The organism is Streptomyces sp. NPDC052682 (assembly GCF_040678435.1).
Classification (GTDB): Bacteria; Actinomycetota; Actinomycetes; order Streptomycetales; family Streptomycetaceae; genus Streptomyces.
The window spans coordinates 1-108,821 of sequence record NZ_JBFATS010000024.1; the positions used below are offsets into that span (position 1 = coordinate 1).

Consider the following 108,821-nt stretch of genomic DNA (forward strand, 5'->3'; position numbering starts at 1 on the left):
GGGTTGGCCCGCAGGTTGCCGGCCGCGTCACGCTGCGGGTCGAACCAGCAGTCGTCGACCACCACGTACCGGTAGCCGGCGTCCCGCATGCCGGAGGACACCATCGCGTCGGCGGCCTCGCGGACCTGCGCCTCGGTGATCCCGCACCCGAAGCTGTTCCAGCTGTTCCACCCCAGCGGAGGGGTGAGCGCGGGGCTGCCCGGTGCGGCCTCGGCGGTCGTGCCGACGGAGGCGGTGACGCTGGCGGTGACCGTCAGCGCGGCGGCGGTGACGAGACGCAGCAGGCGTCTGTGTAGGGGAACCATGGGAGGTCCTTCCTGGGAGGCAAAGCGGAAGCTGCTCTGCCTCCCTCGAGGGGCGAGTTCACGAGCTGGTGATCATGTGCGCGCCAGGTCAGCGCTGCAGGGTGAGCAAGCCCGACCGGTACGGCCTAGTTCCTCACGATGCGCCACCGGTTGTCGGCGGTGCCGTCGTCCGAGTCCTGGACTGCGAACGCACCCACAGCGGTGGAGTTGTCCGCGATGGCGAGCAACTTGCCGCTGTTCTCGTTGCGGATCTTGTAGGTTCCGTCTCCCTGGTCGACCAGCGTCCATCGGTGGTCGGCGGTGCCGTTGTCCGACCACTGCAGGACGGTCGCGCCGTCTGCCGTGGACATGCCCTGGACGCCGAGCACCTTGCCGCTGTGGGTGTTGCGGAAGCGGAACGCGGTTCCGTCGGCGATCATGTGCCAGTCGTGGTCCGCGGTGCCGTTGTCCGACCACTGCAGAGCGCGGCCGCCGTCGGCCGTGGACATGTTCTGGATGCCCAGCAGGAGACCGCTGGCCACGTTGACCAGACGGAAGGTGCCGCTGGCGTTCCAGTAGACGGTGTAGTTGTGGCCGTGCGCGTCGTAGAACGGGCCCAGGTTGACGGTGGAGCCGTTGGCGGTGGCGGTGAAGGCGAGCGAACTACTGCTGGTCCGTGTGATCGAGGACGTGTTCAGCGTCGGGAGGGAGCTGAGCGAGGAGTCACCGTAGTTGCCGGACAGGACCACCGGGCCGTAGGTGATCGCGGAGACGTTCCTGTTGTCGTTGGCCGCTCGCATGACGATCCGCATGGGCAGGCGGACGGTGACCGTGTCGCCGGAGACCCACGAGCGGCTCAGGGTGGCGTAGCTGCCGGGGTCGGTGGCGATGTTCTGCGTGACGCCGTTGACGCTGATGGTGGCCCCGCTGGTCCAGCTCGGGATGCGGATGCGCATGGCCCAGGTTCCGCTGACGTTGCCGGTGACCTGCAAGGTCGTGGTGTCACTGACGGGGTACGACGTGGTCTGGGTGAGCGTGATTCCGCGCTCCGACCAGTTGAGCACCGAGGGCACGAACAGGTTCACGATCAGCGTGTTGTCACTGCGGAAGTAAATGGAGTCCATCAGCCGGGTGTGCATCTCCAGGCCCGTGCCCTGGCAGCACCAGAAGGTGCCGTAGTCGGTGCTCCAGGTGCCGCCGCCCCACGCCGGGCCCACACCGCGTCGGCCTCCCGGGTTGAGCGGGGTGAAGTAGGTGACGTGACCGTGGTTGTCGGCCGGGTTCTGCTGGCCGATCATCTGGTTCAGCCACGCCCGCTCGTAGTAGTCGAACAGCGCGACCCGATTCGGGTCCAGCGCGAACAACTCCCGAGTGAGGTTGAGCATGTTGAAGGTGTTGCAGCTTTCGCACGTGTCCTTGTTCAGGTAGCCGGCGATGGCGTTCGGGGCGCGGAAATGCTCCGCCTGGCTGTTGCCGCCGATGGCATAGGTATGCGCGTTGACGGTGACGTTCCAGGCGTTGGTGGCGATGTCCCGGTAGCGGGTGGTGCCGGTGGCCTTGTACTCCCTCACGGCACCGATCCACTTGGGCACCTGGGTGTTGGCGTGCAGCCCGTTGAGCTGGTCCTGGCCCGACGCCAGCGGGTCGAACACCGCGGCATGGTCGAACCGCCGGGCGACGGTGAGCCACCGCGCGTCGCCGGTCTGCTGGTAGAGATCGGTCAGTACGGCGTTCATGCCGCCGAACTCGGTCTGCAGCATGGCCTGCATCTGCTGGGTGGTCAGCCGGCCGGTGCGCCAGTCGACCCATCCCGCCAGGGCGAGCAGCACGTCACGGGCCTGTGTGCTGCCGATGTGGCGCCATACGTCCAGCAGGCCGGCGAGGGTCTTGTGGATGGTGTAGTACGGCACGTTGCCGTTGCTCAGGGTCCGCTGCTCCAGCGCGGTGAAGTCGGACTCGGGGTAGCCGGAGAGATACCCGGCGTTGAAACCGGCGGCGCCGTTGTTGGCCTGGCATTTGGCCAGCTCCGCGACCATGTAGGTGGCCTTGTCCCGGCAGACGGTGTCCCCGGTCACGGCGTACAGCTGTGCCCAGGCCGTGAGGAAGTGCCCTTGCACGTGGGTACGGAAGGGGAAGTTCGGTGCGTCCCAGCCGCCGTTGGCGGCGGCGCCGTTGGTGGAGAGCCGGTGGTTGGCGCGGAAGTTGTACAGCAGGCGGTCGACATCGACGAACCGCAGATAGTTCTGCGTTCGGTTCTGGTTGTCCAGCCACCGGCTTGCGGTGAGCCGGACCTGACCGAGTTCGAAGGGGTGCGCCAAGACCCCTGTGTCGGCCCTTGCGGGAGGAACGGCTGCCTGCGCGGGAGATGCGCCCATGAAGGATCCCGTGGCAGACGCGGCGACCGTGGCCCCGGCTACCTGCAGCAGGCGCCGTCTGCTGACGAAGGAAGACATCCTGCACCTTTCGATGACGAGAGAGCGATTGCTTGGTCGTTGACACCCGGCGAGATCCCGCCTCCACCCCTCAAGGTCCCTGGCCGGTGACGCGGTGGAAGGTCCATCGCTGGTGGGAACGGCCGACGTCGCGGTACTGGATCAGCGCGACACCGTCCGCCGTACTGCTTCCTCTGACGTCGAGCACCTTGCCGCTGTTGCGGTTGACCAGGACGAACCCCCCGGCCTGCGGGCGCGGCTGCCGCTGCCGGGTCCTCCGGCCGTCGGCGGTCATCTGCACGACCGCCGCGCCGTCCGCCGTCCAGGACCCCGCCACGTCGAGCAACCTTGCCGCTGCGGACCCAGGCGATGGTGTGACAGCCGTCCCAGAGGGACTGGAAGGCCCACTGCTGGTTCGACGCGCCGGTGTCGGGCCACTCAGGATGACGGTGGCGCCGTCCGCGTTCGACGCACGGCAGACGTCGGCGACCTTGCCGCCGCGCACGCTGACGCACGTGTGGATTCCAGCCGGAGATCCGCCACAGTGAGTGCAACGGCTCCCACGGCCCGGTCGGCGACGAGGCCGACGTCATGAAGAAGCCCTCCTCGGGCGTGCTGACGTACAGCCAGTCGCCCTGTATGGAAGCGGAGGGCGCCGACCGACACGACACGGCCGTAGCTGTTCATCCGGTTCCGGTTCAACTCCGGTCCGATCCGGGTGACATCCTCGACCGCGCCGCCGAGCGAGCGCCGGTTGACCAGGTCCTTCGAGGGCGGGACGGCCATGCCGGGCAAGTACCCGAACGTGCTGGTGAGGCCGTAGTAGTCGGAGCCGGCCCGGGTGCAGTCCCAGTCGCTGAAGGCCGGTGTCCAGGCGGTGGGGTAGGGGAAGGGCTCGCGCCTGGAAAGCGCGCGGTTCGGGGCATGGGGGGTGGGTTCCTTCCGGAGGCGGGACCGCTCTCGCACCGCGAATGACCGATATTCCGAACGTAGGTCGAACTGCCGGACGGGGTTGGCGCCGAACGTAAAGGGTTTCCCGTACGGAAGTCAACGTGTGTGACAGGGCGGCTTCTTCGGTATCCGGGCGGCGCGAAATGCACCGAACGGTACTCGTCGGAAACGTTGACGGAACCACGGCCCAAACCTATCTTCTGCTCGAAGTTCCGCACGCTGTTCGTCATTTCGAATAACGCATGTCTCGTCACGGCGATCGGCCCAGCGGACTGGCCGAGCCCGGAGGAAGAGTTGAACAGAACCGTAAGAAAGCTGCTCGCCCTGCTGGGCCCGCTGCTGCTGGTCCTGCTGGGCGGCGCCGTCTTCGAGGGCACCGCCTCCGCCGCCGCCCCGCCGGCCGGGCAGGCCACGCGGTACACGATGACCGCGTTCACCAACAGCAGTGAGTCGAACCTGTATGTGTACGACTCGCCGGACGCCACCGGATTCACCCTGCAAAAAGGCCCCGCCTACACCCCGCCGTCCGGGCTGATCCGGGACCCCAGCATCTTCAAGCACACCGACGGCTACTACTACCTCACGTACACCACCAACTGGACGGGGAACACGATCGGTTTCGCCCGGAGCGCCGACCGGGTGAACTGGACGTTCCTGTACAACCACACGATCCCGATCAGCGGGCTGACCCGCACCTGGGCACCTGAGTGGTTCATCGACACCGACGGCAGCGTCAACGTCATCGTGTCCCTGACGGCGGCGAGCACCGCCACCCACTTCACCGCCTACAAGATCACGGCGACCGACGCAGCGCTGACCACCTGGTCCGCGCCCACCCAGCTGTCCGGCATCGGCCCGAACTACATCGACACCTTCATCGTCAAAGTCGGCTCCACCTACCACGCGTTCACCAAGAACGAGACGACGAAGTACATCGAGTACGCCACCGCCTCCAGCCTCACCGGCCCCTACACCCTGCGTAAGACGGGCGACTGGGCCGGCTTCGGCGACTGGGTGGAGGGTCCGGCCCTGGTCCAGCTCGACAACGGCGGCTGGCGCATCTACTACGACGGATACCGGGCCGGGAAGTACTGGTACAGCGACAGCCACGACAACTTCGCCACCTGGTCCGCGCCCACCGAGGTGCCCGGGCTGTCCGGCTTCATCCGCCACGCCACCGTGCTGAAGGAGACGGTCCCCGGCGGTGTCACCCTGCCCACCAACGCCACCAGGTCGCTGCGGTCGGTCAACTACCCCGACCGGTACGCCGTGGAACGCTCCGACAGCCTCGGCTACATCGACCCGGTGAGCACCTCCAGCAGCACCGCCGTCAAGCAGAGCGCCACCTTCACCGTCGTACCCGGCCTCGCCGACGCCAACTGCTACTCCTTCCGCGACTCCTCCGGCCGCTATCTCCGCCACTGGGACTTCCGGGTCCGCTTCGACAGCAGCAATGGCACCGACACCTTCAAGAAGGACGCCACCTACTGCGCCCGCCCGGGCAGCGCCGCCGGCTCCGTCCGCCTGGAGTCGTACAACTACCCCGGCCGCTACATCCGCCACTACGACTACGCGCTGCGCGTGGACCCCTACCAGAACACCGACACGTTCCGCGCCGACAGCTCCTTCACGGTGGTCAGCCCCTGGGCCTGACCTGTGCGCGATGTTCGCCCGGGATCTGGGCCTGTCAGGCCCAGATCCCGGGCTCGGGGTTCATCCGGCGGTCAAAGTGGTCCACTTCTGGTTGGAGCCGCCGTTGCAGTCCCACAGCACGAGCTGGGTGCCGTCGGCCGTGGAGGAGCCCGGAACATCGAGGCAGCGGCCGGAGGCGGGATTGCGGTAACCGCCGTTGTAAGGCTGCCAGACCTGGTTGGCGCCGCCGTGGCAGGCCCAGAGCTGCACCTTGGTGCCGTTGGCGGTGGCCCCGCCGGCGACGTCCAGACACTTGCCCAGGGAGCGCAGGGTGCCGTCGGTGTACGCGGACCAGTACTGGTTGGCACCCTCGCCGCAGCTCCACGTCTGGACGGCGGTCCCGTCGGCGCTGTTGGCACCGTTGACGTCCATGCACTTGCCGGCGATGCCGGACTGCACGCGGGCGGGCGCGGGGGCGGGGTTCTTCAGCCACCCGGCGCTGTCCGCGGCCTGGACAGCACGGTGGAAGGCGTCGGCCATCTTCTGGTAGCCCGCGTCGTTGGGATGCAGGGTGTCGATCAGGTCGGCCGTGGTCAGGCTGCTCATGTCGACGTAGGCGACGCGCTTGCCCGCGGACTGCGCGTCCCGCACGATCTGGGGGATCGCCTGGTTGTAGGCGGCCCGGTACTGCTCCTCGGAACCGCTGGTGGACACGACCAGGGAGGCCACGAGGACAGTTGCGTCGGGAGCTGCAGCGGTGATCTGGTTGACCAGCGATTTCAGCCGGTCGGTGGCGGTGGAGACCTGGTAGCTCTCGTTGAGGTCGTTGGTGCCGATATGCAGCGTCACGACGTTGGGCCGGTAGCGGGTCAGCGAGGCGTCGGTGAGAGCGGCGATCTGGTGGATCTTGTACCCGGAGTGGCCTTCGTTGTCGGGGTCGGACATCGAACCGCCCCGCACCGTGCCCACGAAGTCCAGCGGATGTCCGTCCGCCGCAAGCTTGTCCCACAACGGCTTCCGGTAACCGTTGCCGGTGCTGCTTCCCACACCCCAGGTTATGGAGTCGCCCAACGGCATGACCCGCAACGGCGTGTTCGAGGCGGCGGCGGCCGGGGCGGCCCCCGCGGTCGTCACCCCGAAGGTGGCGGCTACCAGGGTGATCAGGGGAAGAATCCAGGATCTTCTCATGCAGACGTCCTCTTCTGCGAGTGAGTGCTGAATCAGCGGGGGTGATCGCCGTTCGTGTCAGCAACTCGGCCGCAACGCCTTCCCTTTGGCGCAGGCGGCCGCCTGACCTACTGGCAGAACGGTCGGGTGGGGGAAACGCATACCGAGCGGGTCGGCCTGAACACGCCGCACAAGCGCACCCGTATAGATACCACGATCCGGGCTGGGACATCCCATGAATGGTCCCGCTTCTGGCCCCTCGGCGTCGGCGAGGGTCCGTAGCGACGGCCCAAGGTGCTGGGCTGGTTCGCCACCGCGGCGAAACGCCTTGCCTGCCGAGGCGGTGCGGATGGCGTGCGCCGCCGCATACGGGCTGCCGCCTCGGTGTGGACCCGCGTTCCGTCTCGCGCGTGGCGTCGAAGCCGGGGTGGTCTGCGTCGCCGCATACAGCGAAGGCGAAATCATCACTTCTTTCGGCGGTGGAAGCAGTCGGGGTTCGGTGGCGCGTGGGCACTCCCGGTTCCTGCCCCCCTGCCCAGCCGGGCCGGGGTCACTCCGCGCCAGCGGTACACCGCCCGCCGCACCTGCTCGACCCGCTCGCGGGCACTCCGTCGACGATCGCCTCGTACGTCGTACCGCACTCGGGCCAGACGACGACGCAGGGCACGCTCGCTGCTCTGCGCGATCGAGATCTCCAGCACCTCCAGCAGATCCTGCTGATCGCCCCTCGACACCGTCTGCTCGTCCAGGTGCCCAGCGGCACGATGTTTGGGTCCGGGCCGGTGGGACGTTCGATGCGTGACAGCGGTGGTGGTTCTGGTCAGCCGCCGTTCTGCTGGGCTTTGGCGTGCGCGAGGCGGTAGGAGTCGGTGCTGGTCTCGATGACGGCTCGCCGGGCCTCTTCGACCTGCGTAGGGCGCTCAGCCGGCTCGGCTACCCCCTCTTGTCGCGCATGGCGATCGACAACCGGGCAATGCGCCAAGTGTGACCCGCGTTGCCATCGTTGTTCTGATCCTGCTGACCGCTCTCACGGCTCTGGCCGCGGCGGTCGGCCTCTCGCCCGCCTGGTGGTTCGCCGCCCTTCCGCTGCTGTGCGTGGGCGTGCTGGGTGCCTGGGATCTGGTGCAGCGCCGGCACTCGGTGCTGCGCAACTATCCCGTGCTCGGCCACCTCCGCTTCCTCATGGAACGCATACGCCCCGAGCTGCAGCAGTACTTCATCGAGCGGAACTACGACGGCCGGCCCTTCGACCGGGACATCCGCACCATCGTGTACGAGCGGGCCAAGGGCACCGACGCGGAGGAGCCGTACGGCACCGAACGGGACGTGTACCAGCCCGGTCATGAGTACCTGGTCCCGTCCATGGCGCCGTGCCCGGTGCCGAAGACGCCGCCGCGCGTGCGGATCGGCGGCCCGGACTGCAGCCGGCCCTACGACATGGCGCTGCTGAACGTCTCGGCGATGAGCTTCGGTTCGCTGTCCGCCAACGCGGTCCTCGCGCTCAACGGGGGCGCTGCGGCCGGGGGGTTCGCCCAGGACACCGGTGAGGGCGGGCTGTCCGCGTACCACCTGCGTCCGGGAGGCGACCTCATCTGGGAGATCGGCACCGGCTACTTCGGCTGCCGCACCGAGGACGGCGATTTCGACGCGGACGAGTTCGCCGACAAAGCCGCTCACGATCACGTCAAATGCGTGTCGCTCAAACTGTCGCAGGGGGCCAAGCCCGGCATCGGCGGAGTCCTCCCGGGAGCCAAGGTGAACGCCGAGATCGCCCGGGTCCGGGACGTGCCCGAGGGGCGGACGGTCGTCTCACCCCCGTACCACCGGGTGTTCTCCACTCCGCGTGAACTGGTGCGCTTCATCGCGCGGATGCGCGAGCTGGCCGGTGGCAAGCCTGCCGGGTTCAAGCTGTGCGTGGGTTCGCGCCGGCAGTTCCTGGCCGTGTGCAAGGCCATGCTGGAGGAGGGCACGGCGCCGGATTTCATCGTGGTGGACGGCGCCGAGGGCGGGACCGGCGCGGCGCCGCTGGAGTTCGCCGACCATGTGGGCGCCCCCCTGACCGAGGGCCTGCACATCGTGCACAACGCCCTCGTGGGCGTGGGTCTGCGCGACCGCGTCAAGATCGGCGCCAGCGGCAAGATCGCCACCGGCACCGACCTGGTCAAACGCATGGTGCAGGGCGCCGACTACGGCAACGCCGCGCGGGCGATGATGTTCGCCGTCGGCTGCATCCAGGCACAGAGGTGCCATACGAACACCTGCCCCACCGGTGTCACGACCCAGGACCCGCGGCGTGCCCGTGCCCTCGACGTGCGTGACAAGACCGCGCGCGTGCGGCGTTTCCAGGAAGCGACCGTGGCCAGCGCGCTGCAGATCATGGCCTCGATGGGGGTCACCGACCCGGCGGACCTGCGTCCGCACATGCTCCGCAGGCGTGTCGATCCCTGCACCGACCGCTCCTACGAGGAACTGTACGAGTGGCTCGCGCCGGGACAGTTGCTCGCCGAGCCCCCGCTTGCCTGGGCGGCCGACTGGCAGGCCGCCGACCCCGACCGTTTCACCGTGTGACCTGGAGGATTGTCGTGGCCCGTACTGTTGCCCGCGTCATCGTGGACGCGTTGAGCGAGCTCGGTGTGCGTCAGGTGTTCGGCGTCGTGGGAGACGCGCTGAACCCGCTGACGGACGCCATCCGCACCACCGAGGGCCTTGAGTGGGTGGGCTGCCGGCACGAGGAGGCGGCGGCGTTCGCCGCGAGCGCCCAGTCGCAGCTCACCGGAACCCTCGGGGTGTGCATGGGCACCGTCGGACCGGGCTCGGTGCACCTCCTCAACGGGCTGTACGACGCGGCCAAGAGCCACGCCCCGGTCCTGGCGATCGCCGGGCAGGTACCGCTCGCCGAACTCGGCAGCGACTACTTCCAGGAGGTCGACAACGACGCGCTCTTCAGTGACGTGGCCGTCTTCCGCGCGACCGTCACCTCTCCCGACCAGCTGCCGCAGATGCTGGAGACCGCGGTGCGCCACGCGCTGGGCCGCAGGGGCGTCGCCGTCCTCACCGTGCCGGGCGACCTGGGCGAGCGGGAACTGACCGCCGACCGGCCGGCCCGGTTCTCCCTGAACACCCCGGTGAGCAGGCCGGACGGGCCCGCCGTCCGCCGCGCCGCGGAACTCCTCGACCGCTCCGAACGGGTCACCCTGCTCGTCGGTGAGGGTGCTCGCGCCGCCCGCGAGGACGTCCTCGCCCTCGCCGACCGCCTCGCCGCCCCCATGGTGCTCACCCTGAAGGCCAAGGCGGGCTTCGAGGGCGACACCAACCCCTTCCAGGTCGGCCAGACGGGACTGATCGGCAACCCCGCCGCCGCGTCGGCCCTCCAGGACGCGGACACCCTCCTGCTGCTCGGCACCGACTTCCCCTACCGGGACTGGTATCCCGAGGGCCGGACCGTGATCCAGGTGGACACCGAGGCCACCCACATCGGACGCCGGGTACCGGTCGACGTCGGCCTGGTGGGCGACGCCGGCGCCACCGTACGCGACCTCCTGGAGCACCTCTCCGCTCCGCCCGCCGGGTCCCCAGGCGCCCGGGACCGCTCCCACCTGGAGAAGGCACGGGAACGTTTCGAGCAGTGGCGCTCCGCTCAGGCGAGGCTCGCCGACCCCTCGCACGACAAGAGCGTCGTCGGCCGGCTCCGATCCGCGCTGGACAACCGCACCCACGACATCCGTCCCGAAGCGCTCGCCGCCGCCGTCGACCGGATCGCGGCCGATGACGCGGTGTTCACCTCCGACACGGGCATGGCCACGGTGTGGCTCTCGCGCTTCGTCGAGATGCGCGGCGAACGGCGCCTCATCGGCTCCTACAACCTCGGTTCGATGGCCAACGCCATGCCCCAGGCCCTGGGCGCCCAGTGCCTGGACCGCGAGCGTCAGGTCGTGGCGTTCTGCGGGGACGGCGGACTGAGCATGCTGCTCGGGGACCTGATGACCCTGAGGACGTACCGTCTTCCCGTCAAGCTCGTCGTCTTCGACAACCGCCGGCTGGGCATGGTCAAACTGGAACAGGAGCAGGCCGGGCTGCCCGAGTTCGGCACGGTGCTGGACAACCCCGACTTCGCCGCCGTGGCCGAGGCCATGGGCATCACCGGCATCCGGGTGACCGACCCGGCCGACGTGGAGGGCGCCGTGCGGCGGGCCTTCGACAGTCCGGGCCCGGTCCTGCTCGACGTCCTCACCAACCCGGACGAGATCGCCGTCCCGGCCAAGCCGACCGTCGAGCAGGGCTGGGGGTTCGCGGTGGCCAAGGTGAAGGAGATCGTGCGCAGCCACGGGGAGCCGGGCGCTTCTTGACCCAGGTCAGAGGCATGCCGGCCGGCGACCGGGGTAGACGCCTGCTCGCCGGACGACTGACCGGCGAGCAGGACGCTGACCGGCCGGGAGGGGCGCATGAGGACGACGACGGTGCAGACCACTGGACAGACGGTGGACGTTCCGGAGATCGCGGACCCCTGCAAGGTCGCGCCGAAGGACGCGCGGGAGCTGTCGAAGCTGTTCTTCGACCGGCTGGCGGTGCTGGAGGAGGGCACGCCCGAGTACCAGTACGCGCGGAACACGCTGATCGAGATGAACATGTCCCTGGTCCGTTTCGCGGCCGCCCGGTTCCGCAGCCGGGGGCCGGAGGAGATGGAGGACATCGTCCAGGTCGGCATGATCGGCCTCATCAAGGCCATCGACAGGTTCGAGCTGTCCCGCCAGGTGGAGTTCACCTCCTTCGCCGTGCCGTACATCGTCGGCGAGATCAAGCGGTTCTTCCGCGACACCTCCTGGGCCGTGCACGTCCCGCGCCGGTTGCAGGAGGCCCGCGTCCAGCTCGCCCGCGCCGACGAGGAACTGCGCAGCCGGCTGGGCCGGGCGCCGACGACCAAGGAGCTGTCCGAGCTGATGAGCCTGCCGGAGGACGAGGTCGTCGAAGCCCGGCTGGCGTCCAACGGCTACCGGTCGGCCTCCCTGGACGCGGCGATCAGCGGCAGCGAGGACGGTGAGGCGGCACTGGCGGACTTCATCGGCGACGAGGACGCCGCCCTCGGCCTGGTCGAGGACTTCCACGCCCTCGCCCCGATGATCGCCGAACTCGCCCCCCGCGACCGCACGATCCTCCACCTGCGCTTCGTGGAGGAACTGACGCAGGCCCAGATCGGCGAACGCCTCGGCGTCTCCCAGATGCAGGTCTCCCGGCTCATCTCCCGTCTCCTGGCCCGCCTGCGCGAAGGCATGCTCGGTACCGCCTGACATCAGCGTGGCGCGGACGGCGAACGGGCCCGCTCCTCGCCCGTGGCAGGGATCACACGCCACGAGGTGAGTGTCCGAGGGGGCCCGTTTCCGTATCACCGCATGACGACCGCGTGTCCGGATGCGAGGATGAAGCGCCATGTCTGCCGGGTGGGGTTCTCGCGCGTTACGGGCCGCGGTGTTCGCGGCCGTGTGCGTGCTGCTCGCCGCCCTGGGGCACGTCATGATGTCCGGCAGCCATGTGGGGGCTTTGACCCTGGCCGCCGCGGCCGCCGGGACGGGACTCGCCGGATGGTGCCTGGCCGGCCGTGAGCGCGGTGGCGCCTCGATCGTGTCGGCCGTGGTCGGCCTCCAGACGGCCCTGCACTCCCTGTTCGCCCACGCCCCGGGGCATGCCGGAACCTCCCCGGGCCCAGACGCCGTACACCACACCATGGACGCCGCGCACAGGGGCATGGCCCCCATGGGCGCCATGGAGCACACCGGGCACGCGATGAACGGCGGCACATGGTCGTCCGGGATGCTCGCCGCCCACCTGCTGGCCGCACTGCTGTGCGGCCTGTGGCTCGCGCACGGGGAACGCGCGGCCTTCCGGATCCTGCGCGCGGTGGCCGGATGGCTGGCCGCGCCGCTGCGGCTGCCGCTCGCCCTGCCCGCCCCGCCGCACCGTCCGCGCATCCGCCCACGCCGCCGCCGTGACGACCGGTCACCGCGGCGGCTCCTGCTCGTCCACGTCCTCACCTCCCGGGGCCCGCCCAGGGGGAGCGCTGTCGCCTGACGACAGCCGGTATCCCGAGGCGGCCCGTGCGCCCCTCGGGCACCTGCCGCAGGCCCGCGCCCGCGGCAGGACTCCCTCTTCACCGGACCGCCCACGGCTGCGCGCGCATGCCGAGGCGGCGGTTCCGCGGACCCGAGAAGGACAACCACGTGATCACTTCCGCCTGGCCGGACGAGTCGGTGACGGCGTGGGCGCTCGCCGCCCGCGGTGGCGACCCGGACGCCGTCGAACGGTTCGTCCGAGCCCTGCACCGCGACGTCCGGCGCTATGTCACCCACCTGAGCGCCGACCCGCAGGCCGCCGACGACCTGGCCCAGGACACGTTCCTGCGCGCCCTGGGCAGCCTGCACCGCTTCGAAGGACGCTCCTCCGCCCGCTCCTGGCTGCTGTCCATCGCCCGCCGCTCGGTCTGCGACAGCCTGCGTCACGCCGCGGCCCGGCCCCGCCTGGCCGACCGGGCGGACTGGCGCGTGGCCGCCGAACTCGCCCAGCCGCACGGCCTGCCCGGCTTCGACGACGGCATAGCCCTGCTCGACCTGCTCGCCGCCCTGCCCGGCGAACGCCGCGAGGCGTTCGTCCTCACCCAGCTGCTGGGACTGCCGTACGCGGAGGCCGCCGAGGTCAGCGGCTGTCCCGTCGGGACGGTCCGCTCCCGCGTGGCCCGCGCCCGGGCGACCCTCGTGGACCTGCTCGCCGCCGCCGAGGCCCAGGCCTGCGCAGCCGCGCCGGCAGCGAGGCCCGCGGCATGAGGCAGGACCTCAGCCACCCGTCGGGCACCCACCCGAACGGCACCCGACTGATCGCCATCCACCCGTTCAGCACACCGACACCGCACCGAGGGGAACCCACCATGCACCGCCCGACCCGTCCCACCCCGGCACGCGGCGCGCGCCGCCTCGGCGTCCTCACGGCAGTCGCGTTCGCGGCCCTCCTCACCACCGCGGGGCCGGCCGCGGCGCACACCGAGGTCGAGGCGGACGGCGCCCGAGCCCTCGGCCAGTACGTCGAACTGACCTTCACCGCCGAGTCCGAGTCCGCCTCCGCGGGGATCAGCGAACTGGAGGTGATCCTGCCCCAGGGCCTCACCCCGAAGGACATCACCTACGAGGAAGGCCCCAAGGGCTGGAAGCTCGCCCCCACCGGCCGCGGCTACACCGTGTCCGGGCCGAAGCTGGCCGTGGGGGAGGACGCCGAGTACGTCGTGACCGTACGGCAGTTGCCCGACACCGAGGAGCTGGTGTTCAAGACCCTGCAGACCTACAGCGACGGTCAGGTCGACCGCTGGATCGAACTCGAGGAGGAGGCCGACGAGCACGGGCACGGCCACGGTCACCCCGCACCCCGCTTGAAGCTGGAGCCCGCCGCGCCCGGCGCGAAGCCCGTGAGCCCCGGCCCCGCGCAGGAGTCCGCGACCACCACGGCGTCGCCGAGCGCCGGCGCCGCCGGAACCGGGGAGCCGACGCAGCGGTCGGCGCGACCCGCCGCGGACAGCGCGGAGGGGGACGACGGCATGCCCCTGGCCGTACCCCTCGGCATCGGGGCGAGTGTGCTCGCCCTGGGCGGCGGAGCGTGGTGGCTCAGGACCCGCCGCGGCGGAACGGCCTGACGCGGGGTCGCGGCCGGGTCCGGTGACGGACCCGGCTACGGCACCCGCTAGTGAGCCTGCTGCCCCGGGCCGGGAGTGGAGTCGTCGGTCGGCGGGAGCGTTTCTCCCTTGACGATCCGGGGCGGGGCGTCCGTTCCGGACCGTGGCTCCTCCTCCTTCATCGCACGCGCCTCCGCTTTGAGGATCCGGGCCGACTTGCCGGCCGAGCGGGCCAGTTCGGGGCCCTTCTTGGCGACGAGGACGGCTATGACGACGACGAGGATGACGGCGAGTTCGCTCAGTCCGAACATGGGTGTCCTGCTCTCTCTCCTGCGCGTCCCGGGCCGGGACGGCGTGCGCGTGGCGGTCGGGTGGTGGCGGCTGCGGTGAGCTCCACGGCAGCCTCGCACAGGGACGGATCCTCCCGCAGGTACCGGCGCAGACGGGCCAGTACGCCCCGCTCGAGGAGGGCCTGCTGCCAGGCCGGCCGCGCCGGCTGCCGGGAGTCCGCGGGTCATCCCGCCGTCGGCTGCATCAGGCGGGCCAGCAGGTCGTCCAGGGTGACCATGCCGGTGAGGCGGCCGCTGTCGTCGTGGACGACGGCGAGGGAGGAACGGCGGCGGCGCAGCAGGTCGATCGCGTCGGCGACCGTGGTGGTCTCCGTCAGCACGGGCACCGGGCGGGCCAGGTCGCGCGCGGTGCCGGCCCGGCCCCGGGACCGGGCGACCAGGGCGTCCCGCGCGTGCACCGAGCCGAGCACGGTGCCGTGCTCCCGGACCAGCAGGCGGGTGCGGTCGTTGGCGGCCGCCACCCGCAGCAGCTCCTCGACGTCCGCGCCACCGTCCACCGAGGTGATCTCCGCGGCCGGGATCCGCAGATCCCGGACCGGCGTCTCCGGCTCGGTCAGCGAACGCGTGAGCAGCTCCGAGTCCACGGCGCTGATCAGCCCCAGCCGCTCCGACTCCGACACCAGGTGCGCGAGCTGCTCCCGGTTGTGCACCGAGGCCAGCTCGTCGCGCGGGGCGACACGGCACAGCCGCACCAGGGCGTTGCTCACCGTGTTCAGCACCCCGATCAACGGGCGTACGACCCTCACCACGGCCCGGAAGGGCGGCGCCAGGAGCATCGCCGAACGCTCCGGGTGGGCGATCGCCCACGACTTGGGGGCCATCTCGCCGACCACCATGTGCAGGAACACCACGACGATCATCGCCACCGCGAACGCGACGCCGTAGCTGAGCGCGGCGGGCAGGCCCAGCCTGTGCAGCAGCGGGTCGAGCTCGTGGGAGATGGCGGGCTTGGACACCGAGCCCAGGCCCAGCGTGCACACGGTGATGCCCAGCTGGGCGCCGGCCAGCATCAGCGACAGCTCGCGCATGCCGGCCAGGGCGGCCTGGGCGCCACGCCGGCCCTCGGCCGCCGCCTTCTCCATGCGGTGCCGCTTGGCCGCGACCAGGGCGAACTCGGCCGCGACGAAGAAGCCGCTGCCGATCAGCAGCAGGACGGTCGCGAACAGCGCCATCGGGAAACTCACGCGGGCTCCTCCACCCTCTCGTCCGCCGCCGGGCTGATCCGTACGCGGTCCGCCACGTGCCGGTCCAGCCTGCGCACCTCGATCACCGCGCGGCCGCCGCCGGACAGCTCGACGGTGACCCGGTCGCCGACCGTGGGGAAGCGGCCCAGCCGGTCCACGACGAGGCCGGCCACGGTGTCGTAGCCGTCCTCCTCCGGCAGCTCCACGCCGGTCGCCTCGGCCACCTCGTCCAGGCGGCGGCCGGCGTCCACCAGCCAGCCGTCGCCGTCCGCGACGGCGAGCTCGGTGACGGTGTCGGACTCGTCCGCGATGTCACCGACGAGTTCCTCGGCGATGTCCTCGTACGTCACGATGCCCGCCACACCCCCGTGCTCGTCGAGGACGACGGCGAACTCGTCGTCCTGCTCGCGCATCCGCGCGACCGCGTCCGGCAGGGGCAGCGTGTCCGGCAGCAGCAGGGGCCGCCGGGCCAGCGCGCCCGCGGTGGTGCCGGTGAGCCGGCCGGCGGGCAGCGCCATCAGCTCACGTACGCCGAGCACGCCCGCGAGGTCGTCGGGGTGGTCGCCGAGGACGGGGTAGTTCGAGTGGCCGTGCGCGGCGATCAGACCGACCGCCTCGTCGGCGCTCGCGTCGCTGCGGACGAAGACGGCGTCGGCGCGCGGCACCATCACCTCGTCCAGGGTGCGCTCGGAGAACTCCAGCGCGTGGTCCAGCAGCGCCGCGGTGTCCTTCGGCAGGGCGCCCTGCTCGTGGGACTCGCCGATCAGGTGGCCCAGCTCCTCCAGGGTGGCGCCGTGGTGCAGTTCCTCGACCGGTTCGATGCCGGCCCTGCGCAGCAGACGGTCGGCGGCGCCGTCGAAGACCCGCACCACGGGGCCGGCGACCTTCAGGTACGCCAGTGTGGAGCCGGCGAGGGCCTTGGCGAGGCGTTCCGGTACGGCGATCGCCAGGTTCTTCGGGGCGAGCTCGCCGAGCACCATCTGCACGACGGTGGCCAGGACGAACGCGAGGGTGACGGAGACGCCGGTGACGGCGCCGTCGGGGATGCCGAGGCCGGACAGGGCGGGCTTCAGCAGCGCGGACACCGATGGTTCGGCGAGGAAGCCGACGATCAGGCCGGTGACGGTGATGCCGAGCTGGGCGCCCGAGAGCATGAACGACAGCCGCTCCAGGACGCGCAGGGCGCGGGCGGCCTTGCGGTCTCCGGCCTCGGCCTCGCGGGCGAGGGTGAGGCGGTCGGCGGAGACGTAGGCGAACTCCTGGGCCACGAAGTAGCCGGTGCCGGCGGTCAGCACGAACACGGCGAGCAGGCCCGGCAGGGCTGCGGCGGCACTCATCGAACACCACCCCGCCGTGTGCCGCGATCAGCTGTTCCCGGGCGGGATGGTCGGGGACTGTGCCCCGGGGGGTCCGTCGGTCTGGCGGACAAGGACGTGCTCCTTCGTCGGGTGTGCGTCCGGAACAACGCGTGGGAGGCGGCTCGTGTTCCCGGAAGCGGTGGACAGCACACCTGGGGCGACCCGGGCTCCCGCGCCGGATCCGGCATCAGCGCGCGCGGCGCCTCCCGCCGGGCCGGCCCCACGAGGGCGGCGGCCTGAGGCGGGCGCGGTTCAGCGCAGGCGCCGCACCTGCCGCTGCACGTCCGTGCTCGACAACGTCTGCGGCCCGCCCGTGAACGCCCGCAACCGGATGCGCACACTCGGGCGGGGAATCGCGAACCGCCCGGAGAACGGGCGCAGTTCGTAGCGGGCCGTGGCGTGGGCGGGCAGGGTCCTCGGGCCCCGCACGATCGACCAGTACGGGTCCATGCCCTGGCCCGTGGTGAGGGTGAAGTGCGGGGTCAGCGGGGTGCCGGCGGTGTTGGTGACCCGGACGGTGAGACGGGAGACCGTCGTGGGGGTGGCGTGCCGCACCGCCGTGACCCGCATGCGCAGCGGCGGACCGCCCGTCGCCGCCGCGGCCGCGCTCACCAGGGCCGGAGTGAGCAGCAGCACCGCCACCGCGATCCGCGCCGGGCGGCGGCGCACCCCGGACAGGGCCCGAAGGCGCGGCTGCCACGCCGTGCGGAACTCGGCCGCCGGAGCGGTCACCGCCGCCGCGAGCCACAGGGGCGTCATCATCAGGTAGTAGCCGTCCTGCGACCGGGTCGCCAGGAAGAAGGCGCACCAGGGCAGTACGGTCGCGGCCGGCCCCAGCCGCCGTACGAACAGCACGAACAGCACGAGCAGGCCCGCGGCCAGCAGCACGGCGGCGCGGGAGTACCAGTCGAGCCGGTCGCTGCCGTCGGTCAGGTACAGCGACACGCCCACCAGGCCCTGCCCGTGCAGCACTGCGCCCTGCGTCAGCGGCAGCGCGATCCCCGAGAGCCAGCGCCCCGGCTCGGTCACGGCGAAGTACGCGTCGATCAGCAACCACACCCCGGCCGCGGCCCCCGCGAACCGCAGCAGGACCCGGGCCGCCGCCCGGCCGCCCAGCTCACCGCGCCGCACCGCGTACATGCCGGCCAGCAGGAAAGGCGCCAGGAACCACGGCAGTTGCTGCGCCGCGCACGCCGCGCCCAGGCAGACCGCCCGGGCCAGCCCCGCCGCGCCGAGCCGGCCGCCCGCCCCGATCCCCGGCCAGCGCACCACCACCGGGATCAGCAGGGCCATCGCCAGGATCGCCGGGTAGCCGAGCCGGCCGTACGAGGGCAGCATGCCGAAGCCGAGGCACACCATCGTCGCCGCCGGGCGCCACGGCACCGGCAGCATCCGCCACAGCACCACTGCGCCGGTGAGCAGCGCGCCCGTGCTCAGCGCGGTCGCGGGAGCACCGCCGTGCCCCAGCCACAGCAGTGGCGCGGCCAGCAGGGGGGCCAGGGGCGGATAACCGTACGTGTAGTCGTAGCCGCCGTAGATGGTGGGGGTGCGCGCCACATGAGGGCCGAAGAGCCAGGGCCAGGGCTGCCCGTAGACCGGGTGGCCCGCGACGAGCTCCCGGGCGGCCTGGGTGGTCAGATCGGCCTCGTCGGAGCCGCCGTGCAGCATCACCCATGCGCACACGGCGAGGGTCAGCGCCGTCGCCAGCACGCACCCGTCGAGGCGGGCCAGCGACCGTGTCCGGCGGACGACCAGCGTGAGGACCCCGCAGACGAGGATCGAGGCGTAACACACCGAGATCACCGCGGCCACGGCCGGGCGGTGGCCGGCCGCCTGCGTCCACACCGCGCGCGTCCCGATCAGGCAACTGATGTCGGCGAGCAGGGTCAGGACACGGTGCCACTGCGCGGGGGCCTGCGGGGCGGGCGCCGTCGGCTGCACCTGCCGGCCGCCGGTTGCCACCAGCGTGGTTTCTGCCGAGTACACACGGTCGGACGCTAGTGAGCGCCGGTGAGCCGCCGGCGGGTGGAGGGGCAGAGTCCGGTGTGAGCGCGGTAAGAGTCCCGCTCCGCCGCACGTCTCAGTACACGTCCCGCACGTACCGCTTGTCCGCCGCCAGCTGCTTCACGTACGCCGCCGCCTCCGGCTCGCTCAGACCGCCGTGCGCGACCGCGATGTCCCGCAGGGCCCGGTCCACGTCCTTCGCCATGCGGGAGGCGTCGCCGCAGACGTAGAAACGGGCGCCGTCCTGCAGCCAGTGCCACAGCTCCGGCCCGTGCTCGCGCATCCGGTCCTGCACGTACACCTTGGCGCGCTGGTCGCGGGAGAACGCGGTGTCCAGCCGGGTCAGGACGCCCGCGTCGAGCAGTTCCGTCAGCTCCTCCTCGTAGTAGAAGTCGGTCGCCCGGTGCTGCTCGCCGAAGAACAGCCAGTTGGGGGCGCGATGGCCGAGCGCCCGCCGCTCCTGGAGGAAGCCGAGGAACGGAGCCACCCCGGTGCCCGGGCCGACCATGATCATCGGTGTGCCGGCGTCGGCCGGGGGCCGGAAGTGCGGGGAGCGCTGCACGAACACCGGTACCCCGGTGCCCGGTTCGGCGTCCGCGAGGAAGGGCGAGCAGACACCGCCGCGCGGCCTGCCGTGCAGGTTCTCCCAGCGCACCACCGACACCGTCAGCGACACCCGGTGCGGGTCGACCAGCGGGCTGGAGGAGATGGAGTACAGGCGCGGCTGAAGCCTCTTGAGCACCCCGGCCCACTCCCCGGCACCGGCCCGCACCCCGTACTCGGCGACCACGTCCACGGCCTGCCGTCCCCAGCTCCACCGCGCCAGCCCGTCCTTGTTGTCGGGCCGCAGCAGTCTGCGCACCTCGTGGTCGTCCCGGATCCGCTCGGCGACGAACCGCAGCAGGTCGGGGGTGATCCTGGTGATGTCGAGGTGCCGGTGCAGTGCCTCGCCGAAGGGGACCTCGCCGACGCCGGCCACCTCCACGGCCGTCGAGGCGTCCAGGCCGGTCACCGCCAGCCACTCCTCCACCAGCGCGGGCGCGTTGACGGGCCGCACGCCGAGCGCGTCCCCTGCCTCGTACGTCAGGTCCGTGCCGGTCGTGTCGAAGGTGAACCGCCGCACCTCCTTGCCCGCGCCGGGCAGGCTGAGCAGCCGGTTGCCGACCAGACGGGCGGTGGTGGCCGCGGGCTTCGCCTTCCTGGCCTCGCGCGCCGGCCGCTGCCCGGCCGGGCTGCCGCCCAGCGCCGTCAGCACCTGCTCCAGCCAGGCCCCGGCGGACGGCTCGTAGTCCGGCTCGCAGTCCGTGCGCGGCGCCAGCCGCACCCCGCCCAGCTCGTCGAGCCGCGCGTCCAGCCGCCGCCCGTGCCCGCAGAAGTCGTCGTACGAGGAGTCCCCGAGGGCCAGCACCGCGTACCGCACGCCGTCCAGCCGCGGGGCCTGCTCGCCGGAGAGGGCGTCCCAGAAGCCGGCGCCGTTGTCGGGGGCGTCACCGTCGCCGAAGGTGCTGGTGATGAAGAGCAGATCGGAACTGCGGGCCAGGGCGCCGACGTCGGCCTCGTCCATGCCGACCAGCCGCGCCCGGTGCCCGGCCGCGCCCAGCCGCTCGGCGGCGGCCACGGCGAACTCCTCGGCGTTGCCGGTCTGCGAGGCCCACAGCACGACGACCTCGCGGCCGGACCGCTCCGGCCGTGCGACGGGTTCGGCGCGCGAGTACATCCCGGCGAGCACGCCGTTGACCCACAGCGCGTGCTCCGGGGAGAACGGCGCGTCCGGCGGCAGCACCGGCACGCCCGGGGCGCCCGAGCCGAGCCCGGCGAGGAAACCGGTCAGGTACTGGCGTTCCTGCGCGGACAGCACCGGGGGAGGGGAGGGTTCCAGACCGAAGGGGCCTGCGGAACCCGGGGTCACGGCCGTCGGCGCCAGGGCCCCGGCGGGCTCGGCGGGCTCGGCGGGCTCGGACCGGGCGGGAGCCGCCACCTTCGCCAGCGACACCGCGCACACCTTGAACTCCGGCTGGAACGACACCGGGTCCACCGCGTCGCTCGTCACGGCGTTGATGCTCAGGTACTCGCCGAACAGGTCGTTCCAGTGGAACGGCGCGAAACAGCACCCCGGCCGCACCCGGTCCGTGACCACCGCGGGCAGCACGGCCCGCCCGCGCCGCGAGGCCACCTCCACCAGATCGCCCTGCGCGAGCCCCAGCGCGGCAGCGTCCCGCGGATGCACCTCCACGAACGGCCCGGGGTTCAGCTTGTTCAGCTTGGCGACCTTGCCCGTCTTGGTCAGCGTGTGCCACTGGTGCTGCACCCGGCCGGTGTTCAGCACGAACGGGTAGTCGTCGTCGGGCATCTCGGCCGCGGGCAGATGCGGCCGGGCGAAGAAGGCGGCACGCCCGGACGCCGTCGGGAACCGCAGCCCGCCCGGGCCCACGTACCGGACCGGGTTGCGCTCCGACCCGTCCTCGGTCGCGGCCGGCCACTGCACGGGCGTCTCGCGCAGCCGCTCGTACGTCACCCCGCGCAGGTCCCACCCGGTCGCCGGGTTCCAGAACCGGCGGATCTCCTCGAAGACCTGCTCGGCACTGTCGTAGGAGAAGCCCTTCTCGAAGCCCATCGCGCAGGCGACCTCGGCGATGATCCGCCAGTCGGGCAGGGCCTCCCCGGGCGGGTCCACGGCGGCCTGAGTGAGCGTCAGATTCCGCTCGCTGTTGACGAAGACGCCCTCCGCCTCCGCCCACAGCGCGCCCGGCAGCACCACATCCGCGTACGCGTTGGTCTCCGTCTCGGCGAACACGTCCTGCGTGACGACGAACTCGGCCGCCTCCAGGCCCTCGATGACGGTACGGCGGTTGGCCACGGACGCGACCGGGTTGGTGCAGATGATCCAGCAGGCCTTGATCTCGCCGTCGGCCATCTTCCGGAACATCTCGACCGTGCCCCTGCCGACGCCGTCCGCGCGCAGGGTGCCCGGCGGCAGCTCCCACACCTCCTCGGCGAACGCCCGCTCCTCGGCCACGAGAACGGACCGCTGGCCCGGCAGCCCCGGTCCCATGTAGCCCATCTCGCGGCCGCCCATGGCGTTGGGCTGGCCGGTCAGGGAGAACGGCCCGGCGCCCGGGCGGCAGACGGCTCCCGTCGCCAGATGCAGGTTGACCAGGGCGTTGGTGTTCCAGGTGCCGTGCGTGGACTGGTTGAGGCCCATGGTCCAGCAGCTCATCCACCGCGTGCCCGCCTCGCCGATGATCCGGGCCGCCTCCCGCAGGTCGTCCTCGGCGAGCCCGGTGATCCGCGCGACCGCCGCCGGCGGGTAGTCGGCGAGGAACCCGGGCAGTGCCTCCCAGCCCTCGGTGTGCGCGGCGATGAACTCCGCGTCGGTGTGCCCGTTCGCGTGCAGCAGGTGGAGCAGACCGTTGAGCAGCGCGAGATCGGTGCCCGGCTCGATCTGCAGGAACAGGTCGGCCTTGGCGGCGGTGGCGGTGCGGCGCGGATCGACGACGATCAGCCTGGCGCCCGCCTTGACCCGCTCCATCATCCGCAGGAACAGGATCGGGTGGCAGTCGGCCATGTTCGACCCGATCACCAGGAAGGCGTCCGCCTGGTCGAAGTCCTCGTACGACCCCGGCGGCCCGTCCGCGCCCAGCGACAGCTTGTAGCCCGTGCCCGCGCTCGCCATGCACAGCCGCGAGTTCGACTCGATCTGGTTCGTCCGCACGAACCCCTTGGCCAGCTTGTTCGCCAGGTACTGCGCCTCCAGGCCCAGCTGCCCGGAGACGTAGAAGGCGACCGCGTCCGGCCCGTGCGCGTCGATGATCGCCCGCAGCCGTGCGGCCGTCTCGGCGATCGCGTCGGCCACCGGGGCCGGCACCGGCTCCGCGCCCCGGTCGTCGCGCACCAGCGCCGTGGTCAGCCGGCCGGGCGCGGCCAGCATCTCGGCGGTCGTCGCGCCCTTGGTGCACAGCCGCCCCGCGTTCGCCGGGTGCGCCTTGTCGCCGGACGCCTTCAGCACCGTGCGCCGCCCGTCCGGCCCCCGGCCGACGTCCAGCACGAGGCCGCAGCCCACCCCGCAGTACGAGCAGACGGTCCGTACCTGCTGCGTGTCCTGCCGGGTCCGCGGGGGCGTGGTCATGCCCTCGACGGTACGAATCGCCCGTTACGCCACTGTCACACGGCCTGATCATGAGGGGTTACGCCCGTCACACAGCCGGGGCCGGGCCGGTGTGAGGTGCATCGAGTTGGCGGAACGTGTCGCTGTTGGGCCGAACGGGTGACGATGCGCAAGAATTGCCCGATGCAGACAGCCAGTGCGACCCAGGACGGAGCATGCCGGTGAACAGCCACGATGTCACCGACGAACAGTGGGAGGGGCTCGCCCAGGTCGTGCCGCTGCGGGGCCGGGACGCCTGGCCGTCCGCGGTGAACCACCGGGCGATGCCCGAGGCCGAGACGGAGGCGCGGCGCCGTTTCGTGGTGCTGCGCGTGAACGTGTTCGCGGACGCCCGGGAGGTCGCCGAGACGCTGATGGCGGGCGTGCCGGTGCTGCTCGACCTGACGGGCGCGGAGACGGAGGTCGCCAAGCGCGTCCTGGACTTCAGCACCGGGGTCGTCTTCGGCCTGGCCAGCGGGATGCACCGCGTGGACCGCAACGTCTTCCTGCTCACCCCGGCCGGCACGGAGGTGACCGGCCTCATGGAGCAGGCCGGGGTACCCGGGGTGTGAGACGCCTCTGGACGCCGGTCCAGCAGGGCGGGTCGCCCGATCGTAGGAAGCCCGGAGCAGCGGAACGGTTCACCGCACGACACGGTCCCTAGCGTCCGCACCATGACCTTCCCCTCCGCACCCACTGGTCCGGTGCCTCCGGTGTCCCCTGATCCTGCGTCGTCGGTGCCGGCCGGTCCTGCGTCGTCCGTGCCCACCCGCCCTACGCCTGCCGTACCCACCGGCGCCGCCCCCTCCCCCTCCCCCTCCCCCTCCGGCGACCCCGCACCGTCCCCGGCCGGCGGCCCTGCGGTGTCGGTGACGGCCGGTGGTGGGCCCTCCGCCGCCGTACGGCGGACCCCGTCGTCTGGCGCGGAGCGCGTCGGCACGCACCCCGGCCGGCCCCATGTCACCGCCCTGCACCTGTCCGCCTTCGGCGCGCACCGGGGCGTCGGGCTTCCGGTCGGGCCGCTCACCCTCCTCGCCGGGCCCAGCGGCTCCGGCAAGACCACCGCCCTGCGGGCGTACGAGGCGCTGGCCCGGCTCGGCGGCGGCGCCGAACTGGGTGAGGTGTTCCCCGACCCGGTGGCCTGGGTACCGGAGCGGGCCCGGCCCGACGCGCAGGGCCGCCGCGGCTTCCGCATCGGCTGCACGGCGGACGGCCCGGCCGGCCCCGTACGGCTCGATCTCGCGGTCCAGGCCGAGCCCCACCTGCGCGTGGTGGGCGAGCGGCTCACGTCGGACGGGCTCGTCCTGCTGGAGACCGCCCTGCGCGATCCGGCGCGGCGCACGGTGCAGGCCGCCTGGCACACGGCGGGGGCGACGCCGGTGACCCGGGCACCGCTGCCGGACGACCGGCTCGGCACCGCCCTGCTGCCGCTGCGCGTCGCGGGCAAGACGCCCGGGCAGCGCAGGGTGCTCGCCGCCGCCGAGCAGATGGTGGTGGCGCTGCGCTCCGTCTTCCCCTGCGACCCACGGCCCGACGTCATGCGCGGCCCCGTACCGGCCGGCACCGGGCGGCTGCTCGGCGGCTGCGCCAACCTCGCCGACGTCCTGTGGCGCACCCGCGCCGAATGCGGGCGGCGGCACGCGCAGTTCGTCGCGGCGGTGCGCGCCGGGTGCGCCGGACCGGTGGCGGACGTACGCGCCGAGCCCGGCAGCGGGGGAGTGGTCCGCGCGCGGCTCGACCGGGGCGACGGCATCCGTACGGACCTCGGCCGGCTCGGCGACGGCGAACTGCGCTACCTGGCGCTGGCGCTCGTCCTGCTCACCGGCCCCGGTGTCCTGGAGATCGACGCGCCCGGGGAGGTGCCCGCCGCCCTCCAGACGCTCACCGTGCTGGCCGACGGACTCGACCGGCACCTGGACGTCCGGCAGCGGACCGAACTGCTGCGGCTGGCGGCGAGGATGTCCGAGCGCGGGCACATCCGGCTCGTCGGCGCGGTGAGCGACCCCTCCTGGGCCGCCGGGGTCGACGGGATCACGGTGGTACACCTGACTCCGTGACCGAGCCTCAGCACGAACCGCCCCCGGACCTGGCGACGCTCCAGCGCCGGCTCGCCGAGTTCGCCGCCGCGCGCAACTGGCAGCCGTACCACACGCCCAAGAACCTCGTCGCCGCGCTGAGCGTCGAGGCCTCCGAACTCGTGGAGATCTTCCAGTGGTTGACGCCGGAGGAGTCGGCCCGGGTGATGGACGACCCCGGTACCGCGCACCGTGTGACGGACGAGGTCGCCGATGTCCTGGCCTACCTGCTCCAGTTGTGCGAGGTGCTGGGCGTCGATCCGCTCCGGGCGCTCGCGGCGAAGATCGACCGGAACGAGCACAGGTTCCCGGCGCCGTGAGGAGGTGATCACTCCACTATTACTCTCCGTGGTCAACGGGTGGGGCGAGTCTGAATTGTTGTCCACAGATTTCCGTCTTCCCCTGGCTTTTCGTCTCAAGCGCCCTCACTCTGGGTAGTGGACCGGTGTGGGAGTTCGGGCGGACGCGCGGGAGCGCGCGTCGGACAGACGGGGGCAGCGCATGGACGCGGTGCGGCTCATCGTGACGAGCAGGCGTGCCCTGGCGGCCGGCGGCGCGGCGCCGGAGGTCCTGACCGAGGTGTGGCAGGCGCAGGCCCTCGCGCAGGCGATAGGCAGCCGCCTGGCGGTCTCCGGCCCGCCCGAACTGCGCGGCGAGGCCATCGGGTTGACGGAACTCGCGGGCCGGGGCTGCGGAGTGCTCGACACCCCGCAGCTCGGCCCGGGTGAACTGCGCGCGGCCCAGCTCACGGAGTTGGGCGACGCCCGCCAGGCTCTGGTGTATCTCGGCGGACTGCTCGGCGAGGTCGGCATCGCCCTCGTCGGCCTCGCCAGCGCCGCGGAGGAGGAGAGCACGTACTGGCAGTGCATGGAGGCCATCGACGCGGCGGACGAGTCCCGGGACCGGGTCCGCGAGATGCTCCGCAGACTCGCGGACCGCGAACAGGCACTCCCGGAACGCGAGGCGGGGTAGCGAGCCGATTCCCTGGCGGGGCCTGCCCCCGGCTCACTTCTTCCGCAGAGCCGACGGCTTGTGCATCGCCGACTTGCCGGACTTGTCGCTGCGGACCTCGTACTGCGGTTCCTCCGGCGAGGCCGCCACCTCGCGCCCGGCTGCCTCCGTGCGTTCGGTGATCTCCCGCTCGACGGTGCCCTCGGTCTCGCTGCCGTGGCTGCGCCAGGCGACCTTGTCGCCCTTGCCGGGCTTGTCCTGCCCCTTGCGGCCCCGGCTCCGGCTGTCCTTCGCCATCGTCTCGTCCTCTCTCCCGGCTCCCGCACGGCACACCCCCCCGGCCGGTGCCCTCAGGTGTCCGGACGGGCGGTGTGGTCGGGGTGGCCGACGGTGCGGCGGGCTTCCTTGAGCTCCGCCTCGTACAGGTGGGACCGCCCGTCGGCGAGCTCCGCCACGGCCGCGCGCTCCAGGTCCCGGAACGGCCCGTAGTACGTCTCGTCGTAGGCCTCCACGACCTGGAAGGTCCAGTGCCCCGGGATGACGTTGCGGCCGAGCACCTGCGTGCGCACCCTCTCGGCCCACTCGGGGTGGCCCGCCTCGCGGAGCAGCCGCACCGCCCGGTCCAGCTCGAGGTCGGCGCTGCCCGTCAGCCGGTGGAACCCGTACAGCAGCCCGCGGGCGTGCTCGGTGGTCTCCAGGGCCTTGGACAGCGATCCGAGGGCCTCCACCGTCTTGTCGCTGAGGCCGTGGGGCCGCTGATGCGCACGGTCGGGACCGTCACCGTTGCTCGTCATGGATGCCTCCGTCGGTCGTGGTGGGAAGTGCCCTCTCCCAGGAAGGACAAACCGATCAAAAGGTACATATCCGATTAGTACGGTGATGCGCGTAGAATGGATGGGTTCATTCCGCGCCACCAGGCGGACCCAGGCTGGAGCGCTCATGCCACACCCGTCCACCGCCCCGGACGACGGCTCCGGCTCGGACACCCTCTTCGGCCTCGACGCGCTCGCCCCCGGGTCACCGGCGCGCGCGGACAGCGGCGACCGGCCGGACCGCGACCACCCCGAGGCGCGCCGCCTGCTGCCGGTGCGGGAGATCTACGCCGAACCCGCCGCCGCGCTCTCCCCGCGCGGGCGCCAGATCATCGGCCGCTTCCCCGGCGCCCGCCTCGTCGAGGTCGCCTCCCACTGGCGCATCCCGGAACTGCACGGCAACGACGGCAACATCGAACGCTGGGTGCGCGTCAAGGGCGAGACGCTCGTGCTGGGCGAGAAGAAGTCCCTGACGACCCGCCCCAACGGACGCTCGGCGGACTGGATCGCCCCCGGCCCCTCCAACGGCTGCGCCATGGCCTGCGCCTACTGCTACGTGCCGCGCCGCAAGGGCTACGCCAACCCGATCACCGTCTTCACCAACATCGATCGGATCATCGCCCACCTGGGGCGCCACATCGCACGCCAGGGCCCGAAGCCCGAGCCCAACCAGTGCGACCCCGAGGCCTGGGTGTACGACATCGGGGAGAACGGCGACTGCTCGGTGGATGCCCTGATCTGCGACAACACCGCCGACCTCGTGCACGCCTTCCGGGAGTGGCCCACCGCCAAGGCGTCCTTCGCCACCAAGTTCGTCAATCCCGGCCTGCTCGCGCTCGACCCCCAGGGCCGTACGCGCGTCCGGTTCTCCCTGATGCCCGCGGACGACTCCCGGCTGCTGGACCTGCGCACCTCGCCCGTGGCCGCACGTATCGCCGCCGCGGCCGACTTCCTGGACGCCGGCTACGAGGTCCACTTCAACCTCTCCCCGGTGGTCGTACGCCCTGGCTGGCGGGAGGCGTGGGGGGACCTGCTGACCCACCTCGACGACGTCCTCCCCGAGCGGGTCAAGCGGCAGGCCGCCGCCGAGGTGATCATGCTCACCCACAACCGGGGGCTGCACGAGGTCAACCTCGGCTGGCACCCCCGTGCCGAACAGGTCCTGTGGCGACCGGAACTGCAACAGGCCAAGCGCTCGCAGAACGGCGCGCTCAACGTGCGCTACCGCAACCGCGTCAAGGCCGAGGCGGTGAGCGACCTGCGCGCTTTGATCGCCGCGCACGCTCCGTGGCTCCGTGTGCGGTACGCGTTCTGACGGCTGCCCCGCACGGCCACCGGGCCCGGTGGCCCGCCGCCTGACACCGCTTCCCACCCGGCACGGCCTCTCGCCCGGCGCCCCTCCACAACCCGAGAGCCGGACACCCCCCGGCACCCCCACCCCCTCGGCATCCCCGCCCACTACCGGCCTCCCAGCTCGGGGTATCCGCGCCCACCACCGACCGTCCGCGCCCGAGGTATCCCGTGAAGCCCGTCACCTGGTTGACGCCTTTTCACCCGGCCGGGGAGAACAGCGGCCGGATACCGGAGGACCCCGCCACACCGCGAGCAGGCAGGATGGAGACATGGATCTTCGCATCTTCACCGAGCCCCAGCAGGGGGCCACCTACGACACGCTGCTCACCGTGGCCAAGGCCACCGAAGACCTCGGTTTCGACGCATTCTTCCGTTCCGACCACTACCTCCGCATGGGCTCCGTGGACGGCCTGCCCGGCCCCACCGACGCCTGGATCACCCTGGCCGGCCTGGCCCGCGAGACCAGCCGCATCCGGCTCGGCACGCTGATGACCGCCGGCACCTTCCGGCTCCCCGGGGTGCTCGCCATCCAGGTCGCGCAGGTCGACCAGATGTCCGGCGGCCGTGTCGAACTCGGCCTGGGCGCCGGCTGGTTCGAGGAGGAGCACAAGGCGTACGGCATCCCCTTCCCGAAGGAGAAGTTCGCCCGCCTCGAGGAACAGCTGGAGATCGTCACCGGGCTGTGGGCGACCGAGGTCGGCAAGACCTTCGACTTCCACGGCACGTACTACGACCTCACCAACTCGCCCGCCCTGCCCAAGCCCGCGCAGGAGAAGATCCCGGTGCTCATCGGCGGCCACGGCGCCACCCGCACCCCGCGGCTGGCCGCGCGCTACGCCGACGAGTTCAACATCCCGTTCGCCTCCATCGAGGACAGCGAGCGCCAGTTCGGCCGCGTCCGGGCCGCCGCGCAGGAGGCCGGCCGCGACCCCGACGAGCTCGTCTACTCCAACGCCCTCGTCGTCTGCGTCGGCCGGGACGACCAGGAGGTGGCCCGCCGGGCCGCCGCGATCGGCCGCGAGGTCGACGAACTCAAGCTCAACGGCCTGGCAGGGTCCCCCGCCGAGGTCGTCGACAAGATCGGCCGCTACGCCGAGATCGGCTCCCGGCGCATCTACCTCCAGGTCCTCGACCTCGGCGACCTGGACCACCTGGAGCTGATCTCCGCCGAGGTCCAGTCGCAGCTGTCGTAACCCGCGGCTCGCGCGATCGCTGAGCTGTGACGCGCCTGTGACCCGGAAGTATGGCCTCCGCCACAGCTCGGCCGATCCCGCCCTGGTGGGGTGGCCGGATGCACCGAGCCACCCCCCTCGCCCTGCTTCTCGCCCTGGGGCTGACGCTCGCGGCGTGCGGCCCCGGGTCCGCGACGTCCGCCGCCGAAGCGCGGCCCACCGCGTCGGACGACCCGGCGTTCCTGCCCTTGGACGCCTACGACATGACCGACGACGACGCCCGCGCGGTCGGCCGGGCCCGATGGACCCTCGCCAAGCAGTGCATGCTGCGCCTGGGGTTCACCGGCCAGCGGGACCTGCCCACCGACCCCGTGCCCGCCTGGCCCGTACGGCCCGCCGGAACCGGGGCGTTCGCGCTCACGCTGTACGCCTCGGACGAGCTGCGCTACGGCGTCCAGGACCCGGACGAGGCCGCGGCGTACGGCTACCGCGGAGCCCAGGCCGCGTACGAGCGCCGCCACCCGGCGAGGAAGTGGACGCTGGACGAACACCTCGCCCTGACGGGGCAGTTCCTGCGCGGCGACCCCAGGACCGCCCACGGCCGGCCGATCCCCGAGCGCGGCTGCCTGGGCGAGGCGGACCGCAGGATCCACGGCAGCAGTCCCATGGACCGCAAGGACGCGGTCCTGACGCTGAAGAACGAGAGCCTTCGGCAGGCCGAGCGGGACCCGGCCTGGAAGAAGGCGGACCGGGCCTGGTCGGCCTGCATGAAGACCGCGGGCTTCCCCTACGCCACGCCCGCCGAGGCCCAGGAGGGCAGCGACCGCCGGCAGCAGGAGCTGACGGACCGGCTGTCCGGCCGGCGCACCGACCCCGACGAGCCGACGGCACGGGAGAAGCGGACCGCGGTCGCCGACGTCCGGTGCAAGAAGCAGACCGGCTACGTCCGCACGGTGCACGCGGTCGACGTACGCGTGCAGAACCGGCTCATCGCGCGCGACCGGCCGAGGCTGGAGGAGCAGCGCGCGTGGAACCGCAAAGCCGTCCGCACCGCCCGTGCCCTCCTCGGCGACGACGGGTGAGGGACCGCGCCGCGGGGCTGCCCGGCGGCGGAAAATGCCCGACCTGGCGGGGGGCGATCCCGGTACGTTGAGCAGGCACACCGAGCCCGCGCACGCATGCGCACGGCGCCCGGCCCTCCGGCGCGCATCCCCGGCTCAGACATCTGACGAGGCTCCCGCATGTTCCTGACGATCAGTACCACCGGTACGCCCGAGCGCCCCGCGACCGACCTCGGTTTCCTGCTGCACAAGCACCCGGACAAGGCACAGGCGTTCTCCACCTCCTACGGCACCGCGCACGTCCTCTACCCCGAGGCGGACGCCCGGCGCTGCACGGCGGCGCTGCTGCTGGAGGTGGACGCGGTGGCACTGGTCCGCCGCGGCAAGGGCAAGGGCCGCGGCGGCGCCCCCGACGCGGCCCTCGCGCAGTACGTCAACGACCGTCCCTACGCGGCCTCCTCGCTGCTCGCCGTGGCGCTGAGCAGCGTCTTCTCCAGCGCCATGCGGGGCGTGTGCCGTGCCCGCCCCGAGCGCGCCGCCGAGCCGCTGCCCCTGCGCATCGAGATACCCGCGCTGCCCGCCCGCGGCGGCCCCGGCCTCGTACGGCGCCTGTTCGAGCCGCTGGGCTGGACGGTCACCGCCGAACCGGTGCCGCTGGACACCGAGTTCCCGCAGTGGGGCGACTCGCGGTACGTGCGTCTGGTCCTGGCCTCAGCCGGCCTCACCCTCGCCCAGGCCCTGCGCCACCTGTACGTCCTGCTCCCCGTCCTCGACGACGCCAAGCACTACTGGGTCTCCTCCGACGAGGTCGACAAGCTGCTGCGCGCGGGCGACGGCTGGCTGGCCGACCACCCGGAGCACAAGCTCATCACCGCCCGCTACCTGTCGCGCCGCTGGTCGCTCACCCGGCAGGCCATGGAACGCCTGGAGCTCGTGCGGCTGGCCGAGGCCGACGACAGCGAGGTCGAGGAGATCGACAACGCGGTCGAGGCGGAGACCGAGGCCGAGGAGAAGCCGGCCCCGCTCGCGGTACAGCGCCGCGAGGCGATCCTGGCCGCGCTGAAGCGGTCCGGCGCCGCTCGTGTGCTGGACCTCGGCTGCGGTCAGGGCCAGTTGGTGCAGGAGATGCTCAAGGACCCGGCCTTCACCGAGATCGTCGGCGTCGACGTGTCGATGCGCGCCCTGACCATCGCCTCCCGGCGCCTGAAGCTGGACCGCATGGGGGAGCGGCAGGCCTCCCGCGTCACGCTCCTGCAGGGCTCGCTGGCCTACACCGACAGCCGGCTGGGGGGCTACGACGCGGCCGTGCTCAGCGAGGTGATCGAGCACGTCGACCCGCCCCGGCTGCCCGCCCTGGAGTACGCCGTGTTCGGCGCGGCCCGCCCGAGGACCGTCGTCGTGACCACGCCCAACGTCGAGTACAACGTGCGCTGGGAGAGTCTGCCGGCCGGTCACGTCCGGCACGGCGACCACCGGTTCGAATGGACCCGCGAGGAGTTCCGCGCCTGGGCCCGTGACGTGGCCGCACGGCACGGTTACGACGTGGAGTTCGGCCCCGTCGGCCCCGACGACCCCGAGGTGGGACCGCCCACCCAGATGGCCGTGTTCGTCATGAACACCGCCGCCGCGACGACCGGGAAGGAGGCGAAGGCGGCATGAGCGAGAACCGGACCAAGGAGCGGGTCCTGCCCGTCACCGACCTCTCCCTCGTCGTCCTCGTCGGCGCGTCCGGCTCGGGCAAGTCCACTTTCGCCCGACGGCACTTCAAGCCCACCGAGGTCATCTCCTCCGACTTCTGCCGGGGCCTGGTCAGCGACGACGAGAACGACCAGAGCGCCACCAAGGACGCCTTCGACGTCCTGCACTACATCGCGGCCAAGCGCCTGGCGGCCGGCCGCCGCACGGTCGTGGACGCCACCAGCGTGCAGCAGGAGGCCCGGCGCGCGCTGATCGACCTGGCCAAACAGCACGACGTGCTGCCCATCGCCATCGTGCTCGACGTGCCCGAGGAGGTGTGCGCCGAGCGCAACGCGGCCCGCACCGACCGCGCCGACATGCCGCGCCGGGTCATCCAGCGCCACATCCGCGAACTGCGCCGCTCCCTGCGCCACCTGGAGCGCGAGGGCTTCCGCAAGGTCCACGTCCTGCGCGGCGTGGAGGAGATCGAGCACGCGACGATCCGCACCGAGAAGCGGTTCAACGACCTGACCCACCTCACCGGCCCCTTCGACATCATCGGCGACATCCACGGCTGCTCAGCCGAACTGGAGGCCCTGCTCGGCAAGCTGGGCTACGCCGACGGCGTGCACCCCGAGGGCCGTACGGCCGTCTTCGTCGGCGACCTCGTCGACCGCGGCCCGGACAGCCCGGGCGTGCTGCGCCGCGTGATGTCCATGGTGAAGTCCGGCAACGCGCTGTGCGTGCCCGGCAACCACGAGAACAAGTTCGGCCGTCACCTCAAGGGCCGCAAGGTCCAGCACACCCACGGCCTCGCCGAGACCATCGCGCAGATGGAGGGCGAGAGCGAGGAATTCCGGCAGGAGGTACGGGAGTTCATCGACGGCCTGGTCAGCCACTACGTCCTCGACGGCGGCCGGCTGGTCGTCTGCCACGCCGGCCTGCCCGAGAAGTACCACGGCCGCACCTCCGGCCGGGTCCGCAGCCACGCCCTGTACGGCGACACCACCGGCGAGACCGACGAGTTCGGGCTGCCGGTGCGCTACCCCTGGGCGGAGGACTACCGCGGCCGCGCCGCCGTGGTCTACGGCCACACCCCGGTCCCGGAGGCCACCTGGCTGAACAACACCATCTGTCTGGACACCGGCGCCGTCTTCGGCGGCAAGCTGACCGCGCTGCGCTGGCCGGAGCGCGAGCTGGTCGACGTACCGGCCGAGCGCGTCTGGTACGAGCCGGCCAAGCCGCTGCGCAGCGAGGCGCCCGGCGGGCAGGACGGGCGGCCGCTGGACCTCGCGGACGTGCGCGGCCGCCGGGTGGTCGAGACCCGGCACCAGGGCCGCATCGCGATCCGCGAGGAGAACGCGGCCGCGGCCCTGGAGGTCATCAGCCGCTTCGCCATCGACCCGCGGCTGCTGCCCTACCTCCCGCCGACCATGGCACCGACGGCCACCTCGCACGTCGAGGGCTACCTCGAGCACCCGGCGGAGGCCTTCGCCCAGTACCAGGGCGACGGCGTCGCGCGGGTGGTGTGCGAGGAGAAGCACATGGGCTCGCGGGCCGTGGCCCTGGTCTGCCGGGACGCGCAGGCGGCCCGCAGGCGCTTCGGCACCGACGCCTCCACCGGGTCCCTCTACACCCGTACCGGCCGCCCGTTCTTCGACGACCCGTCCGTCACCGAGGAGATCCTCGGCCGGATACGGGCGGCGGTGGACGCGGCCGGCCTCTGGCAGGAGCTGGACACCGACTGGGTGCTGCTGGACGCCGAGCTGATGCCGTGGTCGCTGAAGGCCACCGGCCTGCTGCGCTCCCAGTACGCGGCGGTCGGCGCCGCATCCGGGGCGGTGTTCCCGGGCGCGCTGGCCGCCCTGGAGGGCGCGGCGGCCCGGGGCGTGGAGGTCGCTGACCTGCTGGCCCGGCAGCGGGACCGGGCCGCCGACGCCGCCGCGTTCACGGCCGCGTACCGCCGCTACTGCTGGACCACGGACGGCCTGGACGGCGTGCGCCTGGCGCCGTTCCAGATCCTCGCGGTGCAGGGCCGCAGCCTGGCCGGCCTGCCGCACGACGAGCAGCTCGCCCTGATCGACCGGCTTGTCGAGCACGACGGCGGCGGCCTGCTCCAGACCACCCGGCGCCTGTACGTCGACACGGCCGACCCCGAGTCGGTCCGGGCCGGCATCGACTGGTGGCTGGAGATGACCGGCCGCGGCGGCGAGGGCATGGTCGTCAAGCCGGTCGGCGCGCTGGTGCGCAGCGCCGAGGGCCGCCTGGTGCAGCCCGGCATCAAGTGCCGGGGCCGCGAGTACCTGCGGATCATCTACGGCCCCGAGTACACCCGCCCGGACCACCTGACCCGGCTGCGCGGCCGCTTCCTGAACCACAAGCGGTCCCTGGCGATCCGCGAGTACGCCCTCGGCCTGGAGGCCCTGGACCGGCTCGCGCAGGGCGAGCCGCTGTGGCGGGTGCACGAGGCGGTGTTCGGGGTGCTGGCCCTGGAGTCGGAGCCGGTGGACCCGCGCCTGTGAGGACGTGGGCGACGGCATGCCGTCGCCCACCCCCCTCGCTGTGCCCGGCGATGTCAAGCAGCCTGGTTCGGCGCGCGCCGATGGGCCGGCTTCGCTGGTCGGTCAGGTGTGAGCCCGCGCGGATCCCGCCCGGTTTCGCGACACAGAGGGGTGAACACGCGTCCGGTTGGTCAGGATGGAGACATGACCTACCACGTCGACTCCGAGGCCGGGCGGCTGCGCCGCGTCATCCTGCACCGGCCCGACCTCGAGCTCAAAAGGCTCACCCCCAGCAACAAGGACGCGCTGCTCTTCGACGACGTGCTGTGGGTGCGCCGGGCGCGCGCCGAGCACGACGGGTTCGCCGACGTGCTGCGCGACAGAGGCGTCGCCGTCCACCTCTTCGGCGACCTGCTCACCGAGGTACTGGACATCCCGGAGGCCAGAGCGCTCGTCCTGGACCGGGTCTTCCACGAGAAGGCGTACGGCCCGCTGGCCACCGACCACCTCCGGGCCGCCTTCGAGACGCTGCCCGCCCGGGAACTGGCCGAGGCGCTGGTCGGCGGGATGACCAAGCGGGAGTTCCTGGAGGCCCACCCGGAGCCGACCTCCGTGCGCTTCCACGTCATGGAGCTCGACGACTTCCTCCTGGCCCCGCTGCCCAACCACCTGTTCACCCGGGACACCTCCGCCTGGATCTACGACGGGGTCTCCGTCAACGCCATGCGCTGGCCCGCCCGGCAGCGCGAGACCGTGCACTTCGAGGCGATCTACCGCTACCACCCGCTGTTCGCGCACGAGTCGTTCCACGTCTGGTCCGAGGGGCTGGCCGACTACCCCTCCACGATCGAGGGCGGGGACGTGCTGGTCATCGGCAACGGGGCCGTCCTGATCGGCATGAGCGAGCGCACCACCCCGCAGGCCGTGGAGATGCTCGCGCACAAGCTGTTCGCGGCCGGCTCCGCCGAGACCATCGTGGCCCTGGACATGCCGAAGCGGCGCGCCTTCATGCACCTCGACACCGTGATGACGATGGTCGACGGCGACACCTTCACCCAGTACGCGGGGCTCGGCATGCTGCGCTCCTACACCATCGAGCCGGGCGTCGGCGACAAGGAGCTGAAGGTCACCGACCACCCGCCGGAGCACATGCACCGCGCGATCGCCGCCGCGCTCGGGCTGAGCGAGATCCGGGTGCTGACCGCCACCCAGGACGTCCACGCGGCCGAGCGGGAGCAGTGGGACGACGGCTGCAACGTGCTCGCCGTCGAGCCGGGTGTCGTGGTCGCCTACGAACGCAACGCCACCACCAACACGCACCTGCGCAAGCAGGGCATCGAGGTGATCGAGATCCCGGGCAGCGAGCTCGGGCGGGGCCGGGGCGGGCCGCGCTGCATGAGCTGTCCGGTCGAGCGCGATGCTGTATAGCCATGCGAATTTTCGTATAGAATTCCAGCCGTCCGTGTTCCGCCAGACCTGGAGCGCCCCATGGCGACTGTCCCGACCGCCCTCGCCGGCCGCCACTTCCTCAAGGAGCTCGACTTCACCGCCGAGGAGTTCCGCGGTCTGATCGAGCTGGCCGCCGAGCTGAAGGCCGCGAAGAAGGCCGGGACCGAGACCCCGTACCTGCGCGGGAAGAACATCGCGCTGATCTTCGAGAAGACCTCCACGCGCACCCGTTGCGCCTTCGATGTGGCCGCCGCCGACCAGGGCGCCCACACCACCTACCTCGACCCGTCCGGCTCGCAGATGGGGCACAAGGAGTCCGTGAAGGACACCGCGCGGGTGCTGGGGCGGATGTACGACGCGATCGAGTACCGCGGCGACAGCCAGGAGAAGGTCGAGGAGCTGGCCGCGCACGCCGGCGTGCCCGTCTACAACGGCCTGACCGACGACTGGCACCCCACCCAGATGCTCGCCGACGTGCTCACCATGACCGAGCACTGTGCCAAGCCGCTGGGCGGGATCTCCTTCGCCTACCTCGGCGACGCCCGCTTCAACATGGGCAACTCCTACCTGGTCACCGGCGCCCTGCTCGGCATGGACGTACGGATCGTCGCGCCGAAGAGCTACTGGCCCGCCCAGGAGATCGTCGACCGGGCCCGGGAGCTCGCCGAGCCGAGCGGGGCCAGGATCACGCTCACCGAGTCCCTGGAGGAGGGGGTGCGGGGAGCCGACTTCGTCGCCACCGACGTGTGGGTCTCCATGGGCGAGCCCAAGGAGGTCTGGGACGAGCGCATCGCCGCCCTCGCCCCCTACGCGGTGACCATGGACGTGCTGCGCGCCACCGGCAACCCGGACGTGAAGTTCCTGCACTGCCTGCCGGCCTTCCACGACCTCGGCACCAAGGTCGGCCGGGAGATCTTCGAGACGCACGGCCTTGCGTCCCTCGAGGTGACCGACGAGGTCTTCGAGTCCGCCCACTCGGTCGTCTTCGACGAGGCGGAGAACCGGCTGCACACCATCAAGGCCGTGCTGGTGGCGACCCTCGCCTGACCGCGCGCCGGCCGCGACCGGCGGGTCACTGCGAGCCGCTCCGCTGGCGCGGTACCACCGGCAGCCTGAACCACACCGCCTTGCCCGACTCGGTCGGCCGGTGCCCGCACGACGAGCTCAGGGCGCGGATCAGCAGCAGCCCCCGCCCGTGCTCCTGCCAGGGGTCGGGCTCACCGGCGCCCGGCCGGGTCAGATCGCCCGGCGGCGCCGGGTCGGGGTCGTGCACCTCGACCTGACAACCGGTCGGCAGCAGCTCCACGACCAGCTCTATCGGCGTGTCGCCGGTGGTGTGCTCCACGGCGTTGGCCACCAGTTCCGCCGTGAGCAGCTCCGCGGTGTCGCTGTCGGCGGCGTGCTCCAGCTCGGCCAGCGCCGTACGCACCAGGGCGCGGGCCACGGGCACGGCCGCGACGGAGTGCGGCAGCGCGATGCGCCAGGAGGCGGAGGCTGAGGGGCGTTCGTGCAAGGCGGGTCCGTTCATGGAGCAGGTAGTCCTGCTTTCAACCTGAGGAATGGTACGGGGCCGCCCGACGGAGGCGTCCGACGGGCACCGTCCGGGACCGTCGGCCCCGGCACCGGGCGGCTTACCCCGGCCAACGCCCCGCCTCGCACGACGACTCCCGCCGTTACGGGTGTGTCGACGAGCCGTGACGGACGTGACGGGCCCGGGTCACCGCTCAGGGGCGTACCCGGGGTTACACCCAGCTCGTACCCGGACGGGCTGTCGCGCACTCATGACGACAGTCAAAGAAGGGTGATAACTTCGTGAGGGAGAGCGCCGTGAGGCAGTGCCCGCCCCGCGAGGAGGCCGCCCGTCATGAGTCCCTTCACCGGCTCCGCCGCGCGCACCGCCGACTGGCGACATCTGCGCGTGGACCTCACCGACGGCGTCGCCACCGTCACCCTCGCCCGCCCCGACCGGCTCAACGCGCTCACCTTCGGCGCCTACGCCGACCTGCGCGACCTGCTCGCCGAGCTGTCCCGGGAGCGGGCGGTCCGGGCCCTGGTGCTGGCCGGCCAGGGCCGGGGCTTCTGCTCCGGCGGCGACGTCGACGAGATCATCGGCGCGACCCTCGCCATGGACACCGCCCAGCTCCTCGACTTCAACCGGATGACCGGCCAGGTGGTGCGGGCGGTACGGGAGTGCCCGTTCCCGGTGATCGCGGCGGTGCACGGTGTGGCGGCCGGGGCCGGGGCGGTCCTCGCCCTGGCGGCCGACTTCCGGATCGCCGACCCGACCGCCCGCTTCGCCTTTCTCTTCACCCGGGTCGGCCTGTCCGGCGGCGACATGGGCGCCGCCTACCTGCTGCCCCGGGTCGTCGGCCTCGGCCACGCCACCCGCCTGCTGATGCTGGGCGAACCGGTCCGGGCCGCCGAGGCCGAGCGGATCGGCCTGGTCAGCGAACTGACGGCGGAGGGCGGGGCCGGCGCGGCGGCACAGCACCTGGCCCGCCGCCTGGCCGACGGCCCGGCGCTGGCCCACGCCCAGACCAAGGCGCTGCTGACCGCGGAACTGGACATGCCCCTGGCGGCCGCGGTGGAACTCGACGCCTCCACCCAGGCCCTGCTCATGACGGGCGAGGACTACGCCGAGTTCCACGCGGCCTTCACGGAGAAGCGCCCGCCCAAGTGGAGCGGCCGGTGAGCGCGCCCACCCCCGGGGCGCGGGGCCGTGGCGCAGGTGCGGCCACCGTCGCGGTCATCGGCGGCGGCCCCGGCGGCCTCTACACCGCGGCCCTCCTCAAACGCCTCGACCCGGCCCGTGAGGTCACCGTCTGGGAACGCAACACCCCCGACGACACCTTCGGCTTCGGGGTGGTCCTCTCCGAGGAGACCCTCGGCGGCATCGAACACGCCGACCCCGTCGTCCACGAGGCCCTCCAGCACGCCTTCGTCCGCTGGGACGACATCGACATCGTCCACCGCGGCACCCGCCAGACGGCCGGAGGCCACCGCTTCGCCGCCCTGGCCCGCACCCGCCTGCTGAAGATCCTGCACGACCGCTGCCGCGACCTCGGCGTCGACCTCCGCTTCAGCACCGAGGCCCCCCACCCGGACCGGCTCGCCCGGACCCACGACCTGGTCGTCGCCGCCGACGGTGTGCACAGCACCACCCGCGACACCTACGCCGCGTTCTTCCGCCCCCGACTCACCAGCCACCGCTGCCGTTACATCTGGCTGGGCGCCGACTTCCCCTTCGAGGCGTTCCGTTTCGAGATCGCCGAGACGGAGCACGGGGTGATGCAGCTGCACGGCTACCCGTACGCGCCCGACGCGTCCACGGTCATCGTCGAGATGCGCGAGGACGTGTGGCGGGCGGCCGGCTTCGACGAGCTGGACACGGGCGAGTCCGTCGAGCGCTGCGCCAAGATCTTCGCGGACGCGCTCGGCGGCCGCCCCCTGCGGTCGAACAACTCCACCTGGACCACGTTCCGTACGGTGGTCAACGACCGCTGGTCGCACGGCACCGTCGTCCTGCTCGGCGACGCCGCCCACACCGCCCACTTCTCCATCGGCTCCGGCACCAAGCTCGCCGTCGAGGACGCCGTCGCCCTGGCCGCCTGTCTCGGCGAACAGCCGGACGTGCCGAGCGCGTTGACGGCGTACGAGCAGGAGCGCAGGCCCGTCGTCGCCTCCACCCAGCGCGCGGCCCGCGCCAGCATGGAGTGGTTCGAGAACCTCGCCCTGTACGTCGACCAGCGGCCCCGGCAGTTCGCCTTCAACCTGCTCACCCGCAGCCGCCGCGTCACCCACGCCAACCTGCGGTTGCGGGACGCCCGCTGCACCGAGGCCGTGGAGCGCGAGTTCGGCTGCCCGCCGGGTACGCCCCCGATGTTCACCCCGTTCCGGATGCGCGGCCTGACCCTGCGCAACCGGGTCGTCGTCTCACCCATGGACATGTACTCGGCGGCCGACGGCGTCCCCGGCGACTTCCACCTGGTCCACCTCGGGGCGCGGGCGCTGGGCGGCGCCGGGCTGGTGATGACCGAGATGGTGTGCGTCAGCGAGCAGGGCCGCATCACACCCGGCTGCGCCGGCCTGTACACCGGCCGGCAGGCCGAGGCGTGGCGGCGGATCACCGACTTCGTGCACCGGCAGGCGCCCGGCACCGCGATCGGCGTCCAGCTCGGCCACAGCGGCCGCAAGGGCTCGACCAAGCGGATGTGGGAGGGCATGGACGAGCCTCTCGACGAGGGCAACTGGCCGCTGGTGGCCGCCTCCCCGATCCCCTACAAGCCGTACGGGCAGACCCCGCGCGAGCTGTCCCGCGCCCAGCTCACCGACCTCCGCGAGCAGTTCGCGGCGGCGGCCGGGCGGGCCGCCCGGGCCGGTTTCGACCTGCTGGAACTGCACTGCGCGCACGGCTATCTGCTCTCCGGGTTCCTCTCCCCGCTGACCAACCGCCGCACCGACCCCTACGGCGGCTCGCTGGAGAGGAGGCTGCGCTTCCCGCTGGAGGTCTTCGACGCCGTACGGGCCGTGTGGCCGGGGGAGCGGCCCATGACGGTGCGGATCTCCGCCACCGACTGGGCCGAGGGCGGCACCACGGCAGAGGAGGCCGTGGAGATCGCCCGGGCCTTCGCCGCGCACGGCGCCGACGCCGTCGACGTGTCGACCGGGCAGGTCGTCGCCGACGAACAGCCGGAGTTCGGACGGTCGTACCAGACGCCGTTCGCGGACCGCGTCCGGCACGAGGTGGGCGTCCCGGTGATCGCGGTCGGCGCGATCTCCTCCTGGGACGACGTCAACTCCCTGATCCTGGCGGGCCGGGCGGACCTGTGCGCGCTGGCCCGCCCGCACCTGTACGACCCGCACTGGACCCTGCACGCGGCGGCCGAGCAGGGCTACGAGGGCCCGGGCGCCGTCTGGCCGGCGCCGTACCGGGCGGGCAGCCGCCGGCCTGCGACGGGCCGCACGGACGCGCCCGGGCCACGGCTCACTCCGGGGAACTGACCAGGCCCACGAACCGCGCCCCCGCGTCCCGCAGCCGTTCGTGCAGCCCCCGGAACACCGCCGCCGAACGGGAGCCCGGCCAGCCCTCGGGCAGCAGCCGGGCCGGCAGCCCGGGGTCGGTGTAGGGCAGGTGGCGCCAGGAGTCCAGGGCGAGGAGGTAGTCGCGGTAGGCCTCCTGAGGCGGGGTGTCCTCACGCCGCTCCCACGCCCGCAGCACGCGCGCGTGGCGGTCCAGGAACGCCTCGTGCTCCTTGGCGATGGCGGCCAGGTCCCACCAGCGGGCCACCGCCTCGGCGGTCGGCGCGAAGCCGAGGTGCTCGCCGCGGAAGAAGTCGACGTACGCGTCCAGCCGCAGCCGCTGCAGGGTGTGCCGGGTCTCCTCGTACAGCCGGGCCGGGGCGATCCACACGCCCGGAGCCGCGGTGCCGAAGCCCAGACCGGCCAGGCGGGAGCGCAGCACGTGCCGCTTCTGCCGCTCGGACTCCGGCACGGAGAACACCGCCAGCACCCAGCCCTCGTCCCCGGGCGGCTCCGTGGCGTAGATGCGCCGGTCGCCGTCCTCGAGCAACTGCCGCGCGTCAGGCGACAGTTCGTATCCGGCCGCGCCCTGGGCGGTGCGGGCGGGCACGAGCAGTCCGCGTCTCTTCAGCCGCGACACCGACGACCGTACGGACGGGGCGTCCACGCCGACCGCGGCCAGCAGCCGGATCAGCTCGGCGACCGGGACCGGGCCCGGCATGAAGCGACCGTACGCGCCGTAGAGCGTGACGATGAGAGACCGTGGTGCATGCTGGTCGGACACGTTGATCATCTTAGGTCGTACGGCACGCCACCGACCCCTTCCGGGCCGGTATTACCGCTGGTCACCTTCGGTGCGCAGGAGGAACCGCTGGAGTTTGCCGGTCGCCGTGCGCGGCAGCGACTGAAGGAAGACGATCTCGCGCGGGCACTTGTACGGTGCCAGCTCGCCCCTGACGAAGGCCCGCAGCGCCTCGGCGTCCCGCTCGGCGCCCTCCTCGACGACGACGAACGCCACCACGACCTGCCCGCGCGCCTCGTCACCCCGCCCCACCACGGCCGCCTCGACGACGTCCGGGTGCCGCAGCAGCGCGTCCTCCACCTCCGGCCCCGCGATGTTGTACCCCGCCGAGATGATCATGTCGTCGGCGCGGGCCACGTACCGGAAGTAGCCGTCGGGCTCGCGGACGTAGGTGTCGCCGGTGATGTTCCAGCCGTCGCGCACGTACTCCCGCTGCCGCGGATCGGCCAGGTACCGGCAGCCGACCGGCCCGCGCACCGCGAGCAGCCCGGGCTCCCCGTCGGGCACGGGGTCGCCCTTGTCGTCCTGCACGCGCGCGTACCACCCCGGTACGGGAACCCCCGTCGTGCCGGGGCGGATGTCCTCGTCGGCGGCCGAGAGGAAGATGTGCAGCAGCTCGGTCGCGCCGATGCCGTTGATGAGGCGCAGTCCGGTGCGCTCGTGCCAGGCGTGCCAGGTGGCCGCGGGCAGGTTCTCGCCCGCCGAGACGCAGCGGCGCAGCGAGGAGACGTCGTGCGCGCCGAGGTCGCCGAGCATCGCCCGGTACGCCGTCGGCGCGGTGAACAGCACGGAGACGCGGTGCTCGGCGATCGCCGGCAACAGCTGCTGCGGACCGGCCTGTTCGAGCAGCAGTGCGGCGGCGCCCGCCCGCAGCGGGAAGACCACCAGCCCGCCGAGCCCGAAGGTGAAGCCGAGCGGCGGACTGCCCGCGAACACGTCGTCCGCACGCGGCTTGAGCACGTGCCGGGAGAAGGTGTCCGCGATCGCCAGCACGTCCCGGTGGACGTGCAGACACCCCTTGGGGCGGCCGGTGGTCCCGGAGGTGAAGGCGATCAGCGCCACGTCGTCGGCCGCGGTGCCGACGGCCCGGTACGGCGTGCCGGGCGCCGGGCGGTTGAGCAGGTCGTCGGGCGCGTCACCGCCGTACGTCGTGATCCGCAGGCCCGGAACCCCCGCCTTGGCGAGGTCGTCGACGCAGCGGATGTCGCACAGGGCGTGCTGGACGCGCGCGATCGCGCACATCTGGCTCAGCTCGTGCGGGCGCTGCTGGGCCAGCACCGTGACCGCTATGGCGCCCGCCTTCAGCACCGCCAGCCAGCAGGCCGCCAGCCACGGGGTGGTGGGGCCGCGCAGCAGCACCCGGTTGCCGGGGACGACGCCGAGGTCGCCGGTGAGGAGGTGGGCGAGCCGGTCGACGCGGGCCCGCAGGTCGCCGTACGTCCATGTCCCGCCCGTGGGCGTGTGGAACACCGGGCGGTCGTCGGGCGGGCCGCTGAGCAGCTCCTCGGCGCAGTTCAGCCGTGCGGGGTAGCGCAGCTCCGGCAGGTCGAAGCGGAGTTCGGGCCACTCGCCGGGCGGCGGGAGACGGTCGCGGGCGAAGGTGTCGACGTGGGCCGTGCCCCGGGGATTCATGACGATTCGCCCCCTTGTCGTGGTGGGCTCGCCTGGGGAGCGTATCGTGTTGGTGACGGCAGTCAACTGGGCGCGATACGGTCGTGAGAGACGCGTCGCAGGACGTCGGAGGAACGTCGGGGAACCATCGGGACCGTGGAGGCATCACTCCGGAGGGAGTTCGGCCGTGCCCGCATTCTCGCTCGAACCGGCACACCTCGCCTGGTGCGCCGAGCTGCGCGCCCTGGCCGCCGACCGGCTGCGGCCCCTCGCCGAGCAGGGCGAGCCCGGCCGGGTGAACCGCCCCCTCGTCGCCGAACTGGGCCGGCTCGGGCTGCTCGGACGGCTGTTCACCTCGGGCGCGCTGGAGCTGTGCCTGATGCGCGAGTCCCTGGCGTACGCCTGCACGGAGGCGGAGACGGCTCTCGCCCTCCAGGGCCTGGGCGCCCACCCGGTGCACACCCACGGCACGGACCGCCAGCGGGAGCGGTGGCTGCCCCGGGTGCGGGACGGCAGCGCGGTCGCCGCCTTCGCGCTCAGCGAGCCGGGGGCGGGATCGGACGCGGCGGCGCTGACGCTGCGGGCGGAGCGGGAGGGGGTGCCGGGGGGTGGGGCGGGCGGTCTCGTGGGGGCTGGGCCGGGTGGTGGGTTGGGTGTCGGGGCGGGTGGTCCGGTGGGGGTTGTGCCGGACGATGGGCTGGGTGTCGGGGCGGGAGGTCCGGTGGCCACTGGGCCGGGTGGCGAGCTGAGTGTCGGGTCGATGGGCTCGCCGGGCGCGGGGACGGACCGGCCGGTGGGTGTCGGTCCGGAGGGTTCGCCGGGCGCGGGGTCTGGGCCGGGCGCCTGGTCCGGGCCGCACGCGGAATCCGAGCCGGGCCCGGGGTCCGGGTCGCACGTGGGGGCCCTGGTCGCCGACCCCGACGGCTCCTCCCGCTGGCGGCTCACCGGTGACAAGTGCTGGATTTCCAACGCCCCCGAGGCCGACTTCTACACCGTCTTCGCCCGTACCACCCCCGGCGCCGGCGCGCGCGGCGTGACCGCCTTCCTGGTCCCCGCCGACCGGCCCGGCCTGACCGGCACCGGCCTCGACATGCTCTCCCCGCACCCCATCGGAACCCTGCGCTTCGACGCCGTACCCGTGACGGCGGACGACCTGCTCGGCGAGGTGGACCACGGCTTCCGGGTCGCCATGGGCACCCTCAACCTGTTCCGCCCCAGCGTCGGCGCCTTCGCGGTCGGCATGGCCCAGGCGGCCCTCGACGCGGCCCTCGCCCACACCGCGCGACGGGACGCCTTCGGCGGCAAGCTGCGCGACCTGCAGACTGTCTCCCACCAGGTCGCCGAGATGGCCCTGCGCACGGAGGCGGCCCGCCTGATGGTGTACGCGGCGGCGACCGCGTACGACACAGGCGCCCGGGACGTCCCCCAGCGCTCCGCGATGGCGAAACTGCTGGCCACCGAGACCGCGCAGTACGTCGTGGACGCGGCCGTCCAGCTGCACGGCGCCCGCGCCCTGCGCCGCGGCCACCTCCTCGAACACCTCTACCGCGAGGTGCGCGCACCCCGCGTCTACGAGGGCGCGAGCGAGGTCCAGCGCGGCATCATCGCCAAGGAGTTGTACGGCCACTTGGAGGACCGATGACCGTCGAGCGCCTCAACCCGCCCGGCCTGTCCCCGCCGGCCGGCTTCTCCCACGCCGTCGTCGCCACGGGCTCGCGCGTCGTCTTCCTGGCCGGCCAGACCGCGCTCGACCCCGACGGCGAGGTGGTCGCGGACACCCTGCCCGAGCAGTTCCGGCGGGCCCTGGCCAACCTGCTGGCCGCCCTGCGTGCCGCGGGCGGCACCCCCTCCGACCTGGCCCGCGTCACCGTCTACGCCACGGACGTGGCCGCCTACCGCACCCACGCACCCGAAATAGGGGGCATCTGGCGGGAGTTGGCGGGCCGTGACTATCCGGCCATGGCGGTCGTGCAGGTCGTACGGCTGTGGGACGAGCAGGCGCTGGTGGAGCTCGACGGGTTCGCCGTCCTGCCCTAGCCACCCCCGCCTGCCGGGCCCGGACCGCCGTGGCCCCGCAGGGCGACGGCCGACCGGTCAGGCCGCGACCGCCAGCCCGCGCCGGACGTCCGCCCGGTGCGGTGCGACGACACGGCCGTCGGGCAGCAGCTCGCCGGTGTCGTCGAAGACGATCGAGCCGTCGCACCGCAGGTTCCAGCCCTGCTCGGGGTGGGCGGCGACGACGTGCGGGGCGGGGGAGTCGGTCCGGGGGCACGTGGGCTTGTGGGCACACATGGCGCACCTCCACATCGGTAGGGCCGTCCGGCGGTTTCCCGCGAGCCGTACGCGGACGGCTCGTATGAGGAGACCGTCCTCCTGCCGCGCGCTGATCGGAACGGCGCGCCGGGGACTGTGACCGTTCCCTGACGAGCCCCGGACGGTTCCACGACGGTCGGCACGGACTCGCCACCGAAGGGAGTGAGGATGACGGCTGCCGGCGCACCCGCCCGGTACCAGTGGAACCCTCAGCACCGGCCGCCGCCGACGGCACCGTCACCCTCAGCGGCACCTACCGCTGCCTCGGCGCCACGGGCCCGGTCTTCGTCAGCTCCTCCGTCGGCCAGGCCCCCTCCACCCGCCGCTCCGGCAGCGGCGGCACGCGGGCCGACGCCCGGATGCCCAGGCCGACGGGCGATCGTCAGTGCCCGGTGTCACGCTGAGGTCACACAGGATCTGCGAAAGGGACTCGCCGTGATCACCACTGACTTCGCTCCCGGCTCCCCCTGCTGGCTCGACCTGGGCGCCCCCGACGTACGGGCCGCCGCGGACTTCTACGGCGCGGTGCTCGGCTGGGAGTACGAGGCCATGGGGGAGGGGGAGGACGTGGAGGGCGGGATGTTCCGGAAGGACGGCAAGACCGTCGCCGGACTCGGCAAGCTCACCGAGGAGGGCGCCCGCTCCGCCTGGATGATCTACTACAAGGTCACCGACGCGGACCGCACGACCGAGGCGGTGCGGCGCGCGGGCGGCACGGTCCGGGTGGCCCCGAGAGACCTCGGCGAGTGGGGCCGGATGGCCCAGTACAGCGACCCCCTGGGAGGCCAGTTCGCGGTCTGGCAGCCCGGTTCGGACCAGGGCGTCGAGCTGGTGGACGAGCCGGGCTCGCTGTGCTGGACCGAGCTGTACACCAGCGACGCGGCGGCCGCGAAGGAGTTCTACGGCGGTGTCTTCGGCTGGCAGTTCAGCGACATGGAACTGCCGGGCGGGGGCGGCACGTACTCCCTCATCACTCCCGCCGGACTGCCCGAGGAGCGGATGCACGGCGGCCTCATGGAGGTCGGCGAGGAGGGCCTCGCCCTCGCGCACGGCCGGCCCTACTGGCACCCCGTCTTCGCCGTCCCCGACTGCGACGCCGCGGTCGCCAGGGTCACCGAGAGCGGTGGCCGGGTGCAGATGGGCCCGGAGGACGCGGAGGGCGTCGGTCGGCTGGCGGTCTGCCTCGACCCCGCCGACGCGGACTTCGTGGTCCTCACCCCTCCGGCCGGCGACTGAGCCCGGACAGGCGGATGCCGCCGCACCGGGGTGCGGCGGCATCCGTTCACGGCCTGTCAGTGAGCGTGGCTGGACCGGTGCCCCGCTCGGCTGTGCGTACGGCCGGTGAACAGCCGGTACAGAGCCAGGATGATGACCGAGCCCACGATCGCCGCGATCCACGTCGACAGCTCGAAGAAGCCGTCGACCGAGTCGACGCCGAAGATCACCTTCCCGAGGAACCCACCCAGCAGGCCTCCGGCGATACCGATCAGCATCGTGACGATGATGCCGCCCGGGTCCTTACCGGGCATGAGGGCCTTGGCGATGGCCCCGGCGAGCAGTCCGATCAAAATCCACGCGATGATGCCCATGGGAACGTACCTCCTTTGTGACGATCCGCCGAGTTCCCCGTGGAGGCAGGTCAAACTCCTGTGTTCGTTCCGGACTTCTCCGCGTGCGGCGCGCTCCCCCGCCGAGGCCGGTGAATGAGCCGTCAGATGTCCCGGAACGTCTCGATCTGCGCCCCGATCGAGTTCAGCCGTTCCGCCAGGTCCTCGTATCCCCGGTTGATCACGTAGACGTTGCGCAGCACCGACGTCCCCTCGGCGGCCATCATCGCCAGCAGGACGACCACGGCCGGGCGCAGGGCCGGCGGGCACATCATCTCGGCGGCGCGCCAGCGGGTCGGGCCCTCGACCAGGACGCGGTGCGGGTCGAGCAGCTGGAGGCGGCCGCCCAGCCGGTTGAGGTCGGTCAGGTAGATGGCGCGGTTGTCGTAGACCCAGTCGTGGATGAGGGTCTTGCCCTGCGCCACCGCCGCGATCGCCGCGAAGAACGGGACGTTGTCGATGTTCAGGCCCGGGAACGGCATCGGGTGGATCTTGTCGATCGGCGCCTCCAGCTTGGAGGGCCGGACGGTGAGGTCCACCAGGCGGGTGCGGCCGTTGTCGGCGAAGTACTCGGGCGTGCGGTCGTGGTCGAGGCCCATCTCCTCGAGCACGGCCAGTTCGATCTCCAGGAACTCGATCGGCACCCGACGCACCGTCAGCTCCGACTCGGTGACCACGGCCGCCGCCAGCAGGCTCATCGCCTCGACCGGGTCCTCGGAGGGGGAGTAGTCCACGTCCACGTCGATGTCCGGCACGCCGTGCACGGTGAGCGTGGTGGTGCCGATGCCGTCGACCTTGACGCCGAGTGCCTCCAGGAAGAAGCACAGGTCCTGGACCATGTAGTTGGAGGAGGCGTTGCGGATGACGGTGACGCCGTCGTGCCGGGCGGCGGCCAGCAGCGCGTTCTCGGTGACGGTGTCGCCGCGCTCGGTCAGCACGATCGGGCGGTCGGGGCGGACCGACCGGTCGACGACCGCGTGGTACTGGCCCTCGGTGGCCGCGATCTCCAGGCCGAAGCGGCGCAGGGCGATCATGTGCGGCTCGACGGTGCGCGTGCCGAGGTCGCAGCCGCCGGCGTACGGCAGCTTGAAGCGGTCCATGCGGTGCAGCAGCGGGCCGAGGAACATGATGATGGAGCGGGTGCGGCGGGCCGCGTCCGCGTCGATCGCCGCCAGGTCCAGCTCGGCCGGCGGCACGATCTCCAGGTCGACGCCGTCGTTGATCCAACGGGTGCGCACGCCGATGGAGTTGAGCACCTCCAGCAGGCGGTACACCTCTTCGATGCGCGCCACGCGGCGCAGCACTGTGCGCCCGCTGTTGAGCAGCGAGGCGCACAGCAGGGCCACGCACGCGTTCTTGCTCGTCTTCACGTCGATGGCGCCGGACAGCCGGCGGCCGCCGACCACCCGCAGATGCATCGGGCCCGCGTAGCCGAGGGACACGATCTCGCTGTCGAGGGCCTCCCCGATGCGGGCGATCATCTCAAGGCTGATGTTCTGGTTGCCCCGCTCAATGCGGTTGACGGCGCTCTGGCTGGTTCCCAGCGCCTCCGCCAACTGCGACTGCGTCCAGCCCCGGTGCTGCCGGGCGTCACGGATGAGCTTGCCGATGCGTACGAGGTAGTCGTCTGCCATGAGGTTGAGGTTATCTCAGATATGAGATGGCGCCTCATGGGGGGTCTGTTCGGGTGAGGGTGACAGGCCGTCAGTCCCGCTTGGCGGTGCGGGTCCTCCGCCACCCGAAGGGGCCGGGCAGATCCATCGACGTCGTACGGCGCCCCGTGCTGCTGCGGGTGTACCGCGGCCCGTTCCTGCCCGTGCCGGTGGTGATCGACCAGGAGCGCTTGTTGATGTTCAGGCGCACTCCCGGAAGGATCCGGAAGCTCTTGCGGAACGTGAGCCCCATTCCTGTCTCCTTTCGGGGTTCGCCGGGGTGTTCCCGGCTCAGCACGTTTACCCCGAGTCGGCGCGGAGATGGCAGGGCGGCGCCGGCGGCACCGAGAACCCGGGCATGACCATTCGGCCCCGGTGTACTAGAGTTATCTCGACATCGAGATATCTGCCGGGGAGCACCGCAGCCGCCAAGCCGGTAAGGCTGGCCTAACTTAGCCTTACCTTAGCGGACAGGCCGAGATGCCGTGGCGGCAGGATCGTGGTGGTACGCGCACATCAATGAAGGAGACTGTCGTGTCGGCGAACAGCTTCGACGCCCGCAGCACGCTGCAGGTGGGCGACGAGTCGTACGAGATCTTCCGGCTGGACAAGGTGGAGGGCTCGGCCCGCCTGCCGTACAGCCTCAAGGTCCTGCTGGAGAACCTGCTCCGCACCGAGGACGGCGCGAACATCACCGCCGACCACATCCGCGCGCTCGGCTCCTGGGACTCCCAGGCTCAGCCGTCGCAGGAGATCCAGTTCACGCCGGCCCGCGTGATCATGCAGGACTTCACCGGCGTGCCCTGTGTCGTGGACCTCGCCACCATGCGTGAGGCCGTGAAGGAGCTGGGCGGCGACCCGGCCAAGATCAACCCGCTGGCGCCGGCCGAGCTGGTCATCGACCACTCCGTCATCGCCGACAAGTTCGGCACCAACGACGCCTTCAAGGTGAATGTCGACCTGGAGTACGGCCGCAACAAGGAGCGCTACCAGTTCCTGCGCTGGGGCCAGACCGCCTTCGACGAGTTCAAGGTCGTCCCGCCCGGCACCGGCATCGTCCACCAGGTGAACATCGAGCACCTGGCCCGTGTGGTGATGGTGCGCGACGGCAAGGCCTACCCGGACACCCTGGTCGGCACCGACTCCCACACCACGATGGTCAACGGCCTCGGCGTCCTCGGCTGGGGCGTCGGCGGCATCGAGGCCGAGGCCGCCATGCTCGGCCAGCCGGTCTCCATGCTGATCCCGCGCGTCGTCGGCTTCAAGCTGACCGGTGAGCTGCAGCCCGGCACCACCGCCACCGACCTGGTGCTGACCATCACCGAGATGCTCCGCAAGCACGGCGTGGTCGGCAAGTTCGTCGAGTTCTACGGCGAGGGTGTCGCCGCCACCTCCCTCGCCAACCGCGCCACCATCGGCAACATGTCGCCGGAGTTCGGCTCGACCGCCGCGATCTTCCCGATCGACGACGAGACCCTGAACTACCTGCGTCTGACCGGCCGCTCCGAGCAGCAGGTCGCCCTCGTCGAGGCGTACGCCAAGGAGCAGGGCCTGTGGCTCGACCCGAAGGCCGAGCCGGACTTCTCCGAGAAGCTCGAGCTGGACCTGTCCACGGTCGTGCCGTCCATCGCCGGCCCGAAGCGCCCGCAGGACCGCATCGAGCTGTCCAAGGCCGCCGAGCAGTTCGCCAAGGACGTCCTCAACTACGTCGAGGCGCCCGTCGCCCAGCAGGCCGCCGCCGCGGCCTCCCCGGTGGACGAGGCCAGCGCCGAGTCCTTCCCGGCCTCCGACGCCCCGGCCTACGGCAGCCAGGAGAACGGCGCCGGCGCGCCGCAGCACGCCGAGGGCACCGGTGCCGCCGTCCCGTCCAACCCGGTCACCGTGACCGCCCCCGACGGCACGACGTACGAGCTGGACCACGGTGCGGTGACCGTCGCGGCCATCACCTCCTGCACCAACACCTCCAACCCGTACGTCATGGTCGCCGCCGCCCTGGTGGCCAAGAAGGCGGTCGAGAAGGGCCTGACCCGTAAGCCGTGGGTCAAGACCACCCTCGCCCCGGGCTCCAAGGTCGTCACCGACTACTTCGACAAGGCGGGCCTGACCCCGTACCTCGACAAGGTCGGCTTCAACCTCGTCGGCTACGGCTGCACCACCTGCATCGGCAACTCCGGCCCGCTGCCGGAGGAGGTCTCCAAGGCGGTCAACGACAACGACCTCGCGGTCACCTCGGTCCTGTCCGGCAACCGGAACTTCGAGGGCCGGATCAACCCGGACGTCAAGATGAACTACCTGGCGTCCCCGCCGCTGGTCGTCGCCTACGCCCTCGCCGGCTCCATGAAGGTGGACATCACGCGCGAGGCCCTGGGCACCGACCAGGACGGCAACCCGGTCTACCTGAAGGACATCTGGCCGTCCGAGGCCGAGGTCAACGACGTCGTCGCCAACGCCATCGGCGAGGACATGTTCTCCAAGTCCTACTCCGACGTCTTCGCCGGCGACGCCCAGTGGCAGGCGCTGCCGATCCCGACCGGCGACACCTTCGAGTGGGACCCGGAGTCGACCTACGTCCGCAAGCCCCCGTACTTCGAGGGCATGACCATGGACCCGGCCCCGGTCGAGGACATCACCGGCGCCCGCGTCCTGGCCAAGCTGGGCGACTCGGTCACCACCGACCACATCTCCCCGGCCGGCGCCATCAAGGCCGACACCCCGGCGGGCAAGTACCTCACGGAGCACGGCGTCGAGCGCCGCGACTTCAACAGCTACGGCTCCCGCCGAGGCAACCACGAGGTGATGATCCGCGGTACGTTCGCCAACATCCGCCTGCGCAACCAGATCGCGCCGGGCACCGAGGGCGGCTACACCCGCGACTTCACCCAGGAGGGCGGCCCGGTCTCCTTCATCTACGACGCCTCGCAGAACTACCAGGCCGCCGGCATCCCGCTGGTCGTCCTGGCCGGCAAGGAGTACGGCTCCGGCTCGTCCCGCGACTGGGCCGCCAAGGGCACCGCGCTCCTCGGCGTCAAGGCCGTCATCGCCGAGTCGTACGAGCGCATCCACCGCTCGAACCTCATCGGCATGGGCGTCCTGCCGCTGCAGTTCCCGGAGGGGCAGTCCGCCGAGTCGCTCGGCCTGACCGGCGAGGAGACCTTCTCCATCACCGGCGTCACCGAGCTCAACGACGGCACCACGCCGCGCACCGTGAAGGTCACCACCGACACGGGCGTCGAGTTCGACGCGGTCGTCCGCATCGACACCCCCGGTGAGGCGGACTACTACCGCAACGGCGGCATCATGCAGTACGTGCTGCGCAGCCTGATCCGCAAGTAGGCGGTCGGGCGGCAGGCAGGCCGAGGGCCGCATCCCCGTACCCCGGGGATGCGGCCCTCGCCGTGCCGCCGTGCGCTCAGCCGCCGCGGTACTTCGCCGCGGCGGCGTGGGCGAGGTCCTGCGACTTCTCCAGCGCCACGTCCACCGACTGCTGCCCGGCGATGGCCGCGGCGATCTGCTGGGAGACCGCGGTGCCCAGGACCGCGAACTCGGGGATGCCCAGGAAGCTGATGCCGGTGTAGGGGCGGGGACCGACGCCCGGGTTCTTCGGGTCGGCGGAGTTGGTCACCGCCGCGTACTCCTGCCGGTACCAGGCGCGGGCCGCCTTCTGGTACTCCGGGTTGACGTACAGGGACCTGCGGTTGCCGGCCGGGGCCGCGGTCCAGCCGAGTTCCTTGCCGACCAGGGCCTGGTACTCCTTGGAGGAGGCCCACGAGATGAACTCCCAGGCGGCGTCCTTCTTCTCGCTCGCCTTCTGCACGCCCCACGCCCAGGTCCACAGCCAGCCGGCCTTCTCGGTCCTCTCGTGCGGCGCCGCGACGTAGCCGACCTTGCCCTTGACCGACGAGCCGTCGGCCTCCACCGACGAGGCCAGGACGGTGGCGTCGTACCACATGGCGCACTTGCCCGCCACGAACGTGTCCAGGACGTCCAGGAAGCCCATGCGGTGGGCGCCGGGCTGGCCGTGCTCGCGGAGCAGGTCCACGTAGAACCGTACGGCCTCCTTGAACCGCGGCGAGGTGAGCCGGGCGTTCCACTCCATGTCGTACCAGGAGCCGCCGAAAGTGTTGACGACCGTGTTGAGCGGGGCGAGGTTCTGGCCCCAGCCGGGCAGACCGCGCAGGCAGATGCCGCTCGCGCCGTCGGTGCCGTCGACCTTGGCGGCGAGCTCCGCGACCTGCTTCCAGGTCGGGTTCGGGGGCATGGTCAGCTCGGTCTTGCGGAACAGGTCCTTGCGGTACGCCAGGAAGGAGCCCTCGCCGTAGAACGGCTGGGCGTAGATCTTGCCGTCGGCCCCGGTCAGCGCGGCGACCAGGTTCGGGAAGATGTCGTCCTGGTCGAAGTCCTCGTCCGCCTTCACATAGGAGTCCAGCGGGGCGAGCCAGCCGTTCTTCGAGTAGATCGGCACCTCGTACGCGCTCACACTCGCCACGTCGTAGTGCCCGGCCTGGGTCGCGAACTCGTTGTTCATCCTCTCGCGCGCCTCGTTCTCGGGCAGCAGCGTGTAGGTGACCTTGATGCCGGTCTCGGCGGTGAAGTACCGTTTGGTGAGGCTCTTCAGGTGCTGCATCGGCGGATTGTTCACACTGAGCACGTGGATGGTCTGCGCCGGCCCTCCTCCGGAGGGCGACCCCGCGCCCCCACCACAGCCGGAGAGCACCAGACCAGTCCCGACCGCGGCGGCCACGGCCGCCCGCATGAGGCTGTTGCGCTTCATGGCACTCCGATGACGACAGCGTCTCCTTCAGTCGGACATGAGGTGTATATCCGACTTTACGACTCTTTGGCTGTCTCGCGGCAGAGTCATGCGGGGCACCGGGCGGTCGGCCTGGGGGAGCAGCGTGGGCCGGACCCCCTGCGCGCCCGCGGCTGCCGGCGTGGCTGGCACCATGCCGAGCCGCCCCGGCTCGAGGTGGCCGACCGGACTGGGTGACCGCCTGCCGCACGGACGGCGGCACAACCCCGAACCGGTTGCCCGCCGACCGTGCGGACGCCCATCGGCCGTGTGCCGCGCCCGAGAGCAGGAGAGTCCGGCGGCGGCGAGCGGCAGCTCACCGCTCAGCGTGGCGGTCTTCGTCGGTGCCCTGTCGGCGGGGAAGGGTGGCCTGTCCGGTGGCGCACCGAGTCGGTCCGGGGCGGTGGTGCTCGGGTGGGATGGGGGCGGGTGCGGCAGTGGCCGGAACTCGTCGGCGTAGCTACGTCCGCCCCCGTCCCGCGCTTGCCCGGCGGGAGAGGGCGTCGGCGGCGACGGCGACGAGGAGGACCCCGCCGGTGATCATGAACTGGATCGCGTCCTCCACGCCCAGCAGGGCCATGCCGGAGGCGATGGACTGGATGACCAGCACACCCAGGAGCGCCGACCAGGGAGTGCCCCGGCCGCCGAACAGGCTCGTGCCGCCGATGACGGCCGCCGCGATGGCGTTGATCAGCAGCATGCCCGAACCGGCGGCACGGGCCGTGGTGGGGCTGGCCGAGGTGAGGCCCGAGGCGACGAACAGCCCGCCGACCGCGGCCAGCGTGCCCGACACCGTGAACATCGCGATCCGCACCCGTTCCACCCCGATGCCCGCACGCCGGGCCGCCTCCACGCCGCCGCCGAGCGCGTACACCCGCCGCCCGGGCCGGGTGCGGCGCAGGGCGTAGTCCGCGACGACGAGGACCACCAGGAAGATCAGCAGCGCCAGCGGCAGCCCCTGGAACCGGTTCAGCGTGTACGCCGCGGCGAAGGACACCACCGCCAGGACTCCGGCCCGCACCCAGATGTCCCGTGCCGGCCGGAACGGCATCCCGGCCGCCCTGAGCCGGTTGGCCATGCGCCGGGCGGCCAGGAGATAACCGGCCGTGCCGAGCGCGGCCACGGCGTAGGCGACGCCGTCGGCGGCGAAGTAGGTGCCGGTCAGGTCGGCGACCAGGCCCTCCTCGTCGATGCTGATCGTGCCGCTCGCGCCTAGCAGGTAGAGCGTCAGCCCGTTCCAGATCAGCAGCCCCGCCAGCGTGACGACGAACGCGGGCACCCCCAGCCAGGCGAAGAACGCCCCGTGGAAGGCCCCCACGGCCGTACCGCACACCACCCCCACGATCAGGGCGAGCCACTCGGGCACACCGTGGTTGACGTTCAGCACGGCGAACGCGGCCCCCGCCAGCCCGCTGACCGAACCGACCGACAGATCGATCTCCCCGATCAGCAGCACGAACACGATGCCGACCGCGACCAGACCGGTGCCGACGATGTCCACGCTGATGGTGGACAGGTTGCGCGGCGAGAGGAAGTTGTCGTCCAGCGCCTGGAAGACGATCCAGATCACCGCGAGGCCGAGCACCAGCAGAAGCGGACCGCGCTCGGTGCTCCGCACCCCGCTGCCCAGTCCGGCGGCGTATCCCCTCAGACCCTTCAGGCCCTTCAGCCCCTGGTCCTTCAGATCCCTCAGGGCCGGACCGGCACCACCTGCCGGCCCACCGCCCCCCGGCCCGCCCTGCCCGCCGGGCCCGGCGTCACGTGGTGTCCCGCTCCTGCTCACGGCCACCCCTCCCCGTCAGCCGTCGTCCGGTGCGCCACCGCGTTGTCGGCCGCGCCGGTGATGGAGGAGATGATCTGCTCCTGCGACACGGTGCTCACGTCGAACAGCCCGTTGTTACGGCCGAGCCGCAGCACGGCCACCCGGTCGGCGACCGCCTTGATGTCCCCCATGTTGTGGCTGATGAGCAGGATGGCCATGCCCCGGTCGCGCACCTCCTCGATCAGGTCGAGCAGATGGCTGGTCTGCTCGATCCCCAGGGCCGCGGTGGGCTCGTCGAGGAGGAGGACCTTGGGCGAGCCCATGAGCGAACGGGAGATCGCGACGGCCTGCCGCTGTCCCGCCGACAGCGCGGCGACCGGCATCCGCACATCCGGGATCCGGATGGACAGGCTCCGCATCAGCTCCCGGGCGCGGCGCTCCATCTCCACCTCGTCGAGGATGCCCACCCGGGCGATCTCCCGGCCGAGGAACAGGTTCCCGACCACGTCCAGGTTGTCGCACATCGCGAGGTCCTGGTACACGGTCGCGATGCCCAGGGCGTGCGCGTCGTGCGGGCGCCTGATCTGCACCCGCCGGCCCTGCCACTCGATGACGCCCCGGTCGGCGGGGCTCACCCCGGAGATCACCTTGACGAGCGTGGACTTGCCGGCCCCGTTGTCGCCGGCCAGCGCCACCACCTCCCCGGCCCGGAGCTGCAGGTCGACGTCCAGGAGCGCCTGTACGCCGCCGAACCGCTTGCAGATGCCGCGCAACGCCAGTACGGGCGGGAACCCCACGGCAACCACCTCCCCTCACCTGGTGAGTCCGGCCCGGTCGCAGGCCGGCCGGAGTTTCGCAACGCAGATCTGCTCGATCGTGTAGACGCCGTCCCGCACGAGCGTCTGCCTGATGGTGCCGACCGTCACGGCGACCGGGGACAGCAGCACGGCCGGGATGTCGTCGGTGGTGGGACTGTCCACCGTCGTCGTGACGAGACCGTGGAGACCTCTGCCGCGCGCCAGGGCCACGGCCATCACGGAGGCGGCGTCGGCCTGCTGCCGGAAGGGTTTGTAGACCGTCATGTGCTGCTCGCCCTTCACGATGCGCCGTACGGCCTCCAGATCGGCGTCCTGGCCGGTCACCGGCGGCAGGGGCGAGACACCGGCGCTCTTGAGCGCCGAGATGACGCCGGCGGCGATGGTGTCGTTGGCGGCCAGCACCCCGTCGATCCGGTGCGGCCCGAGGGCGCTGATCGCGGCGGCCATGTTCTGGTGGGCGTTCTCCGACCGCCAGCCCACGGTGTCGTACGACTTGCCGATCCGGACCCGGCCCTTCAGGACGGACAGCGCGCCCCCTTCGTACCAGCGCGCGTTGGGGCTGGCCGGGTCACCGTTCATCATGACGATCCGGCCGCCGTCCGCCTTGCGGCCCATCGCCTTCAGCAGCGCCTCACCCTGGAGCCGTCCGACCCGCGCGCCGTCGAAGCTGACGAAACCCGAGATCGGGCCCTCCACCAGCCGGTCGTACGCCACCACCGGCACGCCCGCCCGGTGTGCCGCCCGGACCGAGGACCGCAGCGCCTTGGCGTCCACGGCGTCCAGGATGATGACCGCCGCCCCGTTGGTGATCAGGGAGTTCATCTGGTGGCGCTGGCTCGACACGTCGTTCTCGGCGTTGGCGTACGTCACGCTGCACTCCGCGCACAGCTCCTTCACCCGTCGCTCGATGAGCGGCTTGTCGGAGTGCTCCCAGCGCGGCAGCGCCCGGCCCGGCAGCAGCAGACCCACCGTCAGCCCGCTGTGCTGCGCGCCGCCGTCGGTGCCGCACCCGGCCAGGGACGCGGCCAGCAGCCCGGACAGCACGGCGGCCACCGCACGCCACCGGCGGGCTGTCATCGCCGGCCCCTCTCGCCCCGCCCGCCCGGACCGTCACCGTCCTGCCTGTCCTGCCCGTCCGGCCCGTCCCCGTCCTGCCCGCGGCCCGCCCCCGTCGTCAGGACGAGCTCGCTCCACACCTGCTTGCCCCCGCCGACCGGCACCGACCCCCAGGACGCGGACACCGCCTCGACCAGCAACAGGCCACGCCCCCCGGTCGCCTCCCAGTCCACGACCACCGGCTTGGCCGGCGCGCGCGGCGAGGAGTCGCTCACCGTGACCCGCAGCCGGTCCGCGGCGAGGGTGAGGTCGAGACGGACCGGGCCCTGGGTGTGCACCAGCGCGTTGGTGACCAGCTCGGAGACGACCAGCAGCACCGTGTCCGCGTCGGCCCCGACGCGCCAGGACCGCAGGGTGCGGGCGGTGAAACGCCGGGCGTGCATCACCGCGTCCGGCAGCCGCCACACCACCCACCCGGCCCGCACCGGCCGGACGCGCATCCCGTCGTAGCGCAGCAGCAGCAACGCCACGTCGTCCTCGCGGCGGCCGGCCTCCCCGAGCAGCGCGTCGGCCATCCGCCCCGGGTCGGACGGGTCGGCCGCGGCCAGCGCCTGACGGGTGAGCCGCATGCCCTCGTCCACCTCCAGGTCGACGGCCTCGACCAGCCCGTCGGTCACCAGCGCCAGGACCGATCCGGGGGCCAGCGCCACCGACGTCAGCGGGAACTCCGCGTCCGCCAGCACGCCCAGCGGCAGCCCGCCCTCGACCGCGACCTCCTCGGCGGTGCCGTCGGGGCGGCGCACCAGCGGCGCGAGATGCCCGGCCCGCACGAACAGCGCGGTGCCCTCCTCCAGATCCAGCTCGACGTAGCAGCAGGTGGCGAACAGGTCGGTCTCCATACCGACGAGCAGCCGGTTGGCGTGCGAGACGACCACGTCGGGCGGATGACCCTCCACGGCGTACGCCCGTACGGCGGTGCGCATCTGGCCCATGATCGTCGCGGCTCCGGCGCTGTGGCCCTGTACGTCCCCGATGACCAGGGCCACCTTCCGGTCCGACAGCGCGATCACGTCGTACCAGTCGCCGCCCACCTGCAGCCCGCGTTTGGCGGGCAGGTAGCGCGCCACCGCGATGCCCCCGGGCAGCTCGGGCAGGCGCGGCGGCAGCAGGCTGCGCTGGAGCATCGTGGCGAGCTCCTGCTCGGCGTCGTAGGCGTGCGCCCGCTTCAGGGCCTGCCCCACCAGGCCCGCGGTCGCGGTGAGCAGGGCCCGCTCCTCGGGGACGAAGGCGTGCGGCTCGTCCCAGCCGACCAGGCACACCCCGGCGACCCGGCTGCGGGCCGGCAGCGGCAGGACGGCCAGCCCGCCGGGGCCGACCCCGGCCAGCCCGGGCTCCAGTGCGGCCCCGGCGGGCCACAGGCTCATCCGGCCGTCCCGCAGCGTCGCCGCCAGCGTGGGCAGGGCACTGACCGGCGCGTCCGGCCACTCCGAGCGCCACTGGGCGCGCCACAGCTCGGGCCAGGACTCGGCGGTCGGCGGATCGAGCACGGAGACCGCGAGCCGGTCCTCCAGCAGCTCGGCCAGCGCGACCCGGTCGGCACCCAGCGGCTCGCGCAGCGCGGCGACCACGACCCGGCTGACGTCCCGGACCGTGGTGGCCTCGTCGAGCGCGGCGGTCAGCCACTGGATGCGGGCGACGTCGCTGGAACTGCGGCGCAGCACGGGGGCCGCGGTCACCACACCCACCACCCGCCGCGGCCGGTCGTCAGGGCCCCTCAGTACCCGGCCGCACAGGTGCAGCCAGCACAGCTCACCGGTGGGCCGGCGGATCCGGAACTCCAGCTCCCGGCACCCGGCGAGCTGCGCGGACGGCTCCACGACCGACATCAGCGCGGGCACGTCCTCCGGCAGGGTGTACGACAGCAGCGTGTCGGTCCTGCCGTCGAACGCGTGCGCGGCGATGCCGACCAGGTCCAGCAGCGCCGTGTCCGTCTCGACCACGCCGGTGCCCGGCACCAGGGCGAAGGAGCCGACCCGCATGCTCCGCAGGGCCGGGTCCAGCAGCGGCGCGGGCGCGCCCCGGTCGGCCTCGCCGCGCAGCCGGCCGGCGATGGCCTCGGCGTACCGCTCCAGGAAGTCCCGCTGCTCGGCGCAGAAGCCGTCCGCGCAGTCGCCGACGACCACGAGGCAGCCGAGCCAGTCGCCCCCGGCCGAGCCCAGCGGCAGCACCGCGAGCGGCAGCTCGGTATCGGGCGGCTCCCAGCCGCCCCCGGCTCGCGAGCCGGGCACCACGGTCGTCAGCCACCGGGGCCGGCCCTCCAGGAAGGCCTCGGCGATCGCGGAGTCACCGGGGACCGGCACGCTCTTCGGCAGCCCGTACGCCTCGATGTCCGCTCCGGCCGACTCGACCAGCCCCAGCTCACCGCCGGTCGGCCCCGGCACGTAGACGGCCGCCACCGCCGCCCCCGCGAACGCCAGGGCCCGCTCCCTCGGGGAGCGATCCGGCACCGGGGGAGACGGACCGGTGTCCGCCGCCCCGGCCCCGGGGGCCCGCAGACCCGGGGCCGCCGCCCGGGTCCCGCCGTTGTGGGGCATTGCGCATCGTCTCCCGTCCGTGCCGCACGTGCTGGCGGGTGGGAAACCCCGAACGCCCGGGAGCGGCAGGGCACCCACACATCAGAATCGCATACCGGACGAACAGGGGTGGATCGGCGCATATACGTGCATTGCTCCCTGCTTGGGTCCCGCCTGCGCGGGGGATGCGGTGCTGCCCGCGTGCCTCGCGCGCACTCCTCGCCCGCACACTCTTCGCGCCCGGCGTTTACAAGCGCGCCGTCCGGCGCTACCTTCCGCCCTAGGCGGGGTGGGAGCGCTCCCATGCGCGGTGGACCGGAACCCGCCGCCCGGGTCGCCCCCACCCCGCTCATCCGCACGCACCTCCGCACGGTCGCTACTCCCCGAACGGACGGACATGTCATGATCATGACAGGCAAGGCGGCGACGCGCCGATCCACCTCCCCCACCCGCGCCAGAGCCCTGTTCCTCGTCCTGGTCTCCCTCCTCGCCGCGCTCCCGGCCCTCGGCCTGGTCATGTCGGCGGGCGGCGAGGCGGAGGCCCACGGCACCCCGATGAAGCCCGGCAGCCGCACCTTCCTGTGCTGGCAGGACGCCCTCACCGACACCGGTGAGATCAAGCCGGTCAACCCGGCGTGCCGGACGGCGCAGCAGGTGAGCGGGACGACCCCGTTCTACAACTGGTTCTCCGTCCTGCGCTCCGACGGCGCCGGACGCACCCGCGGCTTCGTCCCGGACGGCGAGCTGTGCAGCGGCGGCAACCCCAACTTCACCGGCTTCAACACGCCCAGCAAGGACTGGCCGCTGACGCACCTCACCTCGGGCGCGACGATCGACTTCTCCTACAACGCCTGGGCCGCGCACCCGGGCTGGTTCCACGTCTACCTGACCAAGGACGGCTTCGACCCGACGAAGACCCTCACCTGGAACGACATCGAGGACCGGCCCTTCCTCACGGTCGACCACCCGCCGCTCAAGGGCAGCCCGGGAACGGTGGAGGCCAACTACTCCTGGACCGGCAAGCTCCCGGAGGGGAAGTCGGGCCGCCACATCATCTACATGGTCTGGCAGCGCTCCGACAGCCAGGAGACCTTCTACTCCTGCTCCGACGTCGTCTTCGACGGCGGCAAGGGAGAGGTGACGGGCATCAAGCAGCCCGGCACCCCCAGCGACCCGGTCCCCGGCGAGTGCACCGCGACGCGCCGGACGACGGGCACCTGGAACGGCGGCTACCAGTCCGAGGTCACCGTCAAGAACACCGGCACCGTCCCGATGCTCGGCTGGATGGTCGACTGGACCCTCCCGGCCGGCCAGAAGGTGGAGAGCCTGTGGAGCGGCACCGCCACCTACAACGGCCAGGCGGTGATGGTCCACAACGCGGGCTGGAACGGCTCGCTGAGCCCGGGTCAGAGCGCGACGTTCGGGTACGTCGTCTCGGGCTCCGGGGGTGACAGCACGACCAGCCTGCCCTGCCGGGTGGGCTGAACCGGCAGGGCGCGAAGGGCCCCGGTGAGGACACCGAGCCGCCACCGGGGTCCACAAGGTGGCCGGACGGCGTGGGGCGGTGGCCGGACGGCCGGTCCGGGGCCGTCCCTCATCGGGGACAGGCGTGCGCGCCCTGCTGACGGGCCCAGTCCAGCGCCTCGACGATGTACCGGGCAAGCGTCCCGGGGTCCTGGACATGGGCGAGGTGTCCCTGCCCCGGCATCACGCGCACGCGCGCGCGGGGCATCGCCGCCGCGATACGGGCCAACGGCTCCCCGTAGGGCGGCACTCCCTCGTTGTCACCGCCGAGCAGCAGCGTGACGGGCATGGGGAGATCCCCGTAGCCCGTCAGATCGGCCGGGTGGTCGTTCAGCGCGGTCAACTCCTGGGCGAGCGGCGCCGCGAGCGGTCGCAGCGCCTGCCACGCCGGGCTCCGGCGCAGCTGCGCGACGTACTCGGCGGAGAAGCCGGACACGTCCCTGTTCACGATCTCCACCGCGCGGTCCAGGTCGCCCGCCTCGTCGGCCCGTCGCAGGGCGTCCAGCGCCTGCAGACCGAAAGGCCGTACCACGGGCTCGTAGAGCGTCAGGGAGTGGATGCCGGCGTGCCGCCCGGCGGCCTCCAGCGCGATGAGGCCGCCGTAGCTCCAGCCGAAGAGGTCCAGCGCGCCACCGTCCTCGGCCGTGCCGAGTGCGTCGAGTACCCGGCACAGGTCCTCGATCTCGGTGCGGACCGAGTACCCGTCGCCCAGCGGTCCACTGGGCCGGCGGCCGCGCCGGTTGAGGACGTACACGGGCCGTGTGGTGCACAGCGCGTCGACCACGCCCTGCCAGGAGGCGGCGTCGGCCATGACTCCCGGCACGATCAGCAGCGGTCTGCCCTCCCCGCTGCGGTGGCTGAGCGCCAGGACCACGCCTTCCCGTTCCACCTGGACCGACACGGGGACCCTCCTCGGCTCGTGGGCGGCGCACGAGTCGACCTGTCATGTCTGAATCACCCTGGTCCGGGCCCTGCACGGGAGCGCCTACGGGGACTCGTCACCGCTCAGCTCGACAGCCCGCCCAGCCAGTCCAGTTGCCGCCGCACGTGCACCGCGTCCCCGCCCTCGTGCCCGTTGAACGGATAGGCGTGGAGCTCCGTGCGGGGCTCGGCGCCGCTCAGCTCCCCGTAGCGGTGGAACGCGGCGTACGCCCCGCTCGGCGGGCACACCGTGTCCCGCAGGCCCACCCCGAAGTGGGCCGGGGCCTGTGCACGGCGTGCGAAGGAGATGCCCTCCACGTAGGCCAGCGTGCGGTACGCCGCCTCCTCGGCGCCCCGGTGCACCGACAGGTACGCGGCGATCTCGCCGTACGGGCCCGTGTCCGTCAGGTCGAGGGCGCGGCGGATGCCGCACAGCAGCGGGGCGGTGACCAGGGCCGCCGCCAGGTCGGGGACCAGGCCCGCGACGGCCAGGGCGAGGCCGCCGCCCTGGCTGTTGCCGACGGCCGCGACCCGGGTGCCGTCCACGCCGGGCAGGTCACGGACGGCGGCGACGGCGCGGGCCGCGTCGGTGATCAGCCGGCGGTAGTGGTAGTCGTGCGGGGCGAGCAGGCCGCGTGCCGCCGGGCCCGGGCCGCCGGGCGCCGTCGCGTGCGGGTCGGGGGTGGCGCCGCCGCAGCCGTACTGGTCGCCCTGGCCGCGGTTGTCCATCAGCAGATGGGCGAACCCGGCGTTGACCCAGGTCAGCCGTTCGTGGGGGAGGCCCCGGCCGCGTCCGTAGCCCGCGTACTCGACGACCGCGGGCAGGGGCTCGCGCACCCCGGCCGGCTTGCTGAACCAGGCGCGTACCGGGTCGCCCGCGAAGCCCCGGAAGGTGACGTCCCAGGTCTCGGTCAGCCTGAGGCCCGTCCGCACCGGGTTCACCGACACCAGCACCGGGTCCGTCCCGGCCTCCTTGAGCGTGTCCGCCCAGAACGCGTCGAAGTCGGCGGGCTCCGCGACGTCCGGGCGGTAGCGTTCCAGCTCCGTCAGCGGCAGGTCGAACGCGGGCACGGGCACCTCGCAGGAGTCGGTGGAGACAGCGGACGGGACCGATCGTTGCGGACGCGGGACGGAAAGTTCCGGTGCGCTGCAGCCCCTTCCATCTCTTCCACTCCAGTCGCCTGCTGAATCCCACCAGACTGACCGCGCCTCAACACCCCAGTCCGCAGCACCCATTGACAGCGCTTTTCCCTGCCCTTAGGTTGCCGCAAGTTACGGATTAGAGCTCGAAAGTTTCGGTACCGCGTCCCATGCCACGGGAGGCCCGAGCAATGAGCACCTCCACCACGTCGGTTCCGCCGCACGGCACCCAGGAACCGCCGCCGGCCAAGGCCCCGCCCCGACGCCGGCGGCCGCCCGCGCGCACCGGCTGGCGGCGGGCGCTGCGCCGGGACTGGCAGCTGTACTCGCTGGCGGTGCTGCCGCTGCTGTTCTTCCTGGTGTTCCGCTATCTGCCGATGATCGGCAACGTGATCGCCTTCCGCCGCTTCGAGCCGGGCGGGTCGATCCTGGGCGAGCAGTGGGTGGGGCTGCGCTACGTGGAGATGTTCCTCACCGACCCCACCTTCTGGCAGGTGTTCCGCAACACCCTGTGGCTCGGCGGGCTGACGCTGGTGTTCTGCTTCCCGATCCCGATCGTGCTCGCGCTGCTGCTCAACGAGGTGCGCCGGCAGGCGCTGAAACGGTTCGTGCAGTCGGTGTCGTACCTGCCGCACTTCCTGTCGATCGTCATCGTCGCGGGCATCACCATGCAGATGCTCGCCACCGACGGCCCCGTCAACCATGTGCTCGGCTGGTTCGGGCACGAGCCCATCCGGTTCATCCAGGAACCCGAGTGGTTCCGCACCATCTACGTCGCCTCGGAGATCTGGCAGACCGCGGGCTGGGGAACGATCCTCTACCTCGCCGCGCTCACCACCATCGACGAGGACCTGTACGAGGCCGCCCGGATCGACGGCGCCAACCGCTGGCAGCAGATCTGGCACGTCACCCTGCCCGGCATCCGCCCCACCATGATCACCCTGCTGATCCTGAACATCGGCACCTTCATGGCGGTCGGCTTCGAGAAGGTCCTGCTGCTGTACAACCCGCTGACCTATCCGACGGCCGACGTGATCTCCACGTACCTCTACCGCACCGGCGTGGAGTCCAACAGCTTCAGCTACGCCGCCGCGATCGGCCTGTTCGAGGCGGTCATCGGCCTGGTCCTGATCACGTCCGCGAACCAGCTGTCGCGCCGCACGACGGGGACGAGCCTGTGGTGAGACCGAGCCGCTCCTACCGGGTCTTCCAGGGCGTCAACGGGGTGGTCCTCACCCTGGTCGTGCTCGTCACCCTCTACCCGTTCGTCAACATCGTCGCCCGCTCGTTCAGCGGGGAACGGCAGATCCGCGCCGGTGAGGTCACGCTGTGGCCCCGGGGCTTCAACCTCACCACGTACAAGATCGTCTTCCAGGACTCGATGTTCTGGCGGAACTACGGCAACACCGTGCTCTACACGGTCGTCGCCACCGCCGTCGCCATGGTGCTGACCACCTGCTACGCCTACGTCCTGTCGAAGAAACACCTCAAGGGCCGCGGCGTCCTGGTCGGCGTCGCCGTGTTCACCATGTTCTTCACCGGCGGTCTGATCCCCCACTACGTCCTGGTCACCAGCCTCGGCCTGAAGAACTCCGTGTGGGCCATCGCCCTGCCGAACGCCATCAGCGTGTTCAACCTGCTGGTGATGAAGGCGTTCTTCGAGAGCCTGCCGAGCGAACTGGAGGAGGCCGCGCAGATCGACGGCCTGAGCACGTACGGCATCCTGCTGCGGATCGTGCTGCCGCTGTCGAAGGCCGTGGTCGCCACGATGGTGCTGTTCTACTCGGTGTCCTTCTGGAACTCCTGGTTCAGCGCCTTCCTCTACATGGACCGGGCCGAGCTGATGCCGGTCACCGTCTACCTGCGCAACCTCATCTCGGGCGCCACCACCGGCGGCAACGCCGGCGCGGGCACCGACCAGCTCAGCCAGGCCGCGGCCAACATCCAGGCCGTCACGATCGTGCTGACCTCGCTGCCCATCCTGTGCGTGTACCCGTTCGTCCAGCGCTACTTCGTCTCGGGCGTGATGCTCGGCGCGGTCAAGGGCTGACCCTCCCTGACCCTCCTCAACCCGCTCACGGAACAAGGGAGTTCCCCGTGAACAACGCAGGACAGCTCTCACGGCGGCAGATCCTCGCCGCCGCCGGATGCGCCGGACTGGCCGCCCTCACCGGCTGCGGCGGCGGCGACGACGGCGGGGATGCCAAGGACCTGTCGAAGAAACGACACGGCGCGATGCAGGACTACCGCGCCGGCCAGCCGTTCAAGGCGTCCGAACCGCTGTCCTTCTCGGTCCTGCACAACATCAACCCGGTCTATCCGCTGAAGAACAACTGGCTGTTCTGGAAGGAACTCACCCGGCGCACCGGCGTCACCCTCAAGCCGGTCGGTGTCCCTCTGACCGACTACGAGAAGAAGCGCAGCGTCCTCATCGGCTCGGGCGACGCCCCGTTCCTGATCCCGAAGACGTACCACCCCTCCGAGGTCGCCTTCGTGTCCTCCGGCGCCATCCTCCCGGTCAGCGACTACCTCCACCTGATGCCCCACTTCCGGGACAAGGTGAAGCGGTGGAAGCTGGAGCCCGAGCTCGACTCCATCCGCCAGGCCGACGGCAGGTTCTACCTGCTGCCGGGTCTGCACGAGAAGGTCAGGTCCGGCTACTCCCTCGCGCTGCGCACGGACGTCCTCGACAAGCTGGGCCTGGACCTGCCCACCACCTGGGACGAGGTGTACCAGGTCTTCAAGGCGATCAAGCAGGAGTACCCGGACAAGTACCCCTTCTCCGACCGCTGGAGCCAGAACACGCCCTACCCGGCCGCCGCCCTGTTCAGCTACCTCGGCCAGGCCTACGGGGTCCGGGCCGGCTGGACGTACGACAACATCAGCTGGGACGAGACCGCGCAGAAGTTCGTCTTCACCGGCGCCACCGACGCCTTCCGGCAGATGATCACCTACGTGCGCAAGCTGGTCGCCGAGAAGCTGGTGGACCCGGAGAGCTTCACCCAGACCGACGACGACGCCGCGCAGAAGCTGCTCGGCGAGAAGTCCTTCGCGATCAGCGCCAACCCGCAGGTCCTGGTGCAGGAGTACCGGTACAACCTGAACAAGCAGGTCAAGGGCGCGAGGATCGAGATGATCCCGGTGCCGCTCGGGCCCGCCGGCCCCGTCGTGCTGGGCGGCGCCCGGCTGGAGAACGGCGTGATGATCTCCAGCAAGGCGCTCAAGAGCGACAGCTTCGTCGCGATGATGCAGTTCGTGGACTGGCTCTGGTACTCGGACGAGGGCCAGCGCTTCGCCCGCTGGGGCGTCGAGGGCGTCACCTACACCCGCAGCGGCGGCCGGTACCGGCCCAAGCCCGGCATCAGCCTGATGGGCTCCGACCCGGACGCCCCCAAGGACCTCCAGAAGGACTACGGCTTCTACAACGGCGTCTTCGCCTACGGCGGCAGCTGGGAGCTCGTCTCCTCGATGTTCGGCCCGGACGAGCAGAAGTTCCAGGCCGCCATGACCCGGCGCAGTCAGCTGCCCATCGCCCCGGCCCACCCCCTGCAGTCCGTCGAGCAGGAGCAGGCCTCCCTGTGGGAGACACCGCTCAGGGACACCGTCACCCAGAACACCCTCAAGTTCGTCCTCGGCAAACGCCCGCTGTCCGAGTGGGACGACTACCTCGCCGAGCTGAAGGCGAAGAACCTGCAGCAACTCGTCGACCTGCACAACAAGGCCCACGAGCGGTACAAGAAGGAGAACGGGTGATCATCCGCGTCCCCGCCGAGCCGATCGGCCGTCTCTCCGGCGCCTGGCGTGCCTGCGTCGGCACCGGCCGCATCGAACTCGCCCTGCGCCGCGACTACCAGGACTCCCTCGCCCTGATCCAGCGGGAGATCGGCTTCCGGTACATCCGGGGACACGGCCTGCTGAGCGACGGCATGGCCGTGTACCGGCCCTACGAGTGGCCCCGGGGCGTACGCCAGGTCCGCCACTGCTTCACCTACGTCGACCAGGTCGTCGACGCCTGCCTGGCACTCGGCATCCGGCCCTTCCTCGAACTCGGTTTCATGCCGGCGGAGCTGGCGTCCGGACAGCAGACCGTCTTCTGGTGGCGGGGCAACGTCACCCCGCCGCGCTCGCACCAGGAGTGGGCGGCGCTCGTCAAGGCGACGGTGTCCCACCTCGTCGACCGCTACGGCCTCGACGAGGTCCGCACCTGGCCCATCGAGGTGTGGAACGAACCCAACCTGTCCGACTTCTGGGAGAACGCCGACGAGGACGCGTACCACCGGCTGTACGCGGTGACCGCCGCGGCGGTCAAGGAGGTGGACGCCGACCTCCAGGTCGGCGGGCCCGCGATCTCGCCCGGCGCGGACGAGTGGCTCGACCGCTTCGCCGAGTTCGCCGCACGCACGGACACCCCCGTCGACTTCGTGTCCAAGCACGCCTACACCTCGGGCCCCGCCCAGCACGTGCCGTTCGGTTCGTACCAGACGCTGGCGCCCGCGCGGGACCTGCTGGACCAGTTCGCCACGCCCCGCGACCGCCTGAAGGGCACGCGGCTCGCCGGCCTCCCCGTCCACATCACCGAGTTCAACTCCTCGTACTGTCCCGACAACCCCCTCCACGACACCGCCTTCAACGCCGCCTACCTGGCCCCCGTCCTCGCGGGCGGCGGCGACCACGTCGACTCCTTCTCGTACTGGACGTTCAGCGACGTGTTCGAGGAGGCCGGGCCGCCCACCGCGCTCTTCCACGGCGGCTTCGGGCTGCTCACCCACCGGCAGGTGAAGAAGCCGACGTACCACCTGTACGCCTTCATGGCCCGGATGGGCCCGCAGCTGCTCGCCCGGGGCACCGACCACCTGGTCACCCGGCACCCCGACGGCCGGGTCACCGTACTGGCCTGGGCGCCCGTCGACCCGACGGGGGAGACGCCCGGACCGGACCGGCACGCCTTGCACCTCTCCCTCCCGGTGACCGGCACCGAGGTCTTCCTGCGCCGCTCCCGCGTGGACGAGGAGCACGGCAACGCCCACACCGCCTGGCGGCACATGGGCAGCCCCCGCTCACCGAAGCCCGCCCAGCTCGACGTCCTGCGCGAGGCCGCCGAGCCCGCCCGCAGCCACCGCAGGCTGACGGCCGAGCACGGCCGCGTCGAGGTGCCCCTGACCCTCGCCCGCCACGAGATCACCCTCGTCGAACTCACCCCGGTCCAGGACGAGACCCCGCCCTGGTGGGACGAGCGGCGGCTGCTCGGCCGGGAGGCGCCGTGAGCACCGTACGCACCACCGACTTCGGCACCGGCGTCCTCTCCCGGGCCGCCGCCCTCATCCACACCCTGCTCACCGTCGAGGCCCTGCTGCTGCTCACCACCGCGCCGGGCCTGGCCGGGCTGCTCCTGCTCCGCCCCGATCCGTCCAACCTGCCCCTCGCGGCGGTCTGCCTGCTGCCCCTCGGCCCGGCCCTGTCGGCCGCGCTGTACGCCCTGCACCACCGCGGCCGCGACCTCACCGCACTGCACCCGGCCCGCGCCTACCGGCGCGGCTGGCGGCTCAACGCGCTGCCCGCGCTGACACTGTGGGCGCCCCTGCTCGGCTGGCTCACCGTCATCGCGTTCACCCTCACCCACTTCTCCGCCACCGGCCTGCCCGGCTGGTGGGCGGCCCTGCTGGCGGTGATCGGCGCCGGCTCCCTGCTGTGGGGCGCGCACGCGCTGGTGCTGACCTCCCTGTTCGCCTTCCGCGCCCGCGACACCGCCCGCCTCGCCGCCTACTTCCTGCTCCGGCACGGCCGGGCCACCCTTGCCGCCGCCTCCCTGCTGGTCCTGGTCGCCGCGTCGGCCGCCTGGCTCACCGAGGCCCTGCCCGCCCTGCTCGCCGCCCCGCTGCTGCTGTCCTGGCTGCACAGCAGCCGCCCGGTGATCACCCAGACCCGGGAGGAGTTCACCGCGTGACCGCGGTCTTCAGTGGATGCGCCGCCCGTGCGCGTCCGGCACCCCCGAGTTGCGGAAGAAGTAGCTGTTGATCTGGTCGCGCCACTCCCGGGCGCCGCGCAGCTGCTCCTCGTACCGCTCGGCCACCCGTGTGTGCCGCGCCGGGTCGGCCAGATCGCCGAGCGAGGCCCACACCCGCCGGGCCGCCTCGACCTCCTCCACCCCCTCGAAGTGGGTGTCGTAGATGTGCTGGATGACGGTCTTCCCGCTGTGCAGCACATGCCCGTACGGCACGTGGTGGAAGAACAGCAGCAGCTCGTCCGGGCAGGTGCGGGGCGACTCGTACACCTGCGCCCAGGGCTCGGGGTACTGTGCCGCGAACCCGGTGCCGGTGGCGCGGGAGCGGTCGACGCCGATCCCGTCCCGGTCGGCGAAGTGGTAGGTGCCCCAGGGGCTGTACTCGTAGCCGTCCACGCTGGGCCCGTAGTGGTGCCCCGGCTGCACCATCCATCCGACGCCGAGCGGCGCGGTGTACTTCTCGTACGTCCGCCACGACCCGTCGAGCACCGCGTGCAGGCCGCTGACCAGCCGCCGCGGGGCGTCCGGGTGCGTCAGCCCGATCCACTCGTCGAGCGCGTCACCGGGATCCGCGTCCGGCGCCCAGGCCAGCCGCCCGAAGGTGTACAGGTTCGCCTGGGCGAGCGGATGCCCGGTCCAGAACGGGTCGTCGCCGGCGTTGGACACGGCCACCAGTCCGCCGCGCGCCAGCTCACCGACGGACGTGTCCCCGAGCCGGAACCGCAGCACCTCGCTCCACATCGGCCCGAGCCAGCACACGTGCCGCTGCTGCCCGGTGTACTCCTGGGTCGCCTGGAGCTCCACCGCCAGCCGGGTGTGCGGCATCGCCCCGATCAGCGGCGAGACGGGCTCGCGCACCTGGAAGTCCATCGGCCCGTGCTTGACCTGGAGCACCGCGTTCGGCGCGAACCGCCCGTCCAGCGGGGTGAAGTGGTCGTGGGCGGCCCGGGCCCGGTCCGTCGTACGGTCCCGCCAGTCCTGGCGGTGGTCGTAGACGAAGGCCCGCCAGTGCACGGTGCCGCCGTACGGGGCGAGCGCGGCGGCCAGCGTGTTCGCCCCCTCGGCGTGGCTGCGGCCGTAGGCGAACGGGCCCGGCTGGCCCTCCGAGTCGGCCTTCACGACGAACCCGCCGAAGTCCGGGATCACCTCGTACACCCGCGCGACGGCCCCGGCCCACCAGGCCCGCACCGCCGCGTCCAGCGGATCGGCCGTGGGCAGCCCGCCGAGCAGCACCGGAGCGGCGAAGGACACCGCCAGATGGGTGCGGATGCCGTAGGGCCGGAACGCCCCGGCGAGGTCCGCCACGTCCCCGAGCCGGTCGGTCAGCAGGTGCGCCTCGGTCTCGTGCACGTTGACGTTGTTCACACAGACCGCGTTGACGCCGCAGGCCGCGAGCAGCCTGCCGTACGCCCGCACCCGCTCCAGCTCACCGCGCGCCCGGCCGTCCGCCCAGAACAGCGAGCCGCCCGCGTAGCCGCGCTCCACCTGGCCCATCACCGGGTGCACGGCCACGTTGTCCCAGTGGTCCAGCATCCGCAGCGCGAGCGCCGGGCGGTGCACCTCGCGGGCCCGCTCGCCGGTGAAGGCCGCCTCCTGCAGCCGCACGACGTGGAACAGGCCGTACAGCAGTCCCCGCCCGGCGGAGGCGGTGACGGTCGTCGTGCCGCCCGCGCGTTCCTCGGCGAACCCCTCCGCGCCGAGCCCGCCGGCCTCGGCGTCGAGGACCAGGTCGTACGAGGCGTCCACCCGTCCGCCCCGCACGACCCGGCCCCCGAACCTCCGGCAGGCCTCGGCCACCTCCCCGTGCACCGTCTCCACCAGCGGGCCCGAGCCGCGGATCAGCGTCCGCCGGCCACCGACCGCCCGGAAGGCGGCGGGCGGCAGCCAGGCCGGGTCGACACCCTCGGGCAGGACGGGCACGGGCAGCGGCATGAGTACCCCCAACTAGCGTGCTCAGGCGAGCAGTTCGACCTCCGCCAGGGTCGCCTCGCCGTCGAGGACCAGGCGGTACCTGTCGTACGTACCCGGTGACCGCACCGTGAACGCGCGGGTCTGCCGGTCCCAGGTGAAGGACTCCCCGAAGCGCCGGTCCAGGGTCTGCCAGCTGGTCCCGTCCGAGGAGCCCTGAAGGGTCCAGCCGGCCGGTGCCTTCGTGCGGTCGGCGGAGGAGGTCAGCGTGTACTGGAGCGCCTTCGCCCGCCCGGCGACCGGCAGGTCCACGGCCGTGACCGCCGCGTCCGTCGCCGACGTGTCGTCGAACAGGGCTCCCTCACCCCCGCGCAGCAGGTCCGCCCGCGGGGCCGGCACCTGGTCGTCCCGCGTGAGCGACACCGGCGCCGCGTCCTCGCCCGTGCCCCACGACGACGGCCTCGGGCCCATGGCGAACTCCAGCACCCCGCCCTTGGCGACCAGCGCGTGGGGCAGCGACATCCGGTGCCAGGCGCGGCCGTTGACCCTCAGCCCCTGCACGTACACGTTCGTCGCGCTGTTGCGCGGCGCCTTCACCACCAGCGTGCGGCCGTTGTCCAGGTGCACGGTCGCCTTCGTGAACAGCGGGGAGCCGATGGCGTACTCGCCGCTGCCCATCACCAGCGGGTAGAAGCCGAGCGCGGAGAACAGGAACCAGGCCGACTGCTCGCCGTTGTCCTCGTCACCGTGGTAGCCCTGCCCGATCTCGCTGCCGGCGTACAGCCGGGACAGCACCTCACGCACCTTCTCCTGCGCCTTCCAGGGCTGCCCGGCCGCGTCGTACATGTAGATCGTGTGGTGGGCGACCTGGTTGGAGTGGCCGTACATGCCCATCCGCACGTCCCTGGCCTCGGTCATCTCGTGGATGACCCCGCCGTAGGAGCCGACGAACTCGGGGGAGGCCGTCTCGGGGGTGGAGAAGTACGCGTCGAGCTTGTCGGCGAGGGCCCTGCGGCCGCCGTACAGGTTGGCCAGTCCACGGCTGTCGTGCGGGGCGGTGAAGGCGTAGCCCCAGCCGTTGGTCTCGGTGTAGTCGTGGCCCCACACCCGCGGGTCGTACGCGGACGACTTCACCCGCCAGTGGCCCTTGGCGTCCCTGCCCTGGAAGAAACCGGCCTCGGCGTCGAAGAGGTTCACGTAGTCCAGGGCGCGGTCGAGGAAGTACTCGGACTCCTCCAGGTAGCGCCGCACGCCCGTCTCCTCGTACAGCTTCCGGCCCATGCGGGCGATGCCGTAGTCGTTGAGGCAGCCCTCCAGCGCCCAGGACAGGCCCTCGTGCGTCTCGGTGTTCGTGTAGCCGAGGAAGGGGGAGGTCGCCATGCCCTTGCGGCCCACGCCCGACGCCGGGGGGACGACCGTCGCGTTCTTCACGGCCGCGTCGTACGCCGCCTTCGCGTCGAAGTGGACGCCCTTGACGTACGCGTCCGCGAACGCCACGTCCGACGAGGTGCCGGTCATCAGGTCGGCGTACCCGGGGGAGGACCAGCGCGAGGTCCAGCCGCCGTCCTTGTACTGCTGCACGAACCCGTCGGCCAGCTCACCGGCCCGGTCCGGCGTCAGCAGGGCGTACGCGGGCCAGGTCGTGCGGTAGGTGTCCCAGAAGCCGTTGTTCACGTACACCGTGCCGTCCACGATCTTCGCGCCGGTGTGGGTCGGGGTGTCCGGGCCGGGCATGGGGGAGAAGGGCGAGGCGTACCGGTTCCTGCCGCCGGCCTTCTCGAAGCCGGAGTTCGGGTACAGGTACAGCCGGTACAGGCTGGAGTACAGCGTGGTCAGCTGGTCGGGCGTGGCGCCCTCCACCTCCACCCTGCCCAGCAGCCGGTCCCACTGCCGCTGGGCGGCGCGCCGGACCGCGTCGAAGGAGGTGCCGTCGGGGATCTCCTGGCGCAGGTTGTCCTTCGCCTGGTCGACGCTGATCAGGGAGGTGGCGAGGCGCAGGGTCACGGTCCGGTCGGGTGCGTCGAACCGCAGGTATCCCTTGGCCCCGCTGGACGCCCCGTCCGTCACGGGCTTGTCGAACACGCCGTACACGAACAGCCGGGTCGCCCCGGCCGACAGCCCGGACTTCACGTCCGAGTAGCCGGTGACCACGCCGTCGGCGGTGTCGAGCGTCAGCCCGGCCTGGTCGGTGACGTTGTCGAACAGCACGCTCGCGTCGTCGCCCGGGTAGGTGAAGCGCAGCACGGCCGCGTGGTCCGTGGGCGCCATCTCGGCCTTCAGCCCGTTCTCGAACCGGACGCCGTAGTAGTGGGGCCGCGCGGTCTCGTTCTCGTGCCGGAACGGCAGCGCGCGGGCCGTGCGGCCGGTGTCGGGGGTGCCGGGGACCGCCGACGGCATCACCTGGAAGGTCTGCCGGTCACCCATCCACGGGCTCGGCTCGTGACTGGCGCTGAACGCCTGGATCGTCGGCAGGTTGTCCGCGTTGTTCGCACGTGCGTAGTCGTACAGCCAGCTCAGCGAGCCCGCGTTGGTGACCGGCGTCCAGAAGTTGAAGCCGTGCGGGACGGCGGTCGCGGGGAAGGTGTTGCCGCGGGAGAAGCCACCGCTGGAGTGCGTGCCGCGCGTGGTGAGCGCGTAGTCGGACGGATGCGCCTTGGGCCTCTCGGGCGGGACGGCCTTCAGGGTGATGTCGTCCAGCCAGCCCCGGAACTTCGCCGGTCCCCTGGGGGAGTCGTAGGCGACGAGGATCCGGTCGACGGTCTTCCCGGCCGCGACCGACCCGATCCGTGAGGCCACGTGGTTCCACTGGTTGACGTAGAGCACCTTGGCGGCACCCTGCCCTCGCGGGGTCAGCGGGAAGCCGTGCTGGTCCGTGGCGTGGAGCTCGCTCAGATAGGTGCCGTCCGTGAAGGCCAGGTCCACCGCGACGTGCGTGGCGTCGTAGTCGCGGTCGCCGTCCGCCATCGACGGGAAGACCCGGTACGACAGCCGGGTGTTCCGGCCGACCGTCACGTTGACGTCGAAGACCTTGTTGGACGAGTACGCCCGGCCCTCGGCGGTGTGCCGCCCGGCGTACCGCAGGGCACGCTTCCCCGTGAACCCGGCGCCCGCCTTCGCGGTGGGCGAGCCGCTCGGGCCCCGGTCGACGAGGGAGAGCATGTCCTGCGGGACGGGCCCCTCGCCGCCACCCGTCGATAACTGGACATCGGCCAGCTGGAGGATGCCGCCGCCGTTGTTCGCGGTGACCTCCAGCCGGAAGTGCCGGAACGCCTGCGGCTCCGCGATGTCGTACGTCCGGGTCCGCAACCGTGCGTCGAAGGCCTCCCCCGAGCGGCTGTCGAGGGTCTTCCACTCCTTGCCGTCGGTGGAGCCCTTCAGGGTCCAGTCCTTCGGGTCGCGTTCGGCGTGGTCGTTGGCGGAGGTCAGCGCGTAGCGCGCCACCTGCACCGGTGTGTCCAGGTCGAACTCGGCCCACCCGGTGGGTTCGAACACCAGCCATTTGGTGGACGGTTCGCCATCGGCGAGGTTCTCCTTCACCTCGCCCGCCCCGCTGTTCTCGCCGCTGGCCCGTACGTCGGTGACGTGGTCCGTCACATTGCCCGGGATGCCGCTGCTGTAGCCGCCGTCGACCCCCGAGGCCCGCTTGCCGCCGTCCGGGCCGGTGTCGACGGTGTTCAGCCAGGTGGGAACCGGGTCGTCCACCTCGAAGGAGGAGGCGAACTCCCGGTCGGCGGCCGCGGGCGCATCCGGCAGGGCGACCGCCACGCCCGGCGAACCCACGGCCACAGCGAAGGCGGTCGCCGACACGACCGCCGAACCCCATCTGTGCCGAGCTTTGCGCTTCGTCACCAGGTACCCTCCCTGCACGCGGACAACGTTGTCAACTCAAGGTGCAAGGATCAGTAGTTGCCCAAGTGCTCAGGGATGTCAAGGGTCTTGGTGGTGGTATTCGAAGGCGGTGGCGGGGGTATTTCCTCTGCGGAACCCGAGGGCCGCTCCGCTTTCCGCGCGTTTCCCCGAGGTCTCAACTCGGACAAGACCAACAGCCAACCTTGTGCTCGATCTTGCCCCTCTGGCGGGAAGTGGACTATACCTGTCGGCACTTCACACGTTCGGCACTTCCTGTACGACCCAGCTTGATCCGATCGCGGTGCCGGGAAGGATCCGGTTCACCGCCTGAGTCCTGGAGAAGGCGAGGACTTGAGCATGGGATCCACGTCCGCCGAGAACAATGGCACCGGTAACAATGCCTCAGCGGCCGACCATGGCACCGGTAACACGGGGTCCTCGGGTGTCGGCCGCCGCGATCTGATCAAGCGGTCCGCCGCATTGGGCCTGGTTTCCGTACCGGCGATGAGTTTCCTGTCCGGGTGCGCCAGCGGCGGCGGGGGAGACGACGACGGCGACACCGAGGGCACGACCTCGAAGTCCAATCCCTTCGGCGTGAAGAAGGGCACCAAACTCGACGTCGTCATCTTCAAGGGCGGGTACGGCGACGCCTACGCCAGGGCCTGGGAGGCCGACTTCAGGAAGCGGTGGAACGTCACCTCGGTCCACACCGGAACCCAGGAGATCACCGGAAAACTCCAGCCCCGCTTCAACGCGGGCAACCCGCCCGACCTCGTGGACGACTCCGGCGCCCAGCAGATCCCGATCGACGTGCTGTACAAGAACGGCCAGCTCCTCGACCTCGCCGAGGTGCTGGACGCCCCGTCGGCCGACGACCCGGCCAGGAAGGTCCGCGACACCCTCATCCCCGGCACCCTGGACGCCGGCATGCAGGGCGGCAAGGTCGTCGCGCTCAACTACATCTACACGGTGTGGGGCCTGTGGTACTCCGGCAAGCTCTTCCGGGAGAAGGGCTGGAGCGAGCCGAAGACCTGGGACGAGTTCCTCGCCATCTGCAAGGACGCCAAGTCCCAGGGCATCGGCGGCCTCGCCCACCAGGGCAAGTACCCGTACTACATCAACGTCGCCATCATGGACCTGATCGCCAAGAAGGGCGGCCTGGACGCCATGAAGGCGATCGACAACCTCGACCCGAAGGCGTTCGTCGGCTCCGAGGCCGCCGAAGCCGCCGTCGAGGCCGTCTACGAGGTCGTCGAGAAGGGCTATCTGATGCCCGGTACGAACGGCCTGACCCACACCGAGTCCCAGACCCGCTGGAACCAGTACAAGGCGGTCTTCATCACCAGCGGCTCCTGGCTGGAGAACGAGCAGCTCAAGCAGACCCCGGCCGACTTCGACATGACGTTCCTGCCGATGCCGCTGCTGCCCGGCAGCAAGCTGCCCTTCGAGGCGATCCGGGCCGGTTCCGGCGAACCCTTCGTCATCCCGGCCAAGGCGAAGAACCTGCCGGCCGCCAAGGAGTTCATGCGGCTGATGCTCTCCAAGGACTGGTCGACGATCTTCGCGAAGGAGGCCAACTCGCTGACCATCGTCAAGGACGGTGTCGACCCGAACGTCAGGCTGCGCCCCGGCACCCAGTCCACCGTCGAGGCGTCCAAGGCTGCCGGAAACAACACCTTCCGTTACCTGTACACGGAGTGGTACAGCGAAATGGGCACCGCCATAGAGAACGCCTCCAACGAGCTGATGGCCCGGCGTATTCAGCCCAAGGAATGGCTGAAACGCGCCCAGGCGGCGGTCGACAAGCAGGCGAAGGATCCTCAGTCCAAGAAGAACCACCGCGACTGAGCCGTCGGGGCACGGACACCGACCCGGACACCAGGGGCAGGAACGCCATGCGCAAAGGGCAGTACCGGTTCGTCGCGGGATTTCTGGTCGTCCCCGTGGCGCTCTATCTGATCTTCGTCATCTGGCCCTACCTCCAGACGATCGGCTATTCGCTGACCGACTGGAAGGGCCAGTCGCAGACCTTCCGTTTCGTCGGACTGGACAACTACACGGCGCTGTTCCAGGACGACATCTTCACGGGTGCCATCTGGCACAACATCCTGTTCCTGATCTTCATCCCGGTGATCACCATTCTGCTCGCCCTGTTCTTCGCCTTCATGCTGAACGCGGGCGGGCGCGGCAGGGCCGGAGGCGTCACGGGCGTCGCCGGCTCGCGGTACTACAAAATCGTCTACTTCTTCCCGCAGGTGCTGTCGCTGGCGATCATGGCGGTGCTGTTCGGCGCCGTCTACCGCAGCGACAGCGGCGGCATGCTCAACGGCGTGCTGATGAAACTCGGCCTGGTGGACGAGAGCAACCCGGTCGAATGGCTCAATGAGCCGGACGTCGTGCTGTGGGCGCTCATCGCGGTGGTCGTCTGGCACGGGGTCGGCTTCTACCTCGTGCTGTTCTCCGCCGCCATGCAGTCGATCCCGAGGGACATCTACGAGGCCGCGCTCATCGACGGCGCCGGCCGCGCCCAGTCCTTCTTCCGCATCACGCTGCCGCTGCTGTGGGACTCCGTGCAGACCGCCTGGGTCTACCTCGGCATCGCCGCGATGGACATGTTCATCCTGGTCTCCACCATGACCTCCGGGGACTACGGCGGCGGCCCCGACCACCACAGCGAGGTCATGGCGACCGTGATGATGCGCAACTTCCTGCTGTACGGCAAGAGCGGCTACGCCTGCGCCATGGGCGTCGTCATGCTGCTGCTCACCCTGATCGTGTCCGTGGTCCTGCTGCGCGCCACCCGTCGCGAGCGCATCGAGTACTGAGCGGGAGAGACGACGATGAGCGCCCCCCTGAAGGAGACCGCCCCCGGCGGCGGTCCGGTCCCGGTGCCGCAGCCGGTCCGCACGACGCCCGTCCGGCCCGGCGCCCCACGCGGCGAGGGCGTCGTCCTGAACGTCTTCTCGCACGGCTTCCTCGCCCTGTGGGCGGTGCTGATCGTGCTGCCGCTGCTGTGGCTGGTGCTCAGCTCCTTCAAGACCGACGCGCAGATCGGCGGCTCGGCCTTCGGCTGGCCGCAGCACTGGTCCCTGGACGTCTTCGCCCGCGCCTGGGACAAGGGCATCGGCGACTACTTCCTCAACACCGTCATCGTGCTGGTGTTCTCCGTCCCGCTGACCATGCTGTTCGGCTCCATGGCGGCGTACGTGCTGGCCCGCTACCCGTTCCCGGGCAGCCGTTTCCTGTACTACTTCTTCGTCGCGGGCGCGATGTTCCCGGTGTTCCTGGCCCTGGTCCCGCTGTTCTTCATGGTGAAGCGGCTGGACATGCTGAACACCTACCAGGGGCTGATCCTGGTGTACGTCGCGTACTCGATGCCGTTCACGGTGTTCTTCATGCACGCCTTCTTCCGGACCCTGCCGACGGCGGTCTTCGAGGCGGCGATCCTGGACGGCGCCTCGCACACCCGGACCTTCTTCCAGGTGATGCTGCCGATGGCCAAGCCGGGCCTGCTCAGCGTCGGGATCTTCAACACGCTGGGGCAGTGGAACCAGTTCATCCTGCCGACCGTGCTGATGCAGCCGCAGAGCGGCGACGACCCCGAGCGCTACGTCCTCACCCAGGGGCTCATCCAGCTCCAGCAGCAGCAGGGGTACGCCTCCGACCTGCCCGTGCTGTTCGCGGGCGTGAGCATCGCCATGATCCCCATGCTGGTCGTGTACCTGTCCTTCCAGCGCCAGGTGCAGGCGGGGCTGACGTCGGCGACCCTGAAGTAACGCACCGGAACACCGCGCGCACCCACCGCTCCCGTTCCGGGGGCGGCGTACGCATGCCTGTACACGGACGCGGAAACAGTTCAACCTCTTGACGGGAGGCGCCCCATACGGCTCAGCTTAGAGTTCACTAGTTGGACAAATACGGGGCCTCATCGAGGCGGCCCCGTGCGCAGGAGGTCGTCGTGGAGACTCCGGGGTCGCAGTCGTCGCTGCACCGAGCCAACCTGGAGCGGGTCGTACGTGCCGTCCGCCTGGCGGGTTCCCTCACCCAGGCCGAGATCGCGAGGACGACCGGCCTGTCCGCGGCGACGGTCTCCAACATCGTCCGGGAGCTGAAGGAAGGCGGAACCGTCGAGGTCACGCCGACCTCGGCAGGGGGCCGCCGGGCCCGGGCCGTGTCACTGAGCGGGAACGCCGGCATCGTCATAGGGGTGGACTTCGGGCACACCCATTTGCGCGTCGCGATCGGGAATCTCGCCCACCAGGTGCTGGCCGAGGAGTCCGAGCCGCTCGACGTGGACGCCTCCTCCACGCAGGGCTTCGACCGGGCGGAACAGCTGGTCAACCGGCTGGTCGACGCGACCGGCGTGGACCGCTCCAAGATCGCCGGGGTGGGGCTCGGCGTGCCCGGCCCGATCGACGTGGAGTCCGGGACGCTGGGCTCGACGGCGATCCTGCCGGGCTGGACCGGCACCCGGCCCGCCGAGGAGCTGCGGGGGCGGCTCGGCGTGCCGGTGCACGTGGACAACGACGCCAACCTCGGCGCCCTCGGGGAGCTGGTCTGGGGCAGTGGCCGGGGCGTGCGGGACCTGGCGTACATCAAGGTCGCCAGCGGTGTCGGCGCCGGTCTGGTCATCGACGGCAAGATCTATCGCGGCCCGGGTGGCACAGCGGGAGAAATCGGGCATATTACACTTGACGAATCCGGCCCCGTCTGCCGTTGCGGCAACCGCGGCTGTCTGGAGACCTTCGCGGCCGCACGCTATGTGCTCCCGCTCCTCCAGTCCAGTCACGGTACCGACCTGACCATGGAAGGCGTCGTACGGCTGGCGCGGGACGGCGATCCGGGCTGCCGTCGGGTGATCGCCGACGTCGGCCGCCACATCGGCAGTGGAGTGGCCAATCTCTGCAATCTGCTGAACCCGAGCCGGGTGGTGCTCGGCGGTGATCTCGCCGAGGCCGGTGAACTGGTGCTCGGGCCGATCCGGGAGTCTGTCGGCCGCTACGCCATCCCCAGCGCGGCACGTCAACTGTCCGTTCTCCCCGGGGCACTCGGGGGTCGTGCGGAGGTGCTCGGAGCGCTCGCCCTCGCGCTCAGCGAGATGGGTGATTCGACACTTTTGGATGGAAGCGCCGCCGGTGCGCTCCATGCCGCGGCCCCTGCCTTCACTTAGAGAACGGATGGCACCGTTGCCAACCCGTTAAGGATTTACTTCTTGACGTCGCACGTGTGGCCGAGTTGACTTCCAGCCACCTCGGCCGCAACGACGCGGCCTCGTCAGGGAGGTTTCTGAAGTGAACACGCGTATGCGTCGTGCCGCCGTTGCCGTCGCCTCCGGTGCGCTGGCCGTCTCGCTGGCCGCCTGTGGCAGCGCGAAGGAGTCGGGCGACAAGACCGAAGGCACCGGCACCGCCGCCAAGGGCGACAGCATCAAGGTCGGTCTGCTCCTGCCGGAGAACCAGACCGCGCGCTACGAGAAGTTCGACAAGCCCTTGATCGAGAAGAAGGTCAAGGAGCTCACGGACAACAAGGGCGAGGTCGTCTACGCCAACGCCAAGCAGGACGCCAGCCTGCAGAACCAGCAGGTCGACACGATGGTGACCAACAAGGTCGACGTGCTGATCGTGGACGCGGTGGACTCCAAGGCCATCGCCGGCTCGGTGAAGAAGGCCAAGGACGCCGGCATCCCGGTCGTGGCCTACGACCGTCTGGCCGAGGGCCCGATCGACGCCTACACCTCGTTCGACAACGAGACGGTCGGCAAGACCCAGGGCGAGGCCCTGCTGAAGGCGCTGGGCAGCAAGGCCAAGTCCGGCCAGATCGTCATGATGAACGGGTCCTCCACCGACCCGAACGCCGCCCAGTTCAAGAAGGGCGCGCACTCGGTCCTCGACGGCAAGGTGAAGATCGGCCGCGAGTACGACACCAAGGAGTGGAAGCCGGAGAACGCCAACGCCAACATGGAGGGCGCCATCTCCGCCCTCGGCAAGAACAAGATCATCGGTGTCTACTCGGCCAACGACGGCATGGCGGGCGGCATCATCACCGCCCTGAAGGCGGCCGGCATCGACAACATCCCGGTCACCGGCCAGGACGCCGAGCTCGCGGGTGTGCAGCGCATCGTCACCGGTGAGCAGTACATGAGCGTCTACAAGCCGTACCCGAAGGAGGCCGACGTCGCCGCCGAGATGGCGGTCGCGCTCGCCCAGGGCAAGTCGCTCGACTCCATCGCCAAGGACAAGGTCGACAGCCCCACCAACAAGGGCATCCCCGCCGTCCTCGTCCCGGTCGTGTCGCTGACCAAGGACAACATCAAGGACACCGTCGTCAAGGACGGCATCTACACGGTGAACGAGATCTGCACCGGCAAGTACAAGGCGGCCTGCGACAAGATCGGCCTCAAGTAACCCGGCCGTCGACCGGCCCGTCAGTAAGCAGTCGTCTCATCCCTTGAGTGGTACGGGGGTCCGCGCGCGGACTCCCGTACGGGACTGACTGCCCCGAACTCCTCCGGCGCCCCGCACACACCAGCCCCGCAAGCTCCGCGGGGCGCCGGAAGGAACGTTCCCCCCAACTTTCTGCACTACCTTCCGCCGGGTCAGGCGGCGAAGGAGATGGTTCACGTGTCCGCTACGCCCGTGCTGGCGTTGCGCGGGGTCTCCAAGCGGTTCGGTGCCGTTCAGGCGCTCACCGACGTAGAGCTTGAGGTCCACGCCGGTGAGGTGGTCGCCCTGGTGGGCGACAACGGCGCCGGAAAGTCCACGCTGGTCAAGACGATCGCCGGCGTGCATCCCATCGATGAGGGCGTCATCGAGTGGGAGGGAAGGTCCGTCCAGATCAGCAAGCCGCACGACGCCCAGAACCTGGGCATCGCGACGGTGTACCAGGACCTCGCGCTGTGCGACAACATCGATGTCGTCGGCAACCTCTACCTGGGCCGGGAGATCCGCAAGCGCGGTGTCCTGGACGAGGTGGAGATGGAGCGCCGCTCCCGCGAGCTGCTGGAGACGCTCTCCATCCGCATCCCCAGTGTCCGCATCCCGATCGCCTCGCTCTCCGGCGGCCAGCGGCAGACCGTGGCCATCGCCCGGTCCATGCTCGGCGAGCCCAAGCTGGTGATCCTCGACGAGCCCACCGCCGCCCTCGGTGTGGAGCAGACCGCGCAGGTCCTCGACCTGGTCGAGCGGCTGCGCGAACGGGGTCACGCCGTCATCCTCATCAGCCACAACATGGCCGACGTCAAGGCCGTGGCGGACAAGGTCGCCGTGCTGCGCCTCGGGCGCAACAACGGCGTCTTCGAGGTCAAGTCGACCTCGCAGGAAGAGATCATCTCCGCCATCACGGGCGCCACGGACAACGCCGTGACCCGTCGTGCGGCGCGCACCAATGGGGAGATCAAGAAGTGAGCACCGACAAGACCTCAGCGACGACGGCGACGGCCGAGGACCACGTCGTCGAGAACCCCGAGGCGCCCGCCGGCGCCGTCACGGTCGTCGACCCCCGCCTGCTGGTTCGCGAACAGGGCCTCACCGGCTACGTCACCGAGTTCAAGCGCAAGATGAAGTCCGGCGACCTCGGGTCCATCCCGGTCGTCATCGGCCTCGCGGTCATCTGGGCCATCTTCACCAGCCTGAACTCCAACTTCCTCACCGCCGGCAACCTCTCCGACATGTCCGTCGCCATGGTCGGCACGGGCATGATCGCCGTCGGTATCGTCTTCGTCCTGCTGCTCGGCGAGATCGACCTGTCGGTCGGCTCGGTCAGCGGTGTCGCCGGCGCCACGTTCGCGGTGCTGAACGTCACCAACGGCATGAACGAGTGGCTCGCCTTCGTGCTGGCCATCGTCACCGGCACGGCCGCCGGCGCGCTGCACGGCTTCTTCTTCGCGAAGATCGGCGTGCCCGCGTTCGCCGTCACCCTGGCCGGCCTGCTGTTCTGGAACGGCTTCATGCTCCAGATCCTGGGCGACAACGGCACGATCAACCTCGACGCCGACGGCGTCGTGGCCAAGCTGACCAGCTACTACTTCAGCGACGTGGCCGCTGCCTACGGGCTGGCCGCCGCGGTCACGGTGATCTACTTCGTCAGCGCCTTCTTCGGCAACCGCCGCCGCGAGGCCGCGGGGGTGCCGTCGCAGCCGCTGAGCGACACCATCCTGCGCACCGCGCTGCTGGCCGTCGTGGCGTTCGCCGTCGCGATCGTCTTCAACCAGTACAAGGGCCTGCCGCTCGCCGTGGTGATCTTCATCGGCGTGCTGCTGGTCACGGACTTCGTGCTGCGCCGTACCGCGTACGGCCGCAAGGTGTTCGCACTCGGCGGCAGCGTCGAGGCGTCGCGCCGTGCCGGCATCAACGTGGCGATGGTGCGGATCTCCGTCTTCGCGATCTCCGGCACCTTCGCCGCGGTCGGCGGTCTGTTCATCGCGTCGAAGATCGCCTCCGCCAACCAGGGCGCCGGCGGTGGTGACCTGCTGATGAACGCGATCGCCGCGGCCGTCATCGGCGGTACGTCGCTGTTCGGCGGGCGTGGCCGGACCTGGAACGCGCTGCTCGGTGTGCTGGTGATCGTCTCCATCCAGTACGGCCTGGCGCTGGAGGGCATCGCCTCGCCGGTGCAGTACATGATCACCGGTGGTGTGCTGCTGGCGACGGTGGTCATCGACGCCGTCACCCGCAAGACGCAGAAGACGGCGGGGCGCGCGTAGGGTACGCGTCCCCCGGCGAAGCCGCCTCAGTGCCCGGCACCCACCAGGTGCCGGGCACAGTCGTGTCATAGGTGGGACCGTTGTTGGGTACGGCCGAACCCGTGACGTACGACGCACCGCCCCGGCACGTGCATACCGGGCGGAACATTAGACTCGACTGGCCCGGCAACAGCTCGAACAGCTCTACTGCAAGGAGGCACGGGTGCCGCTGCTGACCCGCATCAGGGGACCGCGCGATCTGGACCGGCTCAGCCTGGAGGAGCTGGACCAGCTGGCAGAGGAGATCCGGACCTTCCTTGTCGACGCGGTCTCCAAGACCGGCGGCCACCTCGGCCCCAACCTCGGTGTGGTCGAGCTGACCATCGCCCTGCACCGGGTCTTCGACTCGCCGAGGGACAAGGTGCTGTGGGACACCGGTCACCAGTCCTACGTCCACAAGCTGCTCACCGGCCGTCAGGACTTCTCCCGGCTGAAGATGAAGGGCGGGCTGTCCGGCTACCCCTCGCAGGCCGAGTCCGAGCACGACGTCATCGAGAACTCGCACGCCTCGACCGTCCTCGGCTGGGCCGACGGCCTCGCCAAGGCCAACCAGCTGCTCAAACGCGACTCGCACGTCGTCGCCGTCATCGGTGACGGCGCGCTGACCGGCGGCATGGCCTGGGAGGCGCTGAACAACATCGCCGACGCCAAGGACCGCCCGCTGGTCATCGTCGTCAACGACAACGAGCGGTCCTACGCGCCGACCATCGGCGGCCTCGCCAACCACCTCGCGACGCTGCGCACCACCGACGGCTACGAGCGTTTCCTGGCCCGCACCAAGGAGGTCCTGGAGCGCACGCCCGTCGTCGGCAAGCCGCTGTACGACACCCTGCACGGCGCCAAGAAGGGCCTGAAGGACTTCATCGCCCCGCAGGGCCTCTTCGAGGACCTCGGCCTGAAGTACGTCGGCCCGATCGACGGGCACGACATCGAGGCCCTGGAGTCGGCGCTGGCGCGGGCCAAGCGGTTCAACGGGCCCGTCATCGTGCACTGCCTCACCGAGAAGGGCCGCGGCTACCAGCCCGCGCTGCAGGACGAGGCCGACCGCTTCCACGCCGTGGGCAAGATCCACCCCGACACCGGTCTGCCGATCGCCACCAGCGGGGCCGACTGGACCTCCGTCTTCGGCGACGAGATGGTCAAGCTCGGCGAGGAGCGCGAGGACATCGTCGCCATCACCGCCGCGATGCTCCAGCCGGTCGGCCTCGACAAGTTCGCCAAGCGCTTCCCGGAGCGGGTCTACGACGTCGGCATCGCCGAGCAGCACGGCGCCGTCTCCGCGGCGGGGCTGGCCACCGGTGGCCTGCACCCGGTGTTCGCCGTGTACGCCACCTTCCTCAACCGCGCCTTCGACCAGGTGCTGATGGACGTGGCCCTGCACAAGTGCGGGGTGACGTTCGTGCTGGACCGGGCCGGCATCACCGGCACCGACGGGGCCTCCCACAACGGCATGTGGGACATGTCCATCCTCCAGGTCGTGCCGGGGCTGCGGCTGGCCGCGCCGCGCGACGCCGACCAGGTGCGCGCGCAGCTGCGCGAGGCCGTGGCGGTGACGGACGCGCCGACCGTGGTGCGCTTCTCCAAGGGCGCCGTCGGCCCCGCCGTACCGGCCGTGGGCAAGGCCGGCGGCATGGACGTGCTGCGCGAGCCCGGCACCGACGGCCGCCCCGACGTGCTGCTGGTCTCCGTCGGTGCCCTGGCGCCGATGTGCCTGGAGGTCGCCGACCTCCTCGACAAGCAGGGCATCTCCACCACCGTCGTCGACCCGCGCTGGGTCAAGCCCGTCGACGACGCCCTGGCCCCGCTCGCCGAGCGGCACCGGGTGGTCGTCACCGTCGAGGACAACTCCCGGGTCGGCGGCGTCGGCTCCGCCATCGCCCAGGCCCTGCGGGACGCCGGCGTCGACGTCCCGCTGCGCGACTTCGGCATCCCGCCGCGCTTCCTCGACCACGCCTCCCGCGCCGAGGTCCTCGCCGAGATCGGGCTGACCGCCCCCGACATCGCCCGCCAGGTCACCGGGCTGGTCGCCAAGCTGGACGGCCGGTACGAAGGTGCCACGGCCGGCTCCGTGGAGCCGGCCCGCGACTGACGCGCCCACCGCGCCCATATGGGCCGCTCGCACTACCGTGAAGAGTGGTGCGAGCGGCCCGTTTGCGTGCATGCGCCCGTGTCGGGGCATACGACCTACGCCCCCTCTCGAGATGTCGGGGACGACAAGCGTGGGAGGTACGCCGTGAGAAGCACCCTCTTCCGGACGAAGAACGTCGAACAGTCGATCCGCGACACCGAGGAACCGGAGCACGCGCTCAGGAAATCCCTGTCCGCACTGGATCTGACCGTCTTCGGCGTCGGCGTCATCATCGGCACCGGCATCTTCGTCCTCACCGGTACGGTCGCCAGGAACAACGCCGGCCCGGCGGTGGCCCTGGCGTTCGTCGCGGCCGGTGTCGTCTGCGCGCTCGCCGCGCTGTGCTACGCGGAGTTCGCCTCCACCGTCCCGGTGGCCGGTTCCGCGTACACCTTCTCGTACGCCTCCCTCGGCGAGTTCCCCGCCTGGATCATCGGCTGGGACCTGGTGCTGGAGTTCGCCCTCGGGACGGCGGTGGTGGCCGTCGGCTGGTCCGGATACATCCGCTCGCTGATGAGCAACGCGGGCTGGGAGATGCCCGAGGTGCTCTCCGGGCCCACCTCGGCCGACGGGTTCAGCTTCGACATCCTCGCCGCCGCCCTCGTGCTGGTCCTCACCGGCATCCTCGTCCTCGGCATGAAGCTGTCCGCGCGGATCACCTCGCTGGTCGTCGCCATCAAGGTCACCGTCGTGCTCGTGGTCATCATCGCGGGCGCGTTCTTCATCAAGGGCAGCAACTACGACCCCTTCATCCCGAAGGCCAAGCCCGTGGAGGCGGGCAGCAGCCTCGACTCCCCGCTCATCCAGGTCATCTTCGGATGGGCGCCCTCCAACTTCGGCGTGATGGGCATCTTCACCGCCGCCTCCGTCGTCTTCTTCGCGTTCATCGGCTTCGACATCGTCGCCACGGCCGCGGAGGAGACCAGGAACCCGCAGCGGGACATGCCCCGCGGCATCCTCGGCTCGCTGTTCATCTGCACCGCCCTGTACGTCGCCGTCTCGATCGTCGTCACCGGCATGCAGCACTACAGCCGGCTGTCGGAGGAGGCCCCGCTCGCCGACGCCTTCAAGGCCACCGGCCACCCCTGGTACGCGGGCTTCATCAGCTTCGGCGCCGCGGTCGGTCTGACCACCGTCTGCATGATCCTGCTGCTGGGCCAGACCCGGGTGTTCTTCGCGATGAGCCGCGACGGGCTGCTGCCGCGCTTCTTCTCCCGCACGCACCCCCGGTTCCGCACCCCGCACCGGCCGACCATCCTGCTCGGTGTGATCATCGCGATCGTGGCGGGCTTCACCAGCCTGAGCGAACTCGCCGAGCTGGTGAACATCGGCACGCTGTTCGCCTTCGTGGTGGTCGCGATCAGCGTGATCATCCTCCGCAGGACCCGCCCCGACCTGCCCCGCGCCTTCCGCACGCCGTGGGTCCCGGTCATCCCCGTCCTGTCGGTGGCCGCCTCCCTGTGGCTGATGCTGAACCTGCCCGCCGAGACCTGGGTCCGGTTCGCGATCTGGATGGCGATCGGTTTCTTCGTGTACTTCCTGTACGGCCGCACCCACAGCCGCCTGGCCCAGGGCGAGACCACGCCCGGCGAGGCACTCAAGCCGGGCGGCGGCGGCCCGGCCGGCCGGGCGTAGCACCCGACCAGGCAGGGGTGCCAGGTGGCTCGCGCATGGGTGGCGGGGACGAGGGCGGCTGTGCCGCGCCGGCGGGGGCAACGCCGCAGCCCCTACGGACGTACAGCCCGTGGGCCCGTCACCTCCGCGCCCAGCTCCCGTACCCGCCTTCGCAGCTCGCGGTCCGCCGTCACCACCAGGACGGGCCGTCGCGCACCCGCCTCCGCGACCAGCTGCACCATGTGGTCGTCCCCGCTGCCCGGCGCCGACTCCACCCGGACGCCCGGGACGGACTCCACGCCCCGGGCCGCTCCCTCGACCACCAGTACGAGCTCCACCGGGCCGGAATGCCCGGGCACCCCGTCCCGCGCGAGCCGGTCCCGCAGCCGTTCCGCCGCCGCTCTGCGGTCCCGCCACCATCCGTCGGGCACCGACCCGACGACGTTCGCGGCGTCGACGATCACCAGCAAGGGCACCATGCTGTCCGGGGCACTGCGATCCATACAGCAAGACTCGCACGCCCGCGGTCCCCGGCCCCGGCCCGGCCCCGCCCCGCCCTCACCACCACCGTCCGCCTCGGCATAAAGTGTTGCGGTGAACGGCGACTGGCTCATCCGCGGCCGCGACGGCCGTCTCAGTGTCTATCTGCGCTCCGGTGACGCCGTCCTGTGCCGGGCCGAGCGGGTGCCGGGCGGGGCCTGGAGCGCCCCGCGCAGGGTGGGCGGCGACCAGAGGCTGCACCCCGTACTCGCCGTCGGCCAGGGCCACGACGCCTACGCCCACCTGGTGTCCTGGCGGCCCACCGTGTCAGGGGAGTCGGGCCTGGTGCACTCCACCCACTTCCGGCCCCTGCTCGCCGCCCTGGACTGGCTGCCCATCGGCCATCCGAACGGCAAGGGCGAGCGCACCGACACCCCGGCCGTCGCCGTGGACGCTCAGGGCCGGGCGCACGTCTTCGTGCGGAACCTCGGCACCGGCGTGAGCATGCGGGCCCAGAAGGAGAAGGGCGGCTGGGGTCCCTGGCAGGACCTGGAGGGCTACGCCGTACAAGGGGACCTGGCCGCGGTGACCGGTGAGTCCGGCCGCGTCGAGGTGTACGCGGCCACACCGGACGGCGTCCTGCACTGGGGCCAGGAGAAGCCCGGCGCCCAGCCGGTGATGCTGGAGCCGCTGGAGGCGTCCGTACGCCCGGGCACGCTGCGCGCCCTGGCCACGTCGGCCGAGCACACGACGCTGTTCTTCACCGACGGCTCCGGCGACCTGTGCGCCTGGCGCCCGGGCGGCAAGCCCGTCGCCCTGCTGCCCGCCGCCGGCCCCGGGCCGGTCTCGGCGGTCCGCTGCGCTCTCGACGGCCACGACTGCACCTTGCTGGCGCAACGTTCCGCCTCCGGCCGGGTGGCCTTCGCCGCCTACCCGACGGAGCAGGAGTCGGCCGGAGCCTGGTGGACGGAGTCGGGCCCCGTCCTGCCCGCGGACGCGGTGGTGTCCCTGGCGGTGGACGCGCAGGAGCGGGTCGTCGCGGCCTCCCTGTCCCCGTCCGCCGGCCAACTCCTGCTGACCCGCCGCAAGGACGAGCCGGGGCTGGCGCTGGAAGCCTGGCGGCCTGTGTGACGGAGTGTCACGCCGGCCTGTTCGGAGGAATGCCAGAGACGGCTGTCCTGATCCCGCGTCAGGACTTCTTCCCGCCCCCCGCCGGGGACTTCTTCGCGGACTGCGGGATCTCCTCGTCGGAGCGCAGCGCCTTCCACAGCGTGGACGCCTGCGGTTCGGCGGCCACGACCCGGTTGGGGTCGGCCTTGTCGTACGCCACCGGCAACATGATCGTGTCCATGGAGGACGGGTCCACGCCGTTCAGACTGCGGCCGAACTCCGCGAGCTTCGTCAGCGAGGCGAGCTCGGAGTCGGTGGTGAGCGCGGCGGTGAGCTTGTCGGCGATCCGGTAGGCCTTGGTGGGGCTGCCGAGCAGGTCCTGCTTCTTGATCTCGGACAGCAGGGCGATCATGAACTGCTGCTGCAGGCCGATGCGCCCCAGGTCGCTGCCGTCGCCGACGCCGTGCCGGGTGCGCACGAACGCCAGCGACTGGGTGCCGTCCAGTTGGTGCGTACCGGCGGTCAGGTCGAGCCCGCTGGAGGGATCGTGGATGTCCTGGTCGACGGTGACCGTGACGCCGCCGATGGCGTCGACCAGGCCCTTGAAGCCGGCGAAGTCGATCTCCATGTAGTGGTCCATGCGGATCCCGGACATCTTCTCCACGGTCTTGACCACGCAGGCCGGACCGACCTGGGAGTAGATGGAGTTGAACATCACGCGCCGCGCCGAGGCCACCTCGGTGCCGTCGGCCTTGGCGCAGTCGGGCCGGGTGACCAGGGTGTCGCGCGGGATGCTGACGGCGACGGCGCGGGTGCGGCCCTCGGGTATGTGCATCACCAGCGCGGTGTCCGAACGTGCCCCGGCCACCTTGCCGGTGTGCAGGGCGGCGTTGGCGCCCGCCCGCGAGTCGGAGCCCAGGACCAGGATGTTCTGCCCGGAGGTGGGCAGTTTCCGGGGCCGGTCGTCACCGATCGCCTCATCGAGGTCGACGCCCTTGATGTTGCTGTCCAGGCCCCGGTAGAGCCAGTAGCCGGTGCCCGCGCCGGCCGCGAGGAGGACCACCAGGGACAGCAGGATCCAGCGTCCGGTGCGCCGTCGGCGGCGGGGCGCGTCGCGCCGCGGAGAGCGATGCGATCGGCGGGGGCTGTCCACGGCTGGGGTCGTCATCGGCTCGCTGTCCTCGTCTTCTCATGCCGGGCCGGGAGTGCTCGGGCGATCGGACAGACCGGTGATACGCGCCATGCGTTGTACGGCCGTGGCGCAGATCACATGGGCGAGAAGTCCGTGGACGGCGGTGCTCCGCGCCCGGTCCGGGGCGGCCGTGCCCCGGCTCGGCTGCGGGCCGAGGTGTGGGAACACCGTGCATATGATGTGAGAATTCCAGGTCCCGCGTCGAGGACGGGCGAGTAGTCAGGGAGTCCGTCATGGTGATACGGGACCGTTCCGCGCGCGGCGTGCGGCGGCGTCGTGCCCCTCAGGCTCAGGCCGCCGCGCCGGCACCCGCCGTGACCGGTACCGCCGCCGGCTCCTGGCTGGTGCGCGGCAAGGACGGCCGGCTCACCGCGTACGCCCCCTGCCACGGAGGGCTGTTGCGCTGGACGGAGGCCCGGCCGGGCGGCCCCGGCTGGTCGGGGCCGGACTTCTTCCCGGTCGCCGGCCTCACCCATCTCACCGTCGTGCAGGGCGCCGACACCTACGTCCACTTCCTGGGCCGCCGGCAGCGGCGGCGCGAGGACGGACCGGCCGCGGTGGACGTGGTGCACGCCATCCAGTACCAGAGCGCGCGTCCGGTCACCGAGTGGCGCTCCCTCGGCAATCCGCACCCCGAGCCGGACAAGGCGCTGCGCTGCGGCGCGCCCGCGGGCGCCGTGGACACCGCCGGAACCGTGCACGTCTTCGTGCCCAACGCGGGCGGCGGGCTGATGATGCGCCGGGAGGGGCGGGGCGGCAGGTGGGAAGCCTGGGCCGACCTGCGCGGCACCGACGTGCGGGACGGACTGGTCGCGGCTGTCACCTCCACCGGCGCGGTAGAGGTGTTCGCCCCGGCCGGCGGGGCGGCCCTGCACTGGGCGCAGCCGGAACCCGGCGCCGTGCCGCAGCGCCTGGCCGACATCCGGCCGGGGCCGCTGCCCGGGACCGTGGCGGCGATGGAGACCGCTCCCGGGCGGCTCACCTGCTACTGGACCGATCCCGGCGGCTCCGGGCTGGTCTGTCACCGGCGCGGCGGCCGGCCGGTGCTGCTGGGCGGCGGCCCCGCCGACGGCGCCCACGCGGTGCTGCGGACCGCGCTCGACGGCTACGACTGCACGGTGCTCGCCCACCGCGGCGCGGCCGGTGCCGTCCTGGTCGGGCTCTGCGGCACGGAGGCCGAGCAGTCGGGGATGTGGTGGACCGACACCGGCCGGGACTGCCTGGGCGATCCGGCCCTGGCCCAGGACGCGTACGGCCGGGTCGTGGTCGCCGCCTTGGACGCGCACGGCGCGCTGTGGACGGTGCGTCAGGCCCCCGGACCGGGGCTGCTCTTGGGCGAGTGGGCCCGCGCCTGAGGCGCACGGCCGCCCGGACGGCGGCGCCCGTCGCTGGAAGGTTGTACGGATGTTTACGGATGTGGGATAGATGACAGGGTGTCTGCAGAAAGCGATTGTCTGTGGACAGTCCGAGATGCAGATGTAAACATTCTGATCGATCGGTAAGGCTCAGGTAAGCGCCAGGTGTGCCCCGGGTGAAGGGGAGAGTGAGCCGGCCGGTACCGGTGGACGCCGCGCAGGGGAGGCGCGGCCCGCCGGTCAGGGGTGGGACAACGGCCTGGAGCGCTGCGCTCCGGCCTCGAACTGGATGGTGCCGTAGTCAGGTGAGCCCGAACAATCCCGAAGCGAGCGCGCTCGTGTCGACATATCGATCCTTGGTGCCGGTGGGGGCCCGGCGCCGGATCGTGCGAGGGGTCCCCGGCCCGCTGCGCACCTCGGTGAAGCGCTCCCTGGCCTCCGCCGACGCCGTCCGGTCCGCCGTCGCCGTCCGGGCCCTCGGCGGACACCGCAAGGGCGGCACGCACACGCCCGACGGCCGGCTGCGCGTGGTCCGCGTGGCCGGGAAGCACGTGCGGGCCCTGGAGGTGCCCGGTGCCACCGCCTGGGCCGCCCGGGCCCGCAACCTGCACATCCTCCTCGCCCTCCTGGAAGAGGCCGGGATCGACCACTTCTGCGTCCGCGGCACCGGATCGCTCGTGCCCTGCGTGGCCGTGCCGGCCCGGCTGCGCGCCGAGGTGGAGGACGTGCTCCGGCTCGCCTGCGCCCATCGCCCGGGATACGTCGCCGCCCCCGCCCGGGGCCCGCTGCGCCCCGGCGCCGCCCCGGCCAGCTGGCGGTCCCTGCGGTCCCAGCGCGTGCTGCGGCTGGCCTGGGTGGTCTGTGACCCCAGCGGCCGGCTGGTGTTCGCCGGGGAGTCCGGCTGCGACATCGAGTTCTGGGCCGAACAGGACGGCCGGCTCCTCGCGCCCCGCCCCAACAAGGTGGTGACCGAGGTCGCGGTGGACGCGGGCCGCTGCTACGCCGAGCAGAAGCGTTTCAGCGCGGTGCCGTCCGTCTACACCACCGGACACGCGCGCACCCTGCCCGAGTTCGTCGCCGCCCTGCCGGACGACCACCTCTTCCCCATCGACGTGGTCTACACCTGGGTGGACGACTCCGATCCGCACTGGCGGGCCTCCCGCGACGCCGCCCGGCGGCAGCTCACCCTCGCCCCGGACACCGGACTGCACGAGCAGGCCGCCAACGACTCCCGCTACACCAGCCGGGACGAGCTGCGCTACTCGCTGCGCTCGATCCACCAGTACGCCCCGTGGGTGCGCACCATCTTCCTGGTCACCGCCGGCCAGGTGCCGTCCTGGCTGAACACCGACTTCCCCGGGATCCGGGTGGTGGACCACCGGGAGATCTTCTCCGACCCCGGGGCCCTTCCCACGTTCAACTCCCACGCGATCGAGAGCCAGCTGCACCACATCCCCGAACTCTCGGAGCACTTCCTCTACCTCAACGACGACGTCTTCTTCGGCCGGCCCGTCCAGCCCGGGCAGTTCTTCCACGCCAACGGCCTGACCAAGTTCTTCCAGTCCAAGGCGCTCATCCCGTCCGGCCGGGCCAGCACCGAGGACCTGCCCGTCAACGCGGCCGGCAAGAACAGCCGCGGACTGATCGCCCAGCACTTCGGCACGGTCATCTCGCAGAAGATGAAGCACACCCCGCACCCGTTGCGCCGCAGCGTGCTCGAGGAGATCGAGCAGGTCTACGCCCACGCCCACCGCGTCACCCAGCACTCCCGCTTCCGGGCGCCCAGCGACGTGCCCATCGCGTCCTCGCTACACCACTACTACGCCTACCACTCGGCCCGGGCGACGGTCGGCGACATCCGCTACGTCTACATCGACCTCGCCGACGAGCCGGCCGAGCGCCGTCTCAACACCCTCCTCGCCCGCCGCAACTTCGACACCTTCTGCATGAACGACACGGTCACCGCCGCCGATCCCGAGGCCCAGTCCCGGATGGTCGCCCGCTTCCTGGACGCCTACTTCCCGGTGCCCAGTCCCTTCGAGACGACCTCCGGCGTCGTGGCACCCCGCCGCCCGGCCGCGGCCGAAATGGGTCACGCCCGCTCATGACCTCCACCACCCAGCGCCCCGCCGCCGGTGGCGGGGCGAGCCGTGCCCGCCGCCCGCGCGCCCGCGTCGCCGCCCTGCGCGAGCGGCTGATGCACGGTGTCTTCCTCCCCCTGCGCCGGGGCCGTACCGCCCTGCTGCACTACGCCGCCATCCTCGACGGGCAGACGGTGAACCTGCACGCCCAGCTGCCGCCCGCCACCGGCCTGCCCGACCGTGCCGAGATCGTCCTGCGCCGCGGCCGCCGCCGCCTCACCGCCGAGGCCCACGCCCACCAGGGCCCCGCAGGCCAGACCCTGATCGACGCCGCCGTCCTGCTCGGCGCCGACGTCGGCGGCGTCCCCGTCGGCACCGGCCGCTGGAGACTGCGGCTGCGGCTGCACACCGGGCGCCGTACCCGCACCCTGGCGCTGCTGCTGCCCCAGCCGCCGGTGCCGTACGAAGGACCCACCAAGCCGATGACGGCCTCCCCGGTGACCGGGGAACGCCACCGGCTCGGCCGCTCCTTCCGGGGCAGCGCCCGCGTGGTCAGCAGCGGTGCCCGGGCCGCCGCGGAGGTGGCCAAGGTGCATCTGACCCACGCCGGCGTCACCGTCGACTTCCGGGTGCTGGGCGCCCGGGTCGAGGAGCCGTGGGCGCAGTTCGTCGCCTCGGGGCGCCGGATCGAGCAGCCCGTCACCGTGCTCGGCCCCGGCACCTTCCGCGTCGAGGTGCCGCTGGGCGGGATGCCGCCGCGCGGTGCCCGCCCCGACCACTGGGACGTCGTCCTGTGCGACCGCACCGGACGCTCGATGCGGCTGGGCCGCCGCCTGCACGACGTACGCAATCCGCTGCGCGTGTTCGCCATGCGCAGCCTCGCCGTCACCCCGCCCGGCCACCCGCCCCTGATCGTCCACCCGCGCTACACCCCCGCAGGCAGTTTCCGGGTCACCTGCACGCGCATGCCCGAGGCAGGCTGAACCGTACCCATGAAGATCACGTTCCTGCTGACCACGGCGGACGCCGTCGGCGGCACCGAGCGCGCGGTGTTCAACCAGGCGTCCGAACTGGCCGTCCGGCACGACGTGCGCGTCCTGAGCGTCTTCAAGAGCAAGCGCGAGCAGTTCTTCGACCCGGGCGCGTCGGTCCGCGTCGACTACCTCGTCGACCTCACCGCCCGCACCCCGCGCCCGCTGCGTACCACCCGCGTCGACGACACGGTGTGGGCGAACCTCGCCGAGCAGCCCAGCCAGATCGTCGACCGCTCCTGGGAGCCGGCCTTCAACCGGCTCACCGACCTCGAAGCCGAACTCGCCCTCCAGGACACCGACACCGACGTTCTGGTCACCACCACCCCCGCCCTGATGGCGCTCGCCGTCCAGCTCGCCCCGGCCCACGTCATCACCGTGCACCAGGAACACCGGGTCTCCGAACTGCGCGGCACCAGCGGCGAGCCCCTGCGCCGCCACGCCGCGCGCCTGGACGCGCTCGCCGTGCTCAGCGCACGCACCCGCGACTGGTTCAGCGAGACCCTCAGCGACGCCGCGCCCCGGCTGGAGGTCGTCCCCAACGCCCTGCCCAGCGGTTTCCGGCCCCGCTCCACGCTGCAAACCCGCACCGTCGTGATCGCCGGCCGCCTGGTCGCGGAGAAGCAGATCGACCACGCCGTCACCGCCTGGGCCACCGTGGCCCGGTACCACCCGGACTGGCAGCTGCGGATCTTCGGCGACGGACCCCTCAGCGGTGCCCTGCGCCGCCAGATCGACATGCTCGGACTGCACGACTGCGTCCAGCTCAACGGCAACTCCAAGCACCTCGCGGAGGAGTGGGCCAAGGCCGCCGTCGCCGTTCTCACCTCGCGCAACGAGGCGTTCGGCCTGGTCCTCGCCGAAGCGCACGCGGCCGGAGTGCCCGTCGTCTCCTACGACGCGCCCAACGGCCCCCGCGAGGTCGTCATCGACGGGCAGACCGGCCTCCTCGTCCCGCCCGGCGACACCGACGCCCTCGCCTCCGCGCTGATGCTGCTCATCCAGGACGCCGACCTCCGGCAACGGATGGGCAGGGCCGCCCTGGCCTCCGTCAACCGCTTCTCGCCCGCCGTGGTCACCGCGACCTGGGAGCGGATCTTCCACGAACTGGCCGCCGAACGCGACAGCGGCCGCCGCGCCGCGGCCAAGGCCGAACGGCAGGCCCTGCACGCCTACTATGGCGGCGCCGAGGGCATCGTGCCCGCCGCCACCCCCGCGCCCGCCACCGCCGTGCGCACCGTGGACCAACTCGCCCTGGAACAGCGGCTGTTGAAGAAGCGCGACCTGGTCAGCGACGGCGGCCAGGTGTGCCGGCTGCTGGACTGGGAGTCCCCCTGGGACGTCGTCCAGCAGAACCTCGCCCTGGCCGCGAACGCCCTCGAAGCCGTCGGCATCCCCTACCTCGTCGTACGCGACCACCTGGTCCGGCACACGGTCGCCGTGCACGCCGTGTACAAAGAGGCCGTCTTCAAGGCGCTCGCCGACCGCTACGCCCAGGACGCCGTCTACGCCGCGGTCCTCAACGACAGCCAGAAAACCGTCGCCACCGTCCTCGCCGGGCTCGTCGCGCCGTACGCGGACACCCCGTCCTCCGGCGTGCGGGTCTACCAGAACGTGGTCTCGCGCTCCCGCATCCTGCGCCTCGGCGGCGTCTACGGCTGCACCATCTCCTTCTGGGACAACGACCCCGAGGACGAGACCCACCTCACCGCCCCCGCCCGCACCCTGATCGGCGACCGGGTGCCCGCCGGCGCCATGCACCGCGCCACCCTCACCCTCGGCGGACGCCCCTACCCGTCCATCGGCCCCTTCACCCGGACCCTGCACGGAGACGTCACCTTCCCCGTCGACGCCGTCTACACCTGGGTCAACGGCGCCGACGTGGCCTGGCTGGAACGCAAGAACGCCGTCCTGGCCGCGATGGGGATGGCGACCGAGGACGCCGCCACCAGCGCGGCCCGCTTCCGGGACCGCGACGAACTGCGCTACTCCCTGCGCTCCCTCGACATGTACGCCCCGTGGATCCGGAACATCTACCTCGTCACCGACCGGCAGGTCCCGCACTGGCTGGACCTCAGCCACCCCCGGGTCCGGGTGGTGGACCACACGGAGATCTTCGGCACCAGCGGAGCGCTGCCCACGTACAACTCGCACGCCATCGAGAGCCGGCTGCACCACATCGACGGCCTCGCCGAGCACTTCCTGTACTTCAACGACGACGTGTTCGTCGGCCGGACCGTGCAACCGGACCTGTTCTTCCTGGCCAACGGGCAGGCCAGGCACTTCATGTCGCCGACGTCCGTGCCGATGGCGCCGGTGTCCCCCGCGGACGAGTTCAACATCGCCGCCGCGAAGAACAACCGGGCCCTGATCGAGCGGGACTTCGGGCAGACGCTGGTGCACTCCTTCCTGCACGCCCCGCACCCGCTGCGGCGCAGCGTCCTCGCCGAGATCGAACAGCGCTACCCGGACGCCGTCGCGGTCACCGCCGCCAACCGGCTGCGCAGCCACGACGACATCTCCGTCGCCTCGTCGCTGCACCACTACGTCGGCTTCCACACCTTGCGCAGCGTCCCCGGCAGCATCTCCTGCGGCTTCGTCAACGTCGGCCTGAGCGAGCACAAGGCGCGGCTCAACCGGATCCTGACCATCCGCCCGCACGACGTGTTCTGCCTGAACGACTACCACGACGGAGACGTGCCCGAGGACGAGCAGGACGCCGTCCTCGCCGCGTTCCTGCCCAGCTACTTCCCGGTACCGAGCCAGTTCGAGACCGGATCACCGCGCAACCAGCGTGCCCACGCCGGCTATCTGCCGGGCTGGCCGCTGTGACCCCACCGCACCCCGCCGCCGGGAGGAGCAACCACGTGAACAGTTCCGCGTCCGTGCTGCAGATCGTGGCCCACCCGGACGACGACCTGTACTTCATGAACCCGGCCGTCTTCCAGGGCCTGAAGGCGGGCACCCGCACCACCACCGTCTACCTCACCAGCGGGGACTCCGCGGGCCGCAACCCCCGCCCGTACCAGCTGGGGCCGGTGGCCGAGGACCGCGCGGCCTACGGCAAGGCCCGGCAGAACGGCATCAAGGCCGCCTACGCGGCGATGACGCTCGGCGACCGCACGGCCGCGTGGCGGCCGGCCACCCTCGCCACGGCGGACGGCCCGGTGGCGGAGGTCTACGCCCTGGCCGACGCGCCCTGGGTGACGCTGATCTTCCTCAACATCCGCCAGCACGGCACCCCCGAGGGCCCCCCGCGCAGTCTGCACGTGCTGTGGCGCGACGAGGTGGAGCAGGTGCCGACCCTGGTGCTCAGCGGCGGCCTGGTGGCCGAGCAGCACGGGTACACCCGGGCCGGCCTGGTGCGCACCCTGGTGCAGATCATGGCCGTCGCCCGGCCGACGCTGGTCCGCACCATGGACCCCGACCCCGACCGGCTGGTCCACGACGAGACGTTCCCGCAGCGGCACGACCACGGCGACCTGTCGGACCACTGCGACCACACCGCGGCCGCCCTGTTCGCCTGGCTCGCCCTCGACCACTACCAGGGACCGCAGGAGAACGGCACCTTCGTCGTGGAGGCCTTCCGCGGCTACGCCAACGAGCGCTGGCCGCACACCCTGGGCGAACAGGCCGTGTCGCTGAAGGAGTTCTTCCTCAACGTCTACGGCGCCGCCGACGGCTACGACTGCGGCGACCCGGCCGGCAGCGGGGACTACGCGGTCGCCCTGCGCGCCCGCTCCACCGGCTGGGTGCAGAGCACCACACCCCGCCATCCGGCGGGCGGGGCCTGGCTGCTGCCCGACCGGCACGGCCGGCTCGCGGCCTTCGCGGTGGTCAACCGGCAGGCCGCGGTCTGGCTGGAGGCGCGGCCCGGCAGCGACCAGTGGCGCGGCCCCTTCTTCCTGGGCGGCGGCCCGCTCGCCCCGGGCCTCGCCGTCAGCCTGACCCCCGACGGCCGCTGGCAGGTCTTCGCCGAGCGCCTGTCCCACCTGGCGGCGGACGACGGCCACGTCCGCGAGATCGTCCTGCTCGAACAGGCCGAGCCGGACGGTGTGTTCCCCGGCTGGGTCACGCTCGGCAACCCCTCCGCCGGCGACCCGCAGCGCGACCGGCACCTGGGCGCTCCGGTCGTCACCCGGGACGGCAGGGGCCGGCTGCACCTGTTCGTCCGCAACGCCGGGCAGGGCCTGCACAGCCGTGTCCAGGAGACCGACGGCACCTGGGGCGAGTGGACCGACCTGCGCGGCCACGACCTCCAGGAGGGGCTGGCCGCGCTCACCGCGCCGAGCGGCCATGTGGAGGTGTTCGGCGCCAGCCGGGAGGGCGTCTTCCACTGGGCGCAGAGCTCCCTGGACGGGCCGCTCACCCGCGCGCCCCGGTTCCGGCTCGCCCCGTCGGCGGGCCCGGTCGCGGCGGTCGTCCAGCCGAGCGGTCAGGTCACGACCGTCTACCGGCAGCCGGGCACCGGCCGTCTGCTGATGGCGCAGGAGGACGCCCCGGGCGGGCGCTGGGCGCAGCCGGCGGCGCCGATCGGGGGCCGCGGCGGCATCGGCGCGGTCGCGCTCGCCGCGGGCCCGTCACCCGAAGCGGGCACGCTCGTCGCCTGCCGCAGCGACCTGGGCGGGATCGCCTACCGTTTCCTGCCCGGCGACCAGCCCTGGGGCGAACTGCCCACCGCGCCGCTCGGCGGCACCGTCACCGGAGCACCGGCCGCCGCCTTCGACGCCCTGGGCCGCGCCACCCTCGCGGTCGTCGGCGCCGACGCGCGCCTCGCGGTGACCCGCCAGACGGCCCCGGGCTCGGCCGAGTTCGGGCCGTGGCTGGTGGCCGGCTGAGGACCGCCGCACGGCCGGACCACGCGCCCCGGGCGCGGCATCCGCCGCCCGGGCCGAGGCAGACACTCAGCAGAAAGAGGGCCTCCGCGCGCCGCGGAGGCCCTCCTCATGCGTCCCGCCAGGGGGTTACGCCGGCACCGACGCCACGCCCGGAGCCAGGAACCGCTTGCCGTTCACCCGCTCGGAGACGCCCTCGCGGTCCAGGTACGGCGTGATGCCGCCCAGGTGGAAGGGCCAGCCGGCACCGGTGATCAGGCACAGGTCGATGTCCTGCGGCTCGGCGACGACGCCCTCCTGGAGCATCAGCCCGATCTCCTGCGCCACCGCGTCCAGCACCCGCTCACGGACCTGCTCCTCGGTGAGGACGGCATCGCCCTGCTTGAGCAGCGCGGCGACCTCCGGGTCCAGCTCGGGCTTGCCGCTGTCGTAGACGTAGAAGCCGCGCTTGCCCGCCTCGACGACCGCCTTGAGGTTCGGGGAGACCGTGAAGCGGTCCGGGAACGCCTGGTGCAGCGTCTCGGAGACGTGCAGGCCGATCGCGGGACCGACCAGCTCCAGCAGCACCAGCGGCGACATCGGCAGGCCCAGCGGCTCGACCGCCTTCTCGGCGACCTCGACCGGGGTGCCCTCGTCGATGACGTTCTGGATCTCGCCCATGAAGCGGGTCAGGATGCGGTTGACGACGAACGCCGGGGCGTCCTTGACCAGCACCGCGGTCTTCTTCAGCTTCTTGGCCACCGCGAAGGCGGTCGCGAGGGAGGCGTCGTCGGTCTTCTCACCGCGGACGATCTCCAGCAGCGGCAGCACCGCGACCGGGTTGAAGAAGTGGAAGCCGACGACCCGCTCGGGGTGCTTCAGCTTCGACGCCATCTCCGACACCGACAGCGAGGAGGTGTTGGTGGCGAGGATCGCGTGCTCGGGCGCGACGGCCTCGACCTCCGCGAACACCTGCTGCTTGACGCCCATCTCCTCGAACACGGCCTCGATGACGAAGTCCGCGTCCGCGAAGCCCTCGGCCTTGTCCAGGACACCGGTCACCAGGGCCTTGAGGCGGTTGGCCTTGTCCTGGTTGATACGGCCCTTGCCGAGCAGCTTGTCGATCTCGCCGTGGACGTAGCCGACACCCTTGTCGATGCGCTCCTGGTCGATGTCGGTCAGCACGACCGGCACCTCCAGGCGGCGCAGGAACAGCAGGGCGAGCTGGCTGGCCATCAGGCCGGCACCGACGACACCGACCTTGGTCACCGGGCGGGCCAGGTTCTTGTCCGGGGCGCCGGCGGGGCGCTTGCCGCGCTTTTGCACCAGGTTGAACGCGTAGATGCCGGCGCGCAGTTCACCGCCCATGATCAGGTCGGCGAGCGCCTTGTCCTCGGCGTCGTAGCCCTGCTGCAGGTCGCCGTTCTTGGCGGCGGCGATGATGTCCAGGGCGCGGTAGGCGGCCGGGGCGGCGCCGTGCACCTTGGAGTCGGCGATGAAGCGGCCCTTGGCGACGGCCTGGTCCCAGCCCTCACCGCGGTCGATGACCGGGCGGTCGACGACGATCTCGCCCTTGAGGACGGACGCGGTCCAGATCAGCGACTGCTCCAGGAAGTCCGCGCCCTCGAAGAGCGCGTCGGCGATCCCGAGCTCGTAGACCTGCTTGCCCTTGAGCTGCTTGTTCTGGTTGAGGCTGTTCTCGATGATCACCGAGACGGCCTTCTCCGGGCCGATCAGGTTCGGCAGCAGCGTGCAGCCGCCCCAGCCCGGGACCAGGCCCAGGAACACCTCGGGCAGGGAGAACGCCGGCACGGCCGCGGAGACGGTCCGGTACGTGCAGTGCAGACCGACCTCGACACCGCCGCCCATCGCGGCGCCGTTGTAGTACGCGAAGGTCGGCACGGCCAGCTTCGACAGCCGCTTGAAGACCTCGTGGCCGCCCTTGCCGATGGCGAGCGCGTGCTCGTACTCCTTGAGGATCTCCACGCCCTTGAGGTCGGCGCCGACCGCGAAGATGAACGGCTTGCCGGTGAGGCCGACACCGACGATCTCGCCGTCCGCGGCCTCCTTCTCGACCTGGTCGATCGCGGCGTTCAGGTTCGCCAGCGAGGCCGGGCCGAAGGTGGTCGGCTTGGTGTGGTCGTGGCCGTTGTCGAGGGTGATCAGCGCGAAGCGCCCGGCACCCAGCGGCAGGTCGAAGTGGCGTACGTGCGCACTGGTGACGACCTCGTCCGGGAACAGGTCCGAAGCCTGCTTCAACAGCTCGGCGGTGGTGCTCACTTGTCCCCCTCGAAGTGCGGGTTCTCCCAGATGACGGTCGCGCCCATGCCGAAGCCGACGCACATGGTGGTCAGGCCGTAGCGGACGTGCGGCTGCTCCTCGAACTGGCGGGCCAGCTGCGTCATCAGGCGGACGCCGGAGGAGGCCAGCGGGTGGCCGAAGGCGATGGCGCCGCCGTACTGGTTGACGCGCGCGTCGTCGTCGGCGATGCCGTAGTGGTCCAGGAAGGCCAGGACCTGGACGGCGAAGGCCTCGTTGATCTCGAACAGGCCGATGTCGGAGATGCTCAGGCCCGCCTTGGCGAGGGCCTTCTCCGTGGCCGGGATCGGGCCGTAGCCCATGACCTCGGGCTCGACGCCGGCGAAGGCGTACGACACCAGGCGCATCTTGACCGGCAGGTCGTGCTCGCGGGCGAACTCCTCGGAGGCGATGACCGAGGCGGTGGCACCGTCGTTCAGACCGGCCGCGTTGCCGGCGGTGACCCGGCCGTGCACACGGAACGGCGTCTTCAGGTTCGCCAGGTTCTCCAGGGTCGTGCCCGGGCGCATCGGCTCGTCCTGCGTGACCAGGCCCCAGCCGGTCTCGCCGCCCTCGGGGTTGGTCCGGCGCACCGAGATCGGGACCAGGTCGGCCTGGATCTTGCCGTTGGCGTACGCCTTGGCGGCCTTCTCCTGGGAGCGCACCGCGTACTCGTCGGCGCGCAGCTTGGTGATCTGCGGGTAGCGGTCGTGGAGGTTCTCGGCGGTCATGCCCATGAACAGCGCCGACTCGTCGACCAGCTTCTCGGACACGAACCGCGGGTTCGGGTCGACGCCCTCGCCCATCGGGTGGCGGCCCATGTGCTCGACACCGCCCGCGATGGCGACGTCGTACGCGCCGAAGGCGATGGAGCCGGACACCGTGGTCACGGCCGTCAGGGCGCCCGCGCACATACGGTCGATCGAGTAGCCCGGGACGGACTGCGGGAGACCGGCGAGGATGCCCGCCGTGCGGCCGAGGGTCAGGCCCTGGTCACCGATCTGCGTGGTCGCGGCGATGGCGACCTCGTCGATCTTCTGGGGGTCGAGGCCCGGGTTGCGGCGCAGCAGCTCCCGGATCGCCTTCACGACGAGGTCGTCGGCGCGGGTCTCGTGGTAGATGCCCTTCGGGCCCGCCTTGCCGAACGGGGTACGGACGCCGTCGACGAAGACGACGTCCCTGACGGTACGAGGCACGATGGCTCTCCTCCAGATGCGGGATGCTGAGCGCTTGCTTAAGGGCCATGCTACTTATGAGTAACGTAGCTGCCCAGTCCTGGTGGGTCGAGCGGTGAAGGTCACATCCGCGGGCGTGCCCCTGCACCGGGATACACGACACGCGCACGGCGGGCGGGACGGCGCGCCCGGGCGATCCCGCGTCGTACGGCCCGGGGCAGTGGCCCGAGGCCGGTCAGGCGCGCGGCGGGGCCGTGGACCCCCGCGGGGTCAGGACCGGGGTCGGTACCGGGTGGGAGCCCGGGCCCTCCTCCGTGAGCAGGCCGAACAGGGTCCGGGCCACGTCCGCGCCGAAGCCGTGGACGTCATGGCTCATCGCGGACAGCGTGGGATGGGTCAGCCGGCACAGCTGGGAGTCGTCCCAGGCCAGCAGGGACACGTCGGCCGGGACCCTCAGGCCCATCTCCGCCGCCACCGACAGGCCCGCCACCGCCATGAGGTCGTTGTCGTACACGATCGCCGTCGGCCGGTCCGGTGGGGCCCCGGACAGCAGGGAACGGGTGGCCCGGGCGCCCGCGTCGCCAGAGAAGTCCGTGGCGACCTGCCAGGCCCCGGCCAGGTCCAGGGCCCGCGCCACCTCGTCGAAGGCGGCCGTGCGGATCGCGGTGTGCCCGAGGGCCGCCGCGCCGCCGACCCGGGCGATCCTGCGGTGCCCGAGCGCCGCCAGGTACCGCACGGCCTCCGTCACGGCCGTGGCGTCGTCCGTCCAGACCGAGGTCAGACCGCCGGTCAGGGACGGGTGCCCGACGGCCACCGCCGGCATCCCGAGCCGCCGTACCGCCGCCGCGCGGGGGTCGTCCGCGCGGAAGTCGACCAGGATCGCCCCGCCGATCTGCCGCCCGCGCCACCACGACTCCAGCAGCCCGGCCTCCTCGTCCACCTGCCGCACCAGCCGCAGCAGCAGCGAGCAGGACCGCTCGGCCAGCACGCTCTCCACGCCCGAGACGAACTCCATGTAGAACGGTTCCAGCCCGAGCAGCCGGGCGGGACGGCAGATCGCCAGCCCGACCACGTCCACGCGTGAGCCGGCCAGCGACCGGGCGGTCGGGCTCGGCTGCCAGCCCAGCTCCCGCGCGGCCCGGAAGATGCGGTCCCGGGTCGCCTCGGACAGCCCGGGCCGGTGGTTGAACGCGAGGGACACGGCACCCTTGGACACGCCGGCGCGTGCGGCGACGTCCTTGATGGTGACGCGCGAGATCGTCATGGGGTGGGCTCCACGCAGTACAGGGCGGACCGGGCCAGGGCGGCGTCCGGAGTCTTCCAGCCACGCACCCCGATGGTGACCCGCTCGCCCGGCAGCAGCGTCACCAGCCCCCGGTCGGCCCGCGCGTCCGGGTCCAGCCGGTCGGCCTGGAGCAGCAGGTCCCGTACGAGGGTACGGGCCGTGACCGTGACACCGCCGGGCGCCACGGTCACATCGAACTCCGGCCGGGGGTAGGGGATCTCACGGTCCGGCGCGGCAAAGTGCAGGGCGCGCAGACCGTCCCCGTCCGCCACCAGGAACTCCGCCGGACCGGCGGGGAGCAGCTCACGCGGCACCCGCACCACGCCGACCGTACGCCGCTCCACGGCGAAGCGCGCGCCCCCATGGCCGAGCACCTCGCCGTCGACCGACATGCGGCGCAGCTCCACCTCGCCCCTCCAGGCCCGCCCGGACTGGTTGACCAGGGCCACCTCCAGCCCGTCCCCGTGCCGGCGGATCGTCAGCAGACGGTCGGCGTACAGCCGTTTCAGCTCGTGGTACAGCGGCTTGGCCCGCCCGTCGCCGTCGATCGCCGACCAGGACGTCACCGGCCAGCAGTCGTTCAGCTGCCACAGCACCGTGCCCGCGCACACCGGCCAGTGCGACCGCCAGTGCTCGATCCCGGCCGCGACCGCCCGGGCCTGGTTGACCTGGGTGAGGTAGTGCCAGCGGTCGACGTCCTTCTCCGGCACGGCGAAGTGCCGGGCCAGGCCGCGCTCCAGCTTGCCGTTGCCGTCGTCGGCCTTCTGGTGGTGCAGCATGCCGGGGGAGTCGGGCGCGAGCTCCTCCCCGGGCAGCGCGCGGCGCAGGGTGGCGTACGCGGGCGGCGCCTGCCAGCCGAACTCGGCCACGAACCGCGGCACGCTGAGCCGGTAGTCCGCGTAGTCGTCCCGGTTCCACACCTCCCACGAGTGGTGCGTGCCGTGCGCCGGGTCGTTGGGGTGGTGCCGCCAGGAGCCGGACCAGGGGCTGCCCGCCGTGTACGGCCGGGTCGGGTCCAGCTCCGCCACCACACGCGGCAGGACACCCAGGTAGTACCCCTCGCCCCAGGAGTCCGCGGCCAGCCGCGGCTCCCACCCCCAGTCCCGGAACGCCCACAGGTTCTCGTTGTTGCCGTTCCACAGCACCAGCGAGGGGTGCGGCATCAGCCGTACGACGTTCTCCCGCGCCTCGGCCTCCACCTCACCGCGCAGCGGCTGCTCCTCCGGGTAGGCCGCGCACGCGAACGGGAAGTCCTGCCACACCAGCAGCCCCAGCTCGTCGCAGGCGTCGTAGAAGTCCTCGCTCTCGTACAGCCCCCCGCCCCAGACCCGTACGAGGTCCACGCCCGCGTCGGCGGCCTGCCGCAGCCGCTCCCGGTACCGCTCGCGGGTGATCCGGGACGGGAAGACGTCGTCGGGGATCCAGTTGACGCCGCGCGCGAACAGCCGCTCGCCGTTGACGACCAGGGTGAACCCGGTGCCGTGGGAGTCCGGGGCGGTGTCCAGCCCGACCGAGCGGAAGCCGATGCGCCGCCGCCACCCGTCCAGCCGCTCCCCGTCACCGTGCAGCAGCGCCAACTCCACGTCGTACAACGGCTGTTCGCCGTAGCCGCGCGGCCACCACAGCGCCGCGTCCGGCACCCGCAGCCGTACGACTCCGTGCGCGCCGTCGAGCTCCGCGCGGGCCCGCACCCCGCCCACGCTCGCCTCCAGCGCGAGCGGCGCCTCGACCCGGGTCCGCTCCACCTCCACGTGCAACTCGACCAGCCCCACGCCGTCCTCGACCGTGACGAGCGGACGCACCCGGGCGAGCCGCGCCGTCGACCAGTGCTCCAGCCGCACCGGCCGCCAGATCCCGGCCGTCACCAGCGTCGGCCCCCAGTCCCAGCCGAAGGAGCAGGCCATCTTGCGGACGTACTGGTAGGGCTCGGCGTAGGCGGCGGGCCGCTCGCCGAGCGTGCCCCGGACGGCCTCCGCCTCGGCGTAGGCGGAGACGAACCGCACCGCGAGCCGCCCGCTCAGCCCCGTCACGTCGAAGCGGTACGACCGGTGCATGTTGCGTACCCGGCCCAGCAACCGCCCGTCGAGCCGGATCTCGGCGACGGTGTCGAGCCCGTCGAAGACCAGGTCGGTCTGCTCGTGCGCCGACGTCGCGTCGAGGTCCCGCTCGTACGTCCAGCCCCGGCGCCCCACCCACGCCACCTCGGTCTCGTTCCGGCCGAGGAACGGGTCCGGGATCACCCCCGCCGCCAGCAGGTCCGTGTGCACACAGCCCGGCACCTCGGCCGGGAGCGCATCCCCCTCGTGCCACAGGATCCATCCATCGGCGAGCGGTGTGGCCTGCAGCATGCGCACTCCTGAACCGGTCAAGCCCGTAACCGGGCGTCACGTCACGGCGTTGGCGGGAATGGGACTTTACCGGTCGAGGAAAGCGCTGTCAGAGTGCCGAACCAGCCATCCCGCACGTGCTCATCCGTCCCGAGCCACCCCGAGAACGGAGTTGACGCACATGAACCGCCGTACAGTCCTCGCCCTGGCCGTGGGAGCCGCCCTGCTGATCCCCGGCTGCACCGGCACCGGAGGGAGCACGCAGGGCGCGGACGCCGAGGCGCCCACCGACCCGTCGAAGGTGAGCGGGACCATCACGGTCCTCACCGTGCGCACCGACCTCGTGCAGGACGGCACGATGAAGCGGTACGCCGCCGCGTTCAACAAGACCTATCCCAAGGTGAAGGTCGAGTTCCAGGCCCTCACCAACTACGAGGCCGAGGTCAAGATCAGGATGAACACCAAGAACTACGGTGACGTCCTGCTGATCCCCGCGGTCATCCCGAAGAGCGAGTACCCGAAGTTCTTCGCCTCCCTCGGTACGGCGGCCGAACGCGGCAAGAAGTACCGCTTCACCGACTTCACCACCGTCGACGGCAAGGTCTACGGGCAGAGCCCGATCGGTGTGATGCCCGGCTTCCTCTACAACAAGAAGGTCTGGCGCGAAGCCGGGGTCACCGAGTGGCCCACCACCCCGGCCGAGTTCCTCGGCGCCCTGAAGGCCATCAAGGCGAAGACCGACGCGATCCCGTACTACACCAACTTCGCCGCGGGGTGGACGCTCAGCGGCTGGACGGCCGTCAACGGCTTCGTCCACTGCGACCCCGAGGCCACCACCAAGCTCGCCGAGAGCAATCCCTGGGCGAAGGACGCCGACCTGCGCGTCGGTGACCAGCTGCTGTACGACATCGTCAAGCAGGGGCTCGCCGAGAAGGACCCGACCACCACCAACTGGGAGGAGTCCAAGCCGCGGATGGCCAAGGGGGAGATCGCCACCCAGTGGCTCGGCACCTGGGCGATCGTCCAGTTCCAGGACGCCGCGAAGAAGGCCGGCGCCGACCCGGACGACATCGGTTTCATGCCCTTCCCGGCCCGGACGGACGGCAGGTTCTGCTCGACGATCGGCCCGGACTACAACCAGGGCATCAACATCCACTCCAAGAACAAGCCGGCGGCCCGCGCCTGGATCGACTGGTTCACCGACAAGTCCGGCTACGTCGAGGACAACCTGGCCATCTCCCCGCTGAAGAACGCCCCCTTGCCGGACGTCCTCAAGCCGTACGAGGACGCGGGCGTGAAGCTCATCGAGGTGGACGACGCGGTCGGCGCGAAGGTCAAGCAGATCGACAACGCCTCCGAGGTCGGCATCTACAAGCCCGACTACCGCCAGGACCTGGTCGACCTCGCACGCGGGGCCAGGAAGGGCAGCCTGGAGGACTTCTTCGCCGAGCTCGGCAGGAAGTGGACCGAGACGCAGAAGACCGCGGGGTCCTGATGACGGACACCACCCCCTGGGCGGCTCCGGCGGCCGAGGCGACGGCGGCCCCCCCGGCCCGCGTAGCCCGCCCGCGCCCGGCCCGCCTATTGGGCACCGTCACTCCCATGCTTTTCCTGCTGGCCCCGCTGACCATTCAGATCACC

78 protein-coding genes and 3 pseudogenes are annotated in these 108,821 nt (G+C 71.7%); 47 read left to right on the forward strand and 34 right to left on the reverse strand.

The annotated features are described in order from the left end of the window. The 3 genes and pseudogenes from AB0K80_RS29740 to AB0K80_RS29750 form a co-directional block, all read right to left on the reverse strand. Positions 1 to 305 (reverse strand): annotated as a pseudogene (locus AB0K80_RS29740) (alpha-galactosidase); the annotation flags it as partial. A 125-nt stretch (positions 306 to 430) separates the two neighbouring features. Continuing rightward, the gene (locus AB0K80_RS29745) at positions 431 to 2,737 is read right to left on the reverse strand and encodes a beta-L-arabinofuranosidase domain-containing protein (RefSeq protein WP_365674953.1); all 2,307 of its coding nucleotides are present in this window, start codon (positions 2,735 to 2,737) and stop codon (positions 431 to 433) included. 70 nt (positions 2,738 to 2,807) lie between these two features. Continuing rightward, positions 2,808 to 3,053, reverse strand: a complete 246-nt coding sequence (locus AB0K80_RS29750) for an RICIN domain-containing protein (protein ID WP_365674955.1) — start codon at positions 3,051 to 3,053, stop codon at positions 2,808 to 2,810. 908 nt (positions 3,054 to 3,961) lie between these two features. Here AB0K80_RS29750 and AB0K80_RS29755 point away from each other — a divergent pair. Next, complete coding sequence (locus AB0K80_RS29755; RefSeq protein ID WP_365674957.1) at positions 3,962 to 5,320, forward strand: glycoside hydrolase family 43 protein; 1,359 nt, start codon at positions 3,962 to 3,964, stop codon at positions 5,318 to 5,320. A gap of 60 nt (positions 5,321 to 5,380) precedes the next feature. Here AB0K80_RS29755 and AB0K80_RS29760 read toward each other — a convergent pair whose 3' ends face one another. Both AB0K80_RS29760 and AB0K80_RS29765 read right to left on the reverse strand, forming a co-directional pair. Beyond that, entirely contained in the window at positions 5,381 to 6,487 is a 1,107-nt protein-coding gene (locus tag AB0K80_RS29760) for a ricin-type beta-trefoil lectin domain protein (protein ID WP_365674958.1), read from the reverse strand. A gap of 515 nt (positions 6,488 to 7,002) precedes the next feature. Beyond that, positions 7,003 to 7,215, reverse strand: a pseudogene (locus AB0K80_RS29765) (AraC family transcriptional regulator); the annotation flags it as partial. A gap of 235 nt (positions 7,216 to 7,450) precedes the next feature. Here AB0K80_RS29765 and AB0K80_RS29770 point away from each other — a divergent pair. The 6 genes from AB0K80_RS29770 to AB0K80_RS29795 all read left to right on the forward strand — a co-directional run bounded on the left by AB0K80_RS29770 (position 7,451) and on the right by AB0K80_RS29795 (position 14,135). Next, the gene (locus tag AB0K80_RS29770) at positions 7,451 to 9,034 is read left to right on the forward strand and encodes an FMN-binding glutamate synthase family protein (RefSeq protein WP_365674960.1); all 1,584 of its coding nucleotides are present in this window, start codon (positions 7,451 to 7,453) and stop codon (positions 9,032 to 9,034) included. Between the two features lie 14 nt (positions 9,035 to 9,048). Next, entirely contained in the window at positions 9,049 to 10,812 is a 1,764-nt protein-coding gene (locus AB0K80_RS29775) for a thiamine pyrophosphate-dependent enzyme (RefSeq protein ID WP_365674962.1), read from the forward strand. A gap of 96 nt (positions 10,813 to 10,908) precedes the next feature. Further along, complete coding sequence (locus tag AB0K80_RS29780) at positions 10,909 to 11,751, forward strand: RNA polymerase sigma factor SigF (protein ID WP_365674964.1); 843 nt, start codon at positions 10,909 to 10,911, stop codon at positions 11,749 to 11,751. A 139-nt stretch (positions 11,752 to 11,890) separates the two neighbouring features. Continuing rightward, the gene (locus tag AB0K80_RS29785; RefSeq protein ID WP_365674966.1) at positions 11,891 to 12,529 is read left to right on the forward strand and encodes a hypothetical protein; all 639 of its coding nucleotides are present in this window, start codon (positions 11,891 to 11,893) and stop codon (positions 12,527 to 12,529) included. A gap of 149 nt (positions 12,530 to 12,678) precedes the next feature. After that, positions 12,679 to 13,278: a sigma-70 family RNA polymerase sigma factor gene (locus AB0K80_RS29790; protein WP_365674968.1), complete on the forward strand. Its 600-nt coding sequence runs from the start codon at positions 12,679 to 12,681 to the stop codon at positions 13,276 to 13,278. Between the two features lie 101 nt (positions 13,279 to 13,379). Beyond that, a complete protein-coding gene (locus AB0K80_RS29795) occupies positions 13,380 to 14,135 on the forward strand; it encodes a DUF1775 domain-containing protein (protein ID WP_365675086.1) in 756 nt (251 codons plus the stop codon). A gap of 47 nt (positions 14,136 to 14,182) precedes the next feature. Here the strand turns inward: AB0K80_RS29795 and AB0K80_RS29800 are convergent, their stop codons facing one another. From AB0K80_RS29800 to AB0K80_RS29820, 5 genes are all read right to left on the reverse strand, one after another. Continuing rightward, positions 14,183 to 14,425 (reverse strand): twin-arginine translocase TatA/TatE family subunit, encoded by a 243-nt coding sequence (locus AB0K80_RS29800; RefSeq protein WP_365674970.1) that lies wholly within the window; start codon positions 14,423 to 14,425, stop codon positions 14,183 to 14,185. Positions 14,426 to 14,628: 203 nt separating this feature from the next. Next, positions 14,629 to 15,648, reverse strand: coding sequence for a hemolysin family protein (locus AB0K80_RS29805; protein ID WP_365674972.1), 1,020 nt, complete (start codon positions 15,646 to 15,648; stop codon positions 14,629 to 14,631). Beyond that, positions 15,645 to 16,985 carry a hemolysin family protein gene (locus tag AB0K80_RS29810; RefSeq protein WP_365674974.1) on the reverse strand — a complete coding sequence of 447 codons (1,341 nt, stop codon included), beginning with the start codon at positions 16,983 to 16,985 and terminating at the stop codon, positions 15,645 to 15,647. Before AB0K80_RS29810 ends, AB0K80_RS29805 begins: the two co-directional genes overlap by 4 nt. A gap of 273 nt (positions 16,986 to 17,258) precedes the next feature. Further along, positions 17,259 to 18,947, reverse strand: a complete 1,689-nt coding sequence (locus tag AB0K80_RS29815; RefSeq protein ID WP_365675087.1) for a hypothetical protein — start codon at positions 18,945 to 18,947, stop codon at positions 17,259 to 17,261. Between the two features lie 139 nt (positions 18,948 to 19,086). Next, a complete protein-coding gene (locus AB0K80_RS29820; protein WP_365674976.1) occupies positions 19,087 to 23,136 on the reverse strand; it encodes a bifunctional nitrate reductase/sulfite reductase flavoprotein subunit alpha in 4,050 nt (1,349 codons plus the stop codon). A gap of 194 nt (positions 23,137 to 23,330) precedes the next feature. On the opposite strand from AB0K80_RS29820, the gene AB0K80_RS29825 reads away from it, so the two are divergent. From AB0K80_RS29825 to AB0K80_RS29840, 4 genes are all read left to right on the forward strand, one after another. Continuing rightward, positions 23,331 to 23,726, forward strand: coding sequence for a cell division protein SepF (locus tag AB0K80_RS29825; RefSeq protein ID WP_365674978.1), 396 nt, complete (start codon positions 23,331 to 23,333; stop codon positions 23,724 to 23,726). A gap of 396 nt (positions 23,727 to 24,122) precedes the next feature. Then, positions 24,123 to 25,211: an ATP-binding protein gene (locus tag AB0K80_RS29830; protein ID WP_365675089.1), complete on the forward strand. Its 1,089-nt coding sequence runs from the start codon at positions 24,123 to 24,125 to the stop codon at positions 25,209 to 25,211. Next, positions 25,208 to 25,549, forward strand: a complete 342-nt coding sequence (locus AB0K80_RS29835) for a nucleotide pyrophosphohydrolase (protein ID WP_365674980.1) — start codon at positions 25,208 to 25,210, stop codon at positions 25,547 to 25,549. Before AB0K80_RS29830 ends, AB0K80_RS29835 begins: the two co-directional genes overlap by 4 nt. 181 nt (positions 25,550 to 25,730) lie before the next feature. Then, a complete protein-coding gene (locus AB0K80_RS29840) occupies positions 25,731 to 26,201 on the forward strand; it encodes a DUF6099 family protein (protein WP_365674982.1) in 471 nt (156 codons plus the stop codon). A 33-nt stretch (positions 26,202 to 26,234) separates the two neighbouring features. On the opposite strand, the gene AB0K80_RS29845 is transcribed toward AB0K80_RS29840, so the two are convergent. Continuing rightward, on the reverse strand, positions 26,235 to 26,477 hold the full coding sequence (locus AB0K80_RS29845; protein WP_365674984.1) for a DUF2945 domain-containing protein: 243 nt from the start codon (positions 26,475 to 26,477) through the stop codon (positions 26,235 to 26,237). Between the two features lie 53 nt (positions 26,478 to 26,530). Further along, positions 26,531 to 26,974 (reverse strand): hypothetical protein, encoded by a 444-nt coding sequence (locus AB0K80_RS29850; protein WP_365674985.1) that lies wholly within the window; start codon positions 26,972 to 26,974, stop codon positions 26,531 to 26,533. A gap of 145 nt (positions 26,975 to 27,119) precedes the next feature. On the opposite strand from AB0K80_RS29850, the gene AB0K80_RS29855 reads away from it, so the two are divergent. The 7 genes from AB0K80_RS29855 to argF all read left to right on the forward strand — a co-directional run bounded on the left by AB0K80_RS29855 (position 27,120) and on the right by argF (position 37,252). Then, positions 27,120 to 28,307, forward strand: a complete 1,188-nt coding sequence (locus AB0K80_RS29855; RefSeq protein ID WP_365674987.1) for a spore photoproduct lyase family protein — start codon at positions 27,120 to 27,122, stop codon at positions 28,305 to 28,307. Between the two features lie 307 nt (positions 28,308 to 28,614). Next, positions 28,615 to 29,538 (forward strand): LLM class F420-dependent oxidoreductase, encoded by a 924-nt coding sequence (locus AB0K80_RS29860; RefSeq protein WP_365674989.1) that lies wholly within the window; start codon positions 28,615 to 28,617, stop codon positions 29,536 to 29,538. Between the two features lie 98 nt (positions 29,539 to 29,636). Continuing rightward, positions 29,637 to 30,599, forward strand: a complete 963-nt coding sequence (locus AB0K80_RS29865; RefSeq protein WP_365674990.1) for a hypothetical protein — start codon at positions 29,637 to 29,639, stop codon at positions 30,597 to 30,599. Positions 30,600 to 30,758: 159 nt separating this feature from the next. Beyond that, entirely contained in the window at positions 30,759 to 32,237 is a 1,479-nt protein-coding gene (locus AB0K80_RS29870) for a 3' terminal RNA ribose 2'-O-methyltransferase Hen1 (RefSeq protein ID WP_365674992.1), read from the forward strand. After that, on the forward strand, positions 32,234 to 34,777 hold the full coding sequence (locus AB0K80_RS29875) for a polynucleotide kinase-phosphatase (RefSeq protein WP_365674993.1): 2,544 nt from the start codon (positions 32,234 to 32,236) through the stop codon (positions 34,775 to 34,777). Before AB0K80_RS29870 ends, AB0K80_RS29875 begins: the two co-directional genes overlap by 4 nt. Positions 34,778 to 34,960: 183 nt before the next feature. Continuing rightward, a complete protein-coding gene (locus tag AB0K80_RS29880; protein WP_365674995.1) occupies positions 34,961 to 36,184 on the forward strand; it encodes an arginine deiminase in 1,224 nt (407 codons plus the stop codon). Positions 36,185 to 36,244: 60 nt separating this feature from the next. Then, positions 36,245 to 37,252, forward strand: a complete 1,008-nt coding sequence (gene argF, locus AB0K80_RS29885) for an ornithine carbamoyltransferase (protein WP_365674997.1) — start codon at positions 36,245 to 36,247, stop codon at positions 37,250 to 37,252. A gap of 25 nt (positions 37,253 to 37,277) precedes the next feature. Here argF and AB0K80_RS29890 read toward each other — a convergent pair whose 3' ends face one another. Then, positions 37,278 to 37,733, reverse strand: a complete 456-nt coding sequence (locus AB0K80_RS29890) for an ATP-binding protein (protein WP_365674998.1) — start codon at positions 37,731 to 37,733, stop codon at positions 37,278 to 37,280. A gap of 336 nt (positions 37,734 to 38,069) precedes the next feature. On the opposite strand from AB0K80_RS29890, the gene AB0K80_RS29895 reads away from it, so the two are divergent. Continuing rightward, complete coding sequence (locus AB0K80_RS29895) at positions 38,070 to 38,897, forward strand: enoyl-CoA hydratase family protein (protein ID WP_365674999.1); 828 nt, start codon at positions 38,070 to 38,072, stop codon at positions 38,895 to 38,897. Then, a complete protein-coding gene (locus AB0K80_RS29900) occupies positions 38,894 to 41,206 on the forward strand; it encodes a bifunctional salicylyl-CoA 5-hydroxylase/oxidoreductase (RefSeq protein WP_365675001.1) in 2,313 nt (770 codons plus the stop codon). The genes AB0K80_RS29895 and AB0K80_RS29900 overlap by 4 nt, the downstream gene beginning before the upstream one ends. Here the strand turns inward: AB0K80_RS29900 and AB0K80_RS29905 are convergent. Both AB0K80_RS29905 and AB0K80_RS29910 read right to left on the reverse strand, forming a co-directional pair. Further along, the gene (locus tag AB0K80_RS29905) at positions 41,190 to 42,017 is read right to left on the reverse strand and encodes a PaaX family transcriptional regulator C-terminal domain-containing protein (protein WP_365675002.1); all 828 of its coding nucleotides are present in this window, start codon (positions 42,015 to 42,017) and stop codon (positions 41,190 to 41,192) included. The two genes, AB0K80_RS29900 and AB0K80_RS29905, sit on opposite strands and share 17 nt — an antisense overlap. A gap of 42 nt (positions 42,018 to 42,059) precedes the next feature. Next, positions 42,060 to 43,658 (reverse strand): AMP-binding protein, encoded by a 1,599-nt coding sequence (locus AB0K80_RS29910; RefSeq protein ID WP_365675004.1) that lies wholly within the window; start codon positions 43,656 to 43,658, stop codon positions 42,060 to 42,062. Between the two features lie 166 nt (positions 43,659 to 43,824). Here AB0K80_RS29910 and AB0K80_RS29915 point away from each other — a divergent pair, with 166 nt between their 5' ends. Together AB0K80_RS29915 and AB0K80_RS29920 are read left to right on the forward strand one after the other, a co-directional pair. Beyond that, positions 43,825 to 45,279 carry an acyl-CoA dehydrogenase gene (locus AB0K80_RS29915; protein WP_365675006.1) on the forward strand — a complete coding sequence of 485 codons (1,455 nt, stop codon included), beginning with the start codon at positions 43,825 to 43,827 and terminating at the stop codon, positions 45,277 to 45,279. Beyond that, positions 45,276 to 45,674: a RidA family protein gene (locus tag AB0K80_RS29920; RefSeq protein ID WP_365675008.1), complete on the forward strand. Its 399-nt coding sequence runs from the start codon at positions 45,276 to 45,278 to the stop codon at positions 45,672 to 45,674. The genes AB0K80_RS29915 and AB0K80_RS29920 overlap by 4 nt, the downstream gene beginning before the upstream one ends. 57 nt (positions 45,675 to 45,731) lie before the next feature. On the opposite strand, the gene AB0K80_RS29925 is transcribed toward AB0K80_RS29920, so the two are convergent. Then, positions 45,732 to 45,929 (reverse strand): DUF5999 family protein, encoded by a 198-nt coding sequence (locus tag AB0K80_RS29925; RefSeq protein WP_365675009.1) that lies wholly within the window; start codon positions 45,927 to 45,929, stop codon positions 45,732 to 45,734. A 215-nt stretch (positions 45,930 to 46,144) separates the two neighbouring features. Here AB0K80_RS29925 and AB0K80_RS29930 point away from each other — a divergent pair. Then, positions 46,145 to 46,300 (forward strand): annotated as a pseudogene (locus AB0K80_RS29930) (DUF6299 family protein); the annotation flags it as partial. Between the two features lie 85 nt (positions 46,301 to 46,385). Next, the gene (locus AB0K80_RS29935; protein ID WP_365675011.1) at positions 46,386 to 47,186 is read left to right on the forward strand and encodes a VOC family protein; all 801 of its coding nucleotides are present in this window, start codon (positions 46,386 to 46,388) and stop codon (positions 47,184 to 47,186) included. Between the two features lie 56 nt (positions 47,187 to 47,242). Here the strand turns inward: AB0K80_RS29935 and AB0K80_RS29940 are convergent, their stop codons facing one another. The 3 genes from AB0K80_RS29940 to AB0K80_RS29950 form a co-directional block, all read right to left on the reverse strand. Beyond that, the gene (locus tag AB0K80_RS29940; protein WP_365675013.1) at positions 47,243 to 47,539 is read right to left on the reverse strand and encodes a GlsB/YeaQ/YmgE family stress response membrane protein; all 297 of its coding nucleotides are present in this window, start codon (positions 47,537 to 47,539) and stop codon (positions 47,243 to 47,245) included. 122 nt (positions 47,540 to 47,661) lie between these two features. Next, positions 47,662 to 49,191 carry a UDP-N-acetylglucosamine 1-carboxyvinyltransferase gene (locus tag AB0K80_RS29945; protein WP_365675015.1) on the reverse strand — a complete coding sequence of 510 codons (1,530 nt, stop codon included), beginning with the start codon at positions 49,189 to 49,191 and terminating at the stop codon, positions 47,662 to 47,664. A 70-nt stretch (positions 49,192 to 49,261) separates the two neighbouring features. After that, complete coding sequence (locus AB0K80_RS29950; RefSeq protein WP_365675017.1) at positions 49,262 to 49,462, reverse strand: DUF4236 domain-containing protein; 201 nt, start codon at positions 49,460 to 49,462, stop codon at positions 49,262 to 49,264. A 281-nt stretch (positions 49,463 to 49,743) separates the two neighbouring features. On the opposite strand from AB0K80_RS29950, the gene AB0K80_RS29955 reads away from it, so the two are divergent. Next, on the forward strand, positions 49,744 to 52,542 hold the full coding sequence (locus AB0K80_RS29955) for an aconitate hydratase (RefSeq protein WP_365675019.1): 2,799 nt from the start codon (positions 49,744 to 49,746) through the stop codon (positions 52,540 to 52,542). 76 nt (positions 52,543 to 52,618) lie between these two features. On the opposite strand, the gene AB0K80_RS29960 is transcribed toward AB0K80_RS29955, so the two are convergent. The 5 genes from AB0K80_RS29960 to AB0K80_RS29980 all read right to left on the reverse strand — a co-directional run bounded on the left by AB0K80_RS29960 (position 52,619) and on the right by AB0K80_RS29980 (position 60,228). Continuing rightward, complete coding sequence (locus tag AB0K80_RS29960; protein WP_365675021.1) at positions 52,619 to 53,980, reverse strand: sugar ABC transporter substrate-binding protein; 1,362 nt, start codon at positions 53,978 to 53,980, stop codon at positions 52,619 to 52,621. Positions 53,981 to 54,458: 478 nt separating this feature from the next. Next, positions 54,459 to 55,628 (reverse strand): sugar ABC transporter permease, encoded by a 1,170-nt coding sequence (locus tag AB0K80_RS29965; protein WP_365675091.1) that lies wholly within the window; start codon positions 55,626 to 55,628, stop codon positions 54,459 to 54,461. A 149-nt stretch (positions 55,629 to 55,777) separates the two neighbouring features. Then, positions 55,778 to 56,557 carry an ATP-binding cassette domain-containing protein gene (locus AB0K80_RS29970; RefSeq protein ID WP_365675023.1) on the reverse strand — a complete coding sequence of 260 codons (780 nt, stop codon included), beginning with the start codon at positions 56,555 to 56,557 and terminating at the stop codon, positions 55,778 to 55,780. A 15-nt stretch (positions 56,558 to 56,572) separates the two neighbouring features. Beyond that, positions 56,573 to 57,655 carry a substrate-binding domain-containing protein gene (locus AB0K80_RS29975; RefSeq protein WP_365675025.1) on the reverse strand — a complete coding sequence of 361 codons (1,083 nt, stop codon included), beginning with the start codon at positions 57,653 to 57,655 and terminating at the stop codon, positions 56,573 to 56,575. Continuing rightward, the gene (locus AB0K80_RS29980) at positions 57,652 to 60,228 is read right to left on the reverse strand and encodes a SpoIIE family protein phosphatase (protein WP_365675027.1); all 2,577 of its coding nucleotides are present in this window, start codon (positions 60,226 to 60,228) and stop codon (positions 57,652 to 57,654) included. Before AB0K80_RS29980 ends, AB0K80_RS29975 begins: the two co-directional genes overlap by 4 nt. Positions 60,229 to 60,609: 381 nt before the next feature. Between AB0K80_RS29980 and AB0K80_RS29985 the strand changes: the two genes are divergently transcribed. Beyond that, positions 60,610 to 61,692, forward strand: a complete 1,083-nt coding sequence (locus AB0K80_RS29985; RefSeq protein WP_365675029.1) for a lytic polysaccharide monooxygenase — start codon at positions 60,610 to 60,612, stop codon at positions 61,690 to 61,692. Between the two features lie 109 nt (positions 61,693 to 61,801). Here the strand turns inward: AB0K80_RS29985 and AB0K80_RS29990 are convergent, their stop codons facing one another. Together AB0K80_RS29990 and AB0K80_RS29995 are read right to left on the reverse strand one after the other, a co-directional pair. Continuing rightward, on the reverse strand, positions 61,802 to 62,632 hold the full coding sequence (locus AB0K80_RS29990; RefSeq protein WP_365675030.1) for an alpha/beta hydrolase: 831 nt from the start codon (positions 62,630 to 62,632) through the stop codon (positions 61,802 to 61,804). A gap of 104 nt (positions 62,633 to 62,736) precedes the next feature. Then, complete coding sequence (locus AB0K80_RS29995; protein WP_365675032.1) at positions 62,737 to 63,723, reverse strand: acetylxylan esterase; 987 nt, start codon at positions 63,721 to 63,723, stop codon at positions 62,737 to 62,739. Positions 63,724 to 63,983: 260 nt separating this feature from the next. On the opposite strand from AB0K80_RS29995, the gene AB0K80_RS30000 reads away from it, so the two are divergent. Genes AB0K80_RS30000 through AB0K80_RS30020 form a run of 5 tightly spaced genes read left to right on the forward strand, consistent with a single transcriptional unit; the run spans position 63,984 to position 69,736 of the window. Continuing rightward, positions 63,984 to 64,976: an ABC transporter permease subunit gene (locus AB0K80_RS30000; RefSeq protein WP_365675035.1), complete on the forward strand. Its 993-nt coding sequence runs from the start codon at positions 63,984 to 63,986 to the stop codon at positions 64,974 to 64,976. Further along, positions 64,970 to 65,842 carry a carbohydrate ABC transporter permease gene (locus tag AB0K80_RS30005; RefSeq protein ID WP_365675037.1) on the forward strand — a complete coding sequence of 291 codons (873 nt, stop codon included), beginning with the start codon at positions 64,970 to 64,972 and terminating at the stop codon, positions 65,840 to 65,842. The genes AB0K80_RS30000 and AB0K80_RS30005 overlap by 7 nt, the downstream gene beginning before the upstream one ends. Before the next feature lie 47 nt (positions 65,843 to 65,889). Further along, positions 65,890 to 67,545 carry an extracellular solute-binding protein gene (locus AB0K80_RS30010; RefSeq protein WP_365675039.1) on the forward strand — a complete coding sequence of 552 codons (1,656 nt, stop codon included), beginning with the start codon at positions 65,890 to 65,892 and terminating at the stop codon, positions 67,543 to 67,545. Continuing rightward, complete coding sequence (locus AB0K80_RS30015; protein WP_365675092.1) at positions 67,545 to 69,056, forward strand: xylan 1,4-beta-xylosidase; 1,512 nt, start codon at positions 67,545 to 67,547, stop codon at positions 69,054 to 69,056. The genes AB0K80_RS30010 and AB0K80_RS30015 overlap by 1 nt, the downstream gene beginning before the upstream one ends. Next, the gene (locus tag AB0K80_RS30020; protein ID WP_365675041.1) at positions 69,053 to 69,736 is read left to right on the forward strand and encodes a hypothetical protein; all 684 of its coding nucleotides are present in this window, start codon (positions 69,053 to 69,055) and stop codon (positions 69,734 to 69,736) included. The genes AB0K80_RS30015 and AB0K80_RS30020 overlap by 4 nt, the downstream gene beginning before the upstream one ends. Before the next feature lie 9 nt (positions 69,737 to 69,745). On the opposite strand, the gene AB0K80_RS30025 is transcribed toward AB0K80_RS30020, so the two are convergent. Beyond that, positions 69,746 to 71,725 carry an alpha-glucuronidase gene (locus AB0K80_RS30025; protein ID WP_365675043.1) on the reverse strand — a complete coding sequence of 660 codons (1,980 nt, stop codon included), beginning with the start codon at positions 71,723 to 71,725 and terminating at the stop codon, positions 69,746 to 69,748. Between the two features lie 21 nt (positions 71,726 to 71,746). Then, a complete protein-coding gene (locus AB0K80_RS30030) occupies positions 71,747 to 75,487 on the reverse strand; it encodes a GH92 family glycosyl hydrolase (protein ID WP_365675094.1) in 3,741 nt (1,246 codons plus the stop codon). Positions 75,488 to 75,907: 420 nt separating this feature from the next. Here AB0K80_RS30030 and ngcE point away from each other — a divergent pair, with 420 nt between their 5' ends. From ngcE to AB0K80_RS30075, 9 genes are all read left to right on the forward strand, one after another. Then, positions 75,908 to 77,398 (forward strand): N-acetylglucosamine/diacetylchitobiose ABC transporter substrate-binding protein, encoded by a 1,491-nt coding sequence (ngcE, locus tag AB0K80_RS30035; protein WP_365675045.1) that lies wholly within the window; start codon positions 75,908 to 75,910, stop codon positions 77,396 to 77,398. A gap of 47 nt (positions 77,399 to 77,445) precedes the next feature. Beyond that, a complete protein-coding gene (locus AB0K80_RS30040) occupies positions 77,446 to 78,375 on the forward strand; it encodes a sugar ABC transporter permease (RefSeq protein WP_365675047.1) in 930 nt (309 codons plus the stop codon). Positions 78,376 to 78,390: 15 nt separating this feature from the next. After that, positions 78,391 to 79,326, forward strand: a complete 936-nt coding sequence (locus AB0K80_RS30045) for a carbohydrate ABC transporter permease (RefSeq protein ID WP_365675049.1) — start codon at positions 78,391 to 78,393, stop codon at positions 79,324 to 79,326. A 182-nt stretch (positions 79,327 to 79,508) separates the two neighbouring features. Then, positions 79,509 to 80,720 (forward strand): ROK family transcriptional regulator, encoded by a 1,212-nt coding sequence (locus AB0K80_RS30050; RefSeq protein ID WP_365675051.1) that lies wholly within the window; start codon positions 79,509 to 79,511, stop codon positions 80,718 to 80,720. A gap of 133 nt (positions 80,721 to 80,853) precedes the next feature. Then, a complete protein-coding gene (locus tag AB0K80_RS30055; RefSeq protein WP_365675095.1) occupies positions 80,854 to 81,954 on the forward strand; it encodes a substrate-binding domain-containing protein in 1,101 nt (366 codons plus the stop codon). Positions 81,955 to 82,161: 207 nt separating this feature from the next. Beyond that, entirely contained in the window at positions 82,162 to 82,953 is a 792-nt protein-coding gene (locus AB0K80_RS30060; protein WP_365675053.1) for an ATP-binding cassette domain-containing protein, read from the forward strand. Then, positions 82,950 to 84,251, forward strand: coding sequence for a sugar ABC transporter permease (locus AB0K80_RS30065; protein ID WP_365675055.1), 1,302 nt, complete (start codon positions 82,950 to 82,952; stop codon positions 84,249 to 84,251). The genes AB0K80_RS30060 and AB0K80_RS30065 overlap by 4 nt, the downstream gene beginning before the upstream one ends. A gap of 202 nt (positions 84,252 to 84,453) precedes the next feature. Then, positions 84,454 to 86,379: a 1-deoxy-D-xylulose-5-phosphate synthase gene (dxs, locus tag AB0K80_RS30070; RefSeq protein ID WP_365675057.1), complete on the forward strand. Its 1,926-nt coding sequence runs from the start codon at positions 84,454 to 84,456 to the stop codon at positions 86,377 to 86,379. 144 nt (positions 86,380 to 86,523) lie between these two features. Beyond that, positions 86,524 to 88,053, forward strand: a complete 1,530-nt coding sequence (locus AB0K80_RS30075) for an amino acid permease (RefSeq protein ID WP_365675059.1) — start codon at positions 86,524 to 86,526, stop codon at positions 88,051 to 88,053. A 92-nt stretch (positions 88,054 to 88,145) separates the two neighbouring features. Here the strand turns inward: AB0K80_RS30075 and AB0K80_RS30080 are convergent, their stop codons facing one another. Then, positions 88,146 to 88,535 (reverse strand): NTP pyrophosphohydrolase, encoded by a 390-nt coding sequence (locus tag AB0K80_RS30080; RefSeq protein WP_365675061.1) that lies wholly within the window; start codon positions 88,533 to 88,535, stop codon positions 88,146 to 88,148. A gap of 91 nt (positions 88,536 to 88,626) precedes the next feature. On the opposite strand from AB0K80_RS30080, the gene AB0K80_RS30085 reads away from it, so the two are divergent. After that, the gene (locus AB0K80_RS30085) at positions 88,627 to 89,643 is read left to right on the forward strand and encodes a hypothetical protein (protein ID WP_365675062.1); all 1,017 of its coding nucleotides are present in this window, start codon (positions 88,627 to 88,629) and stop codon (positions 89,641 to 89,643) included. Between the two features lie 58 nt (positions 89,644 to 89,701). Here the strand turns inward: AB0K80_RS30085 and AB0K80_RS30090 are convergent, their stop codons facing one another. Further along, positions 89,702 to 90,790, reverse strand: coding sequence for an LCP family protein (locus tag AB0K80_RS30090; RefSeq protein ID WP_365675064.1), 1,089 nt, complete (start codon positions 90,788 to 90,790; stop codon positions 89,702 to 89,704). A gap of 257 nt (positions 90,791 to 91,047) precedes the next feature. Between AB0K80_RS30090 and AB0K80_RS30095 the strand changes: the two genes are divergently transcribed. From AB0K80_RS30095 to AB0K80_RS30115, 5 genes are all read left to right on the forward strand, one after another. Continuing rightward, positions 91,048 to 92,169 carry a hypothetical protein gene (locus AB0K80_RS30095; RefSeq protein WP_365675067.1) on the forward strand — a complete coding sequence of 374 codons (1,122 nt, stop codon included), beginning with the start codon at positions 91,048 to 91,050 and terminating at the stop codon, positions 92,167 to 92,169. 305 nt (positions 92,170 to 92,474) lie between these two features. Further along, the gene (locus AB0K80_RS30100; RefSeq protein ID WP_365675069.1) at positions 92,475 to 94,277 is read left to right on the forward strand and encodes a stealth family protein; all 1,803 of its coding nucleotides are present in this window, start codon (positions 92,475 to 92,477) and stop codon (positions 94,275 to 94,277) included. Beyond that, positions 94,274 to 95,233, forward strand: a complete 960-nt coding sequence (locus AB0K80_RS30105) for a hypothetical protein (protein WP_365675071.1) — start codon at positions 94,274 to 94,276, stop codon at positions 95,231 to 95,233. Before AB0K80_RS30100 ends, AB0K80_RS30105 begins: the two co-directional genes overlap by 4 nt. Positions 95,234 to 95,242: 9 nt before the next feature. Then, positions 95,243 to 98,113, forward strand: a complete 2,871-nt coding sequence (locus AB0K80_RS30110) for a stealth conserved region 3 domain-containing protein (protein WP_365675073.1) — start codon at positions 95,243 to 95,245, stop codon at positions 98,111 to 98,113. A 35-nt stretch (positions 98,114 to 98,148) separates the two neighbouring features. Further along, positions 98,149 to 100,119: a PIG-L family deacetylase gene (locus tag AB0K80_RS30115; protein ID WP_365675075.1), complete on the forward strand. Its 1,971-nt coding sequence runs from the start codon at positions 98,149 to 98,151 to the stop codon at positions 100,117 to 100,119. A 126-nt stretch (positions 100,120 to 100,245) separates the two neighbouring features. Here the strand turns inward: AB0K80_RS30115 and AB0K80_RS30120 are convergent, their stop codons facing one another. From AB0K80_RS30120 to AB0K80_RS30135, 4 genes are all read right to left on the reverse strand, one after another. Beyond that, entirely contained in the window at positions 100,246 to 102,375 is a 2,130-nt protein-coding gene (locus tag AB0K80_RS30120) for a 3-hydroxyacyl-CoA dehydrogenase NAD-binding domain-containing protein (RefSeq protein WP_365675076.1), read from the reverse strand. Beyond that, complete coding sequence (locus AB0K80_RS30125; protein WP_365675078.1) at positions 102,372 to 103,589, reverse strand: acetyl-CoA C-acyltransferase; 1,218 nt, start codon at positions 103,587 to 103,589, stop codon at positions 102,372 to 102,374. Before AB0K80_RS30125 ends, AB0K80_RS30120 begins: the two co-directional genes overlap by 4 nt. 214 nt (positions 103,590 to 103,803) lie before the next feature. Then, positions 103,804 to 104,832, reverse strand: a complete 1,029-nt coding sequence (locus AB0K80_RS30130) for a LacI family DNA-binding transcriptional regulator (RefSeq protein WP_365675080.1) — start codon at positions 104,830 to 104,832, stop codon at positions 103,804 to 103,806. Beyond that, the gene (locus tag AB0K80_RS30135; RefSeq protein ID WP_365675082.1) at positions 104,829 to 107,201 is read right to left on the reverse strand and encodes a glycoside hydrolase family 2 protein; all 2,373 of its coding nucleotides are present in this window, start codon (positions 107,199 to 107,201) and stop codon (positions 104,829 to 104,831) included. The genes AB0K80_RS30130 and AB0K80_RS30135 overlap by 4 nt, the downstream gene beginning before the upstream one ends. A gap of 160 nt (positions 107,202 to 107,361) precedes the next feature. Here AB0K80_RS30135 and AB0K80_RS30140 point away from each other — a divergent pair, with 160 nt between their 5' ends. Further along, complete coding sequence (locus AB0K80_RS30140) at positions 107,362 to 108,675, forward strand: extracellular solute-binding protein (protein WP_365675084.1); 1,314 nt, start codon at positions 107,362 to 107,364, stop codon at positions 108,673 to 108,675. The last annotated feature ends 146 nt before the right edge of the window (positions 108,676 to 108,821 follow it).

Excerpts from the sequence above, each read along its gene's own strand:
- AB0K80_RS29745 (WP_365674953.1), bottom strand. The coding sequence starts at position 2,737 with ATGTCTTCCTTCGTCAGCAGACGGCGCCTGCTGCAGGTAGCCGGGGCC.
- AB0K80_RS29760 (WP_365674958.1), bottom strand. The coding sequence starts at position 6,487 with ATGAGAAGATCCTGGATTCTTCCCCTGATCACCCTGGTAGCCGCCACC.
- AB0K80_RS29780 (WP_365674964.1), top strand. The coding sequence starts at position 10,909 with ATGAGGACGACGACGGTGCAGACCACTGGACAGACGGTGGACGTTCCG.
- AB0K80_RS29785 (WP_365674966.1), top strand. The coding sequence starts at position 11,891 with ATGTCTGCCGGGTGGGGTTCTCGCGCGTTACGGGCCGCGGTGTTCGCG.
- AB0K80_RS29795 (WP_365675086.1), top strand. The coding sequence starts at position 13,380 with ATGCACCGCCCGACCCGTCCCACCCCGGCACGCGGCGCGCGCCGCCTC.
- AB0K80_RS29800 (WP_365674970.1), bottom strand. The coding sequence starts at position 14,425 with ATGTTCGGACTGAGCGAACTCGCCGTCATCCTCGTCGTCGTCATAGCC.
- AB0K80_RS29810 (WP_365674974.1), bottom strand. The coding sequence starts at position 16,985 with ATGAGTGCCGCCGCAGCCCTGCCGGGCCTGCTCGCCGTGTTCGTGCTG.
- AB0K80_RS29820 (WP_365674976.1), bottom strand. The coding sequence starts at position 23,136 with ATGACCACGCCCCCGCGGACCCGGCAGGACACGCAGCAGGTACGGACC.
- AB0K80_RS29825 (WP_365674978.1), top strand. The coding sequence starts at position 23,331 with ATGCCGGTGAACAGCCACGATGTCACCGACGAACAGTGGGAGGGGCTC.
- AB0K80_RS29840 (WP_365674982.1), top strand. The coding sequence starts at position 25,731 with ATGGACGCGGTGCGGCTCATCGTGACGAGCAGGCGTGCCCTGGCGGCC.
- AB0K80_RS29845 (WP_365674984.1), bottom strand. The coding sequence starts at position 26,477 with ATGGCGAAGGACAGCCGGAGCCGGGGCCGCAAGGGGCAGGACAAGCCC.
- AB0K80_RS29850 (WP_365674985.1), bottom strand. The coding sequence starts at position 26,974 with ATGACGAGCAACGGTGACGGTCCCGACCGTGCGCATCAGCGGCCCCAC.
- AB0K80_RS29855 (WP_365674987.1), top strand. The coding sequence starts at position 27,120 with ATGCCACACCCGTCCACCGCCCCGGACGACGGCTCCGGCTCGGACACC.
- AB0K80_RS29860 (WP_365674989.1), top strand. The coding sequence starts at position 28,615 with ATGGATCTTCGCATCTTCACCGAGCCCCAGCAGGGGGCCACCTACGAC.
- AB0K80_RS29865 (WP_365674990.1), top strand. The coding sequence starts at position 29,637 with ATGCACCGAGCCACCCCCCTCGCCCTGCTTCTCGCCCTGGGGCTGACG.
- AB0K80_RS29870 (WP_365674992.1), top strand. The coding sequence starts at position 30,759 with ATGTTCCTGACGATCAGTACCACCGGTACGCCCGAGCGCCCCGCGACC.
- AB0K80_RS29875 (WP_365674993.1), top strand. The coding sequence starts at position 32,234 with ATGAGCGAGAACCGGACCAAGGAGCGGGTCCTGCCCGTCACCGACCTC.
- AB0K80_RS29880 (WP_365674995.1), top strand. The coding sequence starts at position 34,961 with ATGACCTACCACGTCGACTCCGAGGCCGGGCGGCTGCGCCGCGTCATC.
- argF (WP_365674997.1), top strand. The coding sequence starts at position 36,245 with ATGGCGACTGTCCCGACCGCCCTCGCCGGCCGCCACTTCCTCAAGGAG.
- AB0K80_RS29890 (WP_365674998.1), bottom strand. The coding sequence starts at position 37,733 with ATGAACGGACCCGCCTTGCACGAACGCCCCTCAGCCTCCGCCTCCTGG.
- AB0K80_RS29895 (WP_365674999.1), top strand. The coding sequence starts at position 38,070 with ATGAGTCCCTTCACCGGCTCCGCCGCGCGCACCGCCGACTGGCGACAT.
- AB0K80_RS29905 (WP_365675002.1), bottom strand. The coding sequence starts at position 42,017 with ATGATCAACGTGTCCGACCAGCATGCACCACGGTCTCTCATCGTCACG.
- AB0K80_RS29910 (WP_365675004.1), bottom strand. The coding sequence starts at position 43,658 with ATGAATCCCCGGGGCACGGCCCACGTCGACACCTTCGCCCGCGACCGT.
- AB0K80_RS29920 (WP_365675008.1), top strand. The coding sequence starts at position 45,276 with ATGACCGTCGAGCGCCTCAACCCGCCCGGCCTGTCCCCGCCGGCCGGC.
- AB0K80_RS29925 (WP_365675009.1), bottom strand. The coding sequence starts at position 45,929 with ATGTGTGCCCACAAGCCCACGTGCCCCCGGACCGACTCCCCCGCCCCG.
- AB0K80_RS29940 (WP_365675013.1), bottom strand. The coding sequence starts at position 47,539 with ATGGGCATCATCGCGTGGATTTTGATCGGACTGCTCGCCGGGGCCATC.
- AB0K80_RS29945 (WP_365675015.1), bottom strand. The coding sequence starts at position 49,191 with ATGGCAGACGACTACCTCGTACGCATCGGCAAGCTCATCCGTGACGCC.
- AB0K80_RS29950 (WP_365675017.1), bottom strand. The coding sequence starts at position 49,462 with ATGGGGCTCACGTTCCGCAAGAGCTTCCGGATCCTTCCGGGAGTGCGC.
- AB0K80_RS29960 (WP_365675021.1), bottom strand. The coding sequence starts at position 53,980 with ATGAAGCGCAACAGCCTCATGCGGGCGGCCGTGGCCGCCGCGGTCGGG.
- AB0K80_RS29975 (WP_365675025.1), bottom strand. The coding sequence starts at position 57,655 with ATGACAGCCCGCCGGTGGCGTGCGGTGGCCGCCGTGCTGTCCGGGCTG.
- AB0K80_RS29980 (WP_365675027.1), bottom strand. The coding sequence starts at position 60,228 with ATGCCCCACAACGGCGGGACCCGGGCGGCGGCCCCGGGTCTGCGGGCC.
- AB0K80_RS29985 (WP_365675029.1), top strand. The coding sequence starts at position 60,610 with ATGATCATGACAGGCAAGGCGGCGACGCGCCGATCCACCTCCCCCACC.
- AB0K80_RS30000 (WP_365675035.1), top strand. The coding sequence starts at position 63,984 with ATGAGCACCTCCACCACGTCGGTTCCGCCGCACGGCACCCAGGAACCG.
- AB0K80_RS30025 (WP_365675043.1), bottom strand. The coding sequence starts at position 71,725 with ATGCCGCTGCCCGTGCCCGTCCTGCCCGAGGGTGTCGACCCGGCCTGG.
- ngcE (WP_365675045.1), top strand. The coding sequence starts at position 75,908 with ATGGGATCCACGTCCGCCGAGAACAATGGCACCGGTAACAATGCCTCA.
- AB0K80_RS30040 (WP_365675047.1), top strand. The coding sequence starts at position 77,446 with ATGCGCAAAGGGCAGTACCGGTTCGTCGCGGGATTTCTGGTCGTCCCC.
- AB0K80_RS30045 (WP_365675049.1), top strand. The coding sequence starts at position 78,391 with ATGAGCGCCCCCCTGAAGGAGACCGCCCCCGGCGGCGGTCCGGTCCCG.
- AB0K80_RS30055 (WP_365675095.1), top strand. The coding sequence starts at position 80,854 with ATGCGTCGTGCCGCCGTTGCCGTCGCCTCCGGTGCGCTGGCCGTCTCG.
- AB0K80_RS30060 (WP_365675053.1), top strand. The coding sequence starts at position 82,162 with ATGGTTCACGTGTCCGCTACGCCCGTGCTGGCGTTGCGCGGGGTCTCC.
- AB0K80_RS30080 (WP_365675061.1), bottom strand. The coding sequence starts at position 88,535 with ATGGATCGCAGTGCCCCGGACAGCATGGTGCCCTTGCTGGTGATCGTC.
- AB0K80_RS30090 (WP_365675064.1), bottom strand. The coding sequence starts at position 90,790 with ATGACGACCCCAGCCGTGGACAGCCCCCGCCGATCGCATCGCTCTCCG.
- AB0K80_RS30095 (WP_365675067.1), top strand. The coding sequence starts at position 91,048 with ATGGTGATACGGGACCGTTCCGCGCGCGGCGTGCGGCGGCGTCGTGCC.
- AB0K80_RS30105 (WP_365675071.1), top strand. The coding sequence starts at position 94,274 with ATGACCTCCACCACCCAGCGCCCCGCCGCCGGTGGCGGGGCGAGCCGT.
- AB0K80_RS30110 (WP_365675073.1), top strand. The coding sequence starts at position 95,243 with ATGAAGATCACGTTCCTGCTGACCACGGCGGACGCCGTCGGCGGCACC.
- AB0K80_RS30130 (WP_365675080.1), bottom strand. The coding sequence starts at position 104,832 with ATGACGATCTCGCGCGTCACCATCAAGGACGTCGCCGCACGCGCCGGC.
- AB0K80_RS30135 (WP_365675082.1), bottom strand. The coding sequence starts at position 107,201 with ATGCTGCAGGCCACACCGCTCGCCGATGGATGGATCCTGTGGCACGAG.
- AB0K80_RS30140 (WP_365675084.1), top strand. The coding sequence starts at position 107,362 with ATGAACCGCCGTACAGTCCTCGCCCTGGCCGTGGGAGCCGCCCTGCTG.